This is a genomic window from Paraburkholderia nemoris, from assembly GCF_905221015.1.
Classification (GTDB): Bacteria; Pseudomonadota; Gammaproteobacteria; order Burkholderiales; family Burkholderiaceae; genus Paraburkholderia; species Paraburkholderia nemoris.
On the sequence record NZ_CAJNBO010000017.1, the window covers coordinates 114,413 to 218,015 of the forward strand.

At 61.6% G+C, this 103,603-nt stretch carries 86 protein-coding genes, 2 tRNA genes and 1 pseudogene; 55 read left to right on the forward strand and 34 right to left on the reverse strand.

Features of this window, described 5'->3' with window-relative positions; translation table 11 throughout:
- Positions 1–6: 6 nt before the first annotated feature.
- Positions 7–648 (reverse strand): VC0807 family protein, encoded by a 642-nt coding sequence (locus KHO33_RS25405; protein WP_200565677.1) that lies wholly within the window; start codon positions 646–648, stop codon positions 7–9.
- 150 nt (positions 649–798) lie between these two features.
- Here KHO33_RS25405 and arfB point away from each other — a divergent pair, with 150 nt between their 5' ends.
- Positions 799–1,203 carry an alternative ribosome rescue aminoacyl-tRNA hydrolase ArfB gene (arfB, locus tag KHO33_RS25410; RefSeq protein ID WP_054034662.1) on the forward strand — a complete coding sequence of 135 codons (405 nt, stop codon included), beginning with the start codon at positions 799–801 and terminating at the stop codon, positions 1,201–1,203.
- A gap of 132 nt (positions 1,204–1,335) precedes the next feature.
- Here arfB and KHO33_RS25415 read toward each other — a convergent pair whose 3' ends face one another.
- A complete protein-coding gene (locus tag KHO33_RS25415; RefSeq protein ID WP_234480621.1) occupies positions 1,336–2,655 on the reverse strand; it encodes a sensor domain-containing phosphodiesterase in 1,320 nt (439 codons plus the stop codon).
- A gap of 538 nt (positions 2,656–3,193) precedes the next feature.
- Between KHO33_RS25415 and KHO33_RS25420 the strand changes: the two genes are divergently transcribed.
- Positions 3,194–3,484, forward strand: a complete 291-nt coding sequence (locus tag KHO33_RS25420) for a putative quinol monooxygenase (RefSeq protein WP_054034701.1) — start codon at positions 3,194–3,196, stop codon at positions 3,482–3,484.
- A gap of 113 nt (positions 3,485–3,597) precedes the next feature.
- Here the strand turns inward: KHO33_RS25420 and KHO33_RS25425 are convergent, their stop codons facing one another.
- From KHO33_RS25425 to KHO33_RS25435, 3 genes are all read right to left on the reverse strand, one after another.
- Positions 3,598–3,855 carry a hypothetical protein gene (locus KHO33_RS25425; RefSeq protein ID WP_007182306.1) on the reverse strand — a complete coding sequence of 86 codons (258 nt, stop codon included), beginning with the start codon at positions 3,853–3,855 and terminating at the stop codon, positions 3,598–3,600.
- A gap of 200 nt (positions 3,856–4,055) precedes the next feature.
- Positions 4,056–4,298: a hypothetical protein gene (locus KHO33_RS25430; RefSeq protein ID WP_093632441.1), complete on the reverse strand. Its 243-nt coding sequence runs from the start codon at positions 4,296–4,298 to the stop codon at positions 4,056–4,058.
- A gap of 245 nt (positions 4,299–4,543) precedes the next feature.
- On the reverse strand, positions 4,544–5,263 hold the full coding sequence (locus KHO33_RS25435; protein WP_407946197.1) for a YdcF family protein: 720 nt from the start codon (positions 5,261–5,263) through the stop codon (positions 4,544–4,546).
- Positions 5,264–5,529: 266 nt separating this feature from the next.
- Here KHO33_RS25435 and KHO33_RS25440 point away from each other — a divergent pair, with 266 nt between their 5' ends.
- The gene (locus tag KHO33_RS25440; protein WP_054034659.1) at positions 5,530–5,853 is read left to right on the forward strand and encodes a hypothetical protein; all 324 of its coding nucleotides are present in this window, start codon (positions 5,530–5,532) and stop codon (positions 5,851–5,853) included.
- A 383-nt stretch (positions 5,854–6,236) separates the two neighbouring features.
- Here the strand turns inward: KHO33_RS25440 and KHO33_RS25445 are convergent, their stop codons facing one another.
- Together KHO33_RS25445 and KHO33_RS25450 are read right to left on the reverse strand one after the other, a co-directional pair.
- Positions 6,237–6,491 carry a hypothetical protein gene (locus KHO33_RS25445; RefSeq protein WP_054034658.1) on the reverse strand — a complete coding sequence of 85 codons (255 nt, stop codon included), beginning with the start codon at positions 6,489–6,491 and terminating at the stop codon, positions 6,237–6,239.
- Positions 6,492–6,789: 298 nt separating this feature from the next.
- A pseudogene (locus tag KHO33_RS25450) lies at positions 6,790–7,185 on the reverse strand (transposase); the annotation flags it as partial.
- A gap of 408 nt (positions 7,186–7,593) precedes the next feature.
- Here KHO33_RS25450 and KHO33_RS25455 point away from each other — a divergent pair.
- From KHO33_RS25455 to rluB, 4 genes are all read left to right on the forward strand, one after another.
- A complete protein-coding gene (locus KHO33_RS25455) occupies positions 7,594–8,496 on the forward strand; it encodes a LysR family transcriptional regulator (RefSeq protein ID WP_200565679.1) in 903 nt (300 codons plus the stop codon).
- A 125-nt stretch (positions 8,497–8,621) separates the two neighbouring features.
- On the forward strand, positions 8,622–9,845 hold the full coding sequence (locus KHO33_RS25460) for a pyridoxal phosphate-dependent aminotransferase (RefSeq protein WP_054034657.1): 1,224 nt from the start codon (positions 8,622–8,624) through the stop codon (positions 9,843–9,845).
- Positions 9,846–10,218: 373 nt separating this feature from the next.
- On the forward strand, positions 10,219–11,373 hold the full coding sequence (gene scpB, locus KHO33_RS25465) for an SMC-Scp complex subunit ScpB (RefSeq protein ID WP_200565680.1): 1,155 nt from the start codon (positions 10,219–10,221) through the stop codon (positions 11,371–11,373).
- Positions 11,374–11,439: 66 nt separating this feature from the next.
- Positions 11,440–13,341, forward strand: a complete 1,902-nt coding sequence (gene rluB / locus KHO33_RS25470) for a 23S rRNA pseudouridine(2605) synthase RluB (protein WP_200565681.1) — start codon at positions 11,440–11,442, stop codon at positions 13,339–13,341.
- Here rluB and KHO33_RS25475 read toward each other — a convergent pair.
- On the reverse strand, positions 13,338–13,688 hold the full coding sequence (locus KHO33_RS25475; protein ID WP_054034656.1) for a hypothetical protein: 351 nt from the start codon (positions 13,686–13,688) through the stop codon (positions 13,338–13,340). The two genes, rluB and KHO33_RS25475, sit on opposite strands and share 4 nt — an antisense overlap.
- Before the next feature lie 186 nt (positions 13,689–13,874).
- Here KHO33_RS25475 and rimP point away from each other — a divergent pair, with 186 nt between their 5' ends.
- The 5 genes from rimP (at position 13,875) to truB (ending at position 20,468) form a co-directional block, all read left to right on the forward strand.
- A complete protein-coding gene (rimP, locus tag KHO33_RS25480; RefSeq protein WP_028199738.1) occupies positions 13,875–14,333 on the forward strand; it encodes a ribosome maturation factor RimP in 459 nt (152 codons plus the stop codon).
- Complete coding sequence (gene nusA / locus KHO33_RS25485) at positions 14,330–15,805, forward strand: transcription termination factor NusA (protein WP_054034655.1); 1,476 nt, start codon at positions 14,330–14,332, stop codon at positions 15,803–15,805. The genes rimP and nusA overlap by 4 nt, the downstream gene beginning before the upstream one ends.
- Positions 15,806–15,899: 94 nt before the next feature.
- Positions 15,900–18,860, forward strand: a complete 2,961-nt coding sequence (gene infB / locus KHO33_RS25490; protein WP_093632457.1) for a translation initiation factor IF-2 — start codon at positions 15,900–15,902, stop codon at positions 18,858–18,860.
- Between the two features lie 203 nt (positions 18,861–19,063).
- Complete coding sequence (gene rbfA / locus KHO33_RS25495) at positions 19,064–19,429, forward strand: 30S ribosome-binding factor RbfA (protein WP_054034654.1); 366 nt, start codon at positions 19,064–19,066, stop codon at positions 19,427–19,429.
- Positions 19,430–19,532: 103 nt separating this feature from the next.
- Complete coding sequence (gene truB, locus KHO33_RS25500; RefSeq protein ID WP_200565682.1) at positions 19,533–20,468, forward strand: tRNA pseudouridine(55) synthase TruB; 936 nt, start codon at positions 19,533–19,535, stop codon at positions 20,466–20,468.
- Between the two features lie 115 nt (positions 20,469–20,583).
- Here the strand turns inward: truB and KHO33_RS25505 are convergent, their stop codons facing one another.
- The 4 genes from KHO33_RS25505 to KHO33_RS25520 form a co-directional block, all read right to left on the reverse strand.
- The gene (locus KHO33_RS25505) at positions 20,584–22,146 is read right to left on the reverse strand and encodes a DHA2 family efflux MFS transporter permease subunit (protein WP_200565683.1); all 1,563 of its coding nucleotides are present in this window, start codon (positions 22,144–22,146) and stop codon (positions 20,584–20,586) included.
- Between the two features lie 31 nt (positions 22,147–22,177).
- Entirely contained in the window at positions 22,178–23,452 is a 1,275-nt protein-coding gene (locus KHO33_RS25510; protein ID WP_054034653.1) for an EmrA/EmrK family multidrug efflux transporter periplasmic adaptor subunit, read from the reverse strand.
- Positions 23,453–23,528: 76 nt separating this feature from the next.
- Positions 23,529–25,052: an efflux transporter outer membrane subunit gene (locus tag KHO33_RS25515; protein ID WP_054034652.1), complete on the reverse strand. Its 1,524-nt coding sequence runs from the start codon at positions 25,050–25,052 to the stop codon at positions 23,529–23,531.
- A gap of 49 nt (positions 25,053–25,101) precedes the next feature.
- Positions 25,102–25,617 (reverse strand): MarR family winged helix-turn-helix transcriptional regulator, encoded by a 516-nt coding sequence (locus tag KHO33_RS25520; protein ID WP_054034651.1) that lies wholly within the window; start codon positions 25,615–25,617, stop codon positions 25,102–25,104.
- Positions 25,618–25,935: 318 nt separating this feature from the next.
- Here KHO33_RS25520 and typA point away from each other — a divergent pair, with 318 nt between their 5' ends.
- The 6 genes from typA (at position 25,936) to KHO33_RS25550 (ending at position 35,805) form a co-directional block, all read left to right on the forward strand.
- Positions 25,936–27,762, forward strand: coding sequence for a translational GTPase TypA (typA, locus tag KHO33_RS25525; RefSeq protein ID WP_093632467.1), 1,827 nt, complete (start codon positions 25,936–25,938; stop codon positions 27,760–27,762).
- Between the two features lie 378 nt (positions 27,763–28,140).
- Complete coding sequence (locus KHO33_RS25530; RefSeq protein ID WP_054034650.1) at positions 28,141–31,002, forward strand: 2-oxoglutarate dehydrogenase E1 component; 2,862 nt, start codon at positions 28,141–28,143, stop codon at positions 31,000–31,002.
- 152 nt (positions 31,003–31,154) lie between these two features.
- Positions 31,155–32,435: a 2-oxoglutarate dehydrogenase complex dihydrolipoyllysine-residue succinyltransferase gene (gene odhB / locus KHO33_RS25535; RefSeq protein ID WP_200565684.1), complete on the forward strand. Its 1,281-nt coding sequence runs from the start codon at positions 31,155–31,157 to the stop codon at positions 32,433–32,435.
- Between the two features lie 139 nt (positions 32,436–32,574).
- Positions 32,575–34,005: a dihydrolipoyl dehydrogenase gene (gene lpdA / locus KHO33_RS25540; RefSeq protein WP_093632469.1), complete on the forward strand. Its 1,431-nt coding sequence runs from the start codon at positions 32,575–32,577 to the stop codon at positions 34,003–34,005.
- A 90-nt stretch (positions 34,006–34,095) separates the two neighbouring features.
- On the forward strand, positions 34,096–35,193 hold the full coding sequence (gene zapE / locus KHO33_RS25545; protein WP_054034648.1) for a cell division protein ZapE: 1,098 nt from the start codon (positions 34,096–34,098) through the stop codon (positions 35,191–35,193).
- Positions 35,194–35,355: 162 nt separating this feature from the next.
- A complete protein-coding gene (locus KHO33_RS25550; protein ID WP_054034647.1) occupies positions 35,356–35,805 on the forward strand; it encodes a transposase in 450 nt (149 codons plus the stop codon).
- Positions 35,806–35,962: 157 nt separating this feature from the next.
- On the opposite strand, the gene KHO33_RS25555 is transcribed toward KHO33_RS25550, so the two are convergent.
- From KHO33_RS25555 to KHO33_RS25575, 5 genes are all read right to left on the reverse strand, one after another.
- Positions 35,963–36,448, reverse strand: a complete 486-nt coding sequence (locus KHO33_RS25555) for a DUF2147 domain-containing protein (RefSeq protein WP_054034646.1) — start codon at positions 36,446–36,448, stop codon at positions 35,963–35,965.
- Positions 36,449–36,686: 238 nt separating this feature from the next.
- Entirely contained in the window at positions 36,687–38,402 is a 1,716-nt protein-coding gene (locus KHO33_RS25560; protein ID WP_054034645.1) for a ShlB/FhaC/HecB family hemolysin secretion/activation protein, read from the reverse strand.
- 249 nt (positions 38,403–38,651) lie between these two features.
- A complete protein-coding gene (locus KHO33_RS25565) occupies positions 38,652–40,073 on the reverse strand; it encodes a collagen-like triple helix repeat-containing protein (RefSeq protein ID WP_200565685.1) in 1,422 nt (473 codons plus the stop codon).
- 167 nt (positions 40,074–40,240) lie between these two features.
- A complete protein-coding gene (locus KHO33_RS25570; protein ID WP_200565686.1) occupies positions 40,241–41,824 on the reverse strand; it encodes a collagen-like triple helix repeat-containing protein in 1,584 nt (527 codons plus the stop codon).
- 459 nt (positions 41,825–42,283) lie between these two features.
- On the reverse strand, positions 42,284–42,496 hold the full coding sequence (locus KHO33_RS25575; RefSeq protein ID WP_128576103.1) for a hypothetical protein: 213 nt from the start codon (positions 42,494–42,496) through the stop codon (positions 42,284–42,286).
- Between KHO33_RS25575 and KHO33_RS25580 the strand changes: the two genes are divergently transcribed.
- The 14 genes from KHO33_RS25580 (at position 42,483) to KHO33_RS25645 (ending at position 56,208) form a co-directional block, all read left to right on the forward strand.
- A complete protein-coding gene (locus tag KHO33_RS25580; protein ID WP_054034644.1) occupies positions 42,483–42,656 on the forward strand; it encodes a Flp family type IVb pilin in 174 nt (57 codons plus the stop codon). The genes KHO33_RS25575 and KHO33_RS25580 overlap by 14 nt on opposite strands.
- Positions 42,657–42,805: 149 nt before the next feature.
- On the forward strand, positions 42,806–43,306 hold the full coding sequence (locus KHO33_RS25585; RefSeq protein ID WP_054034643.1) for an A24 family peptidase: 501 nt from the start codon (positions 42,806–42,808) through the stop codon (positions 43,304–43,306).
- Positions 43,303–43,800 carry a TadE/TadG family type IV pilus assembly protein gene (locus tag KHO33_RS25590; protein ID WP_128576102.1) on the forward strand — a complete coding sequence of 166 codons (498 nt, stop codon included), beginning with the start codon at positions 43,303–43,305 and terminating at the stop codon, positions 43,798–43,800. The genes KHO33_RS25585 and KHO33_RS25590 overlap by 4 nt, the downstream gene beginning before the upstream one ends.
- Positions 43,801–43,890: 90 nt before the next feature.
- Entirely contained in the window at positions 43,891–44,820 is a 930-nt protein-coding gene (gene cpaB, locus KHO33_RS25595) for a Flp pilus assembly protein CpaB (RefSeq protein WP_054034642.1), read from the forward strand.
- Between the two features lie 39 nt (positions 44,821–44,859).
- On the forward strand, positions 44,860–46,311 hold the full coding sequence (locus KHO33_RS25600; protein ID WP_200565687.1) for a type II and III secretion system protein family protein: 1,452 nt from the start codon (positions 44,860–44,862) through the stop codon (positions 46,309–46,311).
- 135 nt (positions 46,312–46,446) lie between these two features.
- Positions 46,447–47,688, forward strand: coding sequence for a fimbrial protein (locus KHO33_RS25605; protein WP_200565688.1), 1,242 nt, complete (start codon positions 46,447–46,449; stop codon positions 47,686–47,688).
- Between the two features lie 3 nt (positions 47,689–47,691).
- A complete protein-coding gene (locus KHO33_RS25610; protein WP_054034641.1) occupies positions 47,692–49,059 on the forward strand; it encodes a CpaF family protein in 1,368 nt (455 codons plus the stop codon).
- A complete protein-coding gene (locus KHO33_RS25615) occupies positions 49,052–50,059 on the forward strand; it encodes a type II secretion system F family protein (RefSeq protein WP_200565701.1) in 1,008 nt (335 codons plus the stop codon). The genes KHO33_RS25610 and KHO33_RS25615 overlap by 8 nt, the downstream gene beginning before the upstream one ends.
- Positions 50,060–50,061: 2 nt before the next feature.
- Positions 50,062–51,057 carry a type II secretion system F family protein gene (locus KHO33_RS25620; RefSeq protein WP_200565700.1) on the forward strand — a complete coding sequence of 332 codons (996 nt, stop codon included), beginning with the start codon at positions 50,062–50,064 and terminating at the stop codon, positions 51,055–51,057.
- A 10-nt stretch (positions 51,058–51,067) separates the two neighbouring features.
- Complete coding sequence (locus tag KHO33_RS25625; RefSeq protein ID WP_200565689.1) at positions 51,068–51,904, forward strand: tetratricopeptide repeat protein; 837 nt, start codon at positions 51,068–51,070, stop codon at positions 51,902–51,904.
- Positions 51,905–51,929: 25 nt separating this feature from the next.
- Complete coding sequence (locus KHO33_RS25630) at positions 51,930–52,277, forward strand: DUF3613 domain-containing protein (RefSeq protein ID WP_054034639.1); 348 nt, start codon at positions 51,930–51,932, stop codon at positions 52,275–52,277.
- Positions 52,278–52,350: 73 nt separating this feature from the next.
- On the forward strand, positions 52,351–54,054 hold the full coding sequence (locus tag KHO33_RS25635; protein WP_236062563.1) for a TadG family pilus assembly protein: 1,704 nt from the start codon (positions 52,351–52,353) through the stop codon (positions 54,052–54,054).
- Positions 54,055–54,064: 10 nt separating this feature from the next.
- Complete coding sequence (locus KHO33_RS25640; protein WP_054034638.1) at positions 54,065–55,456, forward strand: sigma 54-interacting transcriptional regulator; 1,392 nt, start codon at positions 54,065–54,067, stop codon at positions 55,454–55,456.
- 47 nt (positions 55,457–55,503) lie between these two features.
- Positions 55,504–56,208: a DUF2968 domain-containing protein gene (locus KHO33_RS25645; protein ID WP_054034637.1), complete on the forward strand. Its 705-nt coding sequence runs from the start codon at positions 55,504–55,506 to the stop codon at positions 56,206–56,208.
- Positions 56,209–56,719: 511 nt separating this feature from the next.
- On the opposite strand, the gene KHO33_RS25650 is transcribed toward KHO33_RS25645, so the two are convergent.
- Positions 56,720–56,911, reverse strand: coding sequence for a hypothetical protein (locus KHO33_RS25650; RefSeq protein WP_054034699.1), 192 nt, complete (start codon positions 56,909–56,911; stop codon positions 56,720–56,722).
- 317 nt (positions 56,912–57,228) lie between these two features.
- Between KHO33_RS25650 and KHO33_RS25655 the strand changes: the two genes are divergently transcribed.
- Positions 57,229–57,456: a hypothetical protein gene (locus KHO33_RS25655; RefSeq protein WP_054034636.1), complete on the forward strand. Its 228-nt coding sequence runs from the start codon at positions 57,229–57,231 to the stop codon at positions 57,454–57,456.
- A 20-nt stretch (positions 57,457–57,476) separates the two neighbouring features.
- Here the strand turns inward: KHO33_RS25655 and hfq are convergent, their stop codons facing one another.
- Complete coding sequence (gene hfq / locus KHO33_RS25660) at positions 57,477–57,986, reverse strand: RNA chaperone Hfq (protein WP_054034635.1); 510 nt, start codon at positions 57,984–57,986, stop codon at positions 57,477–57,479.
- A gap of 351 nt (positions 57,987–58,337) precedes the next feature.
- Here hfq and KHO33_RS25665 point away from each other — a divergent pair, with 351 nt between their 5' ends.
- The 6 genes from KHO33_RS25665 to KHO33_RS25690 all read left to right on the forward strand — a co-directional run bounded on the left by KHO33_RS25665 (position 58,338) and on the right by KHO33_RS25690 (position 62,700).
- Positions 58,338–58,475, forward strand: a complete 138-nt coding sequence (locus KHO33_RS25665) for a hypothetical protein (protein ID WP_172737623.1) — start codon at positions 58,338–58,340, stop codon at positions 58,473–58,475.
- Between the two features lie 15 nt (positions 58,476–58,490).
- A complete protein-coding gene (locus KHO33_RS25670; protein WP_054034633.1) occupies positions 58,491–59,033 on the forward strand; it encodes an RNA polymerase sigma factor in 543 nt (180 codons plus the stop codon).
- Positions 59,033–59,875, forward strand: coding sequence for an anti-sigma factor (locus KHO33_RS25675; protein WP_054034632.1), 843 nt, complete (start codon positions 59,033–59,035; stop codon positions 59,873–59,875). Before KHO33_RS25670 ends, KHO33_RS25675 begins: the two co-directional genes overlap by 1 nt.
- A 248-nt stretch (positions 59,876–60,123) precedes the next feature.
- Positions 60,124–60,627 carry a hypothetical protein gene (locus tag KHO33_RS25680; RefSeq protein ID WP_128576100.1) on the forward strand — a complete coding sequence of 168 codons (504 nt, stop codon included), beginning with the start codon at positions 60,124–60,126 and terminating at the stop codon, positions 60,625–60,627.
- Positions 60,628–60,672: 45 nt separating this feature from the next.
- Positions 60,673–62,250 (forward strand): FAD-binding oxidoreductase, encoded by a 1,578-nt coding sequence (locus KHO33_RS25685; RefSeq protein ID WP_054034631.1) that lies wholly within the window; start codon positions 60,673–60,675, stop codon positions 62,248–62,250.
- A gap of 42 nt (positions 62,251–62,292) precedes the next feature.
- Entirely contained in the window at positions 62,293–62,700 is a 408-nt protein-coding gene (locus KHO33_RS25690) for a hypothetical protein (RefSeq protein WP_054034630.1), read from the forward strand.
- 4 nt (positions 62,701–62,704) lie between these two features.
- Here KHO33_RS25690 and KHO33_RS25695 read toward each other — a convergent pair whose 3' ends face one another.
- From KHO33_RS25695 to KHO33_RS25730, 8 genes are all read right to left on the reverse strand, one after another.
- Complete coding sequence (locus KHO33_RS25695) at positions 62,705–63,652, reverse strand: DUF1571 domain-containing protein (protein ID WP_234480627.1); 948 nt, start codon at positions 63,650–63,652, stop codon at positions 62,705–62,707.
- Positions 63,653–63,798: 146 nt separating this feature from the next.
- Positions 63,799–65,604, reverse strand: a complete 1,806-nt coding sequence (locus tag KHO33_RS25700; protein WP_200565691.1) for an AMP-binding protein — start codon at positions 65,602–65,604, stop codon at positions 63,799–63,801.
- Between the two features lie 150 nt (positions 65,605–65,754).
- Positions 65,755–67,056, reverse strand: a complete 1,302-nt coding sequence (locus KHO33_RS25705) for an acetyl-CoA C-acetyltransferase (RefSeq protein WP_200565692.1) — start codon at positions 67,054–67,056, stop codon at positions 65,755–65,757.
- 101 nt (positions 67,057–67,157) lie between these two features.
- Positions 67,158–68,078 (reverse strand): MaoC family dehydratase, encoded by a 921-nt coding sequence (locus KHO33_RS25710; protein WP_200565693.1) that lies wholly within the window; start codon positions 68,076–68,078, stop codon positions 67,158–67,160.
- 2 nt (positions 68,079–68,080) lie between these two features.
- On the reverse strand, positions 68,081–69,493 hold the full coding sequence (locus KHO33_RS25715; protein ID WP_054034629.1) for a 3-oxoacyl-ACP reductase: 1,413 nt from the start codon (positions 69,491–69,493) through the stop codon (positions 68,081–68,083).
- Positions 69,494–69,616: 123 nt separating this feature from the next.
- The gene (locus KHO33_RS25720) at positions 69,617–72,115 is read right to left on the reverse strand and encodes an acyl-CoA dehydrogenase (RefSeq protein ID WP_200565694.1); all 2,499 of its coding nucleotides are present in this window, start codon (positions 72,113–72,115) and stop codon (positions 69,617–69,619) included.
- A gap of 282 nt (positions 72,116–72,397) precedes the next feature.
- Positions 72,398–73,291, reverse strand: coding sequence for a TetR/AcrR family transcriptional regulator (locus KHO33_RS25725; protein ID WP_054034628.1), 894 nt, complete (start codon positions 73,289–73,291; stop codon positions 72,398–72,400).
- A gap of 437 nt (positions 73,292–73,728) precedes the next feature.
- Positions 73,729–74,949 carry an MFS transporter gene (locus KHO33_RS25730; RefSeq protein WP_054034627.1) on the reverse strand — a complete coding sequence of 407 codons (1,221 nt, stop codon included), beginning with the start codon at positions 74,947–74,949 and terminating at the stop codon, positions 73,729–73,731.
- A gap of 419 nt (positions 74,950–75,368) precedes the next feature.
- Between KHO33_RS25730 and KHO33_RS25735 the strand changes: the two genes are divergently transcribed.
- The gene (locus KHO33_RS25735; RefSeq protein ID WP_200565695.1) at positions 75,369–75,749 is read left to right on the forward strand and encodes an MAPEG family protein; all 381 of its coding nucleotides are present in this window, start codon (positions 75,369–75,371) and stop codon (positions 75,747–75,749) included.
- A gap of 134 nt (positions 75,750–75,883) precedes the next feature.
- Positions 75,884–77,215 (forward strand): chloride channel protein, encoded by a 1,332-nt coding sequence (locus KHO33_RS25740; protein ID WP_200565696.1) that lies wholly within the window; start codon positions 75,884–75,886, stop codon positions 77,213–77,215.
- 90 nt (positions 77,216–77,305) lie between these two features.
- Here the strand turns inward: KHO33_RS25740 and KHO33_RS25745 are convergent.
- Positions 77,306–77,392 (reverse strand) — tRNA-Leu (locus KHO33_RS25745).
- A 261-nt stretch (positions 77,393–77,653) separates the two neighbouring features.
- Positions 77,654–77,740 (reverse strand) — tRNA-Leu (locus KHO33_RS25750).
- Between the two features lie 305 nt (positions 77,741–78,045).
- Between KHO33_RS25750 and rnr the strand changes: the two genes are divergently transcribed.
- The 8 genes from rnr (at position 78,046) to KHO33_RS25790 (ending at position 88,931) form a co-directional block, all read left to right on the forward strand.
- Positions 78,046–80,562: a ribonuclease R gene (gene rnr / locus KHO33_RS25755; protein ID WP_054034624.1), complete on the forward strand. Its 2,517-nt coding sequence runs from the start codon at positions 78,046–78,048 to the stop codon at positions 80,560–80,562.
- Between the two features lie 183 nt (positions 80,563–80,745).
- Positions 80,746–81,489: a 23S rRNA (guanosine(2251)-2'-O)-methyltransferase RlmB gene (rlmB, locus tag KHO33_RS25760; protein ID WP_054034623.1), complete on the forward strand. Its 744-nt coding sequence runs from the start codon at positions 80,746–80,748 to the stop codon at positions 81,487–81,489.
- Between the two features lie 43 nt (positions 81,490–81,532).
- Positions 81,533–82,228, forward strand: a complete 696-nt coding sequence (gene rpiA, locus KHO33_RS25765) for a ribose-5-phosphate isomerase RpiA (RefSeq protein ID WP_054034622.1) — start codon at positions 81,533–81,535, stop codon at positions 82,226–82,228.
- Between the two features lie 477 nt (positions 82,229–82,705).
- Positions 82,706–82,861, forward strand: coding sequence for a hypothetical protein (locus KHO33_RS25770; protein ID WP_172737621.1), 156 nt, complete (start codon positions 82,706–82,708; stop codon positions 82,859–82,861).
- Between the two features lie 196 nt (positions 82,862–83,057).
- Positions 83,058–83,480: a helix-turn-helix domain-containing protein gene (locus KHO33_RS25775; RefSeq protein ID WP_054034621.1), complete on the forward strand. Its 423-nt coding sequence runs from the start codon at positions 83,058–83,060 to the stop codon at positions 83,478–83,480.
- 607 nt (positions 83,481–84,087) lie between these two features.
- On the forward strand, positions 84,088–85,167 hold the full coding sequence (locus KHO33_RS25780) for a sugar transferase (protein WP_054034620.1): 1,080 nt from the start codon (positions 84,088–84,090) through the stop codon (positions 85,165–85,167).
- A 187-nt stretch (positions 85,168–85,354) separates the two neighbouring features.
- Positions 85,355–86,608: a polysaccharide biosynthesis/export family protein gene (locus KHO33_RS25785; protein ID WP_328822808.1), complete on the forward strand. Its 1,254-nt coding sequence runs from the start codon at positions 85,355–85,357 to the stop codon at positions 86,606–86,608.
- 97 nt (positions 86,609–86,705) lie between these two features.
- Complete coding sequence (locus KHO33_RS25790) at positions 86,706–88,931, forward strand: GNVR domain-containing protein (RefSeq protein WP_054034619.1); 2,226 nt, start codon at positions 86,706–86,708, stop codon at positions 88,929–88,931.
- A gap of 167 nt (positions 88,932–89,098) precedes the next feature.
- Here KHO33_RS25790 and KHO33_RS25795 read toward each other — a convergent pair whose 3' ends face one another.
- Positions 89,099–90,499, reverse strand: coding sequence for a calcium-binding protein (locus tag KHO33_RS25795; protein WP_200565697.1), 1,401 nt, complete (start codon positions 90,497–90,499; stop codon positions 89,099–89,101).
- 438 nt (positions 90,500–90,937) lie between these two features.
- Here KHO33_RS25795 and KHO33_RS25800 point away from each other — a divergent pair, with 438 nt between their 5' ends.
- The 3 genes from KHO33_RS25800 (at position 90,938) to KHO33_RS25810 (ending at position 94,767) form a co-directional block, all read left to right on the forward strand.
- Positions 90,938–92,041 (forward strand): glycosyltransferase family 4 protein, encoded by a 1,104-nt coding sequence (locus tag KHO33_RS25800; protein WP_054034696.1) that lies wholly within the window; start codon positions 90,938–90,940, stop codon positions 92,039–92,041.
- On the forward strand, positions 92,029–93,246 hold the full coding sequence (locus KHO33_RS25805; RefSeq protein ID WP_054034618.1) for a glycosyltransferase family 4 protein: 1,218 nt from the start codon (positions 92,029–92,031) through the stop codon (positions 93,244–93,246). Before KHO33_RS25800 ends, KHO33_RS25805 begins: the two co-directional genes overlap by 13 nt.
- Before the next feature lie 63 nt (positions 93,247–93,309).
- Positions 93,310–94,767, forward strand: coding sequence for a hypothetical protein (locus KHO33_RS25810; RefSeq protein ID WP_200565698.1), 1,458 nt, complete (start codon positions 93,310–93,312; stop codon positions 94,765–94,767).
- Between the two features lie 153 nt (positions 94,768–94,920).
- Here KHO33_RS25810 and KHO33_RS25815 read toward each other — a convergent pair whose 3' ends face one another.
- Complete coding sequence (locus KHO33_RS25815; protein WP_128576099.1) at positions 94,921–95,841, reverse strand: glycosyltransferase family 2 protein; 921 nt, start codon at positions 95,839–95,841, stop codon at positions 94,921–94,923.
- Positions 95,842–96,228: 387 nt separating this feature from the next.
- Between KHO33_RS25815 and KHO33_RS25820 the strand changes: the two genes are divergently transcribed.
- Complete coding sequence (locus tag KHO33_RS25820; RefSeq protein WP_054034616.1) at positions 96,229–98,280, forward strand: acyltransferase family protein; 2,052 nt, start codon at positions 96,229–96,231, stop codon at positions 98,278–98,280.
- Positions 98,281–98,420: 140 nt separating this feature from the next.
- Here the strand turns inward: KHO33_RS25820 and KHO33_RS25825 are convergent, their stop codons facing one another.
- Positions 98,421–99,500 carry an acyltransferase family protein gene (locus KHO33_RS25825; RefSeq protein WP_236074696.1) on the reverse strand — a complete coding sequence of 360 codons (1,080 nt, stop codon included), beginning with the start codon at positions 99,498–99,500 and terminating at the stop codon, positions 98,421–98,423.
- A 136-nt stretch (positions 99,501–99,636) separates the two neighbouring features.
- The gene (locus KHO33_RS25830) at positions 99,637–101,118 is read right to left on the reverse strand and encodes a flippase (RefSeq protein ID WP_200565699.1); all 1,482 of its coding nucleotides are present in this window, start codon (positions 101,116–101,118) and stop codon (positions 99,637–99,639) included.
- 271 nt (positions 101,119–101,389) lie between these two features.
- On the opposite strand from KHO33_RS25830, the gene KHO33_RS25835 reads away from it, so the two are divergent.
- Together KHO33_RS25835 and KHO33_RS25840 are read left to right on the forward strand one after the other, a co-directional pair.
- Positions 101,390–102,280, forward strand: coding sequence for a hypothetical protein (locus KHO33_RS25835; RefSeq protein WP_054034612.1), 891 nt, complete (start codon positions 101,390–101,392; stop codon positions 102,278–102,280).
- A gap of 211 nt (positions 102,281–102,491) precedes the next feature.
- Positions 102,492–103,406 (forward strand): hypothetical protein, encoded by a 915-nt coding sequence (locus tag KHO33_RS25840; protein WP_054034611.1) that lies wholly within the window; start codon positions 102,492–102,494, stop codon positions 103,404–103,406.
- 15 nt (positions 103,407–103,421) lie between these two features.
- Here KHO33_RS25840 and KHO33_RS25845 read toward each other — a convergent pair.
- Positions 103,422–103,603 (reverse strand): hypothetical protein (locus tag KHO33_RS25845; RefSeq protein ID WP_211629233.1); only part of this gene is annotated, 182 nt, incomplete at its 5' end.

Below are 103,603 nucleotides of genomic sequence, written 5' to 3' on the forward strand. Positions count from 1 at the left end.
AACCCCTCAGCTAGCGATCCCACCCGGTTGCACGCGCGCTTCGACCCGGCTGCGCATGGTCTTGCGATACCACAGCGTCCACAGCGTCAAGGCGCCGTAGATGCCATAGCCGATGAACGGCGAGACCACCAGAAAGCGCTCGATGGGCCAGGTGAGCGCCATCCAGGCGCGCAGCGCCGTTTCACCGGTCAGACCGACGCCCCATACGAGCGTCATGAGCCGCATGGCACTGACGAGAGCAGGCCGCTCGCGCCACAAGGTTTCGAAGCGCTCGGCGCCGCCTTCCATTTCACGGGCGACGGTGGCGCGCGCGAGATAGAAAATCAGCGGGCGGCGCATTGGCAACGACAGCAGAAACACCACGCCGATTGCGCCGGATACCAGCGATTCGCGCAGCAACAGCATGCGGGGACTGCCGCCCAGCGCCATTGCCGCGACCGACAGCACGATGCCCGCCACGACCATGACGCTGAGTGCGTCGACGCGTCGAAAGCGCACCAGTTCGATCAGGCTCCAGACGATCGGCGGCACGGCGGACGCGATCAGCGCGCCGGTCTCGCCCAGGTGCGGCAGCGTGAACCGGTAGGCAAGCCATGGCAGCAGAAAGTTGACAGCCAGTTCCAGCACAAAACCCGGACGGAGTTTCATATGAATTTACGCTGTAAGCGAAAACGGCAGTATCGGTGAACCGGCTGTGTCGATGCAAATAGTTTTTCGCATCGGCGGCCGTGGCCGATAGTCCGTAGTCGGTAATCGACTGTGCCCTGGGTACACTTGCGTCTCTAGCTCAATCCCATCATGACATCCCGTTATCCGATCCCGCCGAACGAAATCGAATTGACCGCAGTGCGCGCGCAAGGAGCGGGCGGCCAGAACGTCAACAAGGTCTCGAGCGCCATCCATCTGCGCTTCGACGTGCACGCTTCGTCGTTACCGGAGGTGCTGAAGATGCGCCTGCTCGCGCTGTCCGATCATCGGCTTACGCGCGACGGCGTGGTGATCATCAAGGCGCAGCAGCATCGCACTCAGGAGATGAACCGCGCAGCGGCACTGGCGCGGCTCGACGAGCTGATCGAAAGCGTCAGCGTGACGCGCAAGCCGCGTGTCGCGACCCGGCCGACGCGCGCGTCGAATCGGCGGCGCCTGGACAGCAAGGCCAAGCGCAGTGAGATCAAATCCGGCCGCGGGCGGGTGGAGGATTGACGGGATTGACGGAAGTAAAGGGATTTAAGGCGGCGGGGCCGAGGCGCTAAATCCCGGCAGAGCGACGGAAGTGCTCTCAGAGGCACCCTGAGAATCTCACGACAACGCGCGCCAGCCAGCGGTCGTTGGCGTTCAGCGTTTGCTCCCGCGTCGAGCAGAACGCGTATCGGCCGGTGACGTCATCGGCACAAAATCGACGCACAGCACATGCGTGCCGTCCCGCTCGAATGCGATTGCCGCGGTATAGCAGTCCTGGCCGTCCGCGAGCGAGTAGTGCGGCCCCATCATGGCGACGCGCCCTGGCGCAGCGAGCGCGTGCTTGAAATACGCGCGCCGCGACCAGTTGCTGCGCGTATCGGTGTAGAGCGGCGCGAGCCGCAGCGGAGGCGGCGGCAGCGAGGCGGCCGAGACCGAGGCTTGCGTCTGTTCGCCTTGACCATCGGTGACGAACACGCGGCGTGCTTCGGGCAGATGCCACACCTTTTGCGCCGCCTGCCGCAGATCGCCGGTGGCTTTGAAAGTGTCGGCAGCGGCGAGCACGGCTTCGGCGAACCCTTCGAAACCGAGCCGCTGGTGGCCGGCATGAGCCTGTTCATAGGCGGCGAACTTGCTCCACATCGACTCGACCAGCGCCGGCACCTTGGCGCACGCAGCCTGCACCGAACCCTTCGGCTGGCCGAGCCAGAAACCTTGTACGAAATCGACGTCGGCCTGCATCAGGATCATCAACTCCTCGTCGGTTTCGACGCCTTCGGCCAGCACCAGCGTACCGGACTGATGGAGCATCGCGATCAGGTGGCTGATCATCGAATCGTCGCCTTCACGTTTGCCCGCGCGCGCGACCAGCGAACGGTCGAGTTTCACGATGTCGGGGCGAAAGCGCCACACGCGGTCGAAGTTCGAAAAACCGGTGCCGAAGTCGTCGATCGCGATCAGGAAGTCGCGCGGCTGCGACGCCGCGAGCATGCTGGCGACGGCGGATTCATCGTCGGCGGGTTGTTCGAGTACTTCGATGACGATGCGCTCCTGCGGCAGGCCGAAGTGCGCCGAGAGCTCGTCGATAAAGGTGCGCTGCGGCCAGCCGGTTTCGAACACCTGCGGACGCGTATTCAGAAACAGCCAGCCAGTGCTGATGCCCTGTTCCATGAAATTCGCCACGTGCAGGCAGCGCGCGATGCGATCGAGCTCGCGTGCGTCGGCGGCCGAGCGCGTGCCGGAGAAGAGCACTTCAGGCGACACCGGCAAGCCGACCGGATCGAACGCGCGCAGCAGGCCCTCGTAGCCGACCACGCACTGATGCGTGACGGACAGCACGGGCTGGAACACGCTGTGCAGGGTCAGCGCGCGCCACGTCGCGGTCCAGCCGGACTCGTCCCGGACCAGATGCGGGAGCAGGCCGCTAAGGGTCAATTCGCTGACGGTCGGCATAAGGGCAGGCATGAGTGCGGGCATAGTGACATCGCGGCAAGCGGGTGACGGGGCGCGCCGACAGATTTGACGCACAACGGATGCACAGCCCAGGCGCCGGCAGGGTCAGGCGGGCACAGCCCGGGAACGCGGAGAGCAATGCCAGCCATGCTGGGCTCCGGCGGGATTAGTCAAAACCAGTCTATCAGTTCGAACTTCGCGTGAATGTGCGGGTTATCACAGACGCGGGATGTGGCCGGGCGCCCGGAAAACCGACCGTGGTACGGTGGCCGGCCCCGGTCTCATGGGCGTCTCGCGTGGGTTTCGCCTTCGTTTGCCGCGTGCAGGATCGATCGTTCGAACGAAATCAATCACCCGTATGAAGCCGAGGGTAGCAGGGCGGTGAGTGGCCGCCCGCCAAACTCCAGGCAAGGACGGTGCTCAGACATTTTGCGTCCGCGGAAGGCTTTGCATCAGAGTATCCAGCCGTGGTCGCAGGAGCATGCCAGGGGCGCGTGAGCGCCTGCAGGTTTGGCGGGCGGCGGGTATGCTGCTGCTTTTCCTGAACGAACGGAGCACAGGCATGGCGGAAATCGCAGTGGTCGCAATCTCGGTGGCAAAGCCGGGCTATGAAGAGCAATTGCGTGAAGCGGCAGAAGGCATCGTCGGGCCGACGCGCAAAGAGCAGGGTGCGCTTCAATACGATCTGCATCGTGACGTGCAGGAGCCGCGCCGGTTCGTGTTTGTCGAGCGTTGGGAAAGCCAGGAAGCGCTGGCGGCGCATGCAAAATCCGCGCACATTGCGGCTTACAAGAAAGCGGTGGCGGATTGGGTCGAACACGCGGAAATTCGCGTCTTGTCGAAGATCGCGTAAGCGTTCAAAGGGCGAACAGCGCGGGGATCTCCGAAGGTCGAACCCCGAAAGTCAAACGACGGCGAGTGAACTGCCAGGCCGGACACGGCCTGCGCGGCGCTCGCCGTTGGTCTTTAGTGCGTGGCTTGCGGGACGTCGAGGATCAGGATGATGGTCCAGTCGGCATCGCCGTCGTGGTGATACTGGCGTTCCGCGACAATGAACGGCTGCTGCTTGCCGTCCGGGCCAAGAAACAGCACGTCGCCTTCCATCGGCAGGCACTCGACGGGCGGCAGCGCGAGGAACGCTTCCTGACCGCCGCGCGGCATCAGTTTTTCGATTTTGCGAGATGCTGCTTCAGTCCATTCGATATCTAGCTGGATGTTGCTCATGCTGTCCTCCGCACCAAGGTGCGCACAGGTTAGGGGGAGTCCGGCAGGGCGCCGGTCGGTGCGCGACTTTAGCATAACGTCGGCCGGCCGCAGCGGGCCTGCGGCGAGTCCATTAGACAACAAAAAAGCCGAAACCGGCGGTGCTGGCTTCGGCTTTTCACCTTCGCGGCGAGGCCGCAGGTGATGCAGTCAAACTGCGCTTACGAACTGGCGGCTTCGGCCTTCGCGGCCTTCTTGTGATGGTGCGGGGCCATCTTGTGATGTTTCTCCGGCATAGGCGCGCTTTCCATTGCTTGCTGGCGGTTTTGCAAATCTTGCGCGCGCTGCTCGACGTCGGCGGCCTTGGCCGGATCGGTGCTCATCATGACGCCGTTGTCCTGCGCATAGGCCGCGCCTGTTACGGCACTGAGGGAAACCAGGATCGCCAGGGACACTTTCTTCATTGTTACCTCCGCAGAGTGGTAATGGACCCGAGTATTTGCCTGTCCAATCGGAAAGACAATGCATTCTAGCCAGCAATATCCGCTCCAGCGGACGTTTTGTAACTACAGTGACAATTAGTTACACCTTGTTACGCTCAGACCACAGTCACTGTCGATGACGATCTCGCATCAAACTCGACAATGCGTTGTCGATACAAAGAATATTCGCATCTCTAAATAAATTGCTTCGTCAGGAAGCATGAAATTCAGAACCATCCGATTGCACGATAGACGTGAAATTGTGCGATTCCAATCAGTTCGTGCAGCGCAATTTCCGCGTTCACCAGATTGTCATAGCGTGGCAGTACACCGGGATTTGTACGCAGCGCGCTCGAGATCAGCGGCTGCGGCGTCAGGCCGAAACGATGGAAGTCGAGTAATGCGCGCGGCATCTGATAGGCGGAGGTGACGAGTATCAGCGAATCGTAACGTGACCGGTCGAGAATGGCTGACACGTTGCGCGCGTTTTCGTAAGTCGTACGGCTGCTGTTTTCCAGCACGATGTCCGCACGCGGCACCTGTCGGCGTAGCAGGTAGGGCAGGTAGGTATCCGCTTCGGTTGCGCTATGTCGCTGCGGATTGCCGCCGCTCACGATAATCTGACACGTGGCGGCCGTACGCTTGCAGGCTGCGTAGTTTTCGGCGCTCACGGCGATGCGCGCGAGCACGTCACGCGGTGGCACGAGCACATTGTCAGCGTCGTAATTGGTGCCGCCGCCGAGCATGATTATCGCGGTGCGCGGCGCGAAGCGGGCGGGCGTATCGGTCTGCCGATGCGGCTGCGCCAATTCCAGCAATGGAGCCGTGAGCCAGCCGGCGGCGAGCAGCCAGAACAGGGCGATCGCGCCCATGGCGAGAGGTCGGCGGGCGCGTTTCCAAAGCACGATTGCTGCAAAAAAAAGCGCTAATAAAGTGAATAGAATCAATTTAAATGGGGTAACGTATGTCTTTCGGGACAAATCTATGGGCCTGCTATCGCGCCGCAGCGGTTGCATCGTCGGCCCGTAGACAGAACGCTAACATGGCGTTCAGACGGGGGTTCCGAAAACGAGACCAGGGCAGCACCTGGCGGAATTCGACCGCATGAAAGCGGCCAGTTTCCAGCCAAGGGCGGGTGCTATGCGCGTCACTGGTGGCGCGGTGACGTGTTGGGCATAGATGTGTCATAGCTGCACTTTAAGAAAGAAGTGAGATGACCACGTATTCCAACGAAGCGGTACTTGAAGCGCTGCGGCGGGCGCAATATCGCCAGGTCCCATGGGCCAGACGACCGGGTGTCTTCCAATATCTTCGCGCGCTAGGCTTGATGGACACTGTTCGGCAGCGCACCGTCGCACCGGCTCCGGGCTTTCACGCACCGGTTGATATCGCCGTGCTCACCGACCGCGGCAGAGCCGAGTTCGCGAGGCTTGCGCACGACGAACGCCTGTTGAGCTGGACCGCACAGCGAATGAACGACTACGTCGTCGCGACAGCCGAAGCGCGGCCTACAGCCGCTCTCGAAGCCCGGCCTTAAGGGCGCGGGCGAAAGGCGCTGGCGCTGTATTTCCCAGCCGCTCCCACGCGGCTGGCGGTGATTTATCGCTCCGCTTATTGCTCCGCCTCATTGCCTGGCTGATGCGCCTGATATAGCGGCGCACCGCTCTCCCGTTGACGCAAAAAAAAGCCCGTATCGCAAGGATACGGGCGTACCGGAATTACTACTGCCACGCTGTGCTAATGGCGTTGAATCAGACTGGCGCAGCGCCTCGTGGTTCCCCGATCGTTCAATTCGCCATGTAGCGCGTTGGCTCGCCGCGACGATGGACGCCGGCTATAGCGAACCATGGCGGCAAACAACAGCGTTGACCCCATGGATTTGACGCACGCCGGGTCGGTCACCGGCGCGGCGGCGCACGCCTAGCGGCGGCGCGCAGGGTCTTCGCGCGGTGGCTCAGGGCGCGTGCGCACATTGCTTGCGATATCGCCGCGCAAGTCGCCACGGGGCGCAGGCGGCGTGAAGTCGCGGTTGCGTGTTTCGCTTTGCTGCCAGGCTTCAATGGTGGCCGTGTGATCCGGCCGCCAGTTCCAGCCCTGTGGGCGCTGCTGTGCGAGCGCCGGTGCGGCCATTGATGAAACGACAATGCCGCACAGAAGCAGTGACATTGGTTTCATGCTGAGCTCCCGTCAAGCCGATCGACTCAAGGCCTGTTTGCATACTCATACGGTATGCCGAGTGGCGAAAGCACGCTGTAAGCAATAGTAAATGGATGTTTCACCCGCAATCATCGACTCGCTTCAGGTGGCCGAAGCGAGTCGAAAATCAGGTCGGAGAAACTGGAAGGGACGACTGAGCTGGGCGCGCCGAGGAGCGGTGCCCATGCAGGTCGGGCGGGCGTCGACAGACGGCGCACGGCGGCCCAGATACACGCCGGGCGCCCGCAGGCGCCCGGAGGCAGAACAATTCGCGTCAGGCCATCTTGACCGGCGCGCGCCACGATTCCGGATTGGTCCAGAATGCGCCACGCAGACGGTCGCGGCTCGGCGGTGCCGGCGGTTTCGCGGCGGTCGCGCCGATGCGGCCGCGCAGCGAAATTTCACGGCCGCTCGTGCCGAGTCGCTTAACTATTTCGGCGAGCGTACCATCGGCTTGCCATTCGTCGAAGCGACGGCGGCAAGTCGGCGGCGACGGATAGCGGCCCGGCAGTTTGGACCAGCCTTCTCCAGTCGACAGCACCCAAAGCACGGCATTGACAACTGCGCGCGCTTCCACGCGTGGTCGACCACGACGTTCGCTCCGTGCTGGCTCCGCACAGAACAACGCCTCGACCAGCGCCCACTCGTTGTCTCTCAAATCGTCGAACAGCATCATGTTTCACCTCAGCGAAGCTAACTCCGGTGCGCTGCCCCGCGCCGCGCACTCTCCATGCACTCGATAGGCGAGTGCCAAGGGGGGTCGGGCTTGCCACGATCTGCTATTCAGCCAGTAGTCATGGCGCCGACCCTGTGTGCATGTAAATGCAGGAAGTGTGCCAAGTTGATCCAACTACCTGAAAGCCCTGTGACAGCGGGCCAGCGCGGGCGCTAGCTAGGGGCGTATAAGAATCCAAAAAACCCATCTCGCAAATCGGGACAATCACCAATCTTGTGCAATCAGGCCCGTCCAGCGTGCGTTTGCGCCTTATTGCTGCGCTGCAGCGTTAGCACTAAATGCGAATGTGGTGCGGCATTTCGCCATACAATGCGCATCAAACTGGGTTATTGATGAGGCTGGTAAATGAATGTGACGCTGCGTCAGCTAAGGGTTTTCATTGAGGTCGCCCGTTTGCAGAGCTTCAGCCGGGCCGGCGATGAAATCGGTCTGACGCAGTCGGCGGTCAGTCGCTGCGTACGCGAACTGGAGGGGGAGATCGGTCTGAAGCTGATCGACCGGACCACACGCGAGGTGCAGCTCACGGATGTCGGCGGCAATCTGGTGTCGAGCGTGTCGCGGCTGCTGACGGATCTGGACGACGCCTTGCGCGAGATCCGCGAAATCGGCGAGCAGCGCCGCGGACGGGTGGTGGTGGCCGCGAGCCCGACGGTTGCCTGCCGGTTGATGCCGAGCGTCGTGGCGTCGTGCGGACGGCAGTTTCCCTACATCACCTTGGGTCTGCGCGACGACGTGCAAAGCGATGTGGTGCGCAAGGTGAAGTCGGGCGAAGTCGATTTCGGCGTGGTCATCGGTCCGTTTTCCGCCGACGACCTGCTGAGCGAATCACTGATGACCGATTCGTTTTGCGTCGTTTCGCGCGACGACCACCCCTTGGCGGCACATAAGCAGGTGGCATGGACGGACCTCGAAGGCCAGCAACTCGTCATGCTCGATTACGCGTCAGGCAGCCGGCCGATCATCGATGCCGTGATGCAGGAATACGGCGTAAGCGCCACCGTGGTGCAGGAGCTGGGGCATTCCGCGACCGTTTTTGGGCTGGTTGAGGCGGGCGTGGGCGTGAGCGTGCTGCCCTGGCTGGCCTTGCCGCTGCCGGCGGGCGCCTCGCTGGTGGCGCGGCCGCTCGTGCCGCGCGCCGAGCGCACCGTCGAACTGGTGCGGCGGCGCGACCGCTCGCTGTCGCCGGCGGCGGAGGCGGTGTGGAGTCTGATCCGCCAATTGCCGGCGCGGGCGGAGGATTTGGGCTGATGACTTTGGCCGCACCGCTTGACTCGGTGACTTCGCCGTCCCAAAAGCAGGCGCCGCGCTAAACTGTCGCCTCCCTTGGCGTCAGCCTTGACGCATTACCCGTCCATCACTGTCTGGAAGTCTCGATGAGCGAAACGGATCTGCCCGTGCCCTCCGTCCCCAATGCCCGCGATGCCGTGCGCGCCCTGCGTCCTTCGCAGATCCGGGAAGTCGCGAACGCCGGCTTCGGCGTTGCGGACGTGTTGCCGTTCTGGTTCGGCGAGTCCGACCGGGTGACCCCGGCCTTCATTCGCGACGCCGCTAGCGCCGCATTGGCTGCCGGCGCCACTTTCTATACGCATAACCTGGGCATTGCGCCGTTGCGCGCGGCGCTCGCGGATTACGTCAGCGCGTTGCACGGGACGACGTCGCCCGATCATATTGCGGTGACGAGCGCCGGCGTCAACGCGCTGATGCTTGCCGCGCAGCTGGTGGTGGATGCAGGCGACCGCGTTGTCGCGGTCACGCCGCTGTGGCCGAATCTGGTTGAGATTCCCAAGATTCTGGGCGCGCATGTGGAAACTATCGCGCTGGGCTACGGTGAGCGCGGCTGGCAACTCGATCTCGAGCAATTGCTGGCGGCGCTGACGCCGGACACGAAGATGCTGCTGATCAACTCGCCGAACAATCCGACAGGCTGGGTGATGAGCCGCGAAGAGCAGCGCGCCGTGCTGGCGCATTGCCGCCGCCACGGCATCTGGATCGTCGCCGACGAAGTCTACGAGCGTCTTTATTATGCGGAAGCCGAAGCTGACGCCGACAGCACCCGTTCGCACACGGCGCCGTCGTTTCTTGATCTGGCCACGCGCGACGAGCGCGTGATCTGCGTGAATTCGTTTTCCAAGGCGTGGCTGATGACCGGCTGGCGGCTCGGCTGGATCGTCGCGCCAACCTCGCTCATGGACGATCTGGGCAAGCTGGTCGAATACAACACCTCGTGCGCACCGGCGTTCGTCCAGCAGGCGGGCATCGCGGCCGTCCAGCAGGGCGAGCGCTTCACGCAGGATTTGGTGCTCGACCTGAAGGCATCGCGCGACCATCTGGTGCGGGCGTTGTCCACGGTGCCGGGCGTCGATGTGAAGGCGCCACCCGGAGCGATGTACGTGTTTTTCTCGATGCCGGGGGCGTCGCGCAGTCTCGAGCTATGCAAGGCCATGGTGCGCGAAGTGGGCCTGGGCGTGGCGCCCGGCAGCGCCTTTGGTCCGCAAGGCGAGGGTTTCGTGCGCTGGTGCTATGCCTGCGATACGGCGCGGCTGGACGCGGGTGTCGAGCGTCTGAAGCGTTTTCTGGCGCAGCACGGCACGCGTTGAGGCGCGGCGGAAAGAGGCGCTTGGCGCGATTGAACGGCCCGCAAGGTGTCAATTAAGGGCCGATTTCAGTCCGATTCTCGTGCATTTCCGCCGGGTTTTCCGCGAAAGCACGCAGCTTGGGGCGCCGCTGAAAAATGCGCCGGGGATTTCGTCTTTACGCACTGGTTGTTTTTGCGTAATATGGCGCTCAGTCACGCGATTCCTTTCAGGAATATCGCTGCTCCGTCCGGCTGGGTTTGGCTCGATTGCCTGTTTCGCCTCCCCCCGGTGCGTGCTCCCATCAATATGACCGATCAGAATCGGGCGAGCGCGTCTTCAGTTCCACATCGTCTGTTTGATCCGGTTCTTTGACCACAGGGTCTGACCTAGCTGCATGAATACCCAAGAGGCGAAGATCGTCCTCGAGACTGCCTTGATCTGCGCGCAGGAGCCGTTAAAGCTCGTCGATTTGCGCAAGCTCTTTGCCGACGGCGTGTCGGCAGACACTGTTCGGAATTTGCTCGAAGACCTGAAGCAGGATTGGTCTGGGCGCGGTGTGGAGCTGGTCGGGCTGGCGTCGGGCTGGCGATTTCAAAGCAAGCCCGCGATGCGTTCGTACCTGGATCGTTTGCATCCTGAGAAGCCGCCGAAATATTCGCGCGCGGTGCTCGAGACGCTCGCGATCATTGCGTACAGGCAACCGGTCACGCGCGGCGATATCGAAGAGATTCGCGGCGTCACGGTGAATACGCAGGTCGTCAAGCAACTCGAGGATCGCGGCTGGATCGAAGTGATCGGCCATCGTGACGTGCCGGGCCGTCCGGCGCTGTACGCGACCACGCGGCAATTTCTCGACGACCTCGGTTTGAAGGCGCTCGACGAATTACCGCCGCTCGCGGATCCGTCGGCGCAGCTGAACGCGGATCTACTCGGTCAGCATGCGATCGAATTCTCCGAGGCCGGGGCCGTACAGGCATTAGCTTCAGACGCAGAGAGCACGCTCGAAGGGCCGTCGGAATCTGGCGTCGGCGAGGCCGGCGCTGAAGCAGGCGAATCTCTAGACGAGACTGCCGATCACGGCCACGTTGAAGCGGTTGGCGAGGCGGCCGGAACGGAAATCGCCGGCGAACACGCTGAAGAGCATCAAACGCCGGTCGCTCAGACGCAGCACGCGGAGCCGGCTGAGGCGAGCGGGGCAGTCGAAGCAGGCGAAACTGAACTTGCCGAGGCAAGGCATGATCCGGCGGGCGCCGTACCGGCGGCCGAGTCCCATCAGGACGCTGCAGCAGCGCCGAATGGGCAAGAACATGCCGAAGCGGCGAACGTTGAACCGCAGGCCGGCGCCGCCGAGCCCGCACTGAATCACGATCCGGTCTCCCAGGCCGATCCGGCAATACCCGCGCACGACTCGGGCGTACTCCGCAATACGGAGCACGCCGCCGAGCCGAACCCGACCACGGCGGCGCACGGCGATCCTGAGGATCGCCGCGATGCTGCACAGGACGCAGGCATTCTGACCGACGACGAACCCGAGTCGCGCAGCGCCTGACGTAACCGAACTTTTTTTTTGCCGCGCCCGCAATGGGCGCGCGCGACCTGACATTTTGAGGTTGTTTTGACACATACCCACGACACCGATTCGTCCGAATCCGAGCGCGCCGTGCCGTCGGCACGCGCCGACGAAGCGCGTACCACGCAAGCGTCGGCAGGCGAGGGCGAGCGCCCGGCGCCGGCCACGGAAGCAGACGGTGAAGACCGGCCGCGCCGCGGCCTGCGTCGCGGACCGCGCAGCCTGATCGCGCGGCGCCGCGCCGGAGCGAAGACGAAGGGCGCCGAAGGCGCGCCTGCGCAAGGAGCGCCGGTCGTCGCTGAAACGCCGCCGGACGGCGAGGTGGTCGCGCAGGTGCGCATGCCGCGCAAGGATGGCGGCGCCAAGGGCCAGGGCCCGCGCCGCAATGCAGGCGGCGCGAAGCGCGAGGGTGGTCAGCGTGAAGGTGCGCCCCGCGAGGGCGGCCCCCGTGAGGGCGGGCGTGGTGAACGTCAGCCGCGTGAAGGCGGTCAGCGTCAGAATCGCCGTGGCGCCGAAGCGCCGGTGGCAATCGCAGCCGAAGCGAACCCGGACGATCTGTTCTCGTACGTCACCTCGCCCGCATTCGATGCGGACAACGGCGCCACTGGCGGCGTACGCGCCCCGATGCTGCGCCGTGGCAAGCCGGCCGCGCCCAAGCGCGTGCTGGCTGCGGACGACGACGCGCCGAAGCTGCACAAGGTGTTGGCCGAAGCCGGCATGGGCTCGCGCCGCGACATGGAAGAACTGATCGTCGCCGGCCGCGTGTCGGTGAACGGCGAGCCGGCTCACATCGGCCAGCGCATCATGCCGACCGACCAGGTCCGCATCAACGGCAAGCCGGTCAAGCGCAAGCTGGCCAACAAGCCGCCGCGCGTGCTGCTGTATCACAAACCGACCGGCGAAATCGTCAGTCACGCCGATCCGGAAGGCCGTCCGTCGGTGTTCGACAAGCTGCCGCCGATGAAGACCGCCAAGTGGCTCGCGGTCGGCCGCCTCGACTTCAACACCGAAGGTCTGCTGATGCTGACCACCTCGGGCGATCTGGCGAACCGTTTCATGCATCCGCGTTACAGCGTCGAGCGTGAATATGCGGTGCGCGTAGTCGGCGAGCTGGCGGAAGGTATGCGTCAGAAGCTGTTGCACGGCGTCGAACTGGAAGACGGCCCGGCGAATTTCCTGCGCATTCGCGATGGCGGCGGCGAAGGCACCAATCATTGGTATCACGTCGCGCTCGCCGAGGGGCGTAATCGCGAAGTGCGCCGCATGTTCGAAGCAGCCGGCCTGATGGTCAGCCGCCTGATCCGCACGCGTCATGGCCCGATCTCGTTGCCGAAGGGCCTGAAGCGCGGCCGCTGGGAAGAACTCGAAGACAATCAGGTGCGCGCGCTGATGGCGTCGGTCGGCCTGAAGGCGCCGTCGGAAGAAAAGGGCGGCCGCAGAGAGGCGCCGGAGCGCAAGCAGCCGGATCCGATGCAAACGTCGATGGGCTTCATTAGCCGTGAACCGGTACTGATGTCGCATGGTCGTTTCGACCAGCAGCAGCCGCGTGGTCAAGGCCGTCGCGGTGCGGCGGGTGGCGGCTTCGGCGGTGGTGCGGGTGGTGGTTTTGGTGGTGGTAGCGGTGGCGGTTACGGCAATCGCGGCGCTGGCCGCAGCGCCGGCGGCTTCAGCGGCCCGATGGGCGGCGGCGGTGCGCCTGGCCCGCGTGGCGGCCGTGACGTCGACGGCAATCGCGCGCCGTCGGGCAATGGCAATCGTGCGGCTGGCGGCGGTAAGCGCGTCGGCGGCCCTGGCGGCGGCAATCCGGGCGGCGGTAGCCGCGGGCCGGCCGGCAATCGCGGCGGCAACGCTAATCGCGCCGGTGGCGGTGGCGGTGGCGGCAACCCTAATGCGGGTGGCGCCAATCGTGGTGGCGGCGCACCGCGCGGCCGTTCGCGTGGCCGTTAAACGACAAGCAACTTAAGCATGACGGTTGGCCGCTGATCGTTTCTCAACGATTCACCCTTTACCACCGTCAGAATCGATCGACGAGCGCCGCGGGTTTCATCGCAGGTTTCATCTGATGCATAAAACCGCGGCGTGCGCATAAGTAGGGGCAGAGTTTCGTGGCCTCGCTTGTCCGGCGCAGGTTCGAAGCGGCGCAAACCGCCTTGCAAAAGGCTCGGCGCGCCGCCATATCGTTGAAAGATTCCCATGAAATCAAGCGGAAATGCGCTTCGTACGGCGTTCTGCGGTTTGCGTTTGTCCCGAAAAATGGCTACAATCGCGGAGTCGCTGGGCGTGCGGCTTTTCATGTGCGGCTCAGGTGCGACCACCGGTAATAAGATGATGGGCGTTTAGCCCATTTTTTTTTGCCGCGCAGTTCTAAGTGGTTCGGCATCTCGGGTAGCACGAACGTGCGCCGGCTTGGCGCGCGGCCCGCATTGGTGTTTGCAGACAAACCCGGCAGGTCTCGCCGCGCGAACATCTTAGAGGGCACTGTGCAACTGACGGAACTGATTGAAACCACGGTCGTGGGACTCGGCTACGAGCTCGTCGATCTCGAGCGCACCGGGCGCGGCATGCTGTGTATTTATATCGACCAGCCGGCCGGCATCGCGATCGAAGACTGCGAGAAAGTCACGCGTCAGCTCCAGCACGTTCTGACGGTCGAAAATATCGATTATGAGCGGCTTGAAGTGTCGTCGCCGGGTCTCGACCGCCCGCTGAAAAAACTGGCGGATTTTGAACGCTTCGCAGGCAGCGAAGTGGTAATCACATTGAAAAAGCCATTGGACGGACGGAAATCGTACCGGGGCATCCTGCATGCTCCGCAAGGCGAGACGATCGGTCTGGAATTTGAAGGGAAGGAAGGCGCCGCGATGCTCGATTTCACCGTCGCGGATATCGATAAGGCACGCCTCGTTCCGAAAGTTGACTTTAGGAGCCGCAAACAATGAGTCGCGAAGTGTTGATGCTGGTGGATGCGCTGGCACGCGAGAAGAACGTCGATAAAGACGTGGTATTTGCCGCGCTCGAGGCGGCCCTCGCTTCGGCCTCCAAGAAACTCTTCGAAGAAGACGCGGACATCCGCGTCCAGATCGACCGTGAAAGCGGCGAGCACGAAACGTTTCGCCGCTGGAAAGTGGTGCCGGACGAAGCCGGCCTGCAAGAGCCGGATCAGGAAATCCTGCTGTTCGAAGCACGCGAACAGAAGCCGGAAATCCAGCTCGACGAATACATCGAAGAACCGGTGCCGTCGATCGAATTCGGCCGTATCGGCGCGCAGGCTGCCAAGCAGGTGATCCTGCAGAAGGTGCGCGACGCGGAACGCGAGCAGATCCTGAACGACTTCCTCGAGCGCGGCGAGCACATCATGACCGGCTCGGTGAAGCGCCTGGATAAGGGCAACTTCATCGTCGAAACCGGCCGTGTCGAAGCGCTGCTGCGCCGCGACCAGCTGATTCCGAAGGAAAATCTGCGCGTGGGCGACCGCGTGCGCGCCTATATCGCCAAGGTCGATCGCACCGCTCGCGGTCCGCAGATCGAACTGTCGCGTACGGCGCCCGAATTCCTGATGAAGCTGTTCGAAATGGAAGTGCCGGAAATCGAACAGGGTCTGCTGGAAATCAAGGCGGCGGCCCGCGATCCGGGCGTGCGCGCCAAGATCGGCGTGATCGCTTATGACAAGCGCATCGATCCGATCGGCACCTGCGTCGGTATCCGCGGTTCGCGTGTCCAGGCCGTGCGTAACGAGCTTGGTGGCGAAAACGTCGACATCGTGCTATGGTCAGAAGATCCCGCACAGTTTGTGATCGGCGCGCTCGCGCCGGCAGCCGTCCAGTCGATCGTCGTCGATGAAGAAAAACATTCGATGGACGTCGTCGTAGACGAAAACGAACTGGCGGTCGCGATCGGCCGCAGCGGCCAGAACGTGCGTCTTGCCAGCGAACTCACCGGCTGGCAGATCAACATCATGACGCCGGACGAATCTGCGCAAAAGCAGAATCAGGAGCGCGGTGTACTGCGTGACCTGTTCATGGCGCGTCTCGATGTCGACGAAGAAGTTGCCGACATCCTGATCGACGAAGGCTTTACGAGCCTCGAAGAGATCGCTTATGTGCCGCTCAACGAGATGCTCGAAATCGAAGCATTCGACGAAGACACCGTTCACGAACTGCGTAATCGCTCGCGCGATGCGTTGTTGACGTTGGCGATCGCGAATGAAGAAAAGGTCGAGAATGTTGCACTCGACCTGAAGAGCCTGGACGGCATGGATGCCGACCTGCTCGCCAAGCTTGCAGAACATCAGATCCAGACGCGCGACGAACTCGCCGAGCTGGCTGTGGATGAACTGGTCGAGATGACCGGAATGGAAGAGGATGCCGCTAAGGCGTTGATCATGAAAGCACGTGAACATTGGTTCCAGTGAGAAATGACCATGGCGCACTAAATTGAACGCGGCCGTTAGGCCGCATGACAAGATGCTAACCGCAAGGAATCGGTCCTTGCATTAAGAGGAATGAATGGCGAGTAACAACGTAGCCCAATTTGCCGCGGAACTGAAAATGCCTGCAGGCGTGCTCCTTGAGCAGCTTCAGGCAGCAGGCGTCACTAAAGCGAGCGAAGACGACAGCTTGTCCGAAACGGACAAGGCGCGTCTGCTCGACCACTTGCGCAAGTCTCACGGCTCGACTGATGCGGACAAGCGCAAGATCACGCTGACGAAACGGCATACGTCGGAGATCAAGCAATCCGACGCGACGGGCAAAGCTCGCACCATTCAGGTCGAGGTGCGTAAGAAGCGCACTTTCGTCCGCCGCGACGAATCCTCCGCTGAAGGCGGGGATGCATCGAATCATGTGGCCGAAGCGGATGTAGACGATCTCGAACTCCAGCGTCGTGAAGAGGAAGCTCGTCACGAAGCCGAGCTGCTCGAAAAGCAGGCTCAGGAGTTGAAGGCGCGTCAGGAACAGCTCGAACGCGAAGAAGCCGAACGTCAGGCGCGTGAGCAGGCTGCTGAAGCCGAGCGCCGTCGTGCGGAAGAAGAAGCAGCGAAGAAGCGCGCGGCGGCTGCGGCCGAAGCGGCGGCTCGCGAACAGGCTCAGGCTGCCCAGCCGGCGCAGGCCGCCAAGGCGGCCAAGGCTGAACCGGTTGCGGCCAAGGCTGCAGAACCGGCGGCTGCCAAGGAAAGCGAGCAGGACGACGAGCGCGCCGCGGCAGAACGCGCGGCTCAACGCGAAGCAGCGAAGAAAGCGGAAGACGCAGCGCGTCAGGCCGCCGAGAAAACGCGCGCCGAGCAGGAAGAAGTCAGCAAGCGCCGTGCGGCGGCAGAAGCCGAAGCACGTGCGATTCGCGAAATGATGAACACGCCGCGCAAGGCGCAGGTCAAGGCGCCGGAACCGGCACCGAAGCCCGCTGAGCCGGCCAAGCCCGTGGAAGCCAAGGGCACGTTGCACAAGCCGGCGCGTCCGGCGGGTGAAGCACCGGCACGTCCGGCAGCCAAGAAGCCGGCTGCTGCGGCTCCGGCTGCAACGACCACGCCGTCGGCTGGCGACAAGAAGAAGCCGGGCGGTGGCAAGGGCGGCTGGCAGGACGACGCAGCGAAGCGCCGCGGTATCAAGACGCGTGGCGATTCGAGCGGCGGTGTCGATCGCGGCTGGCGCGGTGGCCCGAAGGGTCGCGGCAAGCACCAGGATCAGAACACCACGTTCCAGGCGCCGACCGAACCGATCGTGCGTGAAGTGCACGTGCCGGAAACCATCACGGTCGCCGATCTCGCGCACAAGATGGCGGTGAAGGCCTCGGAAGTCATCAAGTCGATGATGAAGCTCGGCCAGATGGTCACGATCAACCAGATGCTGGACCAGGAAACGGCGATGATCATCGTCGAGGAACTGGGCCACCACGCGGTTGCGGCCAAGCTGGACGATCCGGAAGCCATGCTGGTCGAAGGCGAAATCACGGACGCAGAAGCACTGCCGCGTCCGCCGGTCGTCACGGTCATGGGTCACGTCGACCACGGCAAGACCTCGCTGCTCGACTACATCCGCCGCGCCAAGGTTGCAGCGGGTGAAGCGGGCGGGATTACGCAGCACATCGGCGCGTATCACGTCGAAACGCCGCGCGGCGTCATCACGTTCCTCGATACGCCGGGCCACGAAGCATTTACGGCCATGCGTGCTCGCGGTGCCAAGGCAACCGACATCGTGATTCTGGTGGTCGCAGCCGACGACGGCGTGATGCCGCAAACGAAGGAAGCGATTGCCCACGCGAAGGCAGGCGGCGTGCCGCTCGTCGTCGCGATCAACAAGATCGACAAGCCGGATGCGAATCCGGAGCGCGTCAAGCAGGAACTCGTCGCGGAAGGCGTCGTGCCGGAAGAATACGGTGGCGATTCGCCGTTCGTGTCGGTGTCGGCTAAAACCGGCGCGGGCATCGACGACCTGCTCGAAAACGTGCTGCTGCAAGCCGAAGTGCTGGAACTGAAGGCACCGGTAGAAGCGCCGGCAAAGGGTCTCGTTATTGAAGCGAAGCTCGATAAGGGTAAGGGTCCGGTCGCAACGATCCTGGTCCAGTCGGGTACGCTGAACCGCGGCGACGTGGTGCTGGCAGGTAGCGCCTACGGTCGCGTGCGAGCCATGCTCGACGAAACCGGCAAGCCGACCAAGTCGGCAGGCCCGTCGATCCCGGTTGAGATTCAAGGTCTGTCGGAAGTCCCGCAAGCTGGCGAAGAAGTCATCGTCATGCCGGACGACCGCAAGGCGCGTGAAGTCGCGTTGTTCCGTCAAGGCAAGTTCCGCGACGTCAAGCTGGCCAAGCAACAGGCCGCGAAGCTCGAGAACATGCTGGAGCAGATGGGCGAAGGCGAAGTGGCGTACATGCCGCTCATCGTCAAGGCCGACGTGCAAGGTTCGCAGGAAGCTCTGGTGCAGTCGCTGCTCAAGCTGTCGACCGACGAAGTCCGTGTGCAGATCGTGCACGGCGCAGTCGGCGGCATCAGCGAGTCGGACGTCAACCTGGCTACGGCTTCGAAGGCGGTCATCATCGGCTTCAACACCCGTGCGGACGCACAGGCGCGCAAGCTGGCGGAAACCAACGGCGTCGATATTCGCTACTACAACATCATCTATGACGCAGTGGATGAAGTGAAGGCTGCGATGTCGGGCATGCTGGCACCGGAGAAGCGCGAAGTCGTGACGGGTACGGTCGAAGTGCGTCAGGTCTTCAAGGTACCGAAGATCGGCGCGGTGGCCGGCTGTATGGTCACGGACGGTTTCGTCAAGCGCTCGTCGTCGGTGCGCGTGCTGCGCAACAACGTCGTCATCTTCACGGGCGAGCTCGATTCGCTCAAGCGCTTCAAGGACGACGTCAAGGAAGTCCGTCAGGGCTTCGAGTGCGGTATGTCGATCAAGAACTTCAACGATATCGTCGAAGGCGATCAGTTCGAAGTCTTCGAGGTTACCGAAGTCGCGCGTACGCTGTAATTCACGCGGCATTGGCTCAACGGGCGGAGCGGGCTTAAGCGCCCGCTCCGCCCGTTGTCTTTGGGCCCGCGCATTTTGTCGCGTATTGCGCCCCGCGGTGGCTTGCAGTCGCTATCAAGGCGCTCATTGCCGCCCGGGCAATCACTACCTCGGTTCGCGCGAACAACTTTATTGCATCCGTCAGAACGGAGCACACAAATATCATGCCTAAAAAACGTTCTTCTCCCAATCGCAACGTGCAGATCGCCGATCAGATCCAGCGCGACCTGTCCGAGCTGCTGCGCGAGGTCAAGGATCCGCGCATCGGCCTCGTCACGATTCAAAGTGTCGAGTTGACGCCCGACTACGCGCACGCGAAGGTCTACTTCACGACGCTAACCGGCGACCCGCAGCAGACGCTCGAAGCGCTTAACCACGCGGCCGGCCATCTGCACAATCAGCTGTTCAAGCGCTTGCACATCCATACCGTGCCGACGCTGCATTTCCATTACGACCAGACGATCGAACGGGCCGTCGAAATGTCCCGTCTGATCGACGAGGCGAACGCCAATCGCGCGAAAGAAGACTGAGCGCGCGGGTTGAACGTTGTTCTCCGCGTTCCGGGCTGCACTGCTTCAGTTGCAGCTCATTTAGCGCTGTTTCCGTACACTTCGAAGACCCTGTCTTTCTGACATGACCGCACCTCAACGCCCCCGCGTGCCGCGTCGCGCGCTCGACGGCGTACTGCTGCTCGACAAGCCGCTCGGCCTGTCGAGCAACGACGCGCTGATTCGCGCGAAGCGTCTCTACCTGGCCAAAAAGGCGGGCCACACCGGCACGCTCGATCCACTCGCCACGGGTCTTTTGCCGCTGTGTTTCGGCGAAGCGACCAAGTTTTCGCAAGACCTGCTCGAAGCCGACAAGACCTATGAGGCGACCATGCGCCTCGGTATTCGCACGACCACCGGCGACGCCGAAGGCGAAGCAATCGACACGCGCGACGTGACGTGCGATCAGGCCGCGGTAGAGGCGGCCATGCAGAAATTTCTCGGCGACATCGTCCAGGTCCCACCGATGTATTCGGCGCTCAAGCGCGACGGCAAGCCGCTATACGAATACGCGCGCGCCGGCCAGACGGTGGAGCGGGAAGGGCGTCAGGTGACGATTCACGCACTCGAGATGCTGGCCTGTGGGTTGCCCGACGTGACGTTTCGCGTGACGTGCAGCAAAGGCACGTATGTGCGCACGCTCGCCGAGGATATCGGCGAAGCGCTTGGTTGTGGTGCGCATCTGGTCGCGCTGCGGCGTACCGGTGTCGGTGCGCTGACGTTGGAGAATTCGGTAACGCTCGACGCGCTGTCCGATGCGACGGAGAGCGAGCGCGATACGTGGCTGCAACCGGTCGATGCATTGCTGTCCACGTTCCCGCTCGTCACACTCGACGAAGACGCGACCCGTCGCTTCCTGCATGGGCAGCGGCTGAAGCTCTCCGAGTTGACCATTGCCGGCGATGCGGTGAATGCGCCGCGCGTACGCGTGTATGCAGTGGACGGGCGTCTGCTTGGTGTCGCGAAGCAAGGCGAGGGTGTGCTGGCGCCGGAACGGCTCGTGGTTACTGCAGCGAGCTAACGCGGAAGTTAAACGCCGCCTCGTCAGCAGCAGCAACAAAAAAGGCGGGACCGCTCACCAGCGGTCCCGCCTTTTTACATATATACAGCCCGCGTCGCGGACTAAAACCAGAACCTCAATGCGCCGCCGCAGCTGCCGCACCCGCATCGCCGCCGGCGCGTTCCGGCTTTGCGATCCAGATCAGCGCGATCAGCGCGACAAAGATCCCCGCCGATACAAAGAACAGATCGTTCACGCCCAACTGCGCGGCCTGCTGCGTCGCCATCGTATTGAACAGACCATATGCCTGCGGTTGACTGAAGCCCGCGGCACCCATCTGCCGGATCGATTGATCGAACACCGGGTTGTACGCGCTCGCCTGTTCGGCCAGTTGCGCATGATGCATGATGGTGCGGTGATCCCACGCGGTCTGGAAAATCGACGTGCCGATACCGCCGCACATGATTCGCACGAAATTCGACAAGCCCGACGCCGCCGGAATCCGGTTGCCCGGCAAACCCGACAGCGTGATCGACACCAGCGGGATGAAGAACCCGGCCATGCCGATTCCCTGAATCAACGTCGGCATGAGCAGCGAATAAGTATCGACGCCGGTCGTATAGCGTGAGCGCATCCAGAAACACAGCGCGAACACGAGGAACGACAAGGTCGCGATATAGCGCGGATCGGTACGCGGCAACACCTTGCCGGTGATCGGCGACAGCAGCACGGCGAACAGGCCGACCGGCGCCATCACGAGACCTGCTTCGGTAGCGGTGTAGCCGATATCGGTTTGCAGCCACAACGGCAACAACACGAGGTTGCCGAAGTAGAGCCCGTAGCCGATCGACAACGCAATCGTGCCGCTCGTGAAATTGCGCCGGCTGAAGAGCGACAGGTCGACCACGGGATGCTCGGCCGTCAATTCCCACACGATGAAGAACGCCAGCGAAATCACCGCAACCAACGCCAGTACGACGATGGTGGTCGACGAGAACCAGTCGAGATCCTTGCCCTTGTCGAGCATCACCTGCAACGAGCCGACCCAGAGGATCAACAGACCGAGGCCGACGCCGTCGATCGGCGCCTTTTTGACGACCGAATCGCGGTTACGGAAGATCGTCCACGTTGCCACCGCTGCGATCGCGCCGACCGGAATGTTGACGTAGAAAATCCACGGCCACGAGATGTTGTCCGAGATCCAGCCGCCAAGAATCGGCCCGGCCACCGGTGCAATCAGCGTGGTCATCGCCCACATCGACAAAGCCATCGGCGCCTTGGCGCGTGGGTAGCTCGCGAGCAGCAGCGTTTGCGACAGCGGAATCATCGGGCCGGCCACGGCGCCTTGCAGCACGCGCGAGGCCAGCAGGAACGGCAGGGTGGGAGCGAGACCGCACATCCACGACGAGATCACGAACAGGATGATCGACGCCATGAACAGGCGCACCTGGCCGATACGGTCGGTGAGCCAGCCGGTCAGCGGCACGGAGATCGCGTTTGCCACCGCGAACGACGTAATCACCCATGTGCCCTGGTCGGACGACACACCGAGGTCGCCCGAAATGGACGGGATCGACACGTTCGCAATCGACGTGTCGAGCACGTTCATGAACACGGCGAGCGACACCGCGATGGTGCCGATCACCAGTTGCGCGCCCTCGAGCGGCGGATGAGGGACTTGCGCCTGAGCCTGAGCCATTAAAAAAGCCTTCTATGAATCGTCGCGCCGCTTACATCAGCTTCGCTGCGGGCTTGACAGCGCCGCCAGCTTGAGCCGACTTCTGCGAGCCGCCGTTCGGACCTGCATTCTCCGAAATGATGCGGGCGATTTCCGCATCCGCCTGGTCTCCGTACTTGTCGAACACGTTGGTCTGATAAACCGTGTTCGGCGCCTGGCCAAGCTGGCCACCCTGGTCGTCCTTGATGCTCACGTCGGCTTGCATCGACAGGCCGATACGCAGCGGATGCTTTTCAAGTTCCTGCGGGTCGAGCGCGATCCGCACCGGCAGACGCTGGACCACCTTGATCCAGTTGCCGGTTGCGTTCTGCGCGGGCAGCAGCGAGAACGCCGAACCCGTACCCGCCGAGAAGCCAACCACCTTGCCGTGGAACACCACCGACGAACCGTACACGTCGGCCGTCAACTCGACCGGCTGGCCGATGCGCATGTGCTTCAGTTGCACTTCCTTGAAGTTCGCATCGACCCACACGCCGCCCAGCGGCACGATAGCCATCAGCGGGGTGCCCGGCGAGACGCGCTGGCCGACCTGCACCGAGCGCTTCGCAACGTAGCCCGTGACCGGCGCCGGCAGATTGTTACGCGCGTTGGCCAGATACGCGTCGCGTACCTTCGCAGCGGCAGCCTGCACGTTCGGGTGATTGGCGATCGTGGTGTTGGCGGTCAGCGCGCGGTTCGACGCCAGTTGTTGCTCAGCGGCGTCGACCGAGGCTTGCGCGCTCTTCACGGCGTCGCGGGCGTGCGAGATTTCTTCCGCGGACACAGCGCCGGTTTGCGCGACCGTCAGGCGGCGCTTCAGGTCATCCTGCGCGCGCGACAGATCGGACTGGCGCTGGGCAACTTGCGCCTGGTACTGGTTGTCGTCGGCGAACAGGCCGCGCACCTGACGTACCGTCTGCGCGAGATTCGCTTCGGCTTGTTCGAGCGCGACGCGCGCGTCGGCCGGATCGAGCACGACGAGCGGGTCGCCGGCCTTCACGGTCTGCGTGTCGTCCGCGTTCACGGCGACAACCGTGCCGGTGACCTGCGGCGTGATCTGCACGACGTTGCCGTTCACGTACGCGTCGTCGGTGTCTTCATGGAAGCGTGCGTCGAGGAAGTAGTACAGGCCGTAGGCGACCGCGGCGATCAGGATCACGATGACGAGCAGCGTCATCATGCGCTTGCGCTTGCCGTTGTTCGCCGGCGGTTGTGCCGGTTGAGTGGGCTGCGGGGCCGGCTGCTGAGTCGGCTGTGTAGTAGCCGCGGGCTGTTGGGTGGTGCTCATTGATGTGCTCCGGGTTCTCTCAAGCGTCGTCGTTTATTCGGATGTTTATGCGAGTGTGGGTCGCGTCGATGTGGCTTCAGTTTGCAGCGGCGGTCGCAGCGGTGGCCGATGCCGCGGCGGCCGATGCTGGGGCATCGGTCGGCACCACGAGGCCCGTTTGCGTTGCGTCGAAACCGCCGCCGAGCGCCTTGATGAGGCCGATCTGCAGATCGCGGCGGCGCATCTTCAGGCCCGTTACCGTCTGTTCGGCGGCAAGGCGGTTCTGGTCGGCGGTCAGCACCTGCAGTTGCGGCGACAAACCGGCCTTGTAGCGGATCACGGCCAGCTGATAGGCCTTGGTCGACGCGTCGAGCGCGCGCTGTGCGTCGCCCGATTGCTGGTCGATCGAACGGATCGACGACACTTGCGTCGCGACGTCAGAGAGCGCATTGATCAGCGTCTGGTTGTAGTCCGCCACATCGAGGTCGAAGTCTGCGTAGCGGCCCTTCAACTGTGAGCGCAGCGCGCCGGCGTCGAAGATCGGCAGGTGAATCGCCGGCCCGAATTGCATCTGACGGCTGCCCGACTTGAGGAAACGGCCCCAGCCGAACGCATCGAAACCGAAACCGGCGGCCAGGTTGACGTCCGGGAAGAATTCAGCCTTCGCTTCCTTCACGTCGTGCATCGCGGCTTCGACCTGCCAGCGGGCGGCGACGATGTCCGCGCGGCGTGCCACGAGGTCGGCCGGCAAATTGTTAGGCAGCGCTACCGTATCGCCGGTGGTCAGGGCCGGCTTGGCAATCTGCAGGCCACGATCCGGACCCTTGCCGAGCAACGCGCCCAACTGATAGCGCGCCACAGTGATCTGGCCGTCGAGATCGGTCAGGTTCGCCTGGCTGCTCGCGATGTTGCCGTTTGCGGTTTCCCGTTCGACGTTGGTGTCGAGCCCGGCGGTTACGCGGCCGTTGGTGATGCGGCTGATGTCCTGGCGGTTGGCGATTTCGCGCGCGGCGATGTCGCGGAATGCGTACAACTGGGCGAGCTGGTTATAGGTGCTCGCCACGGAGGAGGCGAGCGTTACGCGCGCCTGCTGCATGTCGGCTTCAGCGGCTTTTTCCTGCGACACGGCCTGGCCCAGGCGCTGGCGGTTCTTGCCCCACAGGTCCAGATCCCACGACGCGCTCGCCAGCACGTTGTTCTCGCTATACCAGGTGCCGCCGTACGGAGGCGGGTAGAGCGCATTCGCCGAGAACAGCTCGCGGGTCCACGAGTAGCTGCCGTTGACCTTCGGGTACAGCGCCGAGCGCGAGCTTTCAATATAGGACGAAGCCTTGGCGAGGCGAGCCTGCGCCTGCGCGATCGTGGGGCTGCCTTCCAGCGCTTCCGCGATCAGCTTCGGCAGTTGGGGGTCGCCGAACTGGTTAGCCCAGTCGAGCGACGGCCACTGGCCGCCCTGGCCGGACAGGCTCTGGCTGGACTCGTACTGAGCCGGCGACGAGATCTGCTTGTCGCTCTTCATGCCGAAGTAGTTCGCGCACCCTGTGAGGGCGAGCGCCGTCACCGCGGCGGCGACAGCGGCCCGGCTCGAAAGTGCGGGCGCGGACAGGGAAAGGGATTTCATCGCTCGACTCTTTGAGTGGAATGTAATGATGGACACTGCAAGCAATTTATTACGATTTGCTGTCAAAATTGCTTGCTGCATCACGGGTTAGTCCCGTTTGTTCGCCGGAATTGATGAGTACGCGGCGCAGCATGCTCTTCAGGAAGCCCACTTCTTCGGGGGTAAAGCCGCCCAGCAGGTTGTCCAGCACGCCGTTGAAAATGGCCGGCATTTTGGCCGCGATCGCATGGCCTTCCGGGGTCAGCGCGAGTCGCACGACCCGCCGGTCTTCGTTGCTGCGCACTCTTGTCAGCAGGCCGCGTTTTTCCAGCCGGTCGACCAGACGCGTGACAGCGCTTGCGTCGATGCCGTATTCGCGCGCCAGTTCGGCCGCCAGCAGGCACTTGCCGCTCGCCACCATGAACAGGATGCTGCCTTGCTGGCTGGTGATGCCCAACTCGGCCATGCTGCGCTGCGTGACCAGGTTCGACATGGTCGATTTCACTCGCGAGAGCAAGTAGCCGACGCTTTCGCCCAACTGATACTCGCTGATCTCTGAGCCGGGTGTAGAGGACGGATCCGTCATGATTCTCGTGCGAATGCAATGGTTGACTAGGCAGGATTATAGACAGCGGTTGATTGACGCGGCAAGCGTTATTACAGCTTAGGCAAGGAACTTTTGCGGCTCAAGGCACAATGTGCGTGGATTTGCGTAGGATTTCGCCCAAGCCGTGTGGGTCTGTTTCTTACGCAGCGCTACGCGGAAGATGATGGGGCTATCAGGGAATACCAGAAAGCTTCATTTGGGCGTGCTATAATGTTGGGTTCCCAAAAGTGCGCTTTGGGCTTTGTTGGCTTCGTACACAATGCTGCTGCTGGCGCACTCAACTGTCTCCAGGTTCCTATGACTCGCGCCCTACGCAATATCGCCATCATTGCCCACGTCGACCACGGCAAGACCACGCTCGTCGACCAGCTCCTCCGCCAAACCGCCACCTTCCGCGACAACCAGGCGGTTGTCGAGCGCGTGATGGACTCGAACGACATCGAAAAGGAACGTGGCATCACGATTCTTTCGAAGAACTGCGCGGTCGAGTACGAAGGCACGCACATCAACATCGTCGACACGCCGGGCCACGCCGACTTCGGTGGTGAAGTGGAGCGCGTGCTGTCGATGGTCGACTCGGTGCTGCTGCTGGTCGACGCGGTTGAAGGCCCGATGCCGCAAACGCGCTTCGTGACCAAGAAGGCACTGGCGCTCGGTCTTAAGCCGATCGTCGTGATCAACAAGGTCGACCGCCCGGGCGCGCGGATCGACTGGGTGATCAACCAGACCTTCGACCTGTTCGACAAGCTGGGTGCAACTGACGAGCAACTCGATTTCCCGATCGTCTACGCATCGGGTCTGAATGGCTACGCCGGCCTGACGCCGGACGTGCGCGAAGGCGACATGCGTCCGCTGTTCGAAGCCGTGCTGGAACACGTGCCGGTCCGCCCGGCTGATCCGTCGGCGCCGCTGCAACTGCAGATCACGTCGCTGGATTATTCGTCGTATGTCGGCCGTATCGGTGTTGGCCGCATTACGCGCGGCACGATCAAGCCGGGCATGGCCGTCGCCGTGCGTTCGGGCCCTGACGGCGCGATCCTGAACCGCAAGATCAATCAGGTCCTGTCGTTCAAGGGTCTCGAGCGCGTGCAGGTCGACTCGGCTGAAGCCGGCGACATCGTGCTGATCAACGGTATCGAAGAAATCGGCATCGGCGTGACCATCTGCGCACCGGAACAACCGGAAGCGCTGCCGATGATCACCGTCGACGAACCGACCCTGACGATGAACTTCCTCGTCAATTCGTCGCCGCTGGCCGGCCGCGAAGGCAAGTTCGTCACGAGCCGTCAGATTCGCGACCGCCTGATGAAGGAACTGAACCACAACGTGGCGCTGCGTGTGAAAGAAACGGGCGACGAAACCACGTTTGAAGTGGCAGGCCGCGGCGAGCTGCACCTGACCATTCTGGTCGAAAACATGCGCCGTGAAGGCTACGAGCTGGCCGTGTCGCGTCCGCGCGTGGTGATGACGGAAGTCGACGGCGTGAAGCACGAGCCGTACGAAAACCTGACGGTCGACATGGAAGACGGTCACCAGGGTGGCGTGATGGAAGAGCTGGGCCGCCGGAAGGGCGAAATGCTCGACATGGCGTCGGACGGCCGTGGCCGTACGCGTCTCGAGTATCGTATCTCGGCGCGTGGGCTGATCGGTTTCCAGGGCGAATTCCTGACGCTGACGCGCGGCACGGGTCTGATGAGCCACACGTTCGACTCGTACCAGCCGGTTCGCGAGGGTGGTGTCGGTGAGCGTCGTAACGGCGTGCTGATTTCGCAGGACGACGGCGCGGCAGTGGCGTACGCACTGTGGAAGTTGCAGGATCGCGGCCGTATGTTCGTGTCGCCGGGCGAGCCGCTGTACGAAGGCATGATCATCGGCATTCACAGCCGTGACAACGACCTGGTCGTGAACCCGATCAAGGGCAAGCAACTGACCAACGTGCGTTCGTCGGGTACGGACGAAGCGGTGCGCCTCGTGCCGCCGATCCAGATGTCGCTGGAATACGCGGTTGAATTTATCGACGACGACGAACTGGTCGAGGTCACGCCGAAATCCATCCGTCTGCGCAAGCGTTACCTGAAGGAACACGAGCGCCGCAGCGCCAGCCGTAAGGGCGCAGTGGACTAAGTCAGCATCGGCCTTAACTGGCGTGCTGTCAGGCAAAAGCCACCTTCGGGTGGCTTTTGTCATTTCTGGTCTGGTGCTCCATTCGCGTTGCGCGCAATTGCTCGCGGTTGGCTGCCTGTTTCTCGCGTTTGTCCCCGTTTTTCGCAGAAGTCTGTTGCCGGTCGTGCAAAACCGGCCGAAAGCCCGTCGTAAAAGGCTTGGGCGGCAATCCGTCTGCTATCTGCACTATCCGTTCTGTGATATGCTCCCCGGGTGCAAAGTTTTAGGTCCTTCCAAGCAAGACTTGATTCGCGCAATCCGCTAAACGGTCAGGCCGTGTCGCGGAAGGTTCTGTAACCCGCTATTTCTCGAGAAACTCGAAGAAAGGTGAGCGTAAAAATGATGAAGCAATTCCAGTCGAACTCTTATCTGTTCGGCGGCAATGCTCCGTACGTAGAAGAAATGTACGAAGCGTATCTCGATAATCCGGCGTCAGTGCCCGAGAACTGGCGCAGCTATTTCGACGCGTTGCAGAACGTCCCTGCATCGGATGGCAGCAATGCCAACGACGTGGCCCATGGCCCGATCGTCGAATCGTTTGCGCAACGGGCCAAGGCTAACGCCTTCATCCCGCGCACGGCGGCCGGCGGCGAAGATCTCGCTACCTCCCGCAAGCAAGTCTATGTGCAGTCCCTCATCGGCGCATATCGCTTCCTCGGCTCGCAATGGGCCAATCTCGATCCCCTGAAGCGCCGCGAACGTCCCGCTATCCCCGAACTTGAACCCGCGTTCTACGACTTCACCGAAGCCGACATGGACCAGGAGTTCAGCGCCACGAATCTGTATTTCGGATTCGAGCGTGCTTCGCTGCGCGAGATCGTCAAGGCCCTGCGTGACACGTACTGCGGCACGATCGGCGCCGAGTACATGTACATCAGCGATCCGGAACAGAAGCGCTGGTGGAAAGAGAAGCTCGAGTCGATCCGTTCGACGCCGAACTTCTCGAACGAAAAGAAGAAGCACATCCTGAATCGCCTGACGGCCGCTGAAGGCCTCGAGCGCTTCCTGCACACCAAGTACGTCGGCCAGAAACGCTTCTCGCTCGAAGGCGGCGAAAGCTTCATCGCCTCGATGGACGAAGTCGTGCGTCACGGCGGCGCCAACGGCGTACAGGAAATCGTCATCGGCATGGCCCACCGCGGCCGTCTGAACGTGCTGGTCAATACGCTCGGCAAGATGCCGGCTGACCTGTTTGCCGAATTCGAAGGCAAGCACGTCGACGACCTGCCGGCCGGCGACGTGAAGTACCACAAGGGTTTCTCGTCGGACGTTTCGACCGAAGGCGGCCCGGTTCACCTGTCGCTCGCGTTCAACCCGTCGCACCTCGAAATCGTCAACCCGGTGGTCGAAGGTTCGGCGAAGGCCCGTATGGATCGCCGCGGCGACGACAGCGGCCTGCAGGTGCTGCCGGTGCAGATTCACGGCGACGCGGCCTTCGCAGGCCAGGGCGTCGTGATGGAAACGCTGAACCTCGCGCAAACGCGCGGTTACGGCACGCACGGCACGCTGCACATCGTCATCAACAACCAGATCGGTTTCACGACGTCGGACCCGCGCGACTCGCGCTCCACGTTGTACTGCTCGGACGTCGTCAAGATGATCGAGGCGCCGGTGCTGCACGTGAACGGCGACGATCCTGAAGCGGTTGTGCTGGCTACGCAGCTGGCCATCGACTTCCGGATGCAGTTCCACAAGGACGTGGTTGTCGACATCGTCTGCTTCCGCAAGCTGGGTCACAACGAGCAGGACACGCCGGCGGTTACGCAGCCGCTGATGTACAAGACGATTGCGAAGCACCCGGGCACGCGCGCGCTGTACGCCGAAAAGCTGGTGCAGCAAGGCGTGATCACGGCGGCAGAAGGCGACGAATTCGTCAAGGCCTACCGCAAGGCGATGGACGAAGGCCACCACACGGTCGACCCGGTTCTGTCGAACTACAAGAGCAAGTACGCGGTGGATTGGGTTCCGTTCCTGAACCGCAAGTGGACCGACGCAGCCGACACGGCAGTGCCGCTGGCTGAGTTGAAGCGCCTCGCTGAGCGCGTCACCACGATCCCGGAAAACTTCAAGGTTCACCCGCTGGTCGAGCGCGTCATCAACGACCGTCGCGCGATGGGCCGTGGTGAAGCGAAGCTCGACTGGGGCATGGGCGAACACTTGGCATTCGCATCGCTGGTCGCATCGGGCTACGCTGTGCGCCTGACCGGTCAGGACTCGGGCCGTGGCACGTTCACGCACCGTCACGCGGTGCTGCACGATCAGAACCGCGAACGCTGGAACGATGGCACGTACGTGCCGCTGCAGAACATCGCCGAAGGTCAGGCGAAGTTCACGGTGATCGACTCGGTGCTGTCGGAAGAAGCGGTGCTGGGTTTCGAATACGGTTACTCGACCGCTGAACCGAATACGTTCGTCGCGTGGGAAGCGCAGTTCGGCGACTTCGTGAACGGCGCGCAAGTCGTGATCGACCAGTTCATCTCGTCGGGCGAAGTGAAGTGGGGCCGCGTGTCGGGTCTCACGATGCTGCTGCCGCACGGTTACGAAGGTCAAGGTCCGGAGCACTCGTCGGCACGTATCGAGCGTTTCCTGCAACTGTGCGCAGACCACAACATGCAGGTCGTTCAGCCGACCACGCCGGCGCAGATTTTCCACCTGCTGCGCCGTCAGATGATCCGCCTGTTCCGCAAGCCGCTGATCGTCGCTACGCCGAAGTCGCTGCTGCGTCACAAGGAAGCAGTGTCGGATCTGTCCGAACTGGCGAAGGGCGCGTTCCAGCCGATCCTCGGTGAAATCGACGATGCGATCGAGCCGAAGAAGGTCAAGCGCGTGGTGGCCTGCTCGGGCCGCGTGTACTACGACCTGCTGGCGCATCGCCGTGAATCGAAGTCGAACGACGTCGCGATCATCCGTATCGAACAGCTCTATCCGTTCGCGCATAAGCAGTTCGAAGCGGAAATGAAGAAGTACGACAACGCGACCGAAGTGGTCTGGGTGCAGGACGAGCCGCAGAATCAAGGCCCGTGGTTCTACATCGAGCATCACCTGAAGGAAGGCATGAAGGAAGGGCAGAAGCTGGCATACAGCGGACGTCCGGCTTCGGCTTCGCCGGCAGTCGGCTACTACGCGAAGCACTACGAGCAGCAGAAGGCGCTGATCGAAGGCGCTTTCGGCCGCCTCAAGAGCGCGTCGATCGCTAAATAAGGAAAACAGACGAACCGGGAAAGCGCGCTGCGCTTTCCCGTGCCGCGTTCAGTCACCAGATGGTGGTTCGTTCCCGGCAAGAATGGTTCGCAGGCGGTCGTCGAGTACATAGATCGCGCGCCGTCACCCGATACGTATTCAGGATATTCATAATGGCTATTGTTGAAGTCAAGGTTCCCCAGCTCTCCGAGTCGGTCTCGGAAGCCACGATGCTGCAGTGGAAGAAGAAGCCCGGCGAGGCTGTTGCTCAAGACGAAATTCTCATCGAAATCGAGACCGACAAGGTCGTCCTCGAAGTGCCGGCGCCCTCCGCCGGTGTGCTCGCACAAGTGATCTCGAACGACGGCGACATCGTCGTGGCGGATCAGGTGATCGCCAAGATCGACACCGAAGGTACGGCAGGCGCCGCTGCTGTCGAAGCCGAAGTGAAGCCGGCTCCGGTTGCCGCACCGGCACCGGCTGCTGCACCGGCCGCTCAGGCTGCATCCGCAACGGGTGCGAACACCGCTGCTTCGCCGGCCGCCGGCAAGCTGATGGCCGAGAAGGGTCTGGGCGCGGGCGACGTCGCCGGCACGGGCCGCGACGGCCGTATCACCAAGGGTGACGTGCTGACCGCGGGTCAAGCCGCACCGGCACCGGCTGCCAAGGCTGCACCGGCTGCCGCACCGAAGGCTGCCAAGCCGTCGCTGCCGGACGTCAAGGCGCCGGCATCGGCCGACCAGTGGCTGAAAGACCGCCCGGAACAACGCGTGCCGATGTCGCGTCTGCGTGCGCGTATCGCCGAGCGTCTGCTCGAGTCGCAGCAAACCAACGCCATCCTCACCACGTTCAACGAAGTGAACATGGCGCCGGTGATGGATCTGCGCAACAAGTACAAAGACAAGTTCGAAAAGGAACATGGCGTGAAGCTGGGCTTCATGTCGTTCTTCGTGAAGGCGGCTGTTCACGCGCTGAAGAAATTCCCGCTCGTGAACGCGTCGATCGACGGTAACGACATCGTCTATCACGGCTATTTCGACATCGGTATCGCGGTCGGTTCGCCGCGTGGCCTGGTGGTGCCGATCCTGCGCAACGCAGATCAGCTGAGCCTCGCCGAAATCGAGAAGAAGATTGCTGAATTCGGCCAGAAGGCCAAGGACGGCAAGCTGTCGATCGAAGAAATGACGGGCGGTACGTTCTCGATCTCGAACGGTGGTGTGTTCGGTTCGATGCTGTCGACCCCGATTATCAACCCGCCGCAATCCGCCATTCTGGGCGTGCACGCCACGAAGGAGCGCGCTGTGGTCGAGAACGGCCAGATCGTGATCCGTCCGATGAACTATCTGGCGCTGTCGTACGACCACCGGATCATCGACGGTCGCGAAGCGGTGCTGTCGCTGGTCGCAATGAAGGATGCGCTGGAAGACCCGGCGCGCCTGTTGCTCGACCTGTAAGCGCCGGTTGGGCGGGCGTCGGCTTGTCATCGCGCAAGTCGACGCCATATAAGCAGCACGTCTCTAGCATTCCGCAGTACTGGATCGACGCGCGCCACGAAGCGTGGCCGCGCGTCGATCCGTCATCAAAAGGATTGTCATGTCCAAAGAATTTGACGTCGTCGTGATCGGCGCCGGCCCCGGCGGTTATATCGCCGCTATCCGCGCAGCGCAGCTCGGCAAGACGGTCGCATGTATCGAAAAATGGAAGAACCCGGCCGGCGCGCTGAAGCTCGGCGGCACGTGCCTGAACGTGGGTTGCATTCCGTCGAAGGCGCTGCTCGCGTCGTCGGAAGAATTTGAAAACGCATCGCATCACCTCGCCGACCACGGCATTAGCGTGGAAAACGTGCAGGTCGATATCGCGAAGATGCTGGCCCGCAAGGAAGGCATCGTCGAGAAGATGACCAAGGGCATCGAATTCCTGTTCCGCAAGAACAAGATCACGTGGCTCAAGGGTCATGGCAAGTTCACCGGCAAGACGGACGCCGGCGTGCAGATCGAAGTCAGCGGCGAAGGTGAAACCGAAGTCGTGACGGCGAAGAACGTCATCATTGCAACGGGTTCGAAGGCACGTCACCTGCCGAACGTTCCGGTCGACAACAAGATCGTCGCCGACAACGAAGGCGCACTGACGTTCGACTCCGTGCCGAAGAAGCTCGCCGTGATCGGCGCTGGCGTGATCGGCCTGGAACTCGGCTCGGTGTGGCGCCGTCTGGGCGCGGACGTGACCGTGCTCGAAGCGCTGCCGGAATTCCTCGGCGCGGCTGACCAGGCGCTCGCCAAGGAAGCCGCCAAGCAGTTCAAGAAGCAAGGTCTGGACATCCACGTCGGCGTGAAGGTCGGTGAAATCAAGACTACCGACAAGAGCGTCACGATCAATTACACGGACAAGGACGGCAACGCGCAAACGCTCGAAGCCGACCGCCTGATCGTGTCGATCGGCCGCGTGCCGAACACGGACAACCTCGGTCTCGAAGCCATCGGCCTGAAGGCGAACGAGCGAGGCTTCATCGACGTCGACGACCACTGCGCAACGGCTGTGCCGAACGTGTACGCGATCGGCGACGTGGTGCGTGGCCCGATGCTCGCGCACAAGGCTGAAGACGAAGGCGTGCTGGTGGCCGAAATCATCGACGGTCAGAAGCCGCATATCGACTACAACTGCATTCCGTGGGTGATCTACACCGAACCGGAAATCGCGTGGGTGGGCAAGACCGAGCAGCAACTGAAGGCTGAAGGCCGCGAAGTCAAGACGGGTCAGTTCCCGTTCATGGCGAACGGCCGCGCGCTGGGCATCAACAAGGCGGATGGTTTCGTCAAGATGATCGCCGACGCGAAGACCGACGAGCTGCTGGGCGTGCATATCATCTCGGCAAACGCATCGGACCTGATCGCGGAAGCCGTGGTGGCGATGGAATTCAAGGCGGCGTCGGAAGACATCGGCCGCATTTGCCATCCGCACCCGTCGCTGTCGGAAGTCATGCGTGAAGCGGCTCTGGCCGTGGACAAGCGCGCGCTGAACATGTAATCACGCGCACGCCTGACTGAACGCAACTCTGGCATCACCACGAAGGCGGGCGGGTTCACTCCCTCCCGCCTTTCTTTTTGCAGCAACACAATGAACGTCACCGAATACTACGAAAAAGAACTGCAGACGCGGGGTTATCAATCGGACCCGGCGCAACGCGCGGCGGTCGACCGTCTGCAGCGGTGTTATGACGAGTGGGTCGAGTACAAATCGCGCCGCTCGAACGCGTTCAAAAAACTGATCATCCACCCGGATTTGCCTCGCGGCGTGTACATGTGGGGCGGCGTAGGGCGGGGCAAGAGCTTCCTGATGGACAGCTTCTACATGATCGTGCCGGTGCAGCGCAAAACGCGGCTGCATTTCCACGAGTTCATGCGCGAGGTGCATCGCGAACTGGAAGAACTGAAAGGCACGGCCGATCCGCTCGACGAACTCGCGCGCCGTATCGCCAAGCGCTACCGGCTGATCTGTTTTGACGAGTTCCACGTCTCGGATATCGCCGACGCAATGATCCTCTACCGTCTACTCGACAAGCTGTTCGAGAACGGCGTGCAATTCGTGATGACCTCCAACTACGATCCGGACACGCTGTATCCGGACGGACTGCATCGCGACCGCATGCTGCCGGCAATCGAACTCATCAAGTCGAAGCTCGACGTGATCAATGTCGACGCGGGCGTCGACTACCGCAAGCGCACGCTGGCTCAGGTCGAGGTGTATCACACGCCGCTCGGCGCGGCTTCGGACAAAGCGTTGCGCGACGCGTTTTCGCGCCTTGCAGCGGTTCCTGATGAGAGCCCTATCCTGCGCATCGAAAAGCGCGAGTTGAAGGCGCTGCGGCGCGCTGACGGCGTCGTGTGGTTCGATTTTGCTACGCTCTGCGGCGGCCCGCGTTCGCAGAACGATTACCTGGAGCTGGCGAGCCGCTTTCACGCTGTGATCCTGTCCGGCGTGCCGCAGATGTCGGTGCGCATGGCTTCGGAGGCACGCCGCTTCACCTGGCTGATCGACGTGTTTTACGACCACAAGGTCAAGCTGCTGATGTCGGCTGCGGTGCCGCCCGATCAGCTGTATCTCGACGGTCCGATGGCCAACGAATTCACGCGCACGGTCTCGCGCATCGTCGAAATGCAATCGAAAGAATATCTCGACGCACCGCGCCGGATCGTCGATACGTCGCTGACTTAAGCCGCCGCGTGACGCGGGCGCGGATGCTTTTGCGATAGATCACGGTTCGCTTGTCCAAGAGGCAGAGTCCGAAGTCGTATTTTCAAGATTCGGATTGGTCTTATATTCCGTCCGCGGGCGACTGGATATCTTCTTTGTCATGGTTCTAACAAAGGAGAAACCATGAATCCGTACCGTGATATCAATGATGAAGAATGGCAACGTGTTGCACCGTTGCTCCCTGAGCTGCGTCCGCGCTCCGAACTGCGTGGCCGGCCGCTCGCCAACACACGCTCCGTGCTCAACGGCGTGCTGTGGGTGATGTACAGCGGCGCGACCTGGTCCGCCATGCCGCGCAAATATCCGTCGTATCAAACCTGCCATCGCCGCTTCAAGGCGTGGTATGAATCCGGCGTGCTCAAGCGCGTCATGGATCAGCTGTTTGGCGCGGCGAGTGAAGAACTCTGCAAACTGATGGAAGCGCGCATGCGCACGCATGTGAGCGCGGAACAGAAGAGCGTTGACGCAGAAAAGGTGCCCGCAGCAGTGCCCCCGGCGTACAGCCCGGCAGCGGTCAAGCCGTTACCGTCTTCGCCGTTCGCGTATACGTCGCCCTTCAAGCACGCTGCATGACAACTTCAACCAGCCAGACTCAAACAAAAAAAAAACGGCTGGACGATTGCGATCGTCGGCCGTTTTTTCTGGTTCCATCCTGGCAGCTGATGCGGCCCTGATGGAACACTATCTTCGCGCGTCAGGCATTGGCGCCTGAACGACGCGCTCCTTATCCTTATTGCTGGCGAACCCAGGTCTGCGAGCGGCCCAGCAGCGAAACGCCGATGTAGCCACGCACTACCAACTTGTTGCCACCGTCTTCCAGGTGCATCTTGCACTTGTAGACCTTGCCGTTTTCCGGGTCGAGAATCTGCCCGTGATCCCAGCCGTCGCCGTCCTTTTTCATATCGTTGATGATCGTCATGCCGAGGATCAACTGGTCCTTGCGCGCATCCGTGCATTCGGTGCAGCGGCGATCCGGTTGATCGTTCGCGCTGAGTCCCTTGACCACCTTGCCGCTCAGCGAGCCGCTGCTGTCCTGCGCAATTTGCACGAGTGCCTTGGGTTGGCCGGTGTGATCGTCGATGGTTTGCCACATGCCGACCGGGGAATCGGCCTGCGCCATCGCCGTGACGGCGCTAACGAGCAGCACGCCGGCGAGGGCGGCATGTTTGGCTGTGCGAAGCGCGATCGCGCGCGCGCGTTGAGTGAATTGCATCATTGTCTTCCTCCTTGATTAAAGACGGCGCGATCATGGTCGCGCGGCGTTATTGGCATCTCGGCCGGTCTTCAGTTGCCGGCTGTCGTGATGCCTGGTATTACCTCTCAGATTCAACTTCGGCCACATCGGTGTGCACGGTATGCGACCCGAGGGTCGCATACCGTCAGCGCAGAATACGTGAAAGTGCGCGTGTCGTTTGATAGTGGAACCTCTAATCAGGACTCGGCACTTTCGAACTTCAGTTCAGCTGATACGAGAACGTCGCGTTGATGCGCGGGCTGCGCGACGAGCTTTCCACTGGCGCATCGCCGATCGGTTTGGCCACCGACAAATCCAGGCTGTAATACTTCGCGTCCGAGATCCGGAAGCCGAATGCAATCGACGAAAGCTTCGACGGCGAGGGCGTGCCCGCATGCAGATACACGCGCGCCATGTCGAACGAGACATATGGTGTGAAGGTGCGCAGATAGGTGAAACCCGGCGTGAACGGCCGGTTGACTTCGAACATCGCGCCCCAGCCCGAATCGCCCGATGCTTCACCCGGTTCATAGCCCTGCGCAAAACGTTGCGCGCCGAACGAGATCTGTTCCGACGTGGGCAGCGAGACGCCGCTGTACTGACCGGTCAACGAAACCGAGGTGCCGATCTTCAGTGGCCACTCGTTGGTTTGCGAAAAGCTTGCACCGGTCCGCACGAAGTTGATCGACGCCGGATTCGTGACCGTCGTGCCGGGAACGTTCGAGTCGCCGGATTTCGACGCACCCAGAATATCGAAAGCCTTCGCCACATTGATACTCGCGCGGCGCACCTGGCCGGTTTCCACGCTGGTGTAGTCGGCCTGCAGTTGCAGCACCCGCACCTGCGAGCGAAAGCCGATCTGCGCGCCGGTGTCATGGTTGTTGTAGCGATCTTCATCGTGCGACGCATAGACCGAGGCGGTGCCGATCACGCTCTGCTTGTTGTTCAACAGGATCGGATAGGCCAGTGAGCCGCCGACCTTATCGTTGATGACCGTGCGCTCGATATAAGAGGGCAGGCCGGGATTGTCGGTGGGATTGCCGCGATAGTGCGACGCGTCGATCTTCCCAGTCAGTCCATTGCTGCCGATCGGCACCGTGGCGTGCGCGGCGAGATAGGTGACATTGTCGCGGCCCTTCGGCAGCAGCGCAGACACGCTCAACTGTTCGCCGAGCGCGGTCAGGCCGTTCTCGGTGGCCGTCAGCAGACCTTGCACGCCGGGGTGGTTGAAGTCGATACCCGTGCTGAGGTCGAACGGTTTGCGGTCCACGTTCAACTCGAGCGTGGTGGCGCCATCGGTGTTTTGCGGTGGCGCCACGTTGGCCGCGACTTTTACCCCGGGCAACAGACCCAGCACGTTGATGTAGCGCTCAAAGGTAGCGCGCCGCAACGGCCGGTCGGCAACAATGTGATCGGCGATCGCGCGAATCTTGTCTTCGACTGCGCCTGGCTTGCCCGTCACCTTGACCGCTGACACGTAGCCTTCGACCACCGTCACGCGCACCACGCCGTCGTCGAACGTCTGCGCGGGAATGAACGCGAACGAGAGCGCGTAGCCGCGGTCCTGATACAGCTTCGTCACGCCGTTGGCGACCTGAATCAGATCGCCGATGGTGGTGTCTTTGCCGACGAGCGGCGTGAAGCGCTGCGCGACTTCGTCGAACGGAATGGACTTTACGCCCTCGACCTGAATCTTTGAAGGCGTCAGATGGCGGGCGAGCAGTTCCTGAAGCTGGGGAGCTTGCGGCGTGACCTGCATGGTTACGTTCGGGCCTTTGTCGGGCGCCTTGATCTGCGGCAGCGAATCGAGAGGATTGCCGCCGACGGTCGGGCCGGCTGGGCGTGACTGCGCATGTGCTGCTACTTGCATCCCGCTTGCCGCGATTGCCGCGAGCAGGAGGGTCCATTTACTACCACTACCGTACCCGAGTTTCATCGGATTTTCCTCGTATGCCGTTTTTGTCTTGCGGACGCGCCGCCTGGCCGGGCTGGTCGCGATCGCTTATGTGTGGCTCGACGCATACTGCCATGCTTGCATGTATTACGTCACGTGCTCCGTCGGGCTTGAGCATCGGCTGCACAAAGCGCGGAGCACGTGATGACGCGGACTGCTTATGCACGCGGCATAACGGAACGTCCAGCGGGACGTCTGATATGCGCGGCATCAACGAGCAACTTATGCGGACTACTTATGGCTCACCGGCACGAGGCCGCCGAGCAATGTCGTCAAGCCGCCCGTGGCGCTGCCCGAGCCGCTCGTCGAACCTGCCGCGGAGCTGAGCGTGCCGGTCAACTGGCCGACGAGGGCGGTCACCGGAGCGAGCGGGTTGCTGCCGCTGCTACCCGAGGCGCTGCTGGTGACGCCGGAGAGCGCGCCGGTCAGCGTCGACAGCGGATTCGATGCGCTACCCGAGCCGCCCAGCGCCGAGGTGAGCGAACCCAAAGGTGTGCCGCCCAGCACCGAAGTCAGCGAACTCAGCGGCGAGCCGCCCGAAGTCAGCGAGCTCAGGGGCGTGCCGTTCAACGCCGAGGTCAGGCCGGCCAGCGGCGTGCCGCCGAGCAGCGTCGACACCGAGCCGAGCGGGTTGTTGCCGAGCCCGAGACTCGCGAGCGAGTTTTGCAGGGGACCGAACGGGCTGCCGTTGGCAGGCGGCCCATTGACGACGGCCACGTTCGTGCTGCCGACGAGGCTCGTAAGCAAGCCGGGAATCGGATTCGCGCCATTCGGGCCATTCGGATTGACGAGGCCGCCGGCGTTCGTCACCGTGTTGCCGAGCGAGCCGACCAGGTTGCCGAGATCGGCGCCGAGCGGGTTCTTGGTTGCCGCGCCGACTTGCGAGCTGGTCGAGCTCAACGTGCCGCCGATTTGCGCGAGCAGGCCGCCTACCGGCGCGCCGAGGCCGGTCTGCGTGCCGACTGTCTGCGTCACGAGTCCGACGGTCTGCACGATTGGCGTGATGGCGGTGCTGATCGGCTGGGTGACCTGCTGCACCGGCACGGAGGCCAGCGAATTGCCGAGCGTCACGCCACCGGCGTTCAGAGCGCCGGCGGTGGTGGAGAGAACCGTTGCCAGCGGCGTGGTGAGCGGCGACAGCGGCGCGAGATTGCCGGTGCCAAGGCCGCCGACCGCGGTGCTCAGACCTTGCACGACGCCGCTTGTCGAACTGACCACCGAGCCGAGTCCGGCTACCGTGGTGCCGACCGGATTGGAGGTCGTGCCGATTTGCCCGACGCCGCCGCTCACTGCGTTAGCGAGTGAATTCAGCGTGCTGCTCGTGCTCGACACCGCGTTGCCGAGACCTTGCGTGACCTGCGGGCTGAGGCCTGGGATGGTCTGCGAGGCGATCGTGTCACCGAGGTCTTTGGTAGTCTGCGCGGCGGCAGTGGCGAGGCCGGTGGTGCCCGACGACGTGCTGGTGGTCGGGCCACCGCTGGTCGAACCCCCGCCGTTAGAGCTACCGCCGGCGGCTGCGCTCGGTGGCGCAGTGACGCCATTGCCGCCACACGCGGCGAGCAAGCCTGCGACCGCAACGGCGATCAACGGTGCGCGTAACGACGACACTGTCGCGCACGCCGCATGGAGAGTAAAAAAACGTTGGCTGGACATATGTGCTCCTCAGTGTCTTCTAGGTGTCGTGTGCGTGGTTTGCGTGCGCCTGTGCAACGGGTGTCTGAGCGGCGCGGCTCAATTCATTCAGGTTCCGGCAGAGCCGGGGCACGGCTGGCGGGCCGCACTCCGGGTGCCGGTTACTGCGCTTATTTCAATAGCATTACTTACTTCTTCGTCAGACCACCAAGCAGGCCGCCGACGAGCGAAGTCACCGGAGCGAGCGGGTTGCTGCCCGATCCTTTGCCGCTGGTGCTCGACAGCGAGAGGCCGGGGCTCGATGTGGTGGTGGTCGTCGCGGCCGGCGTGGCAGCCGCCGTTGTCGTGACACCGCCGAGCGCGCCGGTGACGCTCGCCAGCAAGCCGGTAACCGGGGAGAGCGGGCTGCTGGTGCCGCCGGTCGCGCTGCTCAGACCGTTCGTCACGCTCGAGAGCAGACCCGTGACAGGCGCCAACGGGCTGCTGCCACTCGATGCACCGCCCAGACCCCCGGTCACGCTGCTGAGCGCGCTGGTGAGCGGAGCGAGCGGGCCGCTGCTGGTGCCGCCGGTCAGGCCGCTGAGCGCGCTGGTGAGCGGAGCGAGCGGGCCGCTGCTGGCGCCGCCGGTCAAGCCGCCGAGCGCGCTGGTGAGCGGAGCGAGCGGGCCGCTGCTGGTGCCGCCGGTCAGGCCGCCGAGCGCGCTGGTGAGCGGAGCGAGCGGGCCGCTGCTGGTGCCGCCGGTCAAGCCGCCGAGCGCGCTGGTGAGCGGAGCGAGCGGATTGCCACCCGTGCTGCCGGTGAGCAGGCCGCCTACTGAGGCGACCGTGGTGCCCGTGTCCGTCACCGTATGACCGAGAGCAGCCGTGATCGGATTGCCGCCCGTTGCGCTGATCAGCGTGCCGGCCTTGCCGAGGCCGCCGCCGAGCGTGGCGAGCAGGCCGTTCAGCGGTGCGCCGAGGCCGGTCGTGTTGCCGACCGTCTGAGTGGTCGCCGCGACCATCGATGTAATCGGCGTGATCGCGGTGCTGAGTGTTTGCGTGATTTGCTGGACCGGGCCCGTCGAGAGCGCGGTGGTGAGCGTGCTACCGCCGTTGGTGACCGCATTGCCAAGCGTATTGACGACGCCGCCGAGCGGCGTGGTGATGGCTGCGAGCGGCGCGAGCGGGCCACTGCCGAGGCTCGTCACGAGGCTGCCAGCATCCGTTACTGCGCCGCCGACATGACCGACCACGCCACCGAGGCTCGAGACCGTAGTGCCGACCGCGTCACCGCCGGTGCCGAGCTGGCCGAGCCCTTGCGATACGCCGGTGCCGAGCGTGGAGACCGCCGAGCCGACTTGTTGCACGATGCCGCCGGCGGCCTGGGTGGTTTGCGCGCTGACGCCGGGCAAGCTTTGCGAACCGATCACGCTACCGATGCTCGAGACCGTCTGGCCGAGATCGTTGACCACGCCGCCGCCGTTGCCGACGACCGTGCCGAGCGCATTCGCGACCGGCGTTGTGCCGGTTCCCGTTCCTGTTCCGGTGCCCGTGCCGGAACCGCTTCCCGAGCCGTTGCTGCTGGTGTTCGTGCCGGAACCGCCCGAGCCCATCGAGCCGCTGCCACTGCCGGTGGTGGTGGAAAGTGCGCCGCCGGAGGAGCCGCTACCGCTGCCGCCGGTGCCGGCACTCAGGGTTCCGGAGCCTCCGCAAGCGCCAAGAGAAAGCATTGCTGTCACGCTGGCCGCAATCAGGGTTGTTCGAAGTGTGGTGTTGGCCGTTTGAATGTTCATGTCGCCCTCGCATCGCATGTGTTATTGGGTGTTGCTGCGGGCCTTCCTCTGCATGAGCCGTGCCATTTCGACTGAATAATGCAGAAGATTTTTTTGCAATGGGGCTTAAAGCCTTATGTGATATGGCTTTGCGATGAATTGATGAAGTGTCTGCTAACTCAGATATAGCGCGAGAAAATGAATTCGCTAAACGTTTGCGAGGGCTGCGTAACGTAACGAGGCGCGCGCGCCGTTACGAAACACGGCGTAACGCAAGCGCAGCGGGAGGGTCCCGGACGCTTGAAACGTTCTGTTCAAACAAATAATTAGTGCAGCGAATCTAACTCATGGTTATTCCTATGTGCTGCAACGCACGAACAGCCGTTAACCTGAGTACGACGCCAAAACGCATACGGTGTCGCGCTAAGGGCAGCGGACAATTGCTTAAATATGATTGTTCGGCTATAAAACCCGAAAGCATCACGGATTGACGAGGGAGGTGCGTAATCGAACAGACAGCTCATAGACATCTGTTTTATTGAAGCCGGCTGCAAGGCGGTGCTTCTGCAGCGCAACACGCAGGACCAGGAATGAGAGACCAATGGTCCGCCGCGCTGAAGACTCCGTCATCCGAAGCAGCACGTAAAGAAACGAAATAAATGAAAGTCCGAGGGTAAAAATGAAAAAGTTCACACAACGCTTCCTGAGAGATAACCGTGCGGTCACCGCACTGGAATACGGGCTGATCGCAGGCCTTATCGTCGTCGTAATTGGGGGGACGGTACAGGGTCTGGGTACGCAATTGAAGGCGGCATTCGTCGCCATCGCCGCGTTGCTGCCAGCAGCGGCCTAATAGACTGCTACGGCCTCTGTCATCGCTTGTCGAAGAACGCCGGCGTGCGCGTCGGCTGACTTGGTAATCATTCAGGGGCCTTCCCGATAGGAGGCATACGGACTGTCGTCGTGGTCCGTATGTGTTTTGTTTCGCCTGTCGAGGCTGACATGAACTCGTCCGTCACTCTTTCTTTGTTCGTGGCGTGGGCAGCGTGGGTCGCTGTATGCGATTGCCGTAGTCGGCGCATTTCGAATTCAATAATCGTTACCGGTTTGGTGACGGCATTGGCTTGCGCATTACTGCGCCAGAATCCATTTGGCATTTCCGTCACGCAGGCTGCACTTGGCGCCGTGGTGGGGCTGGTCGCGTTGCTGCCGTTCTTTGCTATCGGTGTGATGGGTGCTGCCGACGTCAAAGTGTTCGCGGTACTCGGTGCATGGTGCGGTGTGCACGCGCTGTTCGGTTTGTGGGCGGTCGCGAGTCTCGCGGCCGGTGCTCACGCAGTCTGGTTGCTGATTGCGACTCGTACGCGTTTCGCATCGTTGCTGCAGCGTCGAGCGCCGACATTCGAGTTGGCGGGCAGGCGCGCCACGCCATTTGTTGCATGCCTGACCGTGCCGACGATCGTATTGTTGGCGACCCAAGTTGTTGCCGGGGGCGCGCGATGACCACGTATCCGGCGCGACGCGACCCTTGCAAGTGGGCGCGATCTCTCAGTTGCCGAAGAGATGCGCAACGCGGCGCGACCGCTATCGAATTCGCGCTGGTATTCCCGATCTTTTTTTCGATTTTTTACGTGATCGTGACGTTCAGCATGATCTTCGTTGCGCAACAGAGCCTGACGCTCGCGAGCGCGGAGGGCGCGCGCGCAGCGTTGAACTATCAGTCGGCGAGCAGTGTGTCTGGTGCGGTTAGCTTACGTGCCACCGCCGCTTGCAATACTGCGACAAACATGGTCGCACCGATGATTCAGCGCGCCGCCTGCCAAACCGCTCAAGCGACGTGTAACTACGATTCCACCATGACCTGTATCGCCGTAACGTTGACCTACAACTACGCGGCGAGTCCGCTCATACCGACCCTGCCGGGTCTCGGTCTTTTGCTCCCACAGAACCTGAGCAGTACTGCAACGGTGCAACTCAATCCGGTGAACATACTTTGACTTACGCGCCCGCTCCTCGTCGCACTGTGTGGCTTCGCTCTTCCGAGTGTATGAGCCACTGGGCGCAATCGACTCATTCAGCGGTGCAGCATGCCTAAGCTAACCAAAATCGCTGCGGGTGCGCTGATTGCATTGGCACTGTTGCTTGGCATTTTCGCGGTAACGCTTTCGCGCAGGCCGGCCACTATGCCGGCAGCGTCGGTCGTACAAGCCAGTTTTCCTGTGGTTGTCGCAACACGCCTTCTGCCAGCCGGCCAGCCGATCACGACCGATGGATTGCGCGTTCAGTCGTTGCCGATCAATCCGAACGGTGCCTTTGCCGATCCTGCGCAACTCGTAGGCCGTATTCCGAACGCAGATGTCGGTGCGCAGACGCCGGTACTGGAAGCTCAACTATCGTCCGGGATTGCCGAGCGCATCGCACCGGGGGAGCGTGCGATTGCTGTGCGCGTCGACGAATCCAATGCGGTCGGCAACAGGCTGCGGCCTGGCAATTTCGTCGATGTTTTCTTCACGCTCAAGCGTGATGGAAACATGGGCGGTAACGTCGAGATCGATCGGTCGCAGGCGCGCCTCCTGATCTCGAAGTTGCGGGTGTTGGCTTTCGGTAATGCCTCGGCTGGCAACGACAATTCGGGTGATCCGAACGGAATGGTGCGCACTGCCGTGCTTGCAGTTCCCGTCGCCGATGTCGACCGGCTGACTCTCGCTGAGACCTCCGGTCGTCTTGTATTCGCGTTGCGCAATCCGAACGACACCGAAGTGGTCGATGCAAGCGCGTTCGCGGCGCTACCGGCGGTGCTGAAGACGTCGACGCAAGCTGGCGTGGAGCCTCTCAAAGATTCGACTCGTGCTGCGGCCGGCGTTTCGCTTGATGCGTTATCGGGTACAGCAGGAAACACGACCGGCCGAACACTAGCAGTGCCGCGGATTGCCGCCCCCGTGACGAGGGTTGCAGGGAATACGAGCGGTGCGATTGAAGTTATACGGGGTGGGCGAGCCGAAATGGTCGCTCGATAGCAGTTTCAGGGAGCAGGCGGCCAACGCGCCCAAAAGAAAATGAAAGAACGCTTTTTTGCATACGGGACTATGGCGATGTTGTGCGCAGCATCCCTCGCCGTGTCGTCGGCGAGCGATGCTGCCGTCGACGCACAGAATCTGGACATCATTGTCGGCTCACAGCAAACGCTCGTGAGCGGCCACACCTTACGACGTGTCGCGATTGGCGACCCGACCGTGGCTGATGTGCTGATCATAAAAGGCGACAAAACGGGCGGTGTGCTGTTGATCGGAAAATCACCAGGCACCACCAGCATCATGCTGTGGGAGCGGGGTAAAGATGTGCCGGTTTCATATACGGTCAACGTGACTACCGCAGCCTCGCGAACGCTGCTTGGTCCTGACACGCCTGCCGTGAAAGTGCTTGGCGACACCGCGCTGATTTCCGGCGCGACGCCGAGCATGGAAAAGCACCAGCGAGCCGTCGTGGCCGCGGAAATCGAAGCGCGTCAGCGCGCGGCTCGCGGGGACAGTAGCAGTGGCACCGGAGGTGCTGCCGGTTTCGGTGCGAGTGGTAAGGGTGGCGGTGCGGGCGGGATTGGTGGCGACGCTGGCGCAAGTGTCGCGACGTACGACACGTCGACGGTCGCTACGCGCTCGGTGGTGCAGGTCGACGTGCGGGTGGTCGAGTTCAGCCGCTCGGTGCTTAAGGAGGTGGGCTTTAACTTCTTCAAGCAGAACAACGGATTTTCGTTTGGCTCGTTTGCGCCATCGGCGTTGACCTCTGTCTCCGCGACCGCGGGGCAGCAGCCGCAAACGACGGCCACGACGCCGATATCGTCGGCGTTCAACCTGATTTTCAACTCCGCCACACACGGGCTGTTCGCGAACCTGAGTCTGCTGGAGAACAACAATCTCGCACGGGTCCTCGCGGAACCGACGCTCGTTGCGTTGTCCGGGCAAAGCGCAAGTTTTCTCGCCGGTGGAGAGATCCCGGTGCCGATTCCCCAAGGGCTGGGTACTACGTCGATCGAATACAAACCCTATGGGGTAGGCCTGACGCTTACGCCGACTGTGCTCAGCCCACAGCGAATTGCGCTGAAAGTGGCGCCGGAAGCGAGTCAGCTGGATTTCTCCAATGCCGTGACGATTAGCGGTGTGTCGGTTCCCGCGATTACCACGCGGCGCGCCGACACGACAGTCGAACTAGGTGACGGCGAGAGCTTCGTGATTGGTGGCCTGATCGATCGCGAAACGATCTCGAACGTTTCAAAGGTGCCGTTGCTAGGGGACCTGCCGATCATCGGCGCGTTCTTCAAGCAATTGAACTACCAGCAGAACGACAAGGAACTGGTGATTATCGTGACGCCTCATCTGGTGTCGCCGCTTGCGAAGGGTGCAATGCTGCCGTCCACTCCGGGCGAGCAGGCTGAGCAGCGCAACGGCCCGGTATGGCGCGCGTTGGTGGGTGGATTCGCGTCTCCGGATGCTGTGCCGGGGTTCTCGAAGTGACCAGGTGCAGGCATTTGGCAAGCGGCGCGCAGCGGCACTGCGGCGAGGCGTTCTGTGCTTCGGTGCGGGTTGCGCGCTGCAGCGAGCAGTACAAGGCGGCGGCGCTTCAGCCGATGCCGCAATAGGATGTCCAACATGAACGCGAGAACGCATTCATTGACTGAAAGGGCTGTCACCGATTCCTTTGTGTTCGCGTCACTGGCAGACGAGCACGTGCGTTGGCTTGCCGAAACGTTGATCGCAGCGGGGCGGGTCGAGGCCGTGACCCTTGATCCGGCAACGCTCACGCAACGCATTGCGGTGCTCAATCCATCGCTGGTATTCGTCGACTTTTCGGGTGGTCGAGCGGCAGCTGCGAGTGCTGCGGCAAGCACGGTGCGCGCAGCTTATCCGGGACTGCAAATCGTCGCGATAGGTTCGCTCGCCGAGCCGGAGAGCGCGATCGCCGCGCTGCGTGCCGGAGTGCGAGACTTTATTGATCTGTCTGCGCCCGCCGCCGATGCGCTACGCATCACGCATCAGGTCATCGACAATCTCGTCGAGCCTGTCAGCCGGCACGGCCATGTGACGGCGCTGGTGGGCGCACGCATCGGTATGGGCGTCAGCACGCTCGCCACGAATCTGGCAGTCATGTTGCAGCGTCGCGACGTCGAGCAAGGCCGGCAGGCGGCGTTGCTCGATCTTGGCTTGCCGGCCGGCGATGGTTCATTGTTGCTCAACACGCGCAGCGAGTTTCATTTTGTCGAAGCAGTGCGCAACTTACGCCGCTTCGATCAGACCTTCGTACACACAGCACTTTCACATCACGCAAGTGGTCTCGCGTTTACCTCACTGCCGCCGAACCTCGCTGAGATGCGCGAAGTGTCGTATTCATCGTCAATCAGTTTGCTGAATCGTTTGCGTGCTTTCTTCGACCAGCAGATCGTCGATCTCGGAGGCTTCTCCAGCAGCGAGTTCATCGCGCACGTAGTGCAGTCCGCAGACGAGACCTGGTTGGTATGCGACCAGGGCGTGGCGTCGATTGTCTCCGCGGTCGGCGTCCTCGACTCATTGCGCGAAGAAGGCATCGACTTGGGAAATGTGCGATTGATCGTCAACAAGTTCGATCCGGACCTTGGCCTGAGCGCCGTTCAGATTGGCCAGCGCCTGGAAATTCCGCTACTTGCCACTTTGCCTGAACGGCGTGTGGCACTCGGTCAAGTCGCTAACCAAGGGCACCTGTTGGTCGATACGGCCGCGCGCGACCCTTACGTTCGCGCGCTTGAGCCGCTCATCGAACGCCTCGGCGGCGCGGCTCGTGCGCCTGCGCATGTATCCGGCAAGTCCGCGCTTGGCGCCCTCAAGCGCCTTATTCCAACCTCCACCAAGCGGTCATAGACGATGGTAAAAGAGATCGAATTCGCCGACGACGTGCCATCGTTCGCGCAAAGCCAGCAGTTCCAGGACATCAAGAATGCGGCGCATGAACATCTGCTCACTCGCATCGAGGAACTGGGTTCCGAGTTCGGCCGGTGGTCGCGTAATGCGATCAACCAGTTCGTCGATCTGGAAATGGACAGCTTCGTGCGGCTGCGCCGAATCCCGATCAACGAAGCCGAGGTCCGCGCGATCGCGGAGGCGCTTACCAAGGAACTGGCAGGCTTTGGTCCCATTGAGGATCTGCTGAACGACGCAGCCGTTGAAGACATTCTGATTAATGGCTACAACGACGTGTACGTGTCGCGCCACGGCATTCTGACCAGAATTCAGGTGCGCTTTGCCGACAACGCGCATTTGTTGCGCATCGTGCGGCGCATTCTCGCACCGATCGGCCGTCGTCTTGACGAATCGAATCCTATGGTTGATGCGCGCTTGCCGAATGGCGGCCGTGTCAACGTGGTAATCGAACCGCTGTCGATCGACGGGCCGATCGTATCGATCCGCAAGTTCCGTAAAGATCCGCTGCGCCCCGACGATCTGCTCGGCAACGGCACTTACAGCCCGGAAATTGGCGCGCTGCTCGAAGCGGCGGTCGCCGCGCGCTGCAACGTGCTGGTGTCCGGTGGGACGAGTTCGGGAAAAACGTCGTTGCTCAACGCCCTGGCGTTTCACATCCCTGAAGCGGAACGCGTAGTGACGATCGAGGACACGGCCGAACTTTCGCTCAACCATCCGCATGTGGTGCGACTCGAAAGTCGTCCGGGCGGATTCGACGGCGCGGGTGTCGTGACCATTCGCGACCTCCTGCGCAATACCTTGCGGATGCGTCCAGACCGGATCATCGTCGGCGAAGTGCGAGGCGGGGAAGTGCTGGAAATGCTGCAGGCGATGAACACCGGTCATGACGGTTCGATGGGCACGGTGCACGCCAGTTCGCCGCGTGAATGTCTCTACCGGCTTGAAATGCTGGCGGGGTTCGCGGGCTTTCAGGGCACCGAGTCCAGCTTACGTCGCCAGATTGCCAATGCTATCGATTTCATTGTGCAGATCGGCCGCTTGTCAAATGGGCGCCGGCGGATTTTGTCCATCACCGAGGTAACAGGGCTTTCCGACAACATCATCGCGACTCAGGAACTCTATCGCTATGAGCCTGTGATGGCGCAGGATGGAGAAGAGCTGGACCAGTGGGTGTCGCTCGGCATCCATCCGCATTCGCCCAAGCTGGCACGTTTCCGGCAAGCGCTCGGCGGTTCGACGAACGCTGGCGGTTTCGGTGGAGGGGGCTTCGACACCGGTGGCGGTGGTTTCGGCGGGGGCTTCAATGTCTAGCGCAGTCATGGTCTTTGCTGCGCTCGCGCTACTGTGCGCTGCAGGTGCGCTGCTGATATTGCAGCGCGGCGCACAACGCAAAGACCAGGCAAGTACTGAGCGTTTCATCGACAGTCGGATGGTTGCTGCCCAGCCGGCCGTGTCCGTGCCGGCATCCCGTACCGCGACCGCGCGCCGGATGGCGCCTGCGCTTTCGTTCTCACCACAGGCCCCGGCGCCCGGAGCGGACTGGAGTGAATATTCGCGGTACATCGCCGCGCGAATCGGCTATTCGTTCGCAACCCTGATGAATCGCGCGGGCTTGAGAAAATCCCGCATGCTGGCACTGATGATTGCAGGCGCCGGGCTGGCGTTGTGCCTCGTGGCGGCAAATGAGGGGGGCGCGCTGGCAGCCGGTGTGACGCTGCTTGCATGCCTTGTGTTTCTCTACTTCGTGCTGTCGATGCGCGCAAACAAGCGCCGTCAGGCAATCGTTCGGCAATTACCGTCCTTTCTTGATGGCATTGTTCGTCTGATTACGCTTGGTAACAGCGTGCCGGCGGCTTTCCAGGCGGCATTGCAGACCACGGATGCCCCGCTGCGCGAATGCCTGGATCATGTCTCCCGGATGCTGCGCTCCGGTGTGGAGATCGATCGTGCGCTCTCTCACGTTGCGGTGTTGTATGGTGCTCGCGAGCTGGAACTGGTGGGGGCTGTGTTACGCCTGTCTGTCAAGTACGGCGGCCGGGCTGACGTGATGCTCGATAGGATGTCGTCGTTCATGCGTGATCTGGAACAGGCCGAACGTGAGCTCGTGGCGATGTCATCGGAAACGCGCTTGTCGTCCTGGGTACTCGGTATGTTGCCGGTCGGGATTGGTGGGTTTCTGATCCTGACGAACCCAAACTATTTCGGATCGATGTGGTTCGATCCGAGCGGGCGGCAAATACTGTATCTCGCGTTCGGTCTGCAACTGCTTGGCGCATATTTGTTGTACCGGTTGGCTCGGCTGAAATCATGACAATGCAACCGAACTACCTTATCGCGCTTGCACTCGGTCTCGTGGCGCTGGCTTCGCTGCTGATCGCGGGACTTCTGATCGTGCGGATCGCGGCCGCGCGACGGAGCGATCGCGTGCTCATGCAAGCACTCGACGAGCGCGCGCTGCAAAACGCTGTCACAGCGGCGGCGCGCGGCACCGACAGTGCTCAGGGCAAGCAGGGTGCGAGCGCGCCTGCGAGTGGTATGGGGGGAGTGTTTGAGCGCTTTGTGCATACCGGTGTCCGCTGGCTCGATACGCCAATTGGCCGACATATCGTAGCGGAGGAGGACCGCCGCCTGCTGGAGCAATGCGGCTTTGTCGATGCGCGTACTCGCGGGCTTTTCCTGATTTCCCGGATCGCGGGCGCAATCTTGCTGCCGCTGCTCGTCGGTACGATTGCTAGCGGTCGTATCGACGGGCCGCGCTACGTGATGCTGGTGGTTGTCGCGATGGCGTGCGGTGTCATGATTCCAAAGATCGTGCTGAGCCGACGCGCTGCGGCACGGCGCCGCGGCGTCGTTGATGAACTGCCTATGTTGGTCGATCTCTTGCGTTTACTCCAAGGGGTCGGCTTGTCGCTGGATCAGAGTCTCCAGGTGATGGTCAACGATTTTCGCAGCATATTGCCTGTACTTTCCAGCGAGTTGGAGATTGCACAGCGGCAATTTGCTGCGGGTCGAACCCGGGAGCAGTCGTTGCACCGGCTTGCTTCAAGTTACGAAAATGAGGATATGCAAGCTGTAGTGCGTTTGTTGATTCAGGTCGATCGGCACGGTGGGGCGGTGCAAGAACCGCTCAAGCAGTTTGGCGACCGCCTACGCGAAACCCGCCGCGCGATGTTACGCGAACGTATTGGACGAATGACGGTGAAGATGACCGGCGTGATGATCTTGACCTTGCTTCCGGCGTTGATGATCGTCACAGCGGGTCCCGGCGTACTGTCAGTGTCACATTCGCTGAAAGCGATGAATCGGTAGGAACATGGCAATGACGTTAAATGTTAGGTCGAATGGCTTTATACGGGCGGCGCAGTGCGTCGCTTCGGGCATTGCGCTCGTGTTGCTTGGCGCCTGCGCGAAAGATCTCGGCTATGGCGTCGGCCCGCAGGCGGAGCGCCAGGCTTTGATCCAGCAGGCCAACCGTGATCCCGCGCCGGACACGCCGGGTATGTATCTCGGGCTGATCGACCGCATGCAGTCGCAAGGGCTGTATTTCGCCTCGCTCGCGCATATCGATGCCTATGAAAAGCAGTATGGGGTGACGCCAGACACGATTCTGTTGCGCGCTGACGCCCTACGTATGACTGATCAACCCGCGGCGAGTGCGGTCGCGTACGGACGATTGCTGCAAACTCCGCTTGCGTCGCGTGGACATCGTGGCCTGGGGTTGATTGCAGGCGCATCAGGTGATTTCAATCGTGCTGCAGACGAGTTGCAGCAGGCGGCACAACTGGCGCCGACAGACGCCTCAGTGCTATCGGATCTCGGCTACGCGCGCATGCGTGCCGGTGACATCAGTGGTGCCCGGGTGCCGCTGATGAAAGCCGCGGAGCTTGACCAGAACAATCCGAAGATCGCCAGCAATATTGCGCTGTATCTGCTCGTCGACGGGGAGACGGAGCGCTCGCAAGCATTGATGAATCAGCAGAAGTTTTCGCTTGACGTGCGTGCGGCAATCCGGAATGAAGCGGCGAAAGTCGTCGCCGCCGCGCGCACACAGGCACAGGGAGCGGGGCGGTCGCAAGGAGCCCAGCCAGGGACTGTCGCCAGTACGCAGGGAACAATGGAACCCGCGCCGCGTTTGCTGCAGCGGTTCGCACAATAACAGGCCGACGGGCAGGAGAGACCATATGAAATACCACGGAAAACTCAAGGGCGTGCTGAGGCTCGCTTGCGGCGCGTTGATCGCGGTGCTGGCAGTCGGCATGCAGGAGATTGCGCATGCTCAGACGGTATCCGCGCCGCCGGTCGCGCGCAGTGAAGTCGGTCATGCGACGACGGCATGGCTCGATCTGCAACGCGGTAATAGTCAGGCCGCTCCGGAGCAACCAATGCTTGGCGAAGAGGCCGGTCTGGCCTATCGGCGCTACATGGAGTCGTTCAAATCGAAAATCCCCGACCTGTACGGCTCGGCGATCAATCAAGGCAGCGGAGGCGGGCAGGGCGGTGGCATGAGCGGGCAACTGCCGCAGAATTGATATGTTGTCACGGATCGCATCTCCCCCCTACGTCCGGCGCTTGCGCATATTGCGCGTGCGTCGCAGGGCCGCTATGTCGTCACGCGCGCAGCGCGGTGCGGTTTCAATTCTGGCAGCGGTATGGGTGAGCGTCGCGGTTATAACGATGGCTGCAATCGATATCGGCCATTTCTACTATGTGCGTCGCGACTTGCAGCGCACCGCAGATCTGGCTGCCGCGGCAGGCGTGCAGTTGATCGGTAGCTCGGGCGGCTGTGCAGCGGCGATCAACTCAGCTCAATTGAACGCAACGGCGAATGGGTTGTCGAGCACCGGCGCTATTCAATCAACCTGCGGCCGATGGGATCCGTCGGTGAACGCAGCGCCATCGTATTTTGTCGCAACCAATGCGCAGCTAAATGCTTTGCAGGTGGTAGTCAGCCAGCCTGTGTCGTTTTTGTTTCTCGTAGGGCAGACCCGCACGCTGACGGCAACAGCGACAGCGCAGGCTACAAATATCCGGTCCTTTTCGCTTAGCACCTCGGTGGCCAGCCTGTCGGGCGGCATGATAAACGGTCTGCTAAATGCGTTGCTCAACACCAACCTCAATCTGGATGTCGGGTCGTACCAAGGCTTGGCGACAGCCCAGATCAAGCTGCTCGATCTGGCGACTGCGCTTGGCGTGAGTTCAATGAATGACCTGCTCAATGCACAAGTCACCGTTGCGCAACTTGCGAGGGCAATGGCAACCGTGCTGGGTCAGGGCAATATCGTCAGCGCCAGCGTCACGACCGCGTTGAACACTATTGCGAGCGCGTCGACGGGCACGACAGCTATCAACATAGGCAATACTTCTTCGCGGAACGGGCTGCTGGCCGTTGGTCTCGGTGACCCACAGGCGGCAGCCACAGCCACGGTTAACGCACTCGATGTGCTGATGGCGGCTGCCGAGATAGCAAACGGGTCGTCAGCCATCAATCTTGGTGCGGCGCTCAATCTCAGTCCGATTGCGAGCGTCACCGCACAGGCCCAGGTCATCCAGCCGCCCGTTATCGCAGTTGGCGAGGCTGGTACCTATCCGGACGGCAGTTACCGGACTAGCGCGCATTCCGCCGTGGTGCGCTTGTACCTGAACGTGAATCTCGTCAGTTTGACCATTCCGTTAGTCGCAACCATCAACGCGTTGAATTTGCCGGTCTATATCGAAGTGGGGCAGGGGAACGCCTATTTGCAGACGACGCAGTGTTCGACCCAGCGTGCGACTAGCTACAGCTGGATTTCCGCGACGCCGGGAATCGCGGACATATGCATCGGGGGCGATGCGGCCACCAATATGACCAACACGACTGTTCCGACCAGCTGCAATCAGCCGGCCCAGATCACCTCGGTGTCGGTGCTCGGGCTTGGGCTGGTGAATGTTTCGGTTCAAAGCCCATCGGGAGGCGGCGTTAATCTCCCCGTTCAGGCCCCCGCTACGGTTCTCAAATTTAACGGCGTGCAAGGGGATAGCGATGATTACCAGAGCACCAACACCAACGGCGTGGGCTCAGCGGTCGGCGGTCTGCTCACGCAACTCGCTAGCGGGCTGTCAGGAACAATCCATGTATGGCTGTTGGGCGGAGACGTCACCGGTTTAGCCGGCCCCCTGGTCAGTGGCCTCGTGACATTGCTGACGCCCGTCCTGCAGTCGCTGGACGCGCTGCTTGTTCCTCTTTTACAACTCCTCGGTGTCCAGATCGGCGTAGCTACGGTCCACGATCTCGGGCTTGCCTGCGGTCAGGCACAACTGGTCAATTGATTTCGCGCTTATGAGAACCAACCCCAAAATCGAGGAACTCGATATCTACGTCTGGGAAGGCAAGGCCGACATCGTCGACCGGGTCGCGCGCTGCATGGCGAGCTTCGACGTCGAAGTGATCCGCGCGGACGATATCGCGATCTCGCCTGAGCGGACGGCGCTGCGGCCGTCGCTCGCGATCATCAGCGTGTCGGTGATCGACAGCGGCGCGCTGCTCATGCGCGACTGGCAGGCCGCGCACGGCATTCCCGTCGTGTGGGTCGGCGCCGCGCCGCGCGACCATGATCCGGCGACTTACCCGTCCGACTATTCGCACATCCTGCCGCTCGACTTCACCTGCGCCGAATTGCGCGGCATGGTCATGAAGCTGGTGCTGCAATTGCGCGCGCACAGCGCCAAGACGCACGAGTCGGATGCGATGATCGCCAACTCGGAGTGCATGCAGGCGCTGCTGCACGAAGTCGACACGTTTGCAGACTGCGACACGAGCGTGCTGGTGCACGGCGAAACCGGCGTCGGCAAGGAGCGCATCGCGCAACTGCTGCACGAAAAACATACCCGCTACGGCCAGGGGCCGTTCGTCGCGGTGAACTGCGGCGCGATTCCGGATGGTCTGTTCGAATCGCTGTTCTTCGGCCACTCGAAAGGCTCGTTCACGGGCGCGGTGGTCGCGCACAAGGGCTACTTCGAGCAGTCCGACGGCGGCACGCTGTTCCTCGACGAAATTGGCGATTTGCCGCTCTACCAGCAGGTCAAACTACTGCGTGTGCTCGAAGACAGCGCGGTCACGCGAATCGGTTCGGCCACGCCTGTGAAACTCGACTTCCGGCTGGTGGCGGCGACCAACAAGCATCTGCCGCAACTGGTCAAGGACGGCACCTTCCGCGCCGATCTTTACTATCGGCTTGCAGTGATCGAGTTGAAGATTCCGTCCCTCGAAGAGCGGGGCGCGGTCGACAAGATTGCGATCTTCAAGGCGTTCATTGCACAGATCGTCGGCAGCGAGCGTCTTGCCGCGTTGCCGGACCTGCCGTACTGGCTCGCCGACGCGGTGGCCGACACCTACTTCCCCGGCAATGTGCGCGAACTGCGCAACCTGGCCGAGCGGATCGGCGTGACGGTGCGTCAGATCGGCGCGTGGGACGCGGCGCGCCTGCAGCGGCTGCTCGCGCTGGCGCGCACCAGCCAGCCGGTGCCGGCCGAGAGCGCCGCCGAGGTGCTGGTGGATCGCAGCAAATGGGACATGGCCGAGCGCAACCGCGTGCTGGCTGCGCTCGACGCAAACGGTTGGCGCCGGCAGGACACGGCCCTATATCTGGGGATCAGCCGCAAGGTTTTGTGGGAGAAGATGCGCAAGTACCAAATTTTTGATGAAGAGCCCGAAACACGCGAAAGTGAGTAATAATGAGACGGTTGTACTAAAACAAAAACTGTTCAAGCAGGATTTACATGGACCGAAAGTCGAAACTACGGCAGATTGCCCTGGCTGCAATCATCGCGATGGGGGCCGTGCAGGGCGTGAATGCGCAGGCTCTGCCGGATAGCGGATCGAGCGCTGGCGTCGTTTCCCAGCCGGGCACGACAACGGCGTTGCCGTCCACGCAGGCGCAGACGAGCGCCTTGACGCCGGACGAAGCCAAGCAGTCTGCAGCGGGCAATGTGGCGGAATTGCAGCAGATGATCCGCGGCTCGGATCTGAGCGAATTGCGGACGACATACAACGGCAGCTATGGAGCGAGCTTGCTGTTTTATGGCAAAGAGATGACGTACTACGTGGCGTTGTTCCAGCAGAAGAACTTCTGGCGCGTCATCAAGACGCAGGACGCCACGCGTGCGGACATGATCTACAAGGATTTTGTGCGTCAGACGCTGCAACTGTCGGATGTCGAGATTCGCCGCACGCAGCTGGAAGCGCAGAAGGCTTTCACCGAGCGGATGATCGCGTTGTCGCAGGACCGAGCCAACCGCTTGCAGGCCGACCTCGACGTTGCGCATCAGCAGCAGACGATTGTCGCGAACCAGCAGCAGCAAACCCGCGCCGAAGCAACGGCGCTGGCGCAGCAGAAGGCTAGCGCACAAGACCAGCTGCGCGCCGCTCAACGCCAGGTCCGCGAACTGCAGCGTCAATTGGAAAGTGGCCTGCCGTCGCATTGAACTCGATGCCCGGAATACCGGAAGATGCGTGGGCGAGGCGGCTTTGAAAGCGCCGCCCACCCATCGAGAGAACAAACGGCGCACAAGCCGAATGTAGAAACCAGGCGTACTAGTCATCTAGTCACGCAAGTCGCCCATCCCCGCAGCAAAAAGCCTCGTTCCCGAAACACCCCTACCGCACGAACAGACATTCCCACGCCCCTGGTTTCCCTGGCAAACCCGTCCGCGACGCACACAGTGCGGAGTGGGAGCTAATGACACCTTTGTCACAAGCGCTGGAACGTGCACGAGCACGGATTCCACGGAGCCACTACCGCTTGCAGTCCACGGCGCCCACTTAGCATGAGCGGTTTTAGCCGCTTTCTTTGCTTATCTTTCTTTGCGGCGGCAAAGAAAGTAAGTGCCGCCCCGCACAGGGGCAACGCTAATAGACCACTAGCAATTCAAGGAACGGCCAAAGCCCCAGGCGCCCCACCAAACCGCGCGCCCCGCAAGCCAAAAACCTCCGCACTCAATGCCGTTTCTTCCCCGCCGAAGGCACCTCATCCACAGCCGAGTGCCGTGGCTCACTCATATCAACTGCAACCGGATCACTAGCAGGAAAACTTTCTTCGAGAGCCTCATCGAGCCGACTATCGGCGGACTCAGCGGGCGGCTGCACCGCTTCCTTCGGATGAGTTGCATGCTGCTTCGACTTGGTCATGACGTGCTCCACGAGAAGAGACTCAACAACCCAGCATAGCGCAAAGCAACCCCTGGCGAGCATCAGCCGAACAACCCAATCCCCACCGTAAGCATTTCCTTCAAACCCCAAAAAAAACAGAAACCAGAAACCACCAGGCAAAAAAACAAAACTTAAAACCAACCCGCATCAAGTCGTTCTCCGAGTGTCGCCTGACAACAAATAGCATCCGCCGGCCAAACAGCCCGGCAAAAAAACCACGGCATACCGTGAACGGGCAACGTCCACGCTCGGGAGGGGAGCAACCAGAAGCAGCGAACAACAAGGCAGCGAACGACATGGACCGAAAAAAACCGGCGCGCGCGCAGCGCTTCAACGCATCACACGTAGTGGAAGCCGAACTGGAACATCTGGATTGGGCGACACGGCAACCGGCGCTGCGCATGCTGGACGCCGTGTACTGGCGGCGCCGCGTGCTGGCGGTCAAATGCGGATTCGAGCTGACGGAATTGCAGGTGATGCGGCTGGAGAAGATTTTGCAGCGGCTCGGCTTTCCGTCGGAGTAGCCGGCCGCTAAAACGGCCCTTTATTCGTTGCCGCCGCTGGTGCCGCCGCCGGCGCCACCATTGCCACCATGATTGCCGCCGCCATGATTGCCACCGTCGCCGCCGCCCGTGCCGAACAGACGCCGGCGGCGTGTCACGACCACCGGACCGTCGGACGTGCTGCTGCTGCGATCGGGTGCCGGACGATCCGAAGACGGCGCGCCATATGATTCACGCGGTTCCCGCGGCTCACGGTGATCGCGCGGTTCACGCGAGCCGTGCGGGCCACGCGTGGTGTGCTCGCCGTGCGAAGGCCGCCCCCCGGCGCGCGGCGCCGGACGCGTGCCGGTGTCGAGCTGGATCGTCGAGATCGCGCGCTTGTAGATGCCTTGCAGGCCGACAGGCGTGCGCAGCATCACCAGATACTGATCGAACGACTCGATGCACCCTGTCAGGCGAATGCCGTTGACAAGATAGATCTCGACGCGCTTTCGTTCTTTGCGCGCAGCGTTCATGAAGTCGTTTTGCGGATGCGATTCTGCGGAAGCCATGGACAATTCAGGTTAGGAAGACGGTTGTTCGCCGCGATTCTACCCTGTGTGGGGGCAGAACGCGTCGACGGGCGAACTGCGTCCACTATAACGGCTTGCGCGGACATAAGCATCTGATAACTATTAGCTGTAACGTTGAGTTACGAATCTGCCGACGAATAGCGCCTTCACCGGCCGCGTTCGAGCACGTCCGGTCGGGGTGGCGGAAAAAGATGGTGCGTGCCGTGCCGGATGTGGAATAAATCACCGTCCGCTCACGTTAAGTCAGGCATGGCAGCGTTGCATTTCGCACGTGGCCGATCGGATCCCCGGTTCGCAGGCGCCGGCCGGGCGCTCATCAGGAGACTGACCATGAAAGTATCCCGCATTCTTTCCGCCACCTTCGTGCTGCTGGCGCTCGCGCTCGGCTCGCTCGCAACGAGCGGCTGCACCACCGACAGCGGCGCTTCGGGCACCAGCGGTAACAGTAGCAGTGGCGGCGGCTACTGAACGTTGCCACGCCGGGTGAGTTTCGAAGCGGAAGTGATTTCGTGGCTCCCGCAGTTGCGCCGCTACGCGCGCGCACTGACGGGAGACCGCGCCTGGGCCGACGACCTCGTGCAGGATACGGCGGAGCGCGCGCTCGCGCGCTGGTCGGCGTTCCGTCCGAACAGCAACCTGCGTGCGTGGCTTCTGACGATCCTGCGGCATCTTTACATCGATCAGTTGCGCGGCCGCCGCGAGATTGCCGTCGACGACGAAAGCGCGCCGTGGCGCAATCTCGAAGCACCGCATGGCGAGGTCGACGGTCTGGTGTTGCGCGATTTGCAGCGGGCGCTTTATTGCCTGCCGGTCGAGCAGCGGGAAGTGCTGCTGCTCGTTTGCGTGGAGGAACTGTCTTATCAGGAAACGTCGAAAGCGCTCGGCGTGCCGATCGGCACGGTGATGTCGCGGCTGTCGCGCGCGCGGGAACACATGCGCGTGCTGATGACGGAGGGGCCGCTTGAAGGGGGCGCTGTGGGGTTGGCGCGAAAAGTCCCGCCGCTGAAAGTAGTGAGAAATCCGTGATGAATAACGACCACGATTCCAGCTTGCCTGAGGGGCCCGATCTGCGAGCGCTGTCGGCGTTTGTCGACGGCGAATTGCCGCCTGAGGAGCGCGCCGCGATCGAGGCGCAACTGGCGCAGCAACCGCAGGCTGCCGCGAGAGTGGCGGCGTGGCGCGCGCAGAAAGCAGCGTTGCAGGCGCTGTGTGGTGCGCCGCAGCGCAGCGAGCACAGCGAGAGCGTCGGACAGAGCGACGCGGACGACGAGCCGGCCTTCATCGTGGTGCGGCGGCCGACGCCATGGTGGCAACGCGTCGGCCTCGCGGCGTGCTGGCTTGCGGCCGGCGCGGGCCTCGCGCTCGCCTTGGGGCCGCTCGCCCCGCGTCTGACGGGCGGCGCGTGGAATGGTCTGGGCGGCCAGCCGCCGAGCTTTGCCGAGCGCGCCGATATCGCCTACGCGGTCTACACGCCGGAGCGGCGTCATCCCGTCGAAGTTGCCGCGAACGAGGAAGAGCATCTGATCAACTGGCTGTCCAAACGCCTGAACCGGCCGTTGTCGGTGCCGTCATTGCAGGAGTACGGTTATTCGCTGGTGGGCGGGCGTCTGTTGCCCGGCGAAGCAGGACCGGCCGCGCAGTTCATGTACGAAAATACCAGCGGCGCGCGCCTCACGCTGTACATCACCGGAATTGCTCGCGACGAAACCGCATTCCGCCTGTTCCGCGACGGTAACCGCCGGACTTTCTACTGGGTCAGCGACCGCATGGGTTACGCGTTATCAGGGCCGATTTCCGAAGACAAGCTGCGCTCGATTGCTATCGAAGTGTGCAGTGCGCTAGGCGGCAAGCCGGAGGCCTGGCAGTAGCGCTAAACGCACGGCAAGCACCCCATCGGATTCCGCTGCAATACGTGGTAACGGAAACGCTGCGCGTTCGCGCGCGCCGTCGGAATAGCGTCGCGCGGCGCTACGTTTACTCGATGCAGGATCATGCTGTCCCGCCTTGCAAGCGCGCTGGTACGGCACGGTCTCGTGCGAGGCAAACCGACGGGGTCTTTACGGTGTCGATACGCTTTTTGCGAGTCGCAACGCCGGCGCGTCGAGGCAGCGAAATCATGCTTACTTCTCATCAGTTCGGCACGGGGCTGCGTTTCGGCGTAGCGTGTCTGTGCCTGTGCGCCGTTTACGCGACGCCGGTCGAAGCGCAAGCGCAAGCGGATGCGAATGCGAATGCGAATGCGAATGCGCCGTCGACCGACACGTCGACCTGCCGTTTTGTGGTGGGTCAGGCGGAAATCGACGGCGTCATGCAGCAGGTCAGCGGCCGCGCGTGCCTGCAGCCCGACGGCAGCTGGCAGATCGTCGAAGACGACGCCGCAGCGCTGGCCTTAGCGCCGGCGCCGGTGTATTACTACGATCCGTGGTACTGGGGACCGCCGGTGTTATTCGGCGGCGTGTCGGTCATTTTCGTCGACCGCTTTCATCATTTTCATCACATGGATCATGTGCATTATGTGCGTGGATCATTTGGAATGGGTGGACACGGCGGCTGGCATGGCGGCGGGTCGGCGCACATGTGGGGCGGCATGTCGCACGGCGGTGGCGGGATGCACCGCTAGCTTGCCGCCGCACCTGCACACACGTATCGCCGCAAAGGAGATGCCTTGACGCGCAGCTTACCGCCGAAAGTTTCCGCCGCCGGGTTCGATCGCGCGCTCGCAGGCTGGCGCGCGATCGTCGGCGAGTCGCAGGTGGTGACCTCGGCCGCCGGGCTCGCCTCCTACCTCGATCCGTTCGCGCCCGGCGAGCGCGAAGCGTTCTCCGCGTCGGCCGCGTTGCTGCCGGCGTCGGTGGACGAGATACGCGCGGTGTTGCGGATTGCCAATCAATTTCGCATTCCGTTGTGGACGGTTTCGACCGGACGCAACTTCGCGTACGGTGGCGCCGCGCCGCGGCTCGCAGGTTCAGTCGTGCTCGATCTGCAGCGAATGAATCGCATCATCGAAGTGAACGAGACGCTCGCCTACGCATTGGTCGAACCGGGCGTCAGCTACTTCGATCTCTACGCGCATTTGCGCGAAAAAGGCTACAAGCTCTGGGTCGATCCGCCCGCGGCGGGTTGGGGCAGCGTGGTCGGCAATACGCTCGAGCGCGGTTTCGGATATACCGCGTACGGCGATCACGCGGCGACGCAGTGCGGTATGGAAGTGGTGCTCGCCAACGGCGACGTGTTGCGAACCGGGATGGGCGGAATCGAAATCGGTACCGCGTGGCAACTGTATCAACCGGGCTTTGGGCCTTCCTTCGATGCGATGTTCATGCAGTCGAACTATGGCATCGTGACCAAGCTCGGTGTCTGGCTGATGCCCGCGCCGCCCGCGTATCTGCTCGGCGAAATCCAGTTCCGGCACGAAGAGGATCTCGAAACGATCGTCGATATTTTGCGGCCATTGCGGCTCGATGAAACGATCCGCAACAACGCGGTGATCGAAGGCGGTTTGCGCAGGGCGGCGGGACTGTCGCCCCGTCAGCAGTGGTATGAAGGCAAAGGCGCAATGCCTGAAAACGCGGTGGTGGCCATGCTCGACAAGCTGAACGTAGGCCGCTGGAATCTTCATTTCGCGCTATACGGCACGCCTGAAGTGATCAACGCACGTTATGCGATCGTACAGCGCGCGTTTGCTCGCGTGCCGCAGGCGAAACTGTCGGCGGTCCGTTATAAGGGCGATGCACAACCCACCGCGGGCGGCGACCGCAACCTGGCCGGCATCCCGGCGATGAGCGCGTTTCGCATGCTCGACTGGCGCGGCGGCGCGGGCGCGCATGTGGACTTCGCGCCGGTGTGCCCGGCGACCGGGCGCGACGCGCTGCGTCAATATACGATGGTCAAGACGCGCGCGGCGGAATACGGCTTCGATTACTACGGCGGTTTTACGGCGGGCGTGCGCCATCTGCATCACATCTTCGCGGCGATCTTCGACCGCGACGACGCGAATCAGGTCGAGCAGGCCGGTGCTCTATTGCGGTCGCTGATGAGCGATGCGCGCGCGGCGGGTTACGGCGAATATCGCGCGCATCTCGCGTATATGGATTTCGCGGCGGCGCAGTACAGTTTCAACGACGGGGCGTTGCTGCGACTCTCGGAAACCATCAAGGACGCACTCGACCCGAACGGCATTCTCGCGCCGGGCAAGCAGGGGATCTGGCCGGCGGCGTGGCGCGACCGGCGAGGTTATACGTGAGACGCGTGAGGCGAATGAGTCAGTGAGCGAGGTGAACAGGAAATGGACCGACGTGCTTTCATGATGACCGGCGCATGGCTCTCGACCGCGGCAGGGGGCGTGTGGCCGTGGCTCGCTGACGCAGCCGCTCGCCACGATACGTTTGCCGTGATCGATTCCACGCTCGCCGGCGGCCCTGCATTCGCCGCCTACGTGGCACACATGAAACTGCCCGTCTTCGAAGCCGGTGACGACATCAGCGCGCTCTGGTACACGACACTTGCACTGCGTTTCGGGCAGACGTCTGCGCAATCGCCGGCGTCGCTGATCGGCCTCACACGCGCGTCCGATTACTTCGTGCTCAGGGAGCTTGCCACCCGCGTAGGCCAACTGGTCGAGCACAGCCACGAGCTGGGCGCGGGGCCCGTCGCACATGTCGCTTTCGCGCTGACACCACGCCTTATCCGCTAGCACCCTAGAACTTATAAGCCTTGTTCTTCGGATCGAAGGTGGAGTCGTCGAACGTTTTCGGCGTGATGCTTTCGAAGACGATCTTCTCGAAGATCTTGCCGTCGTTGTCATAAGACTCGACGGTGCGGAAATATGGATGCCGCAGATCCAGCCCGAGCGTTTCTTTCTTCGCATAGAACTGCGGCTGGCCGTTCGGCGTTTCGAAGGTGAAGGCAACCACGCGCACGCCGTCGATCGTTTTCACTTCCACCTGAGTCGAGCGCGGCAAGCCGGCCTCGACGTATTTCTTGCCTTCGGAGAGGTACTGGCCGGCAATGTACTCGGTGCCGAGATCGCGCACCTGGTGGTTCGATTGCGCACGGGCGAGGGCGCCGTTCAGCGAAGTCCACAGTGGCATCACGTTCATGATGCCGCCGAGGTGGCCATACATTTCGTCGGTGCGTTTGGACTCGTCGTAGATGATTTCCTGGCCGGCGTGCGCGCCGTCGGGCAGCCATTTTGCGTAGATTCGCAACGGATCGTGAGCGATGCGCACCAGCATGTGATCGGGCTTGTCGGGCCACTGGCCGTGAATGCGTTCCGAGCGCGACATGGTGAACTCGTATGACGGAAAACCGTTCGGCCCTTCCTTGACGTAGCGCGGTAACGCAAGCGGATCGAGCGACTGGAACAGGGCGACCAGTTGTGCGTCATCGAGCTTCTCCATGGCGCCGCTCTGTTGCGCGGCGCGCAGCCACTTGACCTGCTGATCGAGCGTGAGCTTGCCGACCTGCGAGGAGGGCGTGGAGGGCGCCTTGACAGCGTTGGCGGTGTCGAGCGCGGGCGGCGTGTCGTCGTTCTGCGCGAACGCCGCTGGCGTTGCCAGAGCGGCGACGCTGGCCACCAGCGCACCGATCAGAAGTCTTCGTAACGAAACCGCACGCCATGGAGCGGCGAGAGACGCGCCCAACATGGCGGTCTCCGACGAAAAACGGGCGAGGCGCATGAAGGCCGGCGAGCGGCTCAAGCGACTCGAGCGGCGTGAGCGTGCGGACATGCTGTGCTTCATGAATCTCTCCGAAAGGATGGCGCAAGGCATGGTGCCAGGCGCGTTGCCTGTCAGGCAGGTTTTTGCTTCGCGAGTTCCTCGTCGCGCAGCGCACGGCGCAGAATCTTACCGACGTTGGTTTGCGGCAGCTCGTCGCGGAACTCGACGAGTTTCGGCACCTTGTACCCCGTGAGGTTCTTGCGGCAGTGGGCGATCACCTGTTCCGCTGTCAGCGACGGGTTGCGCTTGACGATGAACACCTTCACGCGCTCGCCTTGCGCCTCGTCGGGCACGCCGATTGCGGCGACTTCGCGCACATCCGGAAGCATCGCGATCACGTCTTCGATTTCGTTCGGATAGACGTTGAAGCCTGACACCAGGATCATGTCTTTCTTCCGGTCGATCAGGCGGATGAAGCCGCGCGAATCCATCACGCCGATGTCGCCGGTGGCGAGCCAGCCATCTTCGTCGATCGCCTTGGCGGTTTCTTCCGGACGGTTCCAGTAGCCTTTCATCACCTGCGGGCCCTTCACGCAAAGTTCGCCGGCTTCACCGATGTTTGCCCACGACCCGTCGTCTTTCCTGAAACGTACTTGCGTGGACGGCGCGGGCAAACCGATCGAGCCTTCGAAGTCGCGCAGATTGGTCAGGTCGACCGGATTCATCGACACGATCGGCGAGCACTCGGTCAGCCCATAGCCTTCGATGATCGGCTTGCCGGTGACCGCCTTGAAGCGATCGGCAACCGACTTCTGCGTGGCCATGCCGCCGGCCATCGCGAGTTTCAGGTTCGAGAAGTCGCGCTTGCAGAATTCTTCGTTGTCGAGGAACGCGTTGTAGAGCGTGTTCACCGCGGTGATGCCGGTAAATTTCTCGTGACGGATGATCATCATCACGCGCTTCATGTCGCGCGGATTGGCGATCAGGATGTTGCGCCCGCCAAGGCCCATGAAGATCAGCGCGTTCACCGTCAGCGAATAGATGTGATAGAGCGGCAGCGGCGTGAGCACTGTTTCGATGTCGCCGCTCAACTGACCCTCGGACCAGACCTTCGCCTGCAGCAGGTTGGCGATGATGTTCCTGTGCGTAAGCATGGCGCCTTTGGCCACGCCCGTGGTGCCGCCGGTGTATTGCAGGAAGGCGATGTCGTTGTGCGTGGGACGCACGGGCGTCAGCGGCCGCGTGTAACCGATCGATAGCGCGTCGAGCAGCGGCACCGCTTTCGGCAGCTTGTATTCCGGCACCATCTTCTTCACATGGCGCAGCATGAAATTGAGCAGACGTCCCTTCAGATTCAGGCCGTCGGCGAGCAGATCGCCGAGACCCGTCACGATAACGTTCTGTATTTTGGTGCCGGGCAGCGCGTCTTCGACGGTCTTCGCGAAGTTCTCGAACACGATGATGGTTTGCGCGCCGCTGTCCTTCAACTGATGCGCGAGTTCACGCACCGTGTAGAGCGGATTCACGTTGACCACCACGCCGCCCGCCTTGAGTACGCCGAACAACGACACCGGATACTGGAACGTATTCGGCAGCATGATCGCGACACGCTCGCCGGGCTTCACGCCGATGCTTTGCAGATACGCGGCAAACGCGGCCGCCTTACGGCCGAGCTCGCCGTACGTCATGTTCGCGCCGACGCTCACATACGCAACGCGCTCGCGAAACTTCGCGATGCATTCGTCGAAGAACTGCACGATCGACTCGTACTGGTTGACGTCGATCTCATGCGGGACGTCTGCGGGATAGGACGCGTACCAGATGCCGTCGGTGTTGGGCGCGCGATTCGCCGCCTGACTGGGCGCCGGGTCCGCTGCATTCGCGAGCGGTGTGGATCCGGCGGCGGGCGAGAGCGGGGCTTGCGTGGGCTGGGTCATCGGTCGTCTCCTGAAGCAGTCGCTTCATCGGTTTGTATGCTGGTCTTGCAGCCAGTCATTGAAGTCATCAAGGCGGCAATCAAAGCGGTCATTGCTGCAGCCTTCGAAACAGGTCATGCATTGAAACATACGCTGCGGCAGGCGCGACGCTCAGCGCTCCAGAATTGCCACCACACCCTGCCCACCCGCCGCGCAGATCGAGATCAGTCCGCGCGCGGTGCCGGCCGGCTTGTCGAGTTGCGCGAGCATCTTTGCGAGTCCGGCGACGATCCGGCCGCCCGTGGCGGCAAACGGATGGCCGGTGGCGAGCGAGCTGCCATTCACATTCAATTTTGCCCGATCGATCGCGCCGAGCGGCCCGGGCAAGCCGAGCTGCGTGCGGCAATACTCGTCATCCTGCCACGCCGCGAGCGTGCACAACACTTGCGCCGCGAAGGCTTCGTGAATTTCGTATAGATCGAAGTCCTGCAAGGTGAGTCCGGCGCGCGCCAGCATGCGCGGCACGGCGTAGGCGGGCGCCATCAGCAGGCCTTCCTTCTTGTCGAAAAAGTCGACGGCGGCGGTTTCGGACCAGCTCAGATACGCCAGCACCGGCAGGCCATGTTTGGCTGCCCATTCTTCGCTTGCGAGCAGCACGGCGGAGGCGCCGTCCGTCAGCGGTGTCGAATTGCCGGCGGTCAGCGTGCCCGCGTCGCGATCGAATACCGGCTTCAGACCGGAGAGTTTTTCGAGCGTCAGGTCGGAACGCAGATTGTTGTCGCGCGCAAGGCCACGATACGGCGTCATCAGATCGTTGACGAAGCCGCGCGCATACGCCTCGGTGAGCTTGCGGTGACTCTCGTAAGCGAGCACGTCCTGCGCTTCGCGCGAGATGTTCCAGCGCTTGGCCATCAGCTCGCAGTGCTCGCCCATCGAAAGCCCTGTGCGCGGCTCGCCGTTGCGCGGCAACAGCGGTTTGAAGAACATGCCCGGCCGCAGTTTGGCGAGCGCACCGACACGTTGGCCGGTGCTCTTGCCGCGATTCGCTTCGAGCAGGATCTTGCGCATGCGCTCGTTGACGCCGATCGGTGCATCGGAGGTCGTATCGACGCCGCCCGCGATTCCCACTTCGATCTGCCCGAGCGCGATCTTGTTGGCAACGAGAATTGCCGCTTCCAGCCCGGTGCCGCAGGCCTGCTGCACGTCGTAGGCGGGCGTTTCTTTGGCAAGCGTGGTGGACAGCACGGATTCACGCGTCAGGTTGAAGTCGCGCGAATGCTTGATGACTGCGCCGGCCGCCACTTCGCCAAGACGTTCGCCGTGCAGGTTGTAGCGGTCGATCAGGCCTTGCAGCGTGAAGGTCAGCATGTCCTGGTTCGATGCGGTCGCGTAAGCGGTGTTCGAGCGGGCAAACGGAATCCGGTTGCCGCCGATAATGGCGACGCGGCGCACGGCGGGCAGCGGGTTGGACATGCTTGGCTCCTTTGGGTCGTTCCCTGGTTATTGAACGGTGCGAATGAGACGAATGGTGAGTCCCGTACTGTGACGAAAACATGCGTGTATCTGTGCGTGCTTCATAGCAACTTCCACTGCATGCGTCCGCGCAAATGCGGTTTTTCTCCGGCAATGTCGCGTACCTCGATGTCGCGCTCGATCAGCGAGGGCGATGCGCTCCATAGCGATGCCTCGCCCGGCAGCAGCATCGGCAATTTGAATTCGGCACTCAACGTAGCCTCGGCGAGCGGTTTCGGCGGTTGCAGCGCGGCGGCGGCGCGCGCGAGCGTCCACATGCCATGTGCAATCGCACGCGGAAAACCGAATGCCTTCGCGGATAGTGCGGTGAGGTGAATTGGGTTGTAATCGCCGGACACACGCGCATAGTCGCGGCCCAGTTGCGGTGGCAGTTGCCAGCGCGAGATGCGCTCCAGCGCATCGGGTCCGAGTTCCAGCGGATCGAGCGGACTGCCGCTCGCCGGCACACCGCGTTTCAGATAGACGCTGTCGCCATCCCAAACCGCTTCGCCGCGGCGGTACATGCGGGTATGCAGCACGAACGCCTGGCCCTTGTCGTGACGCAGCAGCGCGCCGAATTCCACCTCGACGCGCAACATGTCCTTATAGGCGAGCGGCCGGCGCAGCCGCACGTGGTTCGCCAGATGCACGAGGCCGAGCGCCGGCCAGGGAAACGCCGGATCGGTGAGCATCAGCAGATGCAGCGGGAAGGCTAGCAGATGCGGATATGTGAGCGGTACGCCGTGCTCGGGGATGAAGCCGCAGACCCGCGAATAACGCCAGATCGGCCCGGGGTCGAGGACCACCGCGGGACGCACGAGGCGCAATGCCGGCAGCTGCGTGTCGCGCCCGCGTTTGACGATGCCGGACAACGCGCGCCCATACAGTTTCGCCGGCGCGGGCAATTGCTCGATGATGACGGTCTTCGGACGGGCCGCGCCCGCTGCGTGACCACCCCGGAACGGATCACCCGGTTCACCCATGCTCACGCTCCAATCAGGCTTTGTCCGCACACGCGCACGATCTGCCCACTCACGCCCGCCGATCCCGGATGCGCGAGCCACGCGATGGTCTGCGCGACATCCACCGGCTGACCGCCCTGGCTCATCGAGTTCATCCGTCGGCCGGCTTCGCGGATGGTCAACGGAATCTTCGCGGTCATCTGCGTTTCGATAAAGCCGGGCGCAACCGCGTTGATCGTGATGCCGCGCGCGCGCAGATGCGGCGCCATGCTTTGCACCCGGCCGATCACGCCGGCTTTTGATGCGGCGTAATTGGTCTGACCGAGATTGCCCGCAATGCCGCTGATCGACGACACGCCGATGATGCGGCCACCGTCGCGCAGAATGCCTGCCGCGAGCAGAGCGTCGTCGATCCGCTCCTGCGCGGACAGGTTGATGTCGATTACGCTTTGCCACGCGGCGTCGGTCATCTTCGCGATGGTTTTGTCTTTTGTGATGCCCGCGTTGTGCACGACGATGTCCACGCCTTGTTCGTCGAGCGCCGCGGCGATCTGCGCGGGCGCTTCGGGCGCGGCGATGTCGAACGCGAGGGCGGTGCCGTTCAACTGGCGCATGGTCGAATCGAGCGCGTCGCGCGCTGACGGAATGTCGATGCCGATCACGTGCGCGCCTTCCGCGGCGAGCACGCTCGCGATCGATGCGCCGATGCCGCGCGCCGCGCCGGTGACCACGGCACGCCGGCCCGCGAGCGGCTGATTCCAATCGAACGCCGGCAAGGCATCGGCGCCGGCGCGCACACCGACGCGCACCACCTGGCCCGACACATACGCGGAACGCGGCGATAGAAAGAAGCGCAACGTTGCTTCGATACCGTTCTCGGCGCCTTGCTCCACGTAGACGAGATTCGCGGTAATGCCGCGCCGTGCTTCCTTGCCGAGCGAACGCGTGAGGCCTTCGAGCGCGCGCTGCGCGGTCCATTGGCGCGGCGTTGCGCAAGCTTCCGGCGGCCGCCCCAGCACAATGATGCGGCCGCACTTGCCGAGCGAGCGCAACGTGTCGTGGAAGAACCCGTGCAGCGGTTCGAGCTGGCTGCTGTCTTCGATACCGCTCGCATCAAACAGCAGGGCGGTGAGCTTGCCGTGCGAACCGGACTCCGCCGGTTCGAAACGGCCGGTCATCAGACCATGGCGATTCGCGAGCGGTACCCACAGCCCCGCGCTTTCATGGGCCACGCTGGTCATGCCGACGCTCGCCACGAGATTCGCGAGCGCGTCGAGCAGATGCGGTTCGCGGCCCGCGCCGATCGCGATCAGTCCGTCGAACTCGGGCCGGTCGGCGCGATAGCGGTGCAACACCTCGGGCTTCGGTAAGCCTAAGGAGCGCGCGAGGCGCGCGCCGAACGGCGAATTGACGAAGTTCAGGTAAGAGTCGTTCATATTATTGCTTGCTCCGCTGGCCACGCTCCGAAGGAAGTCCGATCGGGGACTTCAAACGTGTGTCAGTGTGCACCCAGTTTGAGGCATCTGGGTGAGCCCCGGCTGGATGTTTTTTCAAGGCGCTCAGGCTGCGAGCTCCAGCGCTTTTTCGAGCGCGTCCTTGCGCTTTTGCAAATTGGCGAGCATGTCGAAGTCGGCCGGGAAGTCGTCGACCTTCACGACTTGCGCGCCATACCGCGCATAGTCCTCGAGCACACGGCGATCGTCGGCGTCGATCAGACCTTTCTGTTGCGCCGTCTCGGTCCACGCGGCCAGTTGCGGCAGGCTCTGCGGCATCGGTTCGAGCAGGCCTTGTTTGACCGCGTCGCGAAGTTTCTGGTCGATCTCCGTGAAGCGCGGGTTCAGCTCGAATACGAGCTCGCCGTAGCCGAGCGCGTCGACATCCGGATGCGGTACGTACGAGTCGGACACGAGGCGGTTGCGTGCCGCGCCCGGCGTTTGCATCAGTTCCGCGATCTCAGTGCCGAGGCGATCGGACGGCTCGCGATGCGGCAGGCCGAACGGAAATGCCAGCACGCGCACGAGACCCGCGGCGAGGCGGTTCGGGTAGTTCGCGAGTACGCCGTCGAGCGCATGCTGTGCCTTATACAGCGAATCTTCGACACCCCAGCGCACGAGCGGCAGGTCTTCTTCCTGACGGCCTTCGTCTTCGAAACGCTTGAGTGTCGCGGAGATCAGGTAGAGCTGTGAGAGCACGTCGCCGAGTCGCCCGGAGATGCGCTCACGCCGCTTCAGATCGCCGCCGAGCACGAACATGGAGACATCGGCGAGCAACGCGAACGCGGTGGAGATGCGAGTGGCCGCTCGGTAGTACGACAGCAGCGGGGCGTACGCCATGCGCGGTTTGGTGATGAACGCGCCGCCGGTGACGCCATAAACGAAACTGCGGACCACGTTAGAGAGTGTGAAGCTGACGTGACCGAAGAAGGCTGCATCGAAATCGCGCAGCGCCTTGCTGCGATCGGTTTCACGCGTGGCCTCCATTTCCTTCAGCACATACGGATGACAGCGAATCGCCCCCTGGCCGAAGATGATCAGGCAACGCGTGAGGATGTTCGCGCCTTCCACGGTGATCGCAATCGGCACCTGCTGATAGGCGCGCGCGAGGAAGTTCGACGGCCCCATGCAGATGCCCTTGCCGGCGGCGACGTCCATGCCGTCGTTGATGACCATGCGGGCGCGTTCGGTGATGTGATACTTCGCGATCGCCGAAATCACCGAGGGCTTTTCGCCGAGGTCCACAGCATGCGCGGACAGCCGGCGCGCGGCGTCCATCACGTAGAGATTGCCGCCCATGCGGCCGAGCGCTTCCTGCACGCCCTCGAACTTGCCGACGGGTGTGCGGAACTGGCGGCGAATCGCGGCATAGGCGCCGGTGCCGCGCACGGCGATCTTCGCCATCCCCACATTCGACGACGGCAGCGAAATCGCACGGCCTGCTGCGAGACACTCCATCAGCATGCGCCAGCCGTTGCCGACTTGCGCGCGGCCGCCGATCACCCAGTCGAGTGGAATGAAGACGTCTTTGCCCGAGTTCGGACCGTTCTGGAACACGGCATTTAGCGGCCAGTGACGGCGGCCGATGTTGACGCCCGGATGGTCGGTCGGAATCAGCGCGCAGGTGATGCCGGGCTCTTCTTCCGAGCCGAGCAGATGGTCCGGATCGAGTGCGCGGAACGCGAGGCCGAGTACGGTCGCGATCGGTCCGAGCGTGATGTAGCGCTTGTCCCACGTGACGCGAAAACCCAGCGTTTCGCGGCCTTCAAACGTACCCTTGCAGACGATGCCGACATCGGGAATCGCCGCCGCATCGGAGCCGGCATATGGGCTCGTCAACGCGAAGCAGGGGATATCGTCGCCGCGAGCGAGGCGCGGCAGATAATGGTTCTTCTGCTCTTCGGTGCCGTAGTGCATCAGCAACTCGGCCGGGCCGAGCGAGTTCGGCACCATCACCGAAACGGCGGCGGCCGAACAACGCGTGGAGAGCTTCATGATGACCTGTGAATGCGCGTAAGCGGAGAACTGCTTGCCGCCGTACTGCTTCGGAATGATCATGCCGAGAAAGCCGCGCTCCTTGATGTACTGCCAGGTTTCCGGCGACAGGTCCTGCCACACCATGCTGGTTTCCCAGTCGTTCGCGAGATCGCAGAGTTGCTCGCATTCGACATCGAGAAACGCTTGTTCTTCGGCGGAGAGCGTGGCTGGACCATAGCCGAGCAGCGTGTCCCAATGCGGGCGTCCGGAGAACAGTTGGGCGTCCCACCAGACGGTGCCGGCTTCGATGGCGTCACGCTCGGTCGGCGACATCTCCGGCAGGACCTTGCGGAAAATGTCGAGCACCGGTTTCGTGAGCCACGTGCGGCGCAGCGGTTTGATCGTGAGGACGAGGGCGGGAAGGACGAAGACGATCGCGAGCAGGGTTGTCGCCACCGGTCCCGCTGCTCCGCTGACATGCGCGGCCGCCACCCAGACGATCATGAAGGCAAGCCACCATGAGGCGCGCGCCTGAACGTAGACGAGCGCGAGAGCGGCAATGACTAACACTAGGATGAACCACGGCATGACGTTTCCTCCTGTTTCGATGGTGCGTGCGAACGCATCCACGGGTCGCGGACGGCTCGCGTTCTATTGATCTTCTAACTGGCGGTGTTGCTGCTACGTCGCGTGCTCAGGACGCTTTTGCGTTGCGCCCCTGCTGCGTTTTTCGTGTCGTTTTTTCAATTCGACAGCGTGACGTTGTTTAGGTGCGGGACTTAGACGTGCTGCTCGGATATGCGGTATTCATTCATGTTTTTGCACGCGGACGGCCCAGCGCGGCGCCGCCCGCATCAGCTTCAGTTCCAGTCAGGCCGTGCCGTGCAACGCGGGCTGAAATGAACTCGCCTCAACGTCGCCACCACGGCGTTCACCGTCCGAGACCGCCGACGCCGACGATTCGAATCCGCCAGATTCAGTCGATCCGCCCGCCGCCGGCTGCGTACCCGCAATACCTGCAGCAGGATTCGCGCCTTCCGCCTGGCCTTCCACGCCGCCTTCGGTGGCGTCGCCCAGCACGGCGGCGAATGTGGCCAGTTGCGAGCCGTCGGGCAAGGGCGCTTTCAGCGCGGCGACCATCAGCGAAGCAAGACGTGCGATCAGTTGCAGGTCGTTCATCGACTTGCCCTGCGAGAACTCAGAAATCAGGCTGTCGGTATCAGTGCCGGCCAGCACGCCGGACAGCGCGCCGATCGCGAAGTGCAGACGCCAGCCGAGCTCTTCACGCGGCAGATGCGGCAGCGCACGCTGGAACGCTTCGAAAAAGCGTATCGCTACGGATTCGTAATGCGCATTCAGAAAGTCGCGAATGAACGACGACGGATCGGTGTAGGCGCGCCCCAGCAAACGCAAAAACGCCTTGCCGCCCACACGCGGATCGCGCGAGAGCCGCAGCGCCGGAATGAACATGGCGCCGAGCACGTGCTCGCAGGTCAGACGCGCGCCGAGCATCTGGTCGAAGCGGTCGAGCAGCTTGAGCCGCTCCTGGTTGAGCCGGTCGAGCCGGCGCGACAGCATCGAGTGAATCAGCGATTCCTTGCTGCCGAAGTGGTAGTTGACTGCCGCGAGATTCACTTCGGCCCGCGAAGTAATCTGGCGCAGGGACATGGCCTCATAGCCGCATTCGATGAACAGTGTTTCGGCGGCGTCGAGGATGCGGGACTTCGTGTCGCCGGCATGCCGGCCTGTTGTGCGAACTGCCATTTTGCGTCTCCCAGTTGCCGGGCATCCGGCCCGCAAACAAGCGATTCAAATGACTATTTGAAACAGCCGTTTTTTTCAGGATAAAGAAGAATCGGGACTGCGATCAAGGGCTCGGTGTGGACTAACTCCTCTAGAAGACCTGACGAAGGTCCGTTTTTCCAATGCGCGCGGGCGCGTCAAACCGCGCGGAAATAAAAAAGGCCGTTCCGATCGAAATCGGAACGGCCTCGTATTGCTTGCTACCTGTGTTTGGCCTTGCGTTTGTTTTCTGGTGCCGGGTTCGTGCGTTCCTGCTTTGCGTTTGCCCGGCGCCTGTCGTGCTGCTTGTGTCGCTTCGTGGCGGTTCGTGCCGCCTTTGTAGCTATTGTGCCCGATAACGCGCCGGCGAAATAGCTGTTTAGTTCGAACGCTTAAAGCTGTGCCGCGAGGCGACTTCTTCAGGTGCTTGCCGCGACCTCTTTCGCCGACTGCGTCATGTCGATGCCGCGACGTTCGCGGCTGAACGGAATCAGCGCGGCGATCACCACCACCACGATACCGATCACGACTGCCATGACCAGTGCGTAGTTATTGCCGTGCGCTTCGGCGGCGCTCGCCTGCAGCGGGCCATTCACCGACGCGATCAGATTGCCGAGTTGGTACACGAGGCCCGGGAACGTCGCGCGAATTTCATCGGGCGAGATTTCGTTCAGGTGTACCGGAATCACCCCCCATGCGCCTTGAACTGAGATCTGCATCAGGAAGGCACCGGCCGCGAGCAGCACAGGCGTGGTGGAGAAGGCCCACAGCGGCAACACCGGCAACGCGATCAGGGCGGCGATGAAGATTGCGCGCTTGCGGCCGATCTTCTCCGAGAACCAGCCGAAGAACAGGCCGCCGCAAATCGCGCCGATGTTCAGCGTGATCGTGATCCATGACACCGTATGCGCATCGAACCCATGCTGCACGCGCAGGAAGGTCGGATACAGATCCTGCGAACCGTGCGAGAAGAAGTTGAACGCGGTCATCAGCACGATAGAGTAGAGCGACAGGCCGATGTTCTGCTTCAACGTGGCGACGAGACCCGGGCGCACTTTCTTCTCGAGCGTCTTGAAGGCCGGCGACTCCGGCACGTGTGCTCGCACGTACAGCACGAGCAACGCCGGCAGCACGCCGACGAAGAACATGCCACGCCAGCCGATGTATTGATAGAAGACGCCGAACACGACCGATGCGAGCAGGTAGCCGCTCGGATAGCCGGCCTGCAGCAGACCCGAGACGATGCCGCGCGACTTGGGCGGCACGGTTTCCATCGTCAGTGCGCCGCCCACGCCCCATTCGCCGCCCATTGCGATACCGAACAGGGCGCGTAGCACGAGCAGGGTGGTCAGGTTAGGCGAAAAGCCGGACAGCAATTCCAGCAGGGAGAAGCAAGCGATGTTGACCATCAGCGTCGGGCGGCGACCGTACTTGTCGGCGAGCCAGCCGAAAATCAATGCGCCGAGTGGACGCATTATCAGGGTCAGCATAATGCCGAACGCAACCGTCGGGATTTTTGTATTGAATTCCGCCGCGATATCTTTCAATACGAACACCATTAGAAAGAAATCGAATGCGTCGAGAGTCCAGCCCAGATAGGCGGCGATCGTGACGTTTCTCTGTTCCCGTGTCCAGCTCATTGATTGTTCTCCTGAGTCTCCAATAACCCGTGTTTGACGACGGGCGGCTCTGCAGCCCCGTGCGACCCGTAGTGCGGGCTTCGAGCGAGTGTACGCCGAGCGTTAAACGCTTGCATGGTAGATGCCGCGTTTATCCGTATTAATCCCTGGAGCGAATTCCGGCGCGAATCTCAATGCATGGCGGATGTCGGCTTAATGTAATTATTGTATTAATCGCGTTTGATAAACTGTTTGTTATTTGTAATGTATTTTTCGCGCTTTTTTAGCGTTGACGAAGCGGGTAATCCGGTCAATCTGACTGCGTCGTTGCGAGTTTTTGTAGAGGCGGCGCTCGCGGGATTCAGGTTGGCGACAGCGGATGCAGGCGGGTATAAAAGCGGCTCGCGGCATTCGCGCCGTGCATACAAGGAGACTGACGAATGACGATTCCGCATTTATGCCTGCTCATCGTAGTGGTGCTGCCGTTCCCGTGGATCATGCTGGCGAAGGTCAGCAAGCGCTACGACAATGCCGTGCCGCGCGCTTATCTCGCGGGCCTCGAAGGCTGGCGCGCGCGTGCTCACGCTGCGCATCAGAACGCGTGGGAAGCATTGGCGATGTTCACTGCCGCGATCGTCGTCGCGGGGCAGGCAGGCGGTTCGGGTTCGAACCCGTGGGTCAACTGGCTGGCGATTACCTTTGTCGTCGCGCGCGTGCTGCACGGCGTTTTGTATGTCGCGAATCTGGCGTCGTTGCGCTCGCTGGTGTGGTTTGTCGGCGTCGCTTGCGTGGTGTCGATGTTTTTCGTGTCGGTGAACTGAGGTCGCACGCGGACGTGGGTGCGTGCAACCTATGCGCATGACGCATCAGTCGAGTAGAAAAAGCAATTTGATTCATGTTGCGTCGCGGAATAAGATAATCGCTATCCCATTAATTCCGCCTCTGCCGACGCACCATGTCAGTCAAATCAATCACTTCGGAGCCACGGCGCCGCGCGCGCAATCCACTTGCTGCACTGACCGTCGTTACGTTGCTGACAGGGATTGGCGCCGGTCTCGGCGGTATGTTGCTCGCCTTGCTGCTGCACGGTATTCAGCACTTCGCGTACGGCTACAGCGTGACGCACGTAATCAGCAGCGAGAGTTTCCTGGAAGGTGTCACCGATGCCGCGCCTGAGCGGCGTGTACTCGTCCTGACGATGTGCGGACTCGTGGCCGGGCTCGGCTGGTGGTTGCTGTATCGCTTCGGGCGGCCGCTCGTCAGCATTCGTCAAGCCGTCAAATCCGACGATCCGCGTATGCCTGTGGCGAGCACTACCGTGCATGCGTTGCTGCAGATCGTGACGGTGGCGCTCGGCTCGCCGCTCGGACGCGAAGTCGCGCCGCGCGAGATCGGTTCGGCGCTGGCCGGCTGGCTCTCGCACCGCGCGGGCTTATCGGTCGAGCAGAGCCGGATCATGGTCGCGTGTGGTGCCGGCGCCGGTCTGGCTGCCGTCTACAACGTGCCGCTCGGTGGCGCGGTGTTCGTGCTCGAGGTTCTGTTGGGCACGTTTGGCTGGAAGGCCTTGGTGCCTGCTGCCGTGACATCGGCCGTCGCGGCGCTGGTCGCGCAATTCGGTCTGGGCAACGAGCATCAGTACCTGGTGCCGTCGTTGACGGTGAGTACCTCGCTGATCGTCTGGTCTGTGGTGTGCGGTCCGATTTTCGGTGCTGCGGCGTGGGGCTTTACGGAGCTCACGAAACGCGCGCGTGCTGAGGCGCCGAAGGATTGGCGTTTGCCTGTGTTGTCGATGTTGAACTTCGCGATCATCGGCGTGCTGGCGATGCACTTTCCGCAGTTGCTCGGCAATGGCAAAGGGCCTGCGGGACTGGCGTTCGACGGCAACCTGACGATGGCGCTCGCGGCGATGCTGCTGGTGCTGAAGGTGGTGATCACCGCGAGTAGTTTGCGTGCGGGTGCTGAAGGAGGCTTGTTGACGCCTGGGCTTGCGAATGGCGCGTTGCTGGCGATCGTGCTCGGTGGTAGCTGGAGTCTGTTCTGGCCGGGCGCCTCTTCAGGCGCGTTTGCCGTGGTCGGCGCGACGGCGTTTCTGGCTGCTTCGATGCAGATGCCGATTACGGCGGTGGTGCTCGTTTTCGAATTTACTCGCGTGAGCCACGACTTTCTGATTCCGGTTCTGTTTGCCGTCGGCGGCGCTGCGTTGAGTTTTCAGGCATGCGCGAAGTGGGTGCCGGCGCTGCAGTTCAGTTCTGGTTTTAATTGGGGTGGTGCGGGCAAAGCGCGATAGGAGTTTTTGCCTTTGCTGGACAGCCCAAAAACAAAAAACCCCGTGAAGCGCTAAGGCTTGACGGGGTGCTTTGTTTCACTTGAAGAGGGGTGGTGCCCAGGAGAGGACTCGAACCTCCACGGTGTTGCCACCGCTAGGACCTGAACCTAGTGCGTCTACCAATTCCGCCACCTGGGCACGTCTTCAAGCTAGACCGCTATTTTAGCGCGATGATGCAGCGTGTCAATCCCTACATACAAACTGACTATCGCTTCATCAACCGCCCGGTTGTGTCGCGCAGCGAAGTAAAACTTCACTGCTCAATCACTGCCAACTCGCGTTGACGCAACCGTCCTGCTAACCACCTGATCCGATCGAAAAACCAGAATCGGACCACATAGCCTCACACAAAAAGTAAAGCCGCCGATGCGAAACATCAGGCGGCTTTACTTTTGAATCTGGTGCCCAAGAGAGGACTCGAACCTCCACAGTGTTGCCACCGCTAGGACCTGAACCTAGTGCGTCTACCAATTTCGCCACCTGGGCAGGTGATGAACAGCAAAGAACGCCATTATAGCGACAGATTCAGGGCTGTCAAGCGTTTCTCAAAACTCGCTTAAACATCGCCGCAGCGAGCCTGCATACGCCTCACAGCGACTATTGACGGGCCGCTTGGCGCACAAGACGGGTGTTAGAATGCCTCGCAGTAGTTCGTTGGCACGGTGCACACGCCCGTCGGACTCAGACTTGAACGAGCCGGACCCGAGCAGTCATTCCAGTGCAATCGCAAGTGCAACTTAAGCGCAAACCCAAGCGCCTCTTAAGCCCAGCCACATCGCCGACCGACGTCCATGCAACGAGAAAAAATCATCGACAAGCCCTTGAGCAAATTCCCGTATCCGATCCCGAGCCGCGAAGAAATCCTGGGCGTCCTGCGCACGAGTGAAGCGCCGCTTGCCGCGAACGACATCGCCGAAGCCCTGTCGATCAAGCGCCAGGAGCGCGAAGGATTTTTCAAGCGCTTAGGCGCCATGGAGCGCGACGGCCAGATCCGGCTCGATCAGCGCAATCTCTATCAGCTGACCCATCCGTCGAATTTCGTCGCGGGCCGCGTGCAGGGCCATCGCGACGGCTACGGTTTTCTCATTCGCGACGACGGTCAGGACGATCTGTTCCTGCCCACCGGCGAAATGCAGAAGGTCATGCACAACGATCGTGTGCTCGCGCGCATTGTCGGCTATGACCGTCGTGGCAGGCCGGAAGGGCATATCGTCGAAGTCACGGACCGCGCCAACAAGCGCGTGATCGGCCGTCTGCTCAACGAGAACGGCGCGCTGATCGTCGCGCCTGAAGACAAGCGCATCGGCCATGACATCCTGATCGCGCAGAACACCAAGAAGGCCAAGGTCGGCCAGGTGGTGGTGGTCGAGCTCACCGATTTCCCGAGCCGTCATTCGCAGCCGCTCGGCCGCGTGGTGGAAGTGCTGGGCGATATCGACGACCCCGGCATGGAAATCGAAATCGCGGTGCGCAAGTACGGCGTGCCGCACGAATTCAGCCAGTCCGCGCTCGACGAAGCCGCAAGGCTGCCCGACGAAGTCCGTCCGGTCGACGCGCGTCATCGCATCGATCTGCGCGACGTGCCGCTCGTCACGATCGACGGTGAAGATGCCCGCGACTTCGACGACGCAGTCTATTGCGAGCCGGTTCAGGTCGGGCGTGGCGAAGGCTTCCGCCTGATCGTCGCGATCGCGGACGTCTCGCACTATGTGCATCCGAAGAGCGGTCTCGACGCGGATGCGCTGGAGCGCAGCACCTCGGTGTACTTCCCGCGCCGTGTGATTCCGATGCTGCCGGAAAAGTTGTCGAACGGTTTGTGCTCGCTGAACCCGAACGTCGACCGTTGCGTGCTGGTGTGCGACATGATCGTCACCGCGCGCGGCGAAGTGAAGGCGTATCAGTTCTATCCGGGCGTGATGCACTCGGCGGCGCGGCTGACCTATACGGAAGTGGCCGCGGTGCTGAAAAACACCAAGGGTCCGGAGGCCGCGCGTCGCGCCGCCTTGCTGCCGCAGCTGCAGAATCTGTATGGCGTCTACAAGTCGCTGTTCGCCGCGCGCCAGAAGCGCGGTGCGATCGACTTCGATACGACCGAGACCTACATCGTCTGCAATGCGCAGGGCAAGATCGAACAGATCATTCCGCGCACCCGCAACGACGCACACAAGCTGATCGAGGAATGCATGCTGGCCGCGAACGTCTGCGCGGCCGACTTCCTCAAGCGCAACAAGCACCCGGGTCTGTTCCGCGTGCACGCCGGGCCGACCGCCGAAAAGCTCGAGAATCTGCGCACCTTCCTGCGCGGCATGGGCCTTTCGCTCGCCGGTGGCGACAAGCCGCACGCCAGTGACTACGCCGCGTTGATGGCGCAGATCCGCGAGCGGCCTGACGCGCAGATGTTGCAAACCATGCTGCTGCGCTCGATGCAACAGGCTGTGTACAGTCCGGACAACATCGGCCACTTCGGTCTCGCGTACGAGGCGTATGCGCACTTCACGAGCCCGATTCGCCGCTATCCCGACCTGCTCACGCACCGCGCGATCTACGCGATTCTGCAAGGCCGCAAGTATCAGCCGGAGCCGCCGCAAGGCGTCGAGTTGAACACGGCGCTGTCGCCGCGCGCCCGCGCGATGCAGCAGGCCGACGAGGAAAAACACGGCGTTCGCAACAAGTCGAAAGACGTGGCGATCTGGGAAGAACTCGGTCTGCATTGCTCGGCGAACGAGCGCCGCGCGGATGAAGCATCGCGCGACGTGGAAGCCTGGCTCAAGTGCTACTTCATGCGCGACAAGCTGGGTGAAGAGTACGGCGGCATGGTGAACGGTGTGACGTCGTTCGGCATTTTCGTGCAACTCGACTCGCTCTTTATCGAAGGTCTCGTGCACGTCACCGAACTGGGCTCGGATTACTTCCAGTACGACGAGATCAAGAACGAGTTGCGCGGCGAGCGTACCGGGATTCGTTATCGCCTGTCGGATCGGGTGCGGGTGCAGGTGAGCCGCGTCGATCTCGATGCGCGCAAGATCGACTTCCGCCTCGTGCGCGATACGCCGATCAAGCCGCCGGCTAGCCGTCCGGCTCTTGCCGACAAGGCGTCCGGTGAAAGCGGCGGCGCACGTGTACGCTCGTTGCCGCCGGTGGATGGCGGTGCAGGCGGCGCAACAGCGCCGGGCGGCCGGCGCAAGAAGGCCGCGCCGGCGCAAACCGCGGCCGTCAAGGAAGCGCGTGCGGCACGCGGCGCGGCGAAGAAACACGGTGGCGCGCCGGCCAAGTCGGCCTCGAAACCGCAGGCCCGCAAGAAGCGCTGAAGTCGTTTGACGGCTTGAACCGCGCGCATCGGGTACGTTAAAACGTACCGGTTGCGCGCGGTCTTCGTTTCGTCGCAATCAAGTCAGGTAGCGAAACACGCTATTCAGGCAACACAGTAAGCAGGTTCGCATTCATCACAGCAGCGCGCTTTCAGGGCGCGCTCAATCAAAGGTTTGTCAGTCATGTCACGTCTCAAGGTTCTATACGGTTTCCACGCAGTGACCGCACGTATGCGGCACGATGCGTCGACGGTCGAAGAGGTTTACTACGACGCCACGCGCAAAGACCGTCGCATGACCGAGTTCCTGCACGCGGCGAAAGATGCCGGCGTGCGTCTGATCGCCGCCGACGAAACGCGTCTGTGGGGCCTCTCGCATACCGAGCGGCACCAGGGCGTGGTGGCGCGTGCGGGCGATATGCCGCTCGCGCAGAATCTGGCCGAACTGCTCGACGGCATCAACGGTTCGCCGCTGATTCTCGTGCTGGACGGCGTGACCGATCCGCACAACCTCGGCGCCTGCCTGCGGGTGGCCGATGCGGCCGGCGCGCACGCGGTGATCGCGCCGCGTGACCGCGCGGTGGGCTTGAACGCGACCGCTGCGAAGGTGGCGAGCGGCGCGGCCGACACCGTGCCGTACATCACCGTCACGAATCTGGCGCGTGCGCTGCGTGAGTTGAAGGACGCGGGCGTGTGGGTGGTCGGTACCGCCGGCGAGGCCACCAAGAGCCTCTACGAGACCGAACTCGACGGTCCGGTCGCGCTGGTGATGGGCGCCGAAGGCGAGGGCATGCGCCGCCTCACGCGCGATACCTGCGACGTGGTCATGCAGATTCCGATGGCGGGTACGGTCGAAAGCCTTAACGTGTCCGTGGCGAGCGGCGTGTGTCTGTTCGAAGCCGTGCGTCAGCGCTCGGTGAAGAAGTAAACTCCGGTAAACTTGTCGTTTTTACTGCTCGCCTGCATTCCCCATGACCCAAGACGAACTCAAGCAACTGGTCGGCCAGGCCGCCGCCGACTATGTGAACGCCAACGTGCCGGAAGGCTCCGTGATCGGCGTCGGCACCGGCTCCACCGCGAACTGTTTCATCGACGCGCTGGCCGCCAGCAAGACCCGCTATCGCGGCGCGGTGTCGAGCTCGCTCGCCACTACCGCACGTTTGCAATCGCACGGCTTCAAGGTGCTCGATCTGAACGAGATCGAAACGTTGCCGGTGTATGTCGACGGCGCCGACGAAATCGACCACAGCGGCGCGATGATCAAGGGCGGCGGCGGCGCGTTGACGCGCGAAAAGATCGTCGCGTCGGTGTCGGACGTATTCGTCTGCATCGCCGATGCGAGCAAGGTGGTCGACACGCTCGGCAACTTCCCGCTGCCGATCGAAGTCGTGCCGATGGCGCGCACTGCAATCGGCCGCCGCGTCACCGCGTTGGGCGGCGTGCCGGTCCTGCGCGTGACGAAGGACGGTGCACCGTTCATTACGGACAACGGCAACGAGATCCTCGACATCAAAGGTCTGAAGATCGCCGACCCGCGTGCACTCGAAGCACAGATCAATGCATGGCCGGGCGTCGTGACTGTTGGCCTGTTCGCAGAACGCGGAGCGAATCTGTGTCTGCTCGGTACTGATACAGGCGTAGAGGCGATTCGCTACGCCCGTCGTTAAGGCTGCGTATTCAAGGCATCGCACGGCGTCGAGCGCGATGCCTTGCCTTGTCTTATGTTTCCGGCGGCTGTTGCTGCCTCGGTGCCGCGATCCGGCTCCCCCCTCCGAGCGTTCGGGCTCACTACATATTCGCCTGGTGGCGCGAGCGCGCAACCCCAATGCTTCCGCCGCCTGGCGCTGCCAACCTTCCCGGTCGTCTGCCCGTGCTCTCTTGTGCGCGCAGACCCCCAATCCGTTTGTTGCCCTCGCTATTTGACGTTCTGGTTGCGGCCCACATGCTGCGCTGGTTCCGCTCGACTCGCGACCATGGCGTGCTATCCGCGGCGGCGAACAGTGTCAGGCCTTGGCGGCTGATCGACAAGCACGCACTTTTTGCCGTTTCTCGATTGCGGAGTGTGGCCGCGCGCACGCACTGCTGACGACACTCCTTTTAAACTCGGTTTCGTGGCGTTGGACTGCTGCGCGTAGGGCGACATCGTGAAAGTGACGATTGCCGCCGACTGGCTCATGGCGTCAGCAGAAGCAGAAGGCGTGCGCAAACAGATAGTCGAGAGATATCGAAATGCCGATCCATCCGATCGGTTCGACATCTTCGAGCACTGTGCGCCGATCACGCCAAACGGGTTGGATTGATAAAAGTGATTTCGAATTGTTAAAAATTCGTCTTACTAAATAAATTGAGAGATGAGCAATAGCAATTGCCGTTACTTGCGGAGATGGAGTTATGAGAGAGCGGCACGGCATCACTGCGGGGGAGTCGCGTTACGGCATGGCTGGATTACCCAACACCGAAAGAATACGATCTTCTCAAAAGGAGAATTCAAAGAATATGAATGCCGATCGCCTTTTGGGCCAGGTCCCTGACATCGCTGAAGCTTGGGCTGCGTTGCAGAGCACGGTGTCTATCAAACCCATTCGCACCGAGCAGGAATACGAGGAGATGACGCAACTCGCGAATGCCCTGGCGAAATATCCCCAGGGTGACACGGGCAATCCGCTGGTGGATCTGCTCGGCGTTCTGTCCGCTCTGATCGACTGCTGGGAAACTCGTCATGTGGTTCTCCCCGGTGCAGAACCACGCGAAGTGCTACGCCACCTGCTGGAAACGCATGGTCTCAAGCAAAAGGACCTGGCGGATATCGCCTCCCCAACGGTGGTCAGCGATATTCTCGCGGGGCGCCGTGCGATTAGCAAGAAAGTGGCAAAGGCGCTAGCTGTGCGCTTTCGAACGGACGTCGGCGCATTTTTATGAGATCTCGCTAAATATAGAGAATCGCCGGTGCGAAGTGGGAAATGTGCTTTTGCTATATATAAACAATATTAATTCGCATGACTAATAAAAATAATATCAAAGGATAGTTTACTCGCATCCCCTGTTTTTCGGCGAGCGCCAGGCTTCTGCCACGGCGCTTTGGATTAAGTCGCCCGCCGGCTTTCATGATGTTACTCATCCAGATTGCGAACTTCGTCTAAACAACCTGGTTGGTGTGATGCCGCACGGAATGTATCCGGTCGAGGGCGTAGCGTATTGCTGTGGACTGAAGTACTGCTTACAAAGTGGATAAGACCGTGACGTGAAGCGACACGAAATGCACATCGAACCAAGGTGCAGACTCCCTCCGCGCTGGGCGCGCGTAGACGAGTCGAAGCCCTGGGCAGGCTGCCGTTCGCGATCGACACGGTGGCGGTCGAGGAGATATATCGGCGCGGACGACAGAGTGCGTCCCGCCGCTAGCGATGCGGGAGGCGAGATTTCCGTTGCTGGTCCTACGGCCGGTTCGACGGAAATCAGGCAGCCGTGGGCGGCGATGAGTCGGGAGTGATCGTCGCGGGGAACGTTAAGGTCTGGGGTAACAGAAATGTCAGTACTAGTCCATCGATTGACCGACATCGCACTGATCGTACTGGGTGCGTTTGGCGCGTTGCACTTGAACTTGCCGCAAGTGGGTCATCCACACGAGCTTGATCCGTCGCTCGTCGCGTTCGTTGCTGCCCTTGCCCTGTCCGTGTTTCCGGCTTGCGGAACCTACCCTGCGCGGCGTACGCGGGCGGTGTTCGGCCTTGCGAGCCGCACTGCATTCGCGTGGCTCGCTGTCCAGCTCTGCGGCCTTGGGTTGCTCTATGCAATTCATCGTGAGAATCAGTTGCCGTTGCAGTGGTTCCTCTATTGGACGCTCACGACCGGCATATCCCTGCTCGGCTCGCATACGCTCATCTTCGGCGAATTCAAACTTGCCCGTTTCGCGGGACTTCGGCTCGCCGGCACTTCGAGCTTCGATGCCGAAATCGATACGACGCCCCGCGAATATGGCCTGGACAGCGCTGGAGCTGTACGAAAGATCGTCAAGCGCAGCTTTGACGTCGTGGTCAGTGCGTTGTTGATAGTCGCGCTGCTGCCGGTCCTTGTTTTGCTCGCGGCGGTCGTGTTGAGCGACGGAGGTCCGGCCGTGTTCGGACACGTTCGTGTGGGGCATAAAGGGAAAAAATTTCGTTGCCTTAAGTTCCGTTCGATGGTTGTGAACGCAGACCAGGTGCTCAAGACCTTGATTGAAAACGATCCGCAGGCGCGTGCCGAGTGGGAACGTGATTTCAAGCTCAAGAACGACGTGCGGGTCACCCGTATCGGCCGGTTTCTACGCCGTACCAGTCTGGATGAGTTGCCGCAGTTATGGAACGTGATGCGCGGCGATATGAGCCTGGTCGGACCGCGCCCTATCATCGACCAGGAACTGGAGCGCTATGGAACAAACGTCATGTACTACCTGATGGCCAAACCCGGCATGACAGGCCTGTGGCAGGTCAGCGGCCGCAGTACGACGGACTACGCGACGCGGGTGTCCCTGGATGTCGCCTATGTGAAGAACTGGTCGTTGCTCCGGGACGTCGCCATTCTCTTTAGGACTTTCAAGGTGGTCTTCAAGGGGAGTGGCGCGTACTGAATCGGAGGTGACGGGTTGATCGAAGTGGGGCGGCTGGGTATCGCCAGCAAAAAGTAAGAAAAAATTCTACATAGTGGTGTGCGCGTTGCAACGGGGGCATCAGGTTGGACGCGCGACAGAGGGAGTAGCGATGATGTTACGCAACAAGTTGGGTTCGGAAAGGACCACGAACGCGCAAGAGTCAAACGTGTTGGTTGAAGAGCGAGCAGACCCGGTGCGCGATTCATTCAGGCGAACTCGTGCTGCAAGCTGCCGACAACAGGTCAGGGCCGCAGTCACCGGCGCTGTGCTGGCGGTATGCCTGGCAGGGTGTGCATGGTCACCGGGGATGTCATTCAGTCCCCCATCCGGAACGTCTGGTCCGGGACAAGCGGAGGGGGGCAGCGGTCTCGCCAGCAGCAGCGTGCGCGCGACGGCAGACGCTCACTCGGGTAAGGGTGTGGATGCGGTCCCCACGGGCAGCCTGATCGAAATCACCGACGATCTGGTCGAAAAGGAACGCGCCGAACGCTCGAAGGCGGTGCCTGACGAAGTCACGCAATTGTTCGCGAAGCCAGCGCCATACACGTTAGGGGCCGGCGACATATTGAGCATTGTCGTATGGGATCACCCTGAGCTGAATATGCCGGGCTCCTCGCCGTCCGCCGGACCTGAAGCGAACAGCGCAGGTTCGATGACCTCGGGCTATACAGTCGACTCGGGCGGCATGATCCAGTATGCCTATATCGGTCCACTCAAGGTGGCAGGGCTCACCGAAATGGAGGCGCGTGATCTGCTGACCCAAAAACTCAGCCGTTACGTGCGCCAACCTCAGGTGACGTTGCGGATTGAGACTTATCGAAGCAAGCGGATCTATCTGGACGGCGCAATCAGGAATCCCGGCGTGCAGGTTCTCAACGACATGCCGATGACCTTGCCCGAAGCCATCAATCGTGCCGGAGGATTTACGCCTACCGCGGACAGGTCGATGGTCGCAATTACGCGTGGCGACAAGACCGTGAATGTTGATATTCCCGGCATGATTGCAAAGGGCGTGAACCCCGACAACATCGAACTGCGCAGAGGCGATATGGTGCGCGTCTTCGCGCAGACCGACACGAAAGTGTACGTTTTTGGCGAAGTCCAACGTCCGGGGAGTTTGACGTTCAACAACGGTCGAATGAGTTTGAACGAAGCGCTAGGTGACGCCGGCGGCATCAGTCAAACCTCGGGAGATGCGTCGCAGGTCTTTGTCGTGCGCGGGCGCGACGTGGGTAAGCCGGTGGTCTTTCACCTGAATGCCGGGTCTCCGGCTGCGATGGCAACTGCGGATGGCTTTGAGCTAAAGCCAAATGACGTGGTGTTTGTCGATGCATCCGCACTTGTCAGATGGAGCCGCGTGATCGGTTTGATTGTGCCAAGTACACAGGCGGCAGCTGCTGGCCGGGCCATCGGTTACTAATGAACCAAAAATCTGTTTGGCCTGGCGGCAGTGCATCCGGCAGAGCGATTGCGAAAGCAGGCGTTGCCGGAACGTTGGGGAATAGGGGAGAAGGCACATGAATTACCATGACCCGTCAATTAATACCATAGATGTAGTCCCCGAACAGGGTGACCATCTTGGCGTCTTTCTGGACGTCCTGTATCAGAACCGCCGCATGATCGCGCTGATCACCGCGTGCTTTCTTTTTATGGGTGCGGCTTATGCACTGCTCGCGGCGCCGGTGTATCAGGCCGATATTCTGATCCAGGTCCAGGAGAATCCGAATGCCGCCAAGGACGCCTTGGGTGACGTGAAGTCGATGTTCGCCGTCAAGACGGCCGCTTCGGCCGAGATCGAGGTGTTGCGCTCCAGACTGGTGATCGCGGGAGCCGTGACCAGTGCGCAACTCAGCCTCAGCGCAACGCCGCGGTATTTTCCGGTAGTCGGCCGGTGGATTGCTGGCCACCTGAGTGATCTGGCCCACTCCGGCATGGGCGGCTATGCATGGGGTAATGAGCGGATCAACGTTTCGAAATTCGATGTGCCCGACGCGCTGCAAGGTGTGAAATTTATCCTGACGTTGCACAAGAACGGCAACTATTTGCTGAAGTACAAAGACATCGAGTTGCGCGGGCGCGTCGGTGAACTGTTACACGCTGAAACGGCCGAAGGGCCCGTGGATCTCATCGTGGACCAGATTGTCGGAAAGCCGGGCGTCGGCTTTGAACTTGTTCGGACTTCGGAGCTTTCCGCGATTCAGACTGTGCAATCGGGCCTGTTGATTTCGGAGAAGGGTAAGGAATCTGATGTGATCGGCGTAGCTCTGGAGGGCACCGACCCGAAAAAGATCAGCGCTATTCTCGATGCGATCGGTACGGCGTATGTTCGGCAAAATGTCTTGCGTACTCAGGAAGAGGCACAGAAGTCGATCACATTTCTCGATGCTCAATTGCCTGAACTGAAGTCCAAACTGGAGGTCGCGGAAAGCGAGTTCAACGCATTTCGGGCGAAGAACGGGACAGTGGACCTTAGCGCGGAAGCAGCCGCGCTTCTGCAACGGTCGACCCAGGCGAAAAGCAAGGTCGCCGACCTTGAGCAGCAGCGAGCATTGCTTCTCGCGCGGTACACATCGGAAAACCCGGCAGTGATCGCCGTCAACGACCAATTAAGCGAAGCTCAGAGGGAGGTTGGAAGCATTGCTTCCGTGACCAAGCAACTGCCGCCGATGGAGCAGAGCCTGCTGCGGCTGCAGAGAGAGGTTCAGGTGGATACCTCCATCTACACGAACCTCTTGAACACCCGTGAGCAACTGCGTCTTCTCAAAGCGGGGAAGGTGTCGAATGTGCGATTGGTGGATACCGCTATCGTGCCGGATAGTCCGATTCGGCCGAAACGCGTGCTTGCGATTATCGGAGCCCTGATGGCGGGCCTGTTCGCGAGCGTCGTGTTGGTATTGCTCAAGCGAAGGCTCTTTGACGGCGTCACCATTCAGAACGAAATTGAAGCCGGCACGGGGCTGTCCGTGTACGCGACGATTCCTCGCAGCAGAGTACAGGAAACGCTGACCCGTAGTCTTCCACGCAACACCGATACAAATCTTGTGCTGGCGCATGCAGCGGCGGGCGATGCAGCGATCGAAAGTCTGCGAAGCTTTAGAAGCGCGCTTGAGTTTGCTCTCGTCGACGCACCGAACCGGATTGTCCTGCTTGCCGGGCCGACGCCCATCGTGGGCAAGTCATTCGTCTCGGTCAATCTCGCGGCGTTGATCGGGGCGTCGGGACAGCGCGTGCTGCTGGTCGATGCTGATCTGAGAAGGGGTACGTTGCACCAATATCTTGGGGTTCCGTGCAGCCCAGGCATTACCAATATCGTGACGCGTGGGCGGACGTTCGAAGAGGCGGTACATCGCGATATTCTGCCAGGCGTCGACTTCGTTGCGAACGGAGGATACATACAAAACGCGAGCGAAATTCTCAAGCATCGGAACTTCCTCGCGTTTGCCCAGCAGGTAGACAGCGAATACGACGTAGTGCTGATCGACGCGCCGCCGATTCTTCCAGTTGCCGACTCAGGTATTGTGGCTTCGATCGCGGGAATGGTGTTCGTGATTGCACGACACGGCGTGACAACGGTGGAGGAACTGCGCGAGTCGACGCGCAGGTTCGAGCAGATCGGTGTGCCGATTCGCGGTGTCATTTTCAACGACGCGATGTCGAGACCAGGTCGCTACGGGAAAGCGTACGCCGCCTACGGATATTCCAGCTACGCCTCCGGAGTACCCGGCAAGGGGACTGAGGCCTGACATTGCAAGGGGGCGTGAGCGCGCAGTTTGAGTGTCGGTACGCGATTCAGCAATTAGCGGAGCTGATTCGCGGACGGACGCCGTACGGGGCGATAGGCCCGTACGCCTGTGGCTCGTCGCTTGAATCGGCCGCCTTGGGGATAACGGTCAGGCGCTGGCCAACGCGTTCAGGTTCCCGGTGTGTCCGCGAGTGTGACTTCAAGCAGAATGACGTGGTCGGGTACGTTCACGGTGAGTTGGCGCAAATTGCGATGGCTGGCGAGCGGCGCCGCCGAAACGAGCGGATCGTACAGGTCGACACGGCTTGCTTTCACGCCGAAGTCAAGTTCGACAGGGGCAGGCGGGCTGGTGAGCGGTGTCCCCGCCGCCCGGTCCCAGATCGGCGTTTCGTTCCATAGCGCTATCACGAAGCGACCATCCTTTTTCTGCAACAGAAAACTGTTCGCCGATACCGGCATTTCGGAGAGTGTATAAGCGAGCGTGCCACGCGCCGCGCCGGTTGTGTCGTTCGCGCGCAGCGTCGTGCCAGCGTTCAGGATCGACGTGAGATTGCGAATCGCATGGGCCACCTGTTTGGGACTATTGTCGTTGCGAAAGAGTCCGTAGTGCATTTCGCCGCTCTTGTTCTGCGGATCGGGTTTCTGGTCGAGCAGTTCGTAGACAAAGGTCCGTTTTACGCCCGCCGCAGCCGCGTCCATGTAGCCGTTGAGAACACCCTTGGCCTGGGTCGGCTCGTCGACGCCGAGCATGTACCAGCCTGCCTGAGGCATCGAGAAGTAGCCGAATTCGGTGATGACGAGCGGCAGCTGAAACTTCTTGACGGCATCAATGGCCGAGCCCATCCACCTGTCGCCGTTCGCGTTATAGGTCGGTTGTTCGCCGTTTTGTGGGTAGACATGCTGATTCGCGTAATCGGCGGAATCTGCGCGCGTCTCGACTGACTTCTCGTCGTAGCCGGTGAGATCGTAGACATGCACGCCCTTGAGTTCCGGCGTGGCGTGTACACGTGCGTAGATCTCGCGCTGCACGGCGAGCCCGGCAGCGGTGCCCGTGAGGCCGTGGTAGGGGATCGGCCAGTTGTTGATCTCGTTGAAGCCTTCGATGGCTGTGACACTGCCAGGCACTACGACATTCAATTTCGCAGCCTGTCCGATTGACTCCGCAAAGTTCGAGCCCGTCAGGAAGTTGAATTTGACGCCGTGTTGCGCGAGATAGACATAGCTTGAAAACGGCGGACTGCCGCCGGGCGCATAGTCGCGCACGTGGTGGATGCCGAGCCATGCCAGATCGTCGGCGACGTTACGCACATTGACATAGGCGCCATCGGTATAGTTGACGTGGGTAATGACAGCAAGTGTCTCGATGAAGGTGTCGGCAGGCATGGCTCGCGCAGCATCGCTGGCTTGCACCGTCGATACGCACGCGAGCACGCAGATGCCTGCTGCGACGCTTTCGGCGGCGCGTGTGCCGAACCACCTGTATGTTTTCGTCCGGTTCGCGGATCGCGAACCGGACGAGACGGCTGTGTTGGCGGGCAGGATACGGGGGGGTGCTACGGGATGCTTCACGGCGGATTCCTTGCGTGAGAGGGCTGCCGGCTCCGTGCGCGTTGCGCCATGCCGGCATCTCGATGGTTTGGCCTCTGCTGGAGAGGCATTCAGAGATCATCTTGATACGTTGTTGCGTCCTTCGTGTGTGCGACGGCGAACGGATAGGACGTGACATGCTGCGCGAAGGCGTGGGTCTCTGAGGCAAAGGGATGTCCTGGCCCGCCCGGTCCACTGCGGTGGGCTGCGGTTCCGGTTGACCTATTGCATTGCCGACGAACGGAGCCCGGTGTGAAAACTGGCGTTGCATGAGCGACGGCGAACATTTTTCTGGCTGCGGGTCGGTCACACTCTGGGCCATATGACCTGTATGACGCGGTCTGTCGAATCTGGTTGTGTGCCGCGGTGACTTTGCGCACGCGTAACGACGTACCTTGAGCGATGCCCCGGAACCCGCCGATGAAACCCCTGCATACTCCGAATCTGGTAATCAATGGCCGTTTTCTGGGGCGCCGCGCGACGGGCGTCGATCGCTTCGCATTCGAGACCATTCGTGCGCTTGATCAGTTGATCGAACTTGACGATCCGCTCGTCGCCGGACTGAGGACCGAAATCGTCGTACCCGAAGCACTGGCCGGCATGGTCAATCCGTTTCGGCACGTCGGGCTGCGGGGGAGCGGAAAAGGCGGCGGCCTGCGCTGGGAACAACTCGCGTTGCCACAGGCGGCATCGGGCCGCCTGTTGCTCAATCTCTGCAACTCCGGGCCGCTGATGTACGGCCGTCAGGTGACGGTGCTGCACGACGCGGCGCCCGCACGCGTGCCCGACAGTTACAGCCGTTCCTTTGTCGCCTGGTACCGCCTGATGGCACCACGCATCGGCCGGGTATCGCAGCGCGTGCTCACCGTGTCGGAATTCTCGCGGCGCGAGTTGTGCGACGCTTACCGGATTCCCGCCGGCAAGATTGGTGTCGTGCCGGAGAGCGGAGAGCACATGTTGCGTGTGCAACAGGATCAAGGCGCAGTGGAGTCCACGCTGAACGGACGTCCATTCGTGCTGGCGGTGGGAAGCCTCAACCGGCACAAAAATTTCCGTCTCGTGGCCGAGGCCGCACACCTCATCAACGATGCGCAGTTCGACATCGTGGTGGTGGGCGGCGGGGATTCGCGGGTGTACGGAGCGGGCCGGGATGCGTTGCCCGCGTTCGTGAAACACCTCGGTTACGTGAGTGACGGCGAGTTGGCGGCGCTGTACCGGCGCGCGGCGTGTTTCGTGTATCCGTCACGTTATGAGGGCTTCGGGCTGCCGCCGGTCGAGGCGCTGGCTCTCGGCTGTCCTGTCATTGCTTCGAGGTTGCCGGCCGTGCTGGAAGCGTGTGGCGATGCCGTGCTCTACACCTCGCCGGATGATCCCGCGGAACTGGCGCACCTGCTTGAACAGATCACCAGCGACGCCGCGCTGCGTGCGAGTCTGCGCGAGCGGGGCCGTGCGCGTACTGCGGAACTGACCTGGCGTGCCACCGCCGTCAAGCTGATCGAGGAGATATCGCCGTGGCTAATGTAACGCTTGCCGCAACCCTTGCAAACGACACACGTCGCTTCGGCCGGGTAGCCCTCGTGCATGACTGGCTCGCTGCGTATGCGGGTTCGGAAAAGGTGGTGGAACAGATTCTTCAATTGTTTCCCCATGCCGATCTCTACAGTATCGTCGATTTCTTCCCGGAGTCGCAGCGGGGCGTGCTGGGCGGAAAACGCGCCCATACTTCGTTCATTCAACATTTGCCGCGGGCGCGCAAATCGTTCCGCAGCTACCTCCCGCTTATGCCGCTGGCGATCGAGCAGTTCGATCTATCGGCCTATGATCTCGTGATTTCGTCGAGCCATGCTGTGGCCAAAGGCGTGCTGACCGGGCCGCATCAGGTGCACGTGAGCTATGTGCATTCGCCGATTCGCTATGCGTGGGATCTCCAGCATCAATATCTGGCCGAAGCCGGCATGCAGCACGGCATGAAGAGCTGGATCGTGCGTCTGCTGCTTCATTACATGCGTATCTGGGACCATCGCACCGCACACGGTGTGGACGCATTCGTCGCTAATTCGGCCTTCGTCGGAAGACGCATCCGGAAGGCCTATGGTAGTGACGCCACCGTTGTCTATCCACCTGTCGATGTCGAGCGGTTCGAGCTTGGCACGCAGCATGAGGACTTCTATCTGATTGCCTCGCGCATGGTGCCTTACAAGCGGATTCCGCTCATCGTCGAAGCTTTTGCGGCGATGCCCTCGCGGCGTCTCGTGGTGATCGGCGACGGCCCCGATTTCGCGCGCGCCAAAGCATGCGCGACGCCCAACGTAACGCTGCTCGGTTATCAGCCCGATGCAGTGCTGGTGGACTACATGCAACGCGCGCGCGCGTTCGTCTTCGCCGCGGAAGAGGACTTCGGCATTTCGGTAGTCGAAGCACAGGCCTGCGGCACCCCGGTCATCGCGTTGGGCCGTGGAGGTGTGCGGGAGATCGTCGTCGATTCTGCGGATCCGGAGCGCGGCACGGGGCTTTTCTTCGATGAGCAGAATGTGGCGTCCATCGTCGATGCGGTGGAGCGTTTCGAAGCGCGCCCGCTGTTTCGCGGGGAAGTCTGCCGCCGCAATGCCTTGCGCTTTACGGCGGAACGTTTCAAACACGAATTCATGGATGTCGTGGAACGCGCGATGCATGACAACAAAGGGTTTGCCGATACAGCGCCGGCGCTCCAGTACCGACGCTCCGCATGAGACGGCGCAGCAACAAGATCGTTCGCGCATGAGCGTGCGGTGAACGGATAGGGGTTCAAGCAAGTGGAACTGACAATATTCGGGATCATTGTGTTCGTCACTGGAATGGTGGCGCTCTACACATCGCATCGCGCAGTGATTTACGGAATGGCTGTCTACTCGCTGTTCGGTTGTGCGCTCGCGTTGGGATTGGGCGGTGTCGGCATCTTGCCGCCGCAACTCTTTCTCGCATTCTTCGCCTTGAGGGCTTTCAATCTTGTCGGCGGGAAGAAGCTTGGCGATGCGTTCTCGATGGACAAGCCGGGTTTCTGGCTGCTCTGCAACTGCCTGTGGGCAAGTGTGGGCGCCATCCTGCTGCCGCGCCTGTTACTCGGTACGACGTTCGTGTTTCCCGTCGATCGCAGTACCGACTTGATACTGCTACAGCCGCTCCGCCCCGTCTCGGGCAATCTGTCGCAGGTGGTGTATTGCATTGGCGATGTCGTGGTGTATTGCTGCATGTATGCATTTCTGAAATGTCGTGGCGCGTACAGGACCTTCGCGAACGCGATCTTCCTGCTCACCCTGCTCGACGTGCTCGCAGGCGTCATCGATGCCGTTTCGCACATTGTCGGCATTGATGTTCTTTCGCTCGTCAAGACAGCACAGTTCGCCGATCTGAGCGGTGAAGAATTGGGCGGACTGGTGCGTATCAGCGGCACGTTCAGTGAGACTTCCGCGTTTTCAACCTTCACGCTGCCGCTCTTTGTCTTTTGCCTCAATCTATGGCTGGTCGGGTGGCGTCCGAAACTGGCCGGCGCACTTGCTATCGCAACGGGTGCACTGATGCTGCTGTCCACTTCGGGAAGCGCTTATGTCGGGATGGCTGGGTATCTGGTCGTATTGGTGTTCAGCAGGCCTCATCTTGTCACGCGTGACGCTGCTGTGCGCAAGCATCGCATGTGGATCATCTCTGCTTGCATGGCCGTGCTGGGTGCGATCTACGTCATACTCTTCCTGCCGGCGGTGGTGGATACGCTCGGGCAATTCGTCGACGCGGCGATATTGAGCAAAGCTGGTAGCTCATCCGGCGTTGAACGAATGAGTTGGAACACTCAGGGCATGACCAATTTCTTCGATACCTATGGGATAGGCGTCGGATTGGGCAGCATTCGCGCATCGAGCTTCCTGGTGGTACTGCTGGGGAGTCTGGGTATCGTGGGTGCGGTCTGCTATGGGATGTTCGTTGGCAAGTCTCTGCTCTCGCCGATGCCAGCCCATTACCCAATCACGGAACGCGCCGTCTGCTACGCGGCTCGGCATAGCATGATCTCGGCATTGATCGTCGCTTCGACTTCGGCTGGGGTGTTCGAGCTGGGTTCGTGTTTCTACCTGTTTGCGGCCGCAGCGGGGGCACTCTCGCCGCTTGCGTCAAGACGCGTATTCAGGCGTCAGGGACGGGTTGCCTCTTCTGATAATGTTTGGTCCAGTCGCAACGTAGAGGCTGTCGAAGCTCTGACGCAGCCGAAGCGCAGTCGCTAGCGTTCTGGCGAAGAGAAGTGTGGGAGAGAGTGGAGTGCGCCAGATCTTTTGACCCGGCGCGACGGCTTGGCGAGGGTTACTCGACAAGCCGCGGCCGGTACAGGAAGAATGCCGGCTTGCAATCTAACGCTATCGTCTTATGTTCGATAGTTTTCATAACTTTGCCGCTCGTTCAGGTGTCAGCCTTCCTCGTACGAAGTCCCACAGGCCGATCAGATTGCCGCTCAGACGACCCCGGCGATCGACCCAAGGCTCCGGTGCAAAACTTCGTACAATATTGCTGGCAACATTTCGCAGAACGTGGTCGAGCGCAACGCGCAAAGGCATCGTTTTCTTTCTCACCAGATAGAGTGGATTGATGACCTGCGAATAACCGAGCTTGCGCCCAGACACCCTCCCACGCTTGGCTCCCAGGTGCACTCCGAGTGCGGTATTAACGCGAACGACACGACCGCCGAGATTCCATATCTGGCCTCCGAAATCACGATCCTCCTGCCAGCCATAGAGAACAAGGCGCTCATCAAAGCGGAGGCCTGCAATGCTGCGGGCTCGAAACGCCATATTGCACCCGTAGGGAGCACCCGCCGGAGTTGCAATCAATCTTTCCGGGGTTTCACTCGTCCCGGCCAGGATAGCCCGTCCTTCTTCGAACGAATAACCCGGCCCATGGATGCCATCTGCGAGTACCGTTCCGGTAATGCAGGCGATAGAGGGATCGCTATCCAGGACTTTGAGGATTTCCGCAATCCATGTGCTATGCATCAGGAAATCATCGTCCAGGAAGATCACGACGTCGAAGTCGTCCGGCACATGATTCAATGCGGTATTGCGTTGCGCGGAACTGCCAGGCTTCCCCTTGATCACGAGCATTCCGGGTTGGCTTGCAAGGTCGCCAATATCCTCATCCGATACGCAAGAGACAATGATCAGATCCGGCTTGACAGTCTGCAGATCGACGAAGGCGACGACATGCTTAAGGAGCTCGGCACGGCCCCGCGTGGCGAAGATCAGGCAAACTTTTGATTGCTTGCCGGCAGAGGGGCCTCTGTCGTGGCTTATTTTCACGGTTTCCATCCTCAGTGTTTCCGTCCTCAGTGTCTATGCTGGGGCCAACTGCCGTTGTCTGGCCTCGGGCTGAAAGTTGCGGATGCCGCAAGCAATTCCAGCCACCATGTAGAAGGCATGGTATTGGTCTCGCAGACGCAGCACTGCTACCTACCGCACACGCAAATACACGCATCTCGGGCGCTCGCGAATCGTCTCCCGTATGTGCGGTGCGCTACACAGGGTGCGAGAGCGTTTGGGATGTATGTGCTTGCGTGGTGTAGGTAGCAGTGCGCGTATGGCGAGCCGATACCATGTACCAGCAGCCTGAACGGCGCGCTGCGTCGCGCGTCGTCATCGAGCGGATTTGCCGTTGGCCAGGCTCGCAGCCACACGGACATTCGAGGGGAGACATCGATGAGCGTCACATCGCGCAAGCCTGTACAGGCTTATCGGCCGGACATTGATGGATTGCGCGCGGCCGCAGTTATTTCAGTGGTCATTTTCCATGCGTTTCCTGGGGCACTGGCGGGTGGCTTCGCCGGCGTGGATATCTTCTTCGCGATCTCCGGCTACCTGATTTCGCAGCACATCATCGAGACGCTCGATCAGGGACGCTTCAGCCTCATTGACTTCTACGCGCGGCGTATCAAGCGCATCTACCCGGCTCTCATCACCGTGATGGTCACCAGTCTCGCGGCTGGCATCGTGCTGATGGCGTCGGGTGAACTCAAGCAGCTCGCATCGGATGCACTCGCGAGCGTCGCGTTCGTCGCGAACATCTACTTTTATATGACGCGAGACTACTTTTCGCAGGGGGCATCGACAAGCGCGCTCCTGCATCTGTGGTCGCTCGGCGTGGAGGAGCAGTACTACATCATCTGGCCGATCGCGCTCTTTCTGCTCTGGCGATTCGTGAGTCGGCGCGTGGCGACAATTGCGATCGCCGCGGGCATCGTTCTGTCACTTGCCAGCAGCATCTTCCTGAGCGGTACGCACGCCATCGCGGCATTTTATCTGCCGGTCACGCGTTTCTGGGAATTGCTGTTTGGCTCCGCGCTTGCATGGGTGGAGTTTCATTCCGGCGAACACCGCACCGCGCTTGCAAGGGATACGGCGTTGGCATGGCGCTTGACGCTGCGCGATTTCGCCTCGCTTGCAGGCGTCGCCCTCATTGCCGTCAGCCTTGCGTTGTTCGATCCGAAGATTGTGTTTCCGGGCTGGCGGGCGGCACTACCCGCCGGCGGCGCCACGCTCATCATTGCCGCAGGCCCGGCGGCCTGGTTCAACCGCCGGGTGCTTGCCCTTAAGCCGTTGGTCTACATCGGACTCATCAGCTACCCGCTTTATCTCTGGCATTGGCCGATACTGGTCTTTCTGCATCTTTTGAGTGGCGGCACGCCGACGGCGACGATGTTGGTCGCCGCCATCGTCGTCGCTTTTGCGTTGTCTTCCATCACACTCAGCTTTATCGAGACGCCCGCGCGCTTCAGCCGCACGGCGCGGTACCACCCGGTGCGTGCTGCGAGCGTGCTAGTCGCGATGATGACGGGCGTTGGCCTGTCCAGCTACGCGATTTCGAGCGATAACGGCTTGCCGGACCGTTTTCCAGACGCGAGCTTCGGCGCGCATCAGCAACACTGGGTACTCACTGACACATGCAAGAAGACCTTCCCGGGTTCGGAATTCTGCGTCATTCCCGCGCCCAACGGACGTCCCGAGGTGGCGCTGCTCGGCGACAGTCATGCCAATCACTTGTACGAAGGGCTGCAGCCGGCATTGGCATCCAACGGGATTGGGCTGTTTGCGGTCGGTAGCGGCAACTGTCCGCCGTTCTCCGGCGTTGACATTTACCTTGGCGAGCACGTCAAGCATTGCGCGGCGCTGTTCGGCGGCGTGCTCGATTACGTCGTGAAATCGTCCGACATCCGTTCGGTGGTGCTGTCGAGCTACGCCATTTCGTCGATCACGGGCGGCTTCGACTACGGTCAGGGTGGCTATATCCGTCTCGTGGCTGCGGGCGGCGGTCGGGCGAATCCGACGCTGGGCCAGCGTGACGAAGAGAGCAACCTGGACGTCTATCTCGCCGGTCTTGAACGCACCTTGGGCCGGCTTACCGCTGCGGGTAAGCACGTGGTGTTCGTGCTCGACACGCCGGAGCTGGATTTCGATCCCAATGCCTGCGTACGCCGCCCCGTGCAATTTTCCGTGCGCTCGCCCTGCGCGGTCCCACGCGCAAAAGTGGAGAAGCGGCTGAGGGCCGTGCAAACGCGCATCCGAGCGGTGCTGGCCAGGTTTCCCGACGTAAAGGTGTTCAATCCGGTTCCGCTTCTGTGCGACTCGCAGAATTGCTACGCGCGGCAGGGCGGGGAGTTTATGTACGCGGACCGGGATCACTTGACGTTCGATGGTTCGCGCTACGTCGTTAGGTGGCTCGTGCGAGACATCGAGGGCGGGGGGCAAATCTGAGTGCTCCTGCCACGCATGAGCAGCTTCGATCTCGAACAGGGCGGCATAGCTGGAGTCGCCAACTGAGGTGAGGCCGGTTCGCGCCGGCTCCGATCACTTTTGATTGCCGCCAGTGCCAACCTCTCGCCAAGGTTCGCCAGTCAGCTCGCGTCCTGTTTGACGGGCACGTTGCGGGCCCGGGCTTCATGAGTGGCCATGACCGGCTGGTTCAGTCCTGCGTGGCCTGTTCCACGCAACGGTATCTTCGCTAGCCGCTGCAATAGCCGGCGCGCGTTCTTGTGCAGCGGTCGGTCGACGAACCAGTAGAGTATGCCACCCACCGCTGTCGCCAGGACAATGATGGCCGCCACGCCGATGGGCGCAGTGGCGTCAAAATCATTGATAGCCCTCGGCAGCAGTTTGCGCGCTGCTTCGACACAGTATGGATGGCTCAGGTAGACGGCATAACTGGCATTGCCGACGAATATCGCGCCACGGGTCAACAGGCCAGACCCCATCTTCGATTCGAGACTCAGACTGCCAATGACCATCAGGAACGCCGGAATACCGTAATACAGCAACGGGATATTCGCCATCGCGTGCCAGTCCACGAATGCCATCCATGCGTAGGCTCCTGCCACGATACAGCCCGCAAGGACCGGTATGATCCGGACCCCGAGCCTCCAGAGCCAATAACTCGCGAAGCCGAGCGGGAACTCAAATACGCGCTGATAGGAGTAGAACGTGGCAATCGCGCCGTGCGAGCCTGAGGCCTTTAATGCGCAAAAGATTGCGAAGATCAATGCCGACGCGAACAGCAGTCGATGGCGGCGCATCAGTATCAGCGACACTGCCGCAACCACGTAAAACATCATTTCGTAGTTCAGCGTCCAGCCGACGAACAGCATCGGGAAAATTTCGCCGCTTTCCTTGCGGTAGGGAATGAAAAGCAGCGACTTGAGCAGGTTTCCGAAGTTGGCCCTCGTTGAATTGAACAAAGACGGGGCGATGAGGGTGCCGGCTAATACGCTGAATGTCAGCAGCCAGTAGAGCGGCACGATTCGGGCAATGCGGTCTGCGAGAAAGCGCCCTACGGTCATACCGGGGCTATCCAGCACGAGTGCGATCACAAACCCGCTGAGCACGAAGAAAATGTCCACGCCGAATTCGCCGAACGTGTGTCCGGTCGGCGCAAGGATGTGAAAAAAGATGACCGTCGTGGCCGCAATTGCGCGCAGCACGGTAAGGGAGTGGAGCTTGCTCATGTCTGGCTCGCAGTCTGCGTGTTCGACAATCCCGACCGGAGCGGACGCTCTGTGTCGGCGCGGTCATTCAGACATCGCACGGGGAGGGAGTGCCCGTTGCCATGCCGCGTGATCATTGGCTTTGCGCCCACCGTCGCGTGTAGTTGCGTATCGACGCGACCAGCTCGAGCACACGTGCGTAGAACCGAGGTTCGGTGCGTGCGCTCCACGCGAGCGAGACGGCTGTCATACCGAGCCACACCACGATGCTTGGCCATGTGAGTGGAGCGAAGACGAGTGTGCCGACATACGCTGCTGTGACGATCAGCGCCGGCAGGGCCAGCATGCGTGTTGGCCGCGCATCCAGACGCGCGGCATGGAGCACCAGCACGCCGTCGACCAGGTTGCGCGCGCTCCACGCGAGCGCTGCGCCCAGCACGCCAAAGTGTTGCAGCATCCACCACAGCAAGGCCAGGAACGGCAACATTTCATAAGCCTGCAAACGCGCGACGATGCCTGGCCTGCCCGTTGCCTGCAGGTGGCAGGCAGCGATCCATGCGAGGGAGTTGATCCAGATGCCAACGAGAATCGTCTCACCAACCGACGCGGCACGTGAGGCGAATTCCTGGCCCACCCACAGTGAGAGAAAGGGATGCATGAGGAATATGCCGAACACCATCATCGGCGTGAGTGCGGCGGCGAGGCCGCGTATCGCGCTGGAGGAGAGCGCCACGCCGCTCGCGGCGTCGAGTGCCGAGAGGCGCGGAAATAGCGTCCGGGAGATGACGGATGGAAAAAGTCGCGCGCGCGCGGCGAGATTGAAGGGCACCTGATAGTAGGTGACTGCCTGCGGCCCGAGCGCGTGGCCGATCATGAGGCGGTCGGCGGTCTCCAGCAGCGGCTGCGCCAGGCTCGTCACGCTGATCCACGCGCCGTAGGAAAACAGTTGGCCGACCAGGTCGCGGCGTGGGCCGCTGGCGAGGCGCAACGGAAAGACGCGCCAGACCGCGAATGCCGTCACCGTCAGCGCCGCTACCCCGGCCGCTAGCGTGCCGAACACCAGATAGCGCAGATTCGGCCCGAAGACGAGCGCCGCCCCGAGCGGCACAAGCTGATACATCAGCGTGACCGGGAGTGTTACCGCGTTGAGCGTGCCAAAGCGCTCGCGCCCCACGAGTGCGCCGTTGAACACGAAAATGAGATTCGAGAGCGGCACGAGACAGGCTACGTAGGGCAATGCGGGCAACAACTCGACGCGCAGGGCCTCACCCATGTCGAAGTACGCGAGCAGCACGTGCATGAGCGCATACAGTGCTACGCCGCCCACGAGACCCAGTGCTGCGTTGAGGATCATCGCTGTCCACAGGACTGCTTCGCGCTCGCGGTGTGGCGCATCGCCGAGTTGCGCGATGCGGTTGGACGTCGCCGAAGACAGCCCCAGATCGAGAAAGCCGAAATAACCCTGCACCATCCAGACGATGGCGAGTACACCGTAGCGCGCCGCACCGATGTGGTGGAGATAAATCGGCGTCGTCACGAGCGCAACGAACATAGGCAGGATCCCGCCCATGAAGTTGAGCGTGGCGCTGCGTTTAAGACTGGGTTTTGCGGTCATGGGGTACTCCAGTGCGCGACTTGCACATTCTGACCGAGGCAGGTGAGAGCGTTTGTGTGTCCGCGTACGGAGAGACGGGGTTTAAAGGTTAAATCTATCGAGGCATGTTTTGCGTGCGGTAGCCAGCAGTGCTGCGTCTGCTACACCAATAGCATGCCCTCTCATATGCTGGCTGGAATGGCTTGCGGCTAGTCAAGCGCTGACGAGAGAGGCCTTGGACTTCGGGTTCTGCCGCGCTTGCGACGTTGTCTAACCCTTTGGATTTACAACAATGATCCCTTCTGCCGACGCTCTGCTGACCGTTGATCAAGCCGTCTACAAGACCGCCTTCAACAATACACCGTTCAGTTTCAAGCACTGTCTGCATCAGCTGTCGATGTTCCAGCCGGCGGCACTAGCGGAGTTGGCGAAGAAGTATGGTGGGAAACCTGCGGATTATTACGTTTCCAATTCGGCTCCCACGCCGGGGACCCGATTCTTCGATGTCAAATCAAAAACGTCGAAGCCGGATGAGGCGCTTGCTCAGCTTGCCACGGGGCCGACGCGCGTGCTTTTGAAGCGGCCCGAGAATTATGACGCCGGCTTTCGGGAACTGTTGGACAAGCTGTTCGAAAAAGTGATCGAACTACGCGGCGGTCTCAACGGTGAAAAGGTCGTGCGGCTCGAATCGGCCATCTTCGTCAGCTCCGCCTCCTCGACCACGCCGTTCCATTTCGATCCGGAAATCAATCACTTCTTCCAGATCGAGGGCGACAAGCACTACCATGTCTATCGTCCCAGTGCCGTTCGGGAAGATGAACTCGAGGATTTCTACGTGCAGGGCATAGTCGAGATCGGCCAGGTGGATCTGGCCACGCGAGACAAGAGCCTCGAACATGTCTTCGACCTTGTGCCCGGTAGTGGTTTTCACCAGCCGCAGGACGCGCCCCATTGGGTTCAAACCGGCGCGGAACGCAGCGTTTCCTATGCGTTCGTCTATGAGACCGACGCGAGCCGGGCCCGTGGCCGCATCCTGGCCGCCAATCACGTCCTGCGCAAACTCGGAGTAAATCCTCAGCCGCCCGGTGCGAACGCCGGTACCGACAATGCGAAATCATCGGTAATGAGGGTTGTTGTTCCCGTCCGCAGGCGTATCGTTCGCAATCTGAATCGGGGCCGTTGATCTGGCATTGCAGTCGTCATTTTCTCGTCTGACTCGATGGACTGAACCAACCAGAAGGTGCGCTAGCGCACCGAACCCCTGAAAGCTGGGTTTGATAGGCTTGGCCTCCGGTGTACGATTTCTACAGATTCCACGCAATTGGGCGGCGTTCGGATTTGGCACTAACGGATCTCGTTTTCCCCACGGTTATCGGACTATAAGGAGCGATCGCATGGACATCTCCACGGATTCCGCGGTCCCCGAAGTGACATTGCCAGACAAGTGGATCGACGCAGATTCTTCAGTGTTTCGAGAGCGTTTCGACCGGAAGAGCTTCGAGGTCTCCCACCGCCTGGCATCTCATCCATGCTTTGAAGTCCCTCAATTGATAGATTTGGCGGAGCGAACCCTGAGAACGCGCCCATCTGATCTCTACTACGACATGGGTGACGTCGCACCTGGTCAAAAATGGAGAGATACGAATCGTGCGTTCTCACCGCTGAATGCACTAAGGCAGCTGGAAGATTCAAACGCCTGGTTCATCCTCAGAGAGGCGCAAAGAGATCCTGCCTACACCGAGCTGTACAGACATGCGATTGCAGAGGTCAAGGATATGGTTGGCGGCGGCATCGAATCCAAGATCAGAAATGAGGAGATCATCATTTTCATAACGTCACCGAAGCGGGTGACGGCATATCACATAGATCGCGAATGCAATTTTATTCTTCAAATCCATGGGGGAAAGGATTTGTACGTCTTTGACCGGGAAGATCGGCAGGTTCTTCCAGAGGTGGAAATTGAGCGGTTCTGGACGAACGACAACAACGCGGCAAACTATAGACCCGAACTGCAGGACCGAGCGCGGCTGTACAGATTGGTCCCGGGAAATGGCGTTCATGTTCCTGTCAACTGCCCCCACTGGTTGAAGAACGATGACAATATCTCGGTGACTTTGAGCGTAAACTTCCAGTTTATTGACTCTGTGCGAAGGGATATCTATCGCGCCAACTATTACCTCAGGAAGCTTGGAATCAATCCCAGTCCGCCTGGACGAAGCGCGGTGCGGGATCGAGCCAAGGCCATGGCGTTTTCGACGGCGCATGCCGCCGGGCGAGCTATCAAGTCGGCTTTGCAAAGGGGCGGTTAGTCTCAAGCCGGTCGCTTAACCTGCTGAAAATTGGCGTCGTGGCGTCGGACCAGCAGCCTGATTCCCAAGGCCCTCGTGGAGACGAGTGACCTTGCCCCCGAAAAACGAATCTCTTGCTGAGTGTGTAAACTCAAGCAAGGAGAAGAAACGATGACGGTCAAGGCAAAGCGGGCGCAGTACACGCTCGAATTCAAACT

Coding starts and splice junctions, on each gene's coding strand:
- KHO33_RS25605 (WP_200565688.1), top strand. CDS start 46,447: ATGAACGCGAGAACGCATTCATTGACTGAAAGGGCTGTCACCGATTCC.
- cpaB (WP_054034642.1), top strand. CDS start 43,891: ATGCCTAAGCTAACCAAAATCGCTGCGGGTGCGCTGATTGCATTGGCA.
- KHO33_RS25680 (WP_128576100.1), top strand. CDS start 60,124: ATGCTTACTTCTCATCAGTTCGGCACGGGGCTGCGTTTCGGCGTAGCG.
- KHO33_RS25455 (WP_200565679.1), top strand. CDS start 7,594: ATGAATGTGACGCTGCGTCAGCTAAGGGTTTTCATTGAGGTCGCCCGT.
- KHO33_RS25510 (WP_054034653.1), bottom strand. CDS start 23,452: ATGAGCACCACCCAACAGCCCGCGGCTACTACACAGCCGACTCAGCAG.
- hfq (WP_054034635.1), bottom strand. CDS start 57,986: ATGGCTTCCGCAGAATCGCATCCGCAAAACGACTTCATGAACGCTGCG.
- KHO33_RS25840 (WP_054034611.1), top strand. CDS start 102,492: ATGGACATCTCCACGGATTCCGCGGTCCCCGAAGTGACATTGCCAGAC.
- KHO33_RS25730 (WP_054034627.1), bottom strand. CDS start 74,949: ATGAGCTGGACACGGGAACAGAGAAACGTCACGATCGCCGCCTATCTG.
- KHO33_RS25835 (WP_054034612.1), top strand. CDS start 101,390: ATGATCCCTTCTGCCGACGCTCTGCTGACCGTTGATCAAGCCGTCTAC.
- KHO33_RS25590 (WP_128576102.1), top strand. CDS start 43,303: ATGACCACGTATCCGGCGCGACGCGACCCTTGCAAGTGGGCGCGATCT.
- rlmB (WP_054034623.1), top strand. CDS start 80,746: ATGTCACGTCTCAAGGTTCTATACGGTTTCCACGCAGTGACCGCACGT.
- rpiA (WP_054034622.1), top strand. CDS start 81,533: ATGACCCAAGACGAACTCAAGCAACTGGTCGGCCAGGCCGCCGCCGAC.
- KHO33_RS25690 (WP_054034630.1), top strand. CDS start 62,293: ATGGACCGACGTGCTTTCATGATGACCGGCGCATGGCTCTCGACCGCG.
- rbfA (WP_054034654.1), top strand. CDS start 19,064: ATGCCTAAAAAACGTTCTTCTCCCAATCGCAACGTGCAGATCGCCGAT.
- KHO33_RS25705 (WP_200565692.1), bottom strand. CDS start 67,056: ATGTCCAACCCGCTGCCCGCCGTGCGCCGCGTCGCCATTATCGGCGGC.
- lpdA (WP_093632469.1), top strand. CDS start 32,575: ATGTCCAAAGAATTTGACGTCGTCGTGATCGGCGCCGGCCCCGGCGGT.
- KHO33_RS25635 (WP_236062563.1), top strand. CDS start 52,351: ATGTCGTCACGCGCGCAGCGCGGTGCGGTTTCAATTCTGGCAGCGGTA.
- KHO33_RS25515 (WP_054034652.1), bottom strand. CDS start 25,052: ATGAAATCCCTTTCCCTGTCCGCGCCCGCACTTTCGAGCCGGGCCGCT.
- KHO33_RS25460 (WP_054034657.1), top strand. CDS start 8,622: ATGAGCGAAACGGATCTGCCCGTGCCCTCCGTCCCCAATGCCCGCGAT.
- KHO33_RS25700 (WP_200565691.1), bottom strand. CDS start 65,604: ATGACCCAGCCCACGCAAGCCCCGCTCTCGCCCGCCGCCGGATCCACA.
- typA (WP_093632467.1), top strand. CDS start 25,936: ATGACTCGCGCCCTACGCAATATCGCCATCATTGCCCACGTCGACCAC.
- KHO33_RS25405 (WP_200565677.1), bottom strand. CDS start 648: ATGAAACTCCGTCCGGGTTTTGTGCTGGAACTGGCTGTCAACTTTCTG.
- infB (WP_093632457.1), top strand. CDS start 15,900: ATGGCGAGTAACAACGTAGCCCAATTTGCCGCGGAACTGAAAATGCCT.
- KHO33_RS25710 (WP_200565693.1), bottom strand. CDS start 68,078: ATGGGTGAACCGGGTGATCCGTTCCGGGGTGGTCACGCAGCGGGCGCG.
- KHO33_RS25620 (WP_200565700.1), top strand. CDS start 50,062: ATGCAACCGAACTACCTTATCGCGCTTGCACTCGGTCTCGTGGCGCTG.
- KHO33_RS25425 (WP_007182306.1), bottom strand. CDS start 3,855: ATGAGCAACATCCAGCTAGATATCGAATGGACTGAAGCAGCATCTCGC.
- KHO33_RS25650 (WP_054034699.1), bottom strand. CDS start 56,911: ATGACCAAGTCGAAGCAGCATGCAACTCATCCGAAGGAAGCGGTGCAG.
- KHO33_RS25505 (WP_200565683.1), bottom strand. CDS start 22,146: ATGGCTCAGGCTCAGGCGCAAGTCCCTCATCCGCCGCTCGAGGGCGCG.
- rnr (WP_054034624.1), top strand. CDS start 78,046: ATGCAACGAGAAAAAATCATCGACAAGCCCTTGAGCAAATTCCCGTAT.
- KHO33_RS25415 (WP_234480621.1), bottom strand. CDS start 2,655: ATGCCCGCACTCATGCCTGCCCTTATGCCGACCGTCAGCGAATTGACC.
- KHO33_RS25580 (WP_054034644.1), top strand. CDS start 42,483: ATGAAAAAGTTCACACAACGCTTCCTGAGAGATAACCGTGCGGTCACC.
- KHO33_RS25830 (WP_200565699.1), bottom strand. CDS start 101,118: ATGACCGCAAAACCCAGTCTTAAACGCAGCGCCACGCTCAACTTCATG.
- KHO33_RS25645 (WP_054034637.1), top strand. CDS start 55,504: ATGGACCGAAAGTCGAAACTACGGCAGATTGCCCTGGCTGCAATCATC.
- KHO33_RS25815 (WP_128576099.1), bottom strand. CDS start 95,841: ATGGAAACCGTGAAAATAAGCCACGACAGAGGCCCCTCTGCCGGCAAG.
- KHO33_RS25740 (WP_200565696.1), top strand. CDS start 75,884: ATGTCAGTCAAATCAATCACTTCGGAGCCACGGCGCCGCGCGCGCAAT.
- KHO33_RS25440 (WP_054034659.1), top strand. CDS start 5,530: ATGACCACGTATTCCAACGAAGCGGTACTTGAAGCGCTGCGGCGGGCG.
- KHO33_RS25615 (WP_200565701.1), top strand. CDS start 49,052: ATGTCTAGCGCAGTCATGGTCTTTGCTGCGCTCGCGCTACTGTGCGCT.
- KHO33_RS25655 (WP_054034636.1), top strand. CDS start 57,229: ATGGACCGAAAAAAACCGGCGCGCGCGCAGCGCTTCAACGCATCACAC.
- KHO33_RS25520 (WP_054034651.1), bottom strand. CDS start 25,617: ATGACGGATCCGTCCTCTACACCCGGCTCAGAGATCAGCGAGTATCAG.
- KHO33_RS25570 (WP_200565686.1), bottom strand. CDS start 41,824: ATGAACATTCAAACGGCCAACACCACACTTCGAACAACCCTGATTGCG.
- KHO33_RS25775 (WP_054034621.1), top strand. CDS start 83,058: ATGAATGCCGATCGCCTTTTGGGCCAGGTCCCTGACATCGCTGAAGCT.
- arfB (WP_054034662.1), top strand. CDS start 799: ATGACATCCCGTTATCCGATCCCGCCGAACGAAATCGAATTGACCGCA.
- KHO33_RS25560 (WP_054034645.1), bottom strand. CDS start 38,402: ATGAAACTCGGGTACGGTAGTGGTAGTAAATGGACCCTCCTGCTCGCG.
- KHO33_RS25630 (WP_054034639.1), top strand. CDS start 51,930: ATGAAATACCACGGAAAACTCAAGGGCGTGCTGAGGCTCGCTTGCGGC.
- KHO33_RS25780 (WP_054034620.1), top strand. CDS start 84,088: ATGTCAGTACTAGTCCATCGATTGACCGACATCGCACTGATCGTACTG.
- KHO33_RS25585 (WP_054034643.1), top strand. CDS start 42,806: ATGAACTCGTCCGTCACTCTTTCTTTGTTCGTGGCGTGGGCAGCGTGG.
- KHO33_RS25695 (WP_234480627.1), bottom strand. CDS start 63,652: ATGTTGGGCGCGTCTCTCGCCGCTCCATGGCGTGCGGTTTCGTTACGA.
- KHO33_RS25625 (WP_200565689.1), top strand. CDS start 51,068: ATGACGTTAAATGTTAGGTCGAATGGCTTTATACGGGCGGCGCAGTGC.
- KHO33_RS25800 (WP_054034696.1), top strand. CDS start 90,938: ATGAAACCCCTGCATACTCCGAATCTGGTAATCAATGGCCGTTTTCTG.
- zapE (WP_054034648.1), top strand. CDS start 34,096: ATGAACGTCACCGAATACTACGAAAAAGAACTGCAGACGCGGGGTTAT.
- KHO33_RS25735 (WP_200565695.1), top strand. CDS start 75,369: ATGACGATTCCGCATTTATGCCTGCTCATCGTAGTGGTGCTGCCGTTC.
- KHO33_RS25420 (WP_054034701.1), top strand. CDS start 3,194: ATGGCGGAAATCGCAGTGGTCGCAATCTCGGTGGCAAAGCCGGGCTAT.
- KHO33_RS25715 (WP_054034629.1), bottom strand. CDS start 69,493: ATGAACGACTCTTACCTGAACTTCGTCAATTCGCCGTTCGGCGCGCGC.
- KHO33_RS25665 (WP_172737623.1), top strand. CDS start 58,338: ATGAAAGTATCCCGCATTCTTTCCGCCACCTTCGTGCTGCTGGCGCTC.
- KHO33_RS25445 (WP_054034658.1), bottom strand. CDS start 6,491: ATGAAACCAATGTCACTGCTTCTGTGCGGCATTGTCGTTTCATCAATG.
- KHO33_RS25720 (WP_200565694.1), bottom strand. CDS start 72,115: ATGCCGTGGTTCATCCTAGTGTTAGTCATTGCCGCTCTCGCGCTCGTC.
- KHO33_RS25565 (WP_200565685.1), bottom strand. CDS start 40,073: ATGTCCAGCCAACGTTTTTTTACTCTCCATGCGGCGTGCGCGACAGTG.
- KHO33_RS25790 (WP_054034619.1), top strand. CDS start 86,706: ATGAATTACCATGACCCGTCAATTAATACCATAGATGTAGTCCCCGAA.
- KHO33_RS25640 (WP_054034638.1), top strand. CDS start 54,065: ATGAGAACCAACCCCAAAATCGAGGAACTCGATATCTACGTCTGGGAA.
- KHO33_RS25725 (WP_054034628.1), bottom strand. CDS start 73,291: ATGGCAGTTCGCACAACAGGCCGGCATGCCGGCGACACGAAGTCCCGC.
- KHO33_RS25550 (WP_054034647.1), top strand. CDS start 35,356: ATGAATCCGTACCGTGATATCAATGATGAAGAATGGCAACGTGTTGCA.
- truB (WP_200565682.1), top strand. CDS start 19,533: ATGACCGCACCTCAACGCCCCCGCGTGCCGCGTCGCGCGCTCGACGGC.
- KHO33_RS25555 (WP_054034646.1), bottom strand. CDS start 36,448: ATGATGCAATTCACTCAACGCGCGCGCGCGATCGCGCTTCGCACAGCC.
- KHO33_RS25600 (WP_200565687.1), top strand. CDS start 44,860: ATGAAAGAACGCTTTTTTGCATACGGGACTATGGCGATGTTGTGCGCA.
- nusA (WP_054034655.1), top strand. CDS start 14,330: ATGAGTCGCGAAGTGTTGATGCTGGTGGATGCGCTGGCACGCGAGAAG.
- KHO33_RS25610 (WP_054034641.1), top strand. CDS start 47,692: ATGGTAAAAGAGATCGAATTCGCCGACGACGTGCCATCGTTCGCGCAA.
- scpB (WP_200565680.1), top strand. CDS start 10,219: ATGAATACCCAAGAGGCGAAGATCGTCCTCGAGACTGCCTTGATCTGC.
- KHO33_RS25475 (WP_054034656.1), bottom strand. CDS start 13,688: ATGAAAAGCCGCACGCCCAGCGACTCCGCGATTGTAGCCATTTTTCGG.
- KHO33_RS25820 (WP_054034616.1), top strand. CDS start 96,229: ATGAGCGTCACATCGCGCAAGCCTGTACAGGCTTATCGGCCGGACATT.
- KHO33_RS25430 (WP_093632441.1), bottom strand. CDS start 4,298: ATGAAGAAAGTGTCCCTGGCGATCCTGGTTTCCCTCAGTGCCGTAACA.
- KHO33_RS25675 (WP_054034632.1), top strand. CDS start 59,033: ATGAATAACGACCACGATTCCAGCTTGCCTGAGGGGCCCGATCTGCGA.
- KHO33_RS25530 (WP_054034650.1), top strand. CDS start 28,141: ATGATGAAGCAATTCCAGTCGAACTCTTATCTGTTCGGCGGCAATGCT.
- odhB (WP_200565684.1), top strand. CDS start 31,155: ATGGCTATTGTTGAAGTCAAGGTTCCCCAGCTCTCCGAGTCGGTCTCG.